102 protein-coding genes and 4 pseudogenes (1 of these 106 cut by a window edge) are annotated in these 115,343 nt (G+C 63.2%); 60 read left to right on the top strand and 46 right to left on the bottom strand.

What is annotated here, in order from left to right; translation table 11 throughout:
* From AB3X95_RS25055 to AB3X95_RS25035, 5 genes are all read right to left on the bottom strand, one after another.
* Window positions 1-1,153, bottom strand: the 5' portion of a protein-coding gene (locus AB3X95_RS25055; protein WP_368622823.1) for an intermembrane transport protein PqiB. Its footprint begins 443 nt before the window's first position; 1,153 of the gene's 1,596 nt are visible here — the first part of the coding sequence; its start codon is at window positions 1,151-1,153; its stop codon lies off the left edge, out of view.
* On the bottom strand, window positions 1,125-2,546 hold the full coding sequence (locus tag AB3X95_RS25050; RefSeq protein WP_368622897.1) for a paraquat-inducible protein A: 1,422 nt from the start codon (window positions 2,544-2,546) through the stop codon (window positions 1,125-1,127). Before AB3X95_RS25050 ends, AB3X95_RS25055 begins: the two co-directional genes overlap by 29 nt.
* Before the next feature lie 165 nt (window positions 2,547-2,711).
* Entirely contained in the window at window positions 2,712-4,193 is a 1,482-nt protein-coding gene (locus AB3X95_RS25045; protein WP_176366485.1) for an efflux transporter outer membrane subunit, read from the bottom strand.
* A 2-nt stretch (window positions 4,194-4,195) separates the two neighbouring features.
* On the bottom strand, window positions 4,196-7,369 hold the full coding sequence (locus tag AB3X95_RS25040; protein WP_176366484.1) for an efflux RND transporter permease subunit: 3,174 nt from the start codon (window positions 7,367-7,369) through the stop codon (window positions 4,196-4,198).
* Window positions 7,366-8,490, bottom strand: a complete 1,125-nt coding sequence (locus AB3X95_RS25035; protein WP_368622896.1) for an efflux RND transporter periplasmic adaptor subunit — start codon at window positions 8,488-8,490, stop codon at window positions 7,366-7,368. Before AB3X95_RS25035 ends, AB3X95_RS25040 begins: the two co-directional genes overlap by 4 nt.
* Before the next feature lie 475 nt (window positions 8,491-8,965).
* Here AB3X95_RS25035 and AB3X95_RS25030 point away from each other — a divergent pair, with 475 nt between their 5' ends.
* Complete coding sequence (locus AB3X95_RS25030) at window positions 8,966-9,727, top strand: TetR/AcrR family transcriptional regulator (RefSeq protein ID WP_176366482.1); 762 nt, start codon at window positions 8,966-8,968, stop codon at window positions 9,725-9,727.
* Between the two features lie 103 nt (window positions 9,728-9,830).
* Here AB3X95_RS25030 and AB3X95_RS25025 read toward each other — a convergent pair whose 3' ends face one another.
* Window positions 9,831-10,886, bottom strand: coding sequence for an AI-2E family transporter (locus AB3X95_RS25025; RefSeq protein ID WP_176120963.1), 1,056 nt, complete (start codon window positions 10,884-10,886; stop codon window positions 9,831-9,833).
* 357 nt (window positions 10,887-11,243) lie between these two features.
* Window positions 11,244-11,426, bottom strand: a complete 183-nt coding sequence (locus AB3X95_RS25020) for a hypothetical protein (RefSeq protein WP_368622822.1) — start codon at window positions 11,424-11,426, stop codon at window positions 11,244-11,246.
* 1,039 nt (window positions 11,427-12,465) lie between these two features.
* Between AB3X95_RS25020 and AB3X95_RS25015 the strand changes: the two genes are divergently transcribed.
* The 10 genes from AB3X95_RS25015 (at window position 12,466) to AB3X95_RS24970 (ending at window position 24,893) form a co-directional block, all read left to right on the top strand.
* Window positions 12,466-15,006 (top strand): DUF3772 domain-containing protein, encoded by a 2,541-nt coding sequence (locus AB3X95_RS25015; RefSeq protein WP_368622821.1) that lies wholly within the window; start codon window positions 12,466-12,468, stop codon window positions 15,004-15,006.
* A gap of 283 nt (window positions 15,007-15,289) precedes the next feature.
* Window positions 15,290-17,674 (top strand): bifunctional salicylyl-CoA 5-hydroxylase/oxidoreductase, encoded by a 2,385-nt coding sequence (locus AB3X95_RS25010; protein WP_368622820.1) that lies wholly within the window; start codon window positions 15,290-15,292, stop codon window positions 17,672-17,674.
* Window positions 17,671-18,444, top strand: a complete 774-nt coding sequence (locus AB3X95_RS25005) for an SDR family NAD(P)-dependent oxidoreductase (protein ID WP_368622819.1) — start codon at window positions 17,671-17,673, stop codon at window positions 18,442-18,444. Before AB3X95_RS25010 ends, AB3X95_RS25005 begins: the two co-directional genes overlap by 4 nt.
* Window positions 18,441-18,995: a MarR family winged helix-turn-helix transcriptional regulator gene (locus AB3X95_RS25000; RefSeq protein ID WP_368622818.1), complete on the top strand. Its 555-nt coding sequence runs from the start codon at window positions 18,441-18,443 to the stop codon at window positions 18,993-18,995. The genes AB3X95_RS25005 and AB3X95_RS25000 overlap by 4 nt, the downstream gene beginning before the upstream one ends.
* A 19-nt stretch (window positions 18,996-19,014) precedes the next feature.
* Complete coding sequence (locus AB3X95_RS24995) at window positions 19,015-19,866, top strand: enoyl-CoA hydratase family protein (protein WP_368622817.1); 852 nt, start codon at window positions 19,015-19,017, stop codon at window positions 19,864-19,866.
* Window position 19,867: 1 nt separating this feature from the next.
* Window positions 19,868-21,079, top strand: a complete 1,212-nt coding sequence (locus AB3X95_RS24990; RefSeq protein WP_368622816.1) for an acyl-CoA dehydrogenase family protein — start codon at window positions 19,868-19,870, stop codon at window positions 21,077-21,079.
* Entirely contained in the window at window positions 21,076-21,516 is a 441-nt protein-coding gene (locus AB3X95_RS24985; RefSeq protein WP_176120955.1) for a thioesterase family protein, read from the top strand. Before AB3X95_RS24990 ends, AB3X95_RS24985 begins: the two co-directional genes overlap by 4 nt.
* The gene (locus AB3X95_RS24980; protein ID WP_176366474.1) at window positions 21,516-21,911 is read left to right on the top strand and encodes a RidA family protein; all 396 of its coding nucleotides are present in this window, start codon (window positions 21,516-21,518) and stop codon (window positions 21,909-21,911) included. The genes AB3X95_RS24985 and AB3X95_RS24980 overlap by 1 nt, the downstream gene beginning before the upstream one ends.
* Before the next feature lie 84 nt (window positions 21,912-21,995).
* A complete protein-coding gene (locus AB3X95_RS24975) occupies window positions 21,996-23,636 on the top strand; it encodes an AMP-binding protein (protein ID WP_368622895.1) in 1,641 nt (546 codons plus the stop codon).
* 33 nt (window positions 23,637-23,669) lie between these two features.
* On the top strand, window positions 23,670-24,893 hold the full coding sequence (locus AB3X95_RS24970) for a dienelactone hydrolase family protein (protein WP_368622815.1): 1,224 nt from the start codon (window positions 23,670-23,672) through the stop codon (window positions 24,891-24,893).
* Window positions 24,894-24,982: 89 nt separating this feature from the next.
* Here AB3X95_RS24970 and AB3X95_RS24965 read toward each other — a convergent pair whose 3' ends face one another.
* Window positions 24,983-25,315 carry a hypothetical protein gene (locus tag AB3X95_RS24965; protein WP_260331979.1) on the bottom strand — a complete coding sequence of 111 codons (333 nt, stop codon included), beginning with the start codon at window positions 25,313-25,315 and terminating at the stop codon, window positions 24,983-24,985.
* A 361-nt stretch (window positions 25,316-25,676) separates the two neighbouring features.
* Here AB3X95_RS24965 and AB3X95_RS24960 point away from each other — a divergent pair, with 361 nt between their 5' ends.
* Entirely contained in the window at window positions 25,677-27,170 is a 1,494-nt protein-coding gene (locus tag AB3X95_RS24960; protein ID WP_368622814.1) for a DHA2 family efflux MFS transporter permease subunit, read from the top strand.
* A gap of 45 nt (window positions 27,171-27,215) precedes the next feature.
* Window positions 27,216-28,049, top strand: a complete 834-nt coding sequence (locus AB3X95_RS24955) for a GyrI-like domain-containing protein (RefSeq protein ID WP_368622813.1) — start codon at window positions 27,216-27,218, stop codon at window positions 28,047-28,049.
* Between the two features lie 58 nt (window positions 28,050-28,107).
* Here AB3X95_RS24955 and AB3X95_RS24950 read toward each other — a convergent pair whose 3' ends face one another.
* Both AB3X95_RS24950 and AB3X95_RS24945 read right to left on the bottom strand, forming a co-directional pair.
* A complete protein-coding gene (locus AB3X95_RS24950; RefSeq protein WP_368622812.1) occupies window positions 28,108-29,472 on the bottom strand; it encodes an MFS transporter in 1,365 nt (454 codons plus the stop codon).
* A 353-nt stretch (window positions 29,473-29,825) separates the two neighbouring features.
* Complete coding sequence (locus AB3X95_RS24945; protein WP_368622811.1) at window positions 29,826-30,698, bottom strand: GyrI-like domain-containing protein; 873 nt, start codon at window positions 30,696-30,698, stop codon at window positions 29,826-29,828.
* Between the two features lie 149 nt (window positions 30,699-30,847).
* On the opposite strand from AB3X95_RS24945, the gene AB3X95_RS24940 reads away from it, so the two are divergent.
* From AB3X95_RS24940 to AB3X95_RS24930, 3 genes are all read left to right on the top strand, one after another.
* On the top strand, window positions 30,848-31,231 hold the full coding sequence (locus AB3X95_RS24940; RefSeq protein WP_176366467.1) for a hypothetical protein: 384 nt from the start codon (window positions 30,848-30,850) through the stop codon (window positions 31,229-31,231).
* A gap of 309 nt (window positions 31,232-31,540) precedes the next feature.
* Window positions 31,541-33,115 carry a PQQ-binding-like beta-propeller repeat protein gene (locus tag AB3X95_RS24935; RefSeq protein WP_368622810.1) on the top strand — a complete coding sequence of 525 codons (1,575 nt, stop codon included), beginning with the start codon at window positions 31,541-31,543 and terminating at the stop codon, window positions 33,113-33,115.
* 142 nt (window positions 33,116-33,257) lie between these two features.
* A complete protein-coding gene (locus AB3X95_RS24930) occupies window positions 33,258-33,755 on the top strand; it encodes a GNAT family N-acetyltransferase (protein WP_176121093.1) in 498 nt (165 codons plus the stop codon).
* A gap of 6 nt (window positions 33,756-33,761) precedes the next feature.
* Here the strand turns inward: AB3X95_RS24930 and AB3X95_RS24925 are convergent, their stop codons facing one another.
* From AB3X95_RS24925 to AB3X95_RS24915, 3 genes are all read right to left on the bottom strand, one after another.
* Window positions 33,762-34,343, bottom strand: a complete 582-nt coding sequence (locus AB3X95_RS24925) for a flavin reductase family protein (RefSeq protein WP_368622809.1) — start codon at window positions 34,341-34,343, stop codon at window positions 33,762-33,764.
* A 169-nt stretch (window positions 34,344-34,512) separates the two neighbouring features.
* On the bottom strand, window positions 34,513-34,848 hold the full coding sequence (locus AB3X95_RS24920; protein ID WP_176120946.1) for a hypothetical protein: 336 nt from the start codon (window positions 34,846-34,848) through the stop codon (window positions 34,513-34,515).
* A gap of 191 nt (window positions 34,849-35,039) precedes the next feature.
* Window positions 35,040-36,629, bottom strand: coding sequence for a PLP-dependent aminotransferase family protein (locus tag AB3X95_RS24915; protein ID WP_368622808.1), 1,590 nt, complete (start codon window positions 36,627-36,629; stop codon window positions 35,040-35,042).
* A gap of 93 nt (window positions 36,630-36,722) precedes the next feature.
* Between AB3X95_RS24915 and AB3X95_RS24910 the strand changes: the two genes are divergently transcribed.
* From AB3X95_RS24910 to AB3X95_RS24865, 10 genes and pseudogenes are all read left to right on the top strand, one after another.
* Window positions 36,723-37,457, top strand: a complete 735-nt coding sequence (locus AB3X95_RS24910) for a GNAT family N-acetyltransferase (protein ID WP_176120944.1) — start codon at window positions 36,723-36,725, stop codon at window positions 37,455-37,457.
* Between the two features lie 206 nt (window positions 37,458-37,663).
* Window positions 37,664-38,326, top strand: coding sequence for a VC0807 family protein (locus tag AB3X95_RS24905; protein WP_176120943.1), 663 nt, complete (start codon window positions 37,664-37,666; stop codon window positions 38,324-38,326).
* Between the two features lie 489 nt (window positions 38,327-38,815).
* Complete coding sequence (locus AB3X95_RS24900) at window positions 38,816-40,984, top strand: GNAT family N-acetyltransferase (RefSeq protein ID WP_176120942.1); 2,169 nt, start codon at window positions 38,816-38,818, stop codon at window positions 40,982-40,984.
* A complete protein-coding gene (locus tag AB3X95_RS24895) occupies window positions 40,971-41,408 on the top strand; it encodes a transcriptional regulator (protein ID WP_368622807.1) in 438 nt (145 codons plus the stop codon). The genes AB3X95_RS24900 and AB3X95_RS24895 overlap by 14 nt, the downstream gene beginning before the upstream one ends.
* Window positions 41,409-41,877: 469 nt before the next feature.
* Complete coding sequence (locus tag AB3X95_RS24890; protein WP_368595695.1) at window positions 41,878-43,395, top strand: efflux transporter outer membrane subunit; 1,518 nt, start codon at window positions 41,878-41,880, stop codon at window positions 43,393-43,395.
* Between the two features lie 54 nt (window positions 43,396-43,449).
* Window positions 43,450-44,601 carry an efflux RND transporter periplasmic adaptor subunit gene (locus AB3X95_RS24885; RefSeq protein ID WP_176120939.1) on the top strand — a complete coding sequence of 384 codons (1,152 nt, stop codon included), beginning with the start codon at window positions 43,450-43,452 and terminating at the stop codon, window positions 44,599-44,601.
* Between the two features lie 16 nt (window positions 44,602-44,617).
* A complete protein-coding gene (locus tag AB3X95_RS24880) occupies window positions 44,618-47,686 on the top strand; it encodes an efflux RND transporter permease subunit (protein ID WP_368622806.1) in 3,069 nt (1,022 codons plus the stop codon).
* A gap of 95 nt (window positions 47,687-47,781) precedes the next feature.
* Window positions 47,782-48,750 carry a zinc-binding alcohol dehydrogenase family protein gene (locus AB3X95_RS24875; protein WP_368622805.1) on the top strand — a complete coding sequence of 323 codons (969 nt, stop codon included), beginning with the start codon at window positions 47,782-47,784 and terminating at the stop codon, window positions 48,748-48,750.
* 100 nt (window positions 48,751-48,850) lie between these two features.
* Window positions 48,851-49,438: a DUF4337 domain-containing protein gene (locus tag AB3X95_RS24870; protein WP_176106995.1), complete on the top strand. Its 588-nt coding sequence runs from the start codon at window positions 48,851-48,853 to the stop codon at window positions 49,436-49,438.
* Between the two features lie 17 nt (window positions 49,439-49,455).
* Window positions 49,456-49,578, top strand: a pseudogene (locus tag AB3X95_RS24865) (LysE family translocator); the annotation flags it as partial.
* Between the two features lie 25 nt (window positions 49,579-49,603).
* Here the strand turns inward: AB3X95_RS24865 and AB3X95_RS24860 are convergent.
* The 5 genes and pseudogenes from AB3X95_RS24860 to AB3X95_RS24840 all read right to left on the bottom strand — a co-directional run bounded on the left by AB3X95_RS24860 (window position 49,604) and on the right by AB3X95_RS24840 (window position 53,630).
* Entirely contained in the window at window positions 49,604-50,878 is a 1,275-nt protein-coding gene (locus AB3X95_RS24860; protein ID WP_368622804.1) for an RNA polymerase sigma factor, read from the bottom strand.
* A gap of 16 nt (window positions 50,879-50,894) precedes the next feature.
* Window positions 50,895-51,309: pseudogene (locus AB3X95_RS24855) on the bottom strand (YciI family protein).
* A gap of 178 nt (window positions 51,310-51,487) precedes the next feature.
* Entirely contained in the window at window positions 51,488-51,841 is a 354-nt protein-coding gene (locus AB3X95_RS24850; protein WP_176106999.1) for a YciI family protein, read from the bottom strand.
* Between the two features lie 316 nt (window positions 51,842-52,157).
* The gene (locus AB3X95_RS24845; RefSeq protein ID WP_368622803.1) at window positions 52,158-52,631 is read right to left on the bottom strand and encodes a hypothetical protein; all 474 of its coding nucleotides are present in this window, start codon (window positions 52,629-52,631) and stop codon (window positions 52,158-52,160) included.
* 726 nt (window positions 52,632-53,357) lie between these two features.
* A complete protein-coding gene (locus tag AB3X95_RS24840; RefSeq protein ID WP_176107001.1) occupies window positions 53,358-53,630 on the bottom strand; it encodes a DUF1488 domain-containing protein in 273 nt (90 codons plus the stop codon).
* Window positions 53,631-53,977: 347 nt separating this feature from the next.
* Here AB3X95_RS24840 and AB3X95_RS24835 point away from each other — a divergent pair, with 347 nt between their 5' ends.
* Complete coding sequence (locus AB3X95_RS24835) at window positions 53,978-54,463, top strand: N-acetyltransferase family protein (protein WP_368622802.1); 486 nt, start codon at window positions 53,978-53,980, stop codon at window positions 54,461-54,463.
* Window positions 54,464-54,511: 48 nt separating this feature from the next.
* Window positions 54,512-54,862, top strand: coding sequence for a DOPA 4,5-dioxygenase family protein (locus AB3X95_RS24830; RefSeq protein WP_176120934.1), 351 nt, complete (start codon window positions 54,512-54,514; stop codon window positions 54,860-54,862).
* A gap of 26 nt (window positions 54,863-54,888) precedes the next feature.
* Here the strand turns inward: AB3X95_RS24830 and AB3X95_RS24825 are convergent, their stop codons facing one another.
* From AB3X95_RS24825 to AB3X95_RS24805, 5 genes are all read right to left on the bottom strand, one after another.
* On the bottom strand, window positions 54,889-55,203 hold the full coding sequence (locus tag AB3X95_RS24825) for a high-potential iron-sulfur protein (RefSeq protein ID WP_368622801.1): 315 nt from the start codon (window positions 55,201-55,203) through the stop codon (window positions 54,889-54,891).
* A gap of 36 nt (window positions 55,204-55,239) precedes the next feature.
* Window positions 55,240-55,929 (bottom strand): nitroreductase, encoded by a 690-nt coding sequence (locus tag AB3X95_RS24820; protein ID WP_176120933.1) that lies wholly within the window; start codon window positions 55,927-55,929, stop codon window positions 55,240-55,242.
* Between the two features lie 110 nt (window positions 55,930-56,039).
* Window positions 56,040-56,762, bottom strand: coding sequence for a PepSY-associated TM helix domain-containing protein (locus AB3X95_RS24815; RefSeq protein WP_368622800.1), 723 nt, complete (start codon window positions 56,760-56,762; stop codon window positions 56,040-56,042).
* Window positions 56,759-57,442: a Fe2+-dependent dioxygenase gene (locus AB3X95_RS24810; RefSeq protein ID WP_368622799.1), complete on the bottom strand. Its 684-nt coding sequence runs from the start codon at window positions 57,440-57,442 to the stop codon at window positions 56,759-56,761. The genes AB3X95_RS24815 and AB3X95_RS24810 overlap by 4 nt, the downstream gene beginning before the upstream one ends.
* 79 nt (window positions 57,443-57,521) lie before the next feature.
* A complete protein-coding gene (locus AB3X95_RS24805) occupies window positions 57,522-59,762 on the bottom strand; it encodes a TonB-dependent receptor (protein ID WP_368622798.1) in 2,241 nt (746 codons plus the stop codon).
* A gap of 479 nt (window positions 59,763-60,241) precedes the next feature.
* Between AB3X95_RS24805 and AB3X95_RS24800 the strand changes: the two genes are divergently transcribed.
* On the top strand, window positions 60,242-61,237 hold the full coding sequence (locus tag AB3X95_RS24800; protein ID WP_368622797.1) for an aldo/keto reductase: 996 nt from the start codon (window positions 60,242-60,244) through the stop codon (window positions 61,235-61,237).
* 47 nt (window positions 61,238-61,284) lie between these two features.
* On the opposite strand, the gene AB3X95_RS24795 is transcribed toward AB3X95_RS24800, so the two are convergent.
* A complete protein-coding gene (locus AB3X95_RS24795; RefSeq protein WP_176120928.1) occupies window positions 61,285-61,851 on the bottom strand; it encodes a YbhB/YbcL family Raf kinase inhibitor-like protein in 567 nt (188 codons plus the stop codon).
* A 103-nt stretch (window positions 61,852-61,954) separates the two neighbouring features.
* Here AB3X95_RS24795 and AB3X95_RS24790 point away from each other — a divergent pair, with 103 nt between their 5' ends.
* Window positions 61,955-62,416, top strand: coding sequence for a type VI secretion system amidase immunity protein Tai4 (locus tag AB3X95_RS24790; RefSeq protein ID WP_368622796.1), 462 nt, complete (start codon window positions 61,955-61,957; stop codon window positions 62,414-62,416).
* A 7-nt stretch (window positions 62,417-62,423) separates the two neighbouring features.
* Here AB3X95_RS24790 and AB3X95_RS24785 read toward each other — a convergent pair whose 3' ends face one another.
* From AB3X95_RS24785 to AB3X95_RS24770, 4 genes are all read right to left on the bottom strand, one after another.
* Window positions 62,424-63,248 carry an ROK family protein gene (locus tag AB3X95_RS24785; protein ID WP_368622795.1) on the bottom strand — a complete coding sequence of 275 codons (825 nt, stop codon included), beginning with the start codon at window positions 63,246-63,248 and terminating at the stop codon, window positions 62,424-62,426.
* 64 nt (window positions 63,249-63,312) lie between these two features.
* A complete protein-coding gene (zwf, locus tag AB3X95_RS24780) occupies window positions 63,313-64,932 on the bottom strand; it encodes a glucose-6-phosphate dehydrogenase (protein WP_368622794.1) in 1,620 nt (539 codons plus the stop codon).
* Window positions 64,933-65,042: 110 nt separating this feature from the next.
* Window positions 65,043-67,814: a glucosidase gene (locus AB3X95_RS24775; protein WP_368622793.1), complete on the bottom strand. Its 2,772-nt coding sequence runs from the start codon at window positions 67,812-67,814 to the stop codon at window positions 65,043-65,045.
* A 52-nt stretch (window positions 67,815-67,866) separates the two neighbouring features.
* On the bottom strand, window positions 67,867-69,837 hold the full coding sequence (locus AB3X95_RS24770) for an amylo-alpha-1,6-glucosidase (protein WP_368622792.1): 1,971 nt from the start codon (window positions 69,835-69,837) through the stop codon (window positions 67,867-67,869).
* Window positions 69,838-70,065: 228 nt separating this feature from the next.
* On the opposite strand from AB3X95_RS24770, the pseudogene AB3X95_RS24765 reads away from it, so the two are divergent.
* A pseudogene (locus tag AB3X95_RS24765) lies at window positions 70,066-70,383 on the top strand (phospholipase domain-containing protein); the annotation flags it as partial.
* 80 nt (window positions 70,384-70,463) lie between these two features.
* Here AB3X95_RS24765 and AB3X95_RS24760 read toward each other — a convergent pair.
* From AB3X95_RS24760 to AB3X95_RS24750, 3 genes are all read right to left on the bottom strand, one after another.
* Window positions 70,464-71,381 carry a dihydrodipicolinate synthase family protein gene (locus tag AB3X95_RS24760; protein ID WP_368622791.1) on the bottom strand — a complete coding sequence of 306 codons (918 nt, stop codon included), beginning with the start codon at window positions 71,379-71,381 and terminating at the stop codon, window positions 70,464-70,466.
* Window positions 71,382-71,705: 324 nt separating this feature from the next.
* On the bottom strand, window positions 71,706-72,821 hold the full coding sequence (locus tag AB3X95_RS24755) for a succinylglutamate desuccinylase/aspartoacylase family protein (protein ID WP_368622790.1): 1,116 nt from the start codon (window positions 72,819-72,821) through the stop codon (window positions 71,706-71,708).
* A 36-nt stretch (window positions 72,822-72,857) separates the two neighbouring features.
* The gene (locus AB3X95_RS24750; protein ID WP_176107017.1) at window positions 72,858-73,625 is read right to left on the bottom strand and encodes a transporter substrate-binding domain-containing protein; all 768 of its coding nucleotides are present in this window, start codon (window positions 73,623-73,625) and stop codon (window positions 72,858-72,860) included.
* A 114-nt stretch (window positions 73,626-73,739) separates the two neighbouring features.
* Between AB3X95_RS24750 and AB3X95_RS24745 the strand changes: the two are divergent.
* Window positions 73,740-74,448, top strand: a pseudogene (locus tag AB3X95_RS24745) (LysR family transcriptional regulator).
* A gap of 2 nt (window positions 74,449-74,450) precedes the next feature.
* Here AB3X95_RS24745 and lysA read toward each other — a convergent pair.
* Window positions 74,451-75,707, bottom strand: coding sequence for a diaminopimelate decarboxylase (lysA, locus tag AB3X95_RS24740; protein WP_368622789.1), 1,257 nt, complete (start codon window positions 75,705-75,707; stop codon window positions 74,451-74,453).
* Window positions 75,708-75,826: 119 nt separating this feature from the next.
* Between lysA and AB3X95_RS24735 the strand changes: the two genes are divergently transcribed.
* Together AB3X95_RS24735 and AB3X95_RS24730 are read left to right on the top strand one after the other, a co-directional pair.
* Window positions 75,827-76,765: a LysR family transcriptional regulator gene (locus tag AB3X95_RS24735; RefSeq protein WP_368622788.1), complete on the top strand. Its 939-nt coding sequence runs from the start codon at window positions 75,827-75,829 to the stop codon at window positions 76,763-76,765.
* Window positions 76,766-76,980: 215 nt separating this feature from the next.
* Window positions 76,981-77,835 (top strand): oxidoreductase, encoded by an 855-nt coding sequence (locus tag AB3X95_RS24730; protein WP_176120917.1) that lies wholly within the window; start codon window positions 76,981-76,983, stop codon window positions 77,833-77,835.
* A gap of 33 nt (window positions 77,836-77,868) precedes the next feature.
* Here AB3X95_RS24730 and AB3X95_RS24725 read toward each other — a convergent pair whose 3' ends face one another.
* The 6 genes from AB3X95_RS24725 to AB3X95_RS24700 form a co-directional block, all read right to left on the bottom strand.
* The gene (locus AB3X95_RS24725) at window positions 77,869-78,303 is read right to left on the bottom strand and encodes a rubredoxin (protein WP_176120916.1); all 435 of its coding nucleotides are present in this window, start codon (window positions 78,301-78,303) and stop codon (window positions 77,869-77,871) included.
* Between the two features lie 71 nt (window positions 78,304-78,374).
* The gene (locus AB3X95_RS24720; protein ID WP_255208719.1) at window positions 78,375-78,500 is read right to left on the bottom strand and encodes a hypothetical protein; all 126 of its coding nucleotides are present in this window, start codon (window positions 78,498-78,500) and stop codon (window positions 78,375-78,377) included.
* A 230-nt stretch (window positions 78,501-78,730) separates the two neighbouring features.
* Window positions 78,731-79,921, bottom strand: a complete 1,191-nt coding sequence (locus AB3X95_RS24715) for a Rieske 2Fe-2S domain-containing protein (RefSeq protein ID WP_368622787.1) — start codon at window positions 79,919-79,921, stop codon at window positions 78,731-78,733.
* Window positions 79,922-80,146: 225 nt separating this feature from the next.
* Complete coding sequence (locus AB3X95_RS24710; protein ID WP_368622786.1) at window positions 80,147-81,598, bottom strand: glycosyltransferase family 2 protein; 1,452 nt, start codon at window positions 81,596-81,598, stop codon at window positions 80,147-80,149.
* A 63-nt stretch (window positions 81,599-81,661) separates the two neighbouring features.
* Window positions 81,662-82,261: a cytochrome b gene (locus AB3X95_RS24705; RefSeq protein WP_176120912.1), complete on the bottom strand. Its 600-nt coding sequence runs from the start codon at window positions 82,259-82,261 to the stop codon at window positions 81,662-81,664.
* 120 nt (window positions 82,262-82,381) lie between these two features.
* Window positions 82,382-83,359, bottom strand: a complete 978-nt coding sequence (locus AB3X95_RS24700; RefSeq protein ID WP_368622894.1) for a LysR substrate-binding domain-containing protein — start codon at window positions 83,357-83,359, stop codon at window positions 82,382-82,384.
* Window positions 83,360-83,538: 179 nt separating this feature from the next.
* Here AB3X95_RS24700 and AB3X95_RS24695 point away from each other — a divergent pair, with 179 nt between their 5' ends.
* Complete coding sequence (locus tag AB3X95_RS24695; protein ID WP_184225385.1) at window positions 83,539-84,522, top strand: aldo/keto reductase; 984 nt, start codon at window positions 83,539-83,541, stop codon at window positions 84,520-84,522.
* A gap of 21 nt (window positions 84,523-84,543) precedes the next feature.
* On the opposite strand, the gene AB3X95_RS24690 is transcribed toward AB3X95_RS24695, so the two are convergent.
* On the bottom strand, window positions 84,544-85,245 hold the full coding sequence (locus tag AB3X95_RS24690) for a TetR/AcrR family transcriptional regulator (RefSeq protein ID WP_184225386.1): 702 nt from the start codon (window positions 85,243-85,245) through the stop codon (window positions 84,544-84,546).
* Between the two features lie 74 nt (window positions 85,246-85,319).
* Between AB3X95_RS24690 and AB3X95_RS24685 the strand changes: the two genes are divergently transcribed.
* Entirely contained in the window at window positions 85,320-85,964 is a 645-nt protein-coding gene (locus tag AB3X95_RS24685) for a glutathione S-transferase C-terminal domain-containing protein (RefSeq protein ID WP_368622785.1), read from the top strand.
* A 9-nt stretch (window positions 85,965-85,973) separates the two neighbouring features.
* Here AB3X95_RS24685 and AB3X95_RS24680 read toward each other — a convergent pair whose 3' ends face one another.
* Window positions 85,974-86,858, bottom strand: a complete 885-nt coding sequence (locus AB3X95_RS24680; RefSeq protein ID WP_368622784.1) for a LysR family transcriptional regulator — start codon at window positions 86,856-86,858, stop codon at window positions 85,974-85,976.
* Window positions 86,859-87,045: 187 nt separating this feature from the next.
* On the opposite strand from AB3X95_RS24680, the gene AB3X95_RS24675 reads away from it, so the two are divergent.
* The 3 genes from AB3X95_RS24675 to AB3X95_RS24665 all read left to right on the top strand — a co-directional run bounded on the left by AB3X95_RS24675 (window position 87,046) and on the right by AB3X95_RS24665 (window position 90,176).
* Complete coding sequence (locus AB3X95_RS24675; RefSeq protein WP_176121089.1) at window positions 87,046-87,270, top strand: hypothetical protein; 225 nt, start codon at window positions 87,046-87,048, stop codon at window positions 87,268-87,270.
* A gap of 187 nt (window positions 87,271-87,457) precedes the next feature.
* Window positions 87,458-88,720, top strand: a complete 1,263-nt coding sequence (locus AB3X95_RS24670) for a multidrug effflux MFS transporter (RefSeq protein WP_368622783.1) — start codon at window positions 87,458-87,460, stop codon at window positions 88,718-88,720.
* A gap of 55 nt (window positions 88,721-88,775) precedes the next feature.
* Window positions 88,776-90,176, top strand: a complete 1,401-nt coding sequence (locus AB3X95_RS24665; RefSeq protein ID WP_368622782.1) for a DHA2 family efflux MFS transporter permease subunit — start codon at window positions 88,776-88,778, stop codon at window positions 90,174-90,176.
* Window positions 90,177-90,208: 32 nt separating this feature from the next.
* Here AB3X95_RS24665 and AB3X95_RS24660 read toward each other — a convergent pair whose 3' ends face one another.
* Window positions 90,209-90,928: an SDR family oxidoreductase gene (locus AB3X95_RS24660; RefSeq protein WP_176107030.1), complete on the bottom strand. Its 720-nt coding sequence runs from the start codon at window positions 90,926-90,928 to the stop codon at window positions 90,209-90,211.
* An 82-nt stretch (window positions 90,929-91,010) separates the two neighbouring features.
* Between AB3X95_RS24660 and AB3X95_RS24655 the strand changes: the two genes are divergently transcribed.
* The gene (locus AB3X95_RS24655) at window positions 91,011-91,961 is read left to right on the top strand and encodes a LysR family transcriptional regulator (RefSeq protein WP_368622781.1); all 951 of its coding nucleotides are present in this window, start codon (window positions 91,011-91,013) and stop codon (window positions 91,959-91,961) included.
* Window positions 91,962-92,024: 63 nt separating this feature from the next.
* Entirely contained in the window at window positions 92,025-92,429 is a 405-nt protein-coding gene (locus tag AB3X95_RS24650; protein ID WP_176120905.1) for a DUF3224 domain-containing protein, read from the top strand.
* Between the two features lie 105 nt (window positions 92,430-92,534).
* On the opposite strand, the gene AB3X95_RS24645 is transcribed toward AB3X95_RS24650, so the two are convergent.
* Window positions 92,535-94,802, bottom strand: a complete 2,268-nt coding sequence (locus AB3X95_RS24645) for a glycoside hydrolase family 3 C-terminal domain-containing protein (protein ID WP_368622780.1) — start codon at window positions 94,800-94,802, stop codon at window positions 92,535-92,537.
* Between the two features lie 199 nt (window positions 94,803-95,001).
* On the opposite strand from AB3X95_RS24645, the gene AB3X95_RS24640 reads away from it, so the two are divergent.
* Both AB3X95_RS24640 and AB3X95_RS24635 read left to right on the top strand, forming a co-directional pair.
* On the top strand, window positions 95,002-96,021 hold the full coding sequence (locus tag AB3X95_RS24640; RefSeq protein WP_176120903.1) for an AraC family transcriptional regulator: 1,020 nt from the start codon (window positions 95,002-95,004) through the stop codon (window positions 96,019-96,021).
* 7 nt (window positions 96,022-96,028) lie between these two features.
* On the top strand, window positions 96,029-96,640 hold the full coding sequence (locus AB3X95_RS24635) for a hypothetical protein (RefSeq protein ID WP_368622779.1): 612 nt from the start codon (window positions 96,029-96,031) through the stop codon (window positions 96,638-96,640).
* Window positions 96,641-96,651: 11 nt separating this feature from the next.
* On the opposite strand, the gene AB3X95_RS24630 is transcribed toward AB3X95_RS24635, so the two are convergent.
* Entirely contained in the window at window positions 96,652-97,575 is a 924-nt protein-coding gene (locus AB3X95_RS24630) for a LysR family transcriptional regulator (protein WP_176120901.1), read from the bottom strand.
* Window positions 97,576-97,944: 369 nt separating this feature from the next.
* On the opposite strand from AB3X95_RS24630, the gene AB3X95_RS24625 reads away from it, so the two are divergent.
* Window positions 97,945-98,280 carry a DUF4148 domain-containing protein gene (locus AB3X95_RS24625; RefSeq protein ID WP_368622778.1) on the top strand — a complete coding sequence of 112 codons (336 nt, stop codon included), beginning with the start codon at window positions 97,945-97,947 and terminating at the stop codon, window positions 98,278-98,280.
* Window positions 98,281-98,377: 97 nt separating this feature from the next.
* Here the strand turns inward: AB3X95_RS24625 and AB3X95_RS24620 are convergent, their stop codons facing one another.
* Window positions 98,378-99,121 (bottom strand): hypothetical protein, encoded by a 744-nt coding sequence (locus AB3X95_RS24620; RefSeq protein ID WP_368622777.1) that lies wholly within the window; start codon window positions 99,119-99,121, stop codon window positions 98,378-98,380.
* Between the two features lie 452 nt (window positions 99,122-99,573).
* Here AB3X95_RS24620 and AB3X95_RS24615 point away from each other — a divergent pair, with 452 nt between their 5' ends.
* On the top strand, window positions 99,574-100,185 hold the full coding sequence (locus AB3X95_RS24615; RefSeq protein ID WP_368622776.1) for a hypothetical protein: 612 nt from the start codon (window positions 99,574-99,576) through the stop codon (window positions 100,183-100,185).
* Window positions 100,186-100,266: 81 nt separating this feature from the next.
* Here the strand turns inward: AB3X95_RS24615 and AB3X95_RS24610 are convergent, their stop codons facing one another.
* Together AB3X95_RS24610 and AB3X95_RS24605 are read right to left on the bottom strand one after the other, a co-directional pair.
* On the bottom strand, window positions 100,267-101,577 hold the full coding sequence (locus AB3X95_RS24610) for an MFS transporter (RefSeq protein ID WP_368622775.1): 1,311 nt from the start codon (window positions 101,575-101,577) through the stop codon (window positions 100,267-100,269).
* A 178-nt stretch (window positions 101,578-101,755) separates the two neighbouring features.
* On the bottom strand, window positions 101,756-102,850 hold the full coding sequence (locus AB3X95_RS24605; RefSeq protein ID WP_368622774.1) for a tartrate dehydrogenase: 1,095 nt from the start codon (window positions 102,848-102,850) through the stop codon (window positions 101,756-101,758).
* Between the two features lie 124 nt (window positions 102,851-102,974).
* Between AB3X95_RS24605 and AB3X95_RS24600 the strand changes: the two genes are divergently transcribed.
* The 15 genes from AB3X95_RS24600 (at window position 102,975) to AB3X95_RS24530 (ending at window position 115,340) form a co-directional block, all read left to right on the top strand.
* Window positions 102,975-103,901 (top strand): LysR substrate-binding domain-containing protein, encoded by a 927-nt coding sequence (locus tag AB3X95_RS24600; RefSeq protein WP_176366437.1) that lies wholly within the window; start codon window positions 102,975-102,977, stop codon window positions 103,899-103,901.
* A gap of 146 nt (window positions 103,902-104,047) precedes the next feature.
* Window positions 104,048-104,530, top strand: coding sequence for a DUF2778 domain-containing protein (locus AB3X95_RS24595; protein WP_368622772.1), 483 nt, complete (start codon window positions 104,048-104,050; stop codon window positions 104,528-104,530).
* A 334-nt stretch (window positions 104,531-104,864) separates the two neighbouring features.
* Window positions 104,865-105,302: a hypothetical protein gene (locus AB3X95_RS24590; RefSeq protein WP_255215028.1), complete on the top strand. Its 438-nt coding sequence runs from the start codon at window positions 104,865-104,867 to the stop codon at window positions 105,300-105,302.
* Between the two features lie 350 nt (window positions 105,303-105,652).
* Complete coding sequence (locus tag AB3X95_RS24585; protein ID WP_368622771.1) at window positions 105,653-106,951, top strand: TAXI family TRAP transporter solute-binding subunit; 1,299 nt, start codon at window positions 105,653-105,655, stop codon at window positions 106,949-106,951.
* Between the two features lie 236 nt (window positions 106,952-107,187).
* On the top strand, window positions 107,188-107,391 hold the full coding sequence (locus tag AB3X95_RS24580; RefSeq protein ID WP_176366435.1) for a DUF3562 domain-containing protein: 204 nt from the start codon (window positions 107,188-107,190) through the stop codon (window positions 107,389-107,391).
* 142 nt (window positions 107,392-107,533) lie between these two features.
* Window positions 107,534-107,995: an N-acetyltransferase family protein gene (locus AB3X95_RS24575; RefSeq protein WP_368622770.1), complete on the top strand. Its 462-nt coding sequence runs from the start codon at window positions 107,534-107,536 to the stop codon at window positions 107,993-107,995.
* A 192-nt stretch (window positions 107,996-108,187) separates the two neighbouring features.
* Window positions 108,188-108,484, top strand: a complete 297-nt coding sequence (locus AB3X95_RS24570) for a hypothetical protein (RefSeq protein ID WP_368622769.1) — start codon at window positions 108,188-108,190, stop codon at window positions 108,482-108,484.
* Window positions 108,485-108,585: 101 nt separating this feature from the next.
* The gene (locus tag AB3X95_RS24565; RefSeq protein WP_368622768.1) at window positions 108,586-110,298 is read left to right on the top strand and encodes an acid phosphatase; all 1,713 of its coding nucleotides are present in this window, start codon (window positions 108,586-108,588) and stop codon (window positions 110,296-110,298) included.
* A gap of 216 nt (window positions 110,299-110,514) precedes the next feature.
* Complete coding sequence (locus AB3X95_RS24560; protein WP_013092796.1) at window positions 110,515-110,874, top strand: DUF3564 domain-containing protein; 360 nt, start codon at window positions 110,515-110,517, stop codon at window positions 110,872-110,874.
* A gap of 319 nt (window positions 110,875-111,193) precedes the next feature.
* Window positions 111,194-111,943 carry a DNA/RNA non-specific endonuclease gene (locus tag AB3X95_RS24555; protein WP_368622767.1) on the top strand — a complete coding sequence of 250 codons (750 nt, stop codon included), beginning with the start codon at window positions 111,194-111,196 and terminating at the stop codon, window positions 111,941-111,943.
* On the top strand, window positions 111,936-112,196 hold the full coding sequence (locus AB3X95_RS24550) for a hypothetical protein (protein WP_184225405.1): 261 nt from the start codon (window positions 111,936-111,938) through the stop codon (window positions 112,194-112,196). Before AB3X95_RS24555 ends, AB3X95_RS24550 begins: the two co-directional genes overlap by 8 nt.
* A 310-nt stretch (window positions 112,197-112,506) precedes the next feature.
* On the top strand, window positions 112,507-113,622 hold the full coding sequence (locus tag AB3X95_RS24545; RefSeq protein ID WP_176120889.1) for a SpoIIE family protein phosphatase: 1,116 nt from the start codon (window positions 112,507-112,509) through the stop codon (window positions 113,620-113,622).
* Window positions 113,623-113,634: 12 nt separating this feature from the next.
* Window positions 113,635-114,198: a SiaB family protein kinase gene (locus AB3X95_RS24540; RefSeq protein WP_368622766.1), complete on the top strand. Its 564-nt coding sequence runs from the start codon at window positions 113,635-113,637 to the stop codon at window positions 114,196-114,198.
* 19 nt (window positions 114,199-114,217) lie between these two features.
* The gene (locus tag AB3X95_RS24535; RefSeq protein ID WP_176107051.1) at window positions 114,218-114,613 is read left to right on the top strand and encodes a DUF1987 domain-containing protein; all 396 of its coding nucleotides are present in this window, start codon (window positions 114,218-114,220) and stop codon (window positions 114,611-114,613) included.
* Between the two features lies 1 nt (window position 114,614).
* A complete protein-coding gene (locus AB3X95_RS24530) occupies window positions 114,615-115,340 on the top strand; it encodes a GGDEF domain-containing protein (RefSeq protein WP_176107052.1) in 726 nt (241 codons plus the stop codon).
* Window positions 115,341-115,343: the final 3 nt, after the last annotated feature.

The raw sequence follows: 115,343 nt of genomic DNA, 5'->3' as shown, positions 1-115,343 counted from the left end.
CCGTCAGGAGATTGCCGGTGCGCAGTTGCCCGCGCAGTCCTTCCGTCACCAGGTGCTCTAGCATGTCGTGCCCGCCTGGCGTGTCCGGCGCCGGCAGCGCCTCGCTGGAGCGCCGGCTGAGGCGGTCAGGATAAAGCGCCATCGCCACCTTCATGCTGAAGCTCTTCTGCTTTTCGTCGTACTCGATGCCGATCTGCGTCACCTGCCCCAGCGCGATCCCGCGAAGATCGACGGGTGCGCCAACGGACAGTCCGCGCAAAGACTGATCGAAACGCATGACCACGTTGAGCGGCTGGCCGTCGGGCTCGCGCATGGCGTCCGATTCATCCGCGGCGAGCCGGAACTCCGCCTTGTCTGCCGCCGGTCGGCCCGCGTCCTGCCCGGCCGGAGACTGGAATGCCAGCCCTCCGACGACGACAGTCGCGAGCGATTGCGTATTGAGCTTCAGCCCGTTGGAGTCAAGACGCAGATCGACGCCGCTTGCATGCCACCACCGCGTATTGGTACCGACGTACTGGTCGTACGGTGCATTCACGAACACATTCACGATGACGCCCGCGCCGTGAGGATCGAGCGAGTAACCGATCACCTGACCCGCCTGGATACGGTGGTAGAAGATGGGGGCGCCGATATCGATCGAGCCCAGCGAGTCGCCTCGCAGCGTGTACTGATGCCCCGGTTGTCCCGTGGTGACAATAGGCGGACTTTCAAGACCGAGGAAGGCGGTTTGCCGCTCGGTCGAGCGCCCGATGTCCACGCCGATGTAGGCGCCCGAAAGCAGCGTACTGAGGCCGGAGATGCCATTGGCGCCGACGCGCGGGCGTACCACCCAGAACCGCGTGCCTTGCGTGGCAAACTTCTCTGCGTCCTTGCTCAACTGGATACTCGCGATAACGTGCCGCAAATCCGCGGACAACGCGACGCCTTGCACGACACCGATTTCAACGTCCTTGTACTTGACCTTCGTCTTGCCCGCCTCTATACCCTCGGCGTTATTGAAGGTGACCGTCACGACGGGTCCTTTTTCCGCAACGGATTTGACCACCAGAGCAACACCGATCAATGCCGAGATCAGGGGCACTAACCATATGAGGGATGGCAGCCAACGCTTGCGCGGCTTGACGTCAGGTCTGGATAGATTGGAAAGATGCATCGTCTTTTTCAGAAATCGGGTTTTTCAGGAGAGGAGCAGCTAGAGCTTTATCGTTCGCAGTTGAAGCGGCACGCGGCCCCGGACCCACGTTGTCCCAGATGAGCCGAGGATCGAATTGATGCGATGCAAGCATGGTCAGGATCACAACCGCTCCGAAAGCGAGGGCGGCCGGTCCAGCAGTAATGACGGCGAGCGAGCCGAAATGCACCAATGTGACCGTCAGTGCAACGACGAACACGTCGAGCATCGACCACCGGCCAATGCGCTCGACGAGCCGGTACAGGGTCGCTCTTTCACGAGCGCGCCAGCCCGAACCGCGCGAAGCGGCCACCGTGAGAAGCGTGAGAACAACGAGCTTGAGAACCGGCACGAGAACGCTGGCGATGAAGACGACGACAGCGAGCGGCCAGTCTCCCGAGGTCCAGAAATACGCCACGCCGCCAAGGATCGTGTCGTCTTCCGAGCCGCCCACGGATGACGCGTGCATGATCGGCAGCAGATTCGCCGGAATGTAGGCAATCGCGGCGGCAAGAAGCAGACTGGCCGTCCGCGTGAGACTGTCGGGCCTGCGTTCGTGCAGCACATGGTGGCATCGGGTGCAGCGCTGGTGAGCATCCCGTTCGCTACGCGTCTGAACGAGTCCGCATGCGTGACAGCCGACAAGTCCGGCTCGCCGTGCCGTGATGGCGGTCGACGAACTGGCTTTGCGCGCCCCCGAGGGCCGCACGAGCCGCTGTCGCCCGGTGCTCACCTTCGACCACCGAACGTCAGCCATTCGCGAGCGCCTGATTTCTTCACTGATCGCCCAAAGCCCGCTCGGGTCGAATGAAGCAACCACGCCCAGCATGACGGTCAGCGTGCCTAATGCGAACAACCCCGGTCCCGGGATCACTTGCGCGATGCTGACCATCTTCTCAATCGTCACAAGCACGCCGAGCATGAACACTTCAACCATGCCCCACGGCCGGACGATCTGCACGAGACGCACCATCGCATTGAAACGGGGTGGCCGTATACCCAACCTCAGCGGCACCAGCACATAGAGCAATGCGAGCAATTCGATCAACGGAAAAAGTACCGCCGAGCACAACACCATCACCGCGACGACACGCATGTCGCCGAACCACAGCGAGCGCACGGCGCCAAACAGCGTCGCCTCGGATGTCATGCCGTTCGCGTGCATTTCGATGAGCGGGAAACTCTGCGCGATACAAAAAACGATCAACGCGGCGAGCGTCACAGCGCAAATCCAGTCGAGCGACAATGCGCAACCCGGTAGCGCTGCGAAGCCCGCACCGCATCGCGAGCAGGCCGCGCGGTGCCTTTTCACGTCAGCGGGCTTGCGAAACAACAGGTCGCATTCGTGGCAGACAATCAGTCTTTGGTAATCCATACGGAAATAAAGCGGAAAACCGCGGGCATTCACACTCGCAGCAGGCCCAGACCGCGCGTTGCGGCGCGGCCTCCAGCCGGCAATCGATGTGAGTCCAACGGCTATCGACGTGGCTCGAGCCACTGCTGAACGGCGAGGGCGGTCCCGCTGGATCGCCCTCGTGTGTCACGAGCGCCCGGTCTTTGCAGTCGAGGCGGTCGCTTGCTGGGCGTCGGGCAGTTCTCCCATCGCCTGGAAGAGCGCCGCGGTATCGCCCATGCGCTGACCTGCGGCGCGTGCTGCTGCGATTTGCGCGTTCAGGTAGCGCGATTCGCTGGCGTGCGTTGCCGCCGAAGGCAGCGAGCCCATGCGGTGGCGCGACGCGGTGTCGTCGAATGCCGTGCGCGCGGCATCGGCGGCGGCTTCGCTCGACGCCAGAGTCTGTGCGTCGTTATCCAGCGCGGCGAGCGAATTCGCCACGTCCTCGAACGCAGAAAGCACGGTCGCCTTGTAGTGCAGCGCGGCAGCGTCGTACGCATCGATCGACGCGCGGCGTTGCGCGAACAGCGCGCCGCCATGGAAGATCGGCTGCGAAAGGCTCGCTCCGATGGCCCACAGCCCGCCCGCACCCGAAACGACTGCCGGCCAGCTGAAGCCGCCGCGCCCCATCGCGCCCGTCAGCGACAGGCTCGGGAAGAGTTGCGCCGTTGCCTCGCCCACGTCGGCGGCTGCGGCCTTGACGGCCGCGTCGGCTGCCTGGATGTCCGGGCGCGAGCGCAACAGGTCCGAAGGCACAGCGACGGGCACGTGCTCAGGCAGCGACAGGCTGTCCAGATCCGGCACGCTCGGGGCATTGTCCGGTGTACGGCCAATCAGCACCGCGAGTGCATGAATCGCGGTCGCGCGTTGCTGACGCAGTGCGGGCAAGCTCGCCGCGATGGAGGCCGCGTCCTGTTTCGACTCGAACGCCTGGGCTCGCGAAACCGAGCCGAGCGCGTAGCGCTGTGCGTCTTCGTTCGCCGCATCGTTCGATACGGCGGCGAGCCGCTCGGTGAGTGCAATCTCCCGGTCGAGGGCCGCCACGTTGATCGTGGCTGCCACGATGTTTGCCGCGAGCGCACGGCGCGACGCTTCCAGCTCGAACGCCTGCACATTCACGCGGGCCGCGCTCGCGGAGTTCGCATAGCGCGTCTGGCCGAACAGGTCGAACGTGTAATGCGCTTGCAGCTGCCCGGCAAAGAAGTTGTATTGCACCTGCTCGGGCAGGCCAAGCTGGGGCGCGACCGGTGAACGGGCGCGCTGGATCTGCGCGGTGCCATCGATCGATGGCAGCGTCGATGAGCCGATCTGAGCGCGCAATTGCTCCTGCGCCGATGCGAGCGTACGCTGCGTTGCCGCAAGCGTCGGGCTGTTGCGCAGTCCTTCGTCGACGAGTGCGTCCAGCGCGGCACAGTGGTAGAGCCGCCACCACTGCGGCCCCGGCGTGGCGCCGACATCGAAGGTCTGCGCAACGCCGCCTGCTGCCGCCGTCTTCGCAGGCTGCGCTTGCGCACCGTAATGCTCTGGAGACGGCATCGCCGGCGGCTCGCCGCTGGGCCCGAACGAACACGCCGTCATGGCGAACGCCGCGGCCGCCGCAAACACGGATGCCTTGTAAGTAAAACTCATGATCAAACCTCCGTATGCTCGACGACGACCGGTTGCTCGCCGCGCTCGTCACGACGGACCCTGAAGCAGGTCGCGTAGAGTGCCGGCAGGAAGAACACGGTCAACAATGTGGCCACGGTGATGCCGCCCATCAGCGCAGTCGCCATCGGCCCGAAAAAGCCCGAGCGCAGCAGCGGAATCAGCGCGAGCACGGCGGCGGCGGCCGTCAGCATGATCGGCCTGAAACGTCGCACCGTTGCGCCGATGATGGCGTCGAAGCGCGGGTGCCCCGCCGCGATGTCCTGATCGATCTGGTCGACGAGGATCACGGAGTTGCGCATGATGATGCCGAACATCGCGATCACGCCCAAGAGCGCGACGAAGCCGAACGGCTTGCCGAACAGCAGCAGCGCTGTCACGACGCCGATGAGACCCAGCGGCGCGGTCAGCACGACGATGAAGGTGCGCGCGAAGTTCTTCAGCTGGATCATCAGCAGCGTCAGCACCGCAATGATCATCAGCGGCATTTCCGCATTGATCGACGTCTGGCCCTTCACGCTCTCCTCGACCGCCCCGCCCACCTCGATCCGGTAGCCCACGGGGAGCTTTGCGCGCACAGCCGTGAGTGCGTTCTCGATGTCGTGCGTCACGTCGATGCCCTGCGCGTCGCCGCGCACGTCGGCCTGCACGGTGATGGTTGGCTGGCGGTCACGCTCCCAGATCACGCCATATTCGAGCGTGTCGCGCACGTGTCCGAGCGAGCCGAGCGGAACCGGGCCGTTCGGTGTCGGAATCGCAAGGCTCGTGAGCTTGGCGGGATCGACGCGCTCGCTCTTCGGCGCTCGCAGATCGACGTTGATCAGCTTGTCGCGCTCGCGGTACTGCGTGACGGTGTAGCCGGACAGCGTCATGGCCAGGAAGCTGGAAACGTCCGCTGACGTGACGCCAAGCTGGCGCGCGCGGTTCTGGTCGATCTCGAACGAAATCGAGCGTTCGGCCGGCTCATCCCAATCGAACTGGACGTTGCGCGTGCGCGAATCGGCACGGACTTTTTCCGCGACCGTATCCGCGATCGATCGCACCGTCGCGATGTCGTCACCGCTCACCCGGAACTTGATCGGGAAGCCCACGGGCGGACCGTTTTCGAGCCGTGCGACACGTGTGCGAGCACCAGAAAAGTCCTTCTCCAGTTTCGCGTCGAGCCAGCGCATCAGTTCCTCGCGTGTTTCGACGTCTTTGGCCGTGATCACGAACTGCGCGAAATTGGGCTGCTGGAGCTGCTGGTCGAGCGGGAGATAAAAGCGCGGGGCACCCGTGCCGACGAAGTCGACGTAGTGGTCGATCCCGGTCTTGCCATCGAGGACCTTCTCGAGGCGCTTCGATTCACGCAGCGTCGCCTCGAACGAAGCGCCTTCAGGCAGCCTCAGGTCGACCAGCAATTCAGGACGCTCGGAGTTCGGGAAGAACTGCTGCGGCACGCGCGTGAACGCAACCATGGCGAGCGCGAACAGGCCGCAGGTAACGCCGAGCACGATCCAGCGCCGCTCGATGCACCACGTGACCCAGCCCGACAGGCGTCGGTAGAAGCCGGTGTTGTAGACGGCGTGCTCATGGTCGTGCCCGGCGCCGGCGTGAGCCTTGCGCTCGGGCAGCATATGAAAGCCGAGCAGCGGCACCAGCACGACCGCCGCGAACCACGAGACGATCAGCGCGATGGCCGACACCTCGAAGATCGAGCGGGTGTACTCACCCGTGCTCGACTTCGCCAGCGCGATCGGCAAAAAGCCCGAGACTGTCACGAGCGTGCCGGTCAGCATCGGAAATGCGGTGCTCGAATACGCAAACGCCGCCGCGCGCATGCGGCTCCAGCCCTGCTCCAGCTTCACCGCCATCATTTCGACGGCAATGATCGCGTCATCGACCAGCAGCCCGAGCGCGAGCACGAGCGTGCCAAGCGAAACCTTGTCCAACCCGATACCGAAGGTATGCATGCACAGCGCGGTGACGGCAAGCACGATCGGGATCGTGATCACCACCACCATGCCCGTGCGCAGACCGAGCGAAACGAGGCTCACGACCAGCACGATCGCGACGGCTTCTCCGACCGAACGCACGAATTCGTCCACGGAGTGCTTGACCGCGTGCGGCATGCTAGAAACTGGCACGAGCTTCAGACCCGCCGGCAACGTTGCCTGCAGTTCGGCGGTCTTCGCGTCGAGCGCGCGGCCGAGGTCGATGACGTCGCCGCCCTTTTGCATCGTCACACCAATGCCGAGCACAGCCTGGCCGCCAACGCGGATCTGCGTGACGGGCGGATCGTCGTAACCGCGCCTGATCGTCGCAATGTCGCCGAGGCGGAACGAGCGCTTGTTGACGGTGATCAGCGTGTCCGCAAGCGCGCGCTCGTCCTTGAACGCGCCGCTCGGACGCACGAATACACGGTCGTCCGCCGTGGTGATCGTGCCGACAGGCGCGACGGCATTCTGCGCGTCGATCGCCTGAGCAAGCTGCTGCGGCGTGATCGAAAGACGCGTCAGTTGCGCGTTCGAAATCTCGACGAAGATGTGCTGATCGGGGTCGCCGAAGTAGTCGACCTTCGCAACGCCGGGCACCCGCAACAGCACCGTGCGCAGCCCGTCCGCATAGTCGTGCAGTTGCGCCGGTGAGAAGCCGTCGCCTTCGAGCGCATAGATGTTGGTATAGACGTCGCCGAATTCGTCGTTGAAGAACGGTCCGACCGTCCCCTTCGGAAGCGTCGCCTGGATGTCGCCGACTTTCTTGCGAACCTGGTACCAGGTCTCGGGCACCTCCTTGACCGGCGCCGAGTCCTTCATCGCGAAGAAGATCATCGACTCGCCGGGCCGCGAGTAGCTCTTGATGTTGTCCACATACGGCGCCGCCTGCAACTGGCGGCCGATGCGGTCGGTGATCTGCTCCTGCACTTCGCGGGCGGTCGCGCCCGGCCAGTACGTCTTGATCACCATTGTGCGAAACGTGAAGGGCGGATCTTCCGATTGCGCGAGGTGCGTGTAGCCGATCACACCGAACAGCGTGGCGAGCCCGATCAGAAATATCACGAGCTGCTGGTGCGTCAGCGCCCATGCGGAGAGGTTGAAGCCCGTACCGCTCGCGCGTTCCTCGCCAGAAGCATTTGCCGGCGCCCGTTCGACCGAAGTTTCGTTGTCGCGCGCGTTCATACCGAGCCCTCCCGATGCAGCGGAGGCACCACTTGAACTTGCTCCCCGGAGCTCACGGCATGCACCCCCTGCATGATCACCCGGTCGCCATCGTGCAGTCCCGCACTGAGCGAGACCGTGCGCTCGTCATACCGCTGTATCGTGACGGGGCGCAACTCGAGCGTGTCGCTGCCTTTACGCACGACCCACACGGCCGGGTTATCACCCTTGTGAAAGAGCGCCGTCACCGGAAGCGTAAAGGTCTGGCCGGCAACCATATCGTCGGCTGAGCTGAAAGCCACATTCGCGGTCATGCCAAGACGCACGTCGGGACCCGGCGCAGTCAGCGTGAGCTTCACGCGCCACGTGCGGCTTTCGGGGTCGGCCGCCGCCGACACCTCGCGCACCTGCGCTTCAAACGTCTTGCCGGGCAGCGCTGGCAAGGTGACGCGCGCCTTGCTGCCGACGGCCAGAGAGCTCACGGTCCTTTCGGGCGCGTCGCAAACGATATCGATGTCGCCGGTCCAGTCGAGGTGATACACAGCCTGCGTTGCCTGAACATTCTGGCCGGTATCCGCATCCTCCGATGTGATGACACCGTCGTGGTCCGCGGTCAGCGTCGCATAGCGCAGGTGATCCGTCGCTAGCGCCATCTGCGCGAGAGCGGAAGTGCGCTGTGCGAGTGCGGAAGCGTAGGCATCCTGAGTTTGCTCAAGCTGCGACGGCGCAATGAGGTTTGCGCGCGCCTGCGCTTCATCGCGGTCGAGCTGCTGCTTCGCGAAGACAAGGCGATGCTCAGCCGCATCGAGTTGCGCGCGCGCATTGACGAGGTTGTTCTGCAGATCCGTCGGATCTAGCAGCGCAACGGTCTGTCCCGCCTTGACCGTATCGCCGATATGCACTCGGCGCTCGATGACCTTGCCTCCCACCCGGAACGATAAAGGCGTGGAGTAGCGCGCCTCCACCTGTGCAGGCAGCGAGGTGGTGTCGACGCGCTCATCCGGGTGAACCGCCAGCGCGACGACGGGCTTGACCTCGGCGACCACTGCGTCGCGCTGGTGGCATGCGCCAAGGACGATGGCGCTGCATGCCGCAAGGGCGACAGTTGCCTTACGTGTGGATGGAAGGAAGCAAGGTAACAGGGAGCGCACTCGTTTCAGCGCGACAAGACCGGAATGTTTCACGATGTTCACACAAGGCAGGTGACGAAGTCAGGTGGAAAAGTCGTCCGCGCCAATGGCCAGCCGCGCCCGCCGGACGTGCGTTGCCAGTAACGCGAAAACAAAGCCATTGATGCCGAATTAATCCTCTTTGATGACCCGATGGAACGGCGGCACAAGTTCCTTGACAGACCATCGCATCGGGTAAGCAACACGTGCCTCGAAGCGGGTCGGCGCCATTTGACAGGCACATCGCTGATGCACGCGCTCTCTGCACGACGTGTGCGGACTTGGGCGCGGGGCAACTGGTAGCGGCCCGGAGACTTGTTCGCCGCTTGCCGGTTCCGCCGTTTTCCCGCTTCCGCCGTCGCACAGATGACATTAAATCCATTTCTGATTCTATTGTCAACTATGAGATTTAAATCTACAATCTGCCGCATACAGAGGAGGAGTTGACATGCCCAACGTTCCGAGTTCGCGCACGAACCGTCGGCAACCAATGAAGGGATCCAGTCCATCCAATTCCGGCCGCGAATCCATCGCAGCACGATCGCCGCGCGTGGCACGGCGCCAGTTCGAAACGCGGCTTCGTCTGCTCGATGCTGCGTTCGAACTGGTGGCGCAGAAGGGAATGGACGGCGTCACGATCACCGAGATCACGAACGCCGCCAACGTGGGATTCGGGTCCTTTTACAACTACTTCGACTCAAAGGAAGGGATCTTCGCCGCGCTTGTCGAATGGCTGTTCGAGGAATTCGCCGGTACGCTCGATCGCCTGGCCGCGGGATTGCCGGACCCAGCCGAAGCGGTTGCAGTGTCGGTGCGTCATACGCTTTTACGCGCGTATCGGGAGCCCGTTTGGGGGCAACTCCTGATACGCGAAGGGCTGTCCACACGCGTACTGAGCAGGGGACTCGGTCAGCGGCTGCTGCGGGATACGAAGAGAGGGATTTCGGAACGACGCTTCATGGTCGCGGACGAACTGATGTGTGTGTTTTCCGTGATCGGCACTGTCGTCGCTGGAGTAGCAGCTGAGCTTCACTTCTCCGGATTTTCAAAACAGGCGGTTCGCGCACGAAAGACCCTTCGATCCAGGCACGACAAGTTCGCCGAGAGTACGGCGGCCATGGTGCTGCAGGCGTTCGGCATCAAGCGCGCGGAAGCAGAAAAGATTGCTCGCCGTCCACTTCCTTCACCCCCTCGAGCGGCGCCCATCTGAAGCGATAGGCGGTTTCACGCTCGGCGCCGCACGCCTCGCAGGCAATCGAGCATCATCCGCTGTTTGTTGGCGCAGTGCGCAACTACTGCTGATCTAAAAACGATCAGTCCTGGTAAAGCGCACTTGCCAGATAGCCCCGCCGTAGTTCCCGCAACGCTGAAACAACGACGGCACTCACGGGCAGTGCCAGCAGCACGCCGAAGAATCCGAACAGTTGCCCAAACGCCAGCAACGAGAAAATAACCGCCAACGGATGCAGGCCAATGCGCTCGCCAACGAGCCTCGGTGTCAGAACGACACTCTCGAGGATCTGTCCGATTCCATATATGACGGCCACCGCTGCGAAGCCGTACCAGTTCCCGAATTGTAGAAACGCGGCGAGCAGCGCAAGAACCAGCGCGGTCGAGAAGCCGATATACGGCACGAACACGGCAAATGCAGTGAGAAGGCCGACAGGCAGCGCGATGTCCAGCCCGGCGATCGCCAGCGCTGCGGGGTAAAACACCGCAAGTATCACGACGACAAGCAGTTGCCCACGGAGATACTGCGCCAGCATCTGGTCGATCTCGGCAACGAAGTGGCGAGTTTTTCCGAGCCAGCGCCGCGGCACAAAACTCTCCATGCGCTCGAGCGCCTCGTGCCTGTCGTAGAGAAGATAGAAAAGAACGACCGGCACCAGCACCGCATTGCCCACGAGGCTGAACATCACATTGCCGCTCGTGCGCAAGTACTGCCAGACAGCGAGGACTGCGCCGTGTTCGCCTGAAGTCAGTCGCGCTGCCAATGCGTCGCGAACATGCCCCAGATCGAGCGAATGGTTGATCCCGAGGAAAGCCAGCCGGGGTTTCAGCGCAGCGTCCAGTTTGGACGCCAACGAAGGCAGCTCTTTTGCGAGTTCGGGCCCTTCTCTCTGGATGACCGCGAATACCAGCAAAACAAGCAGCAGAACAAGCGACGCGAACAGGGAAATCATGACAAACGCCGCGAGACCGCGGGGTGCGCGATGCCGTACGAGCCACTCCACGCCTGGCTGCAAAACGTACGCGATCATGGCACCGAGTAAAAACGGCGTCAGGACGGGACGCAGGACCCATAACAGGATGCCAGCCGCTAGGGCAACGGCTCCCCAGAACAATGATTGGCGATGGTAGACAGTCATACGTAAGACCTTTCCGCGTTAAAGCTCAGTTCGGCAGGCGAGCGGCGCTGCACAATTCGCCTGGCTCGCATGCGCTGCCCTTATCCTGCCGTCATCGCCGCACATTTGCCGTCCCCGCGTGGGGACAGTGGCGACACACCTGCAATCCGCATGAGTGATATTATCATCATTATTGGATGGATCGTCAATCATGAACTGGATCTGCCCTGTTCCGGGACATGCGTAATACCTGACGACAGCGATAACCGCATTGGCATCGACCATTAACGGCAGGAGCAGTGCGGCAAGCGATCTGTTCATTGACACCTCCCCGGAGCGTTGCATGTGTTCTCGGGCAGCCACGCGGGCCACTGAAGTTCAGTGCATCTGCCCGCTATTCAGTGCGAGCAGGCGCTCCAGTTCTAGCAGGGCCTCGCCAAGCAGGTCGATGGCGCCGTTGGGCGTGGACGCCGTCGCTGCACTGCGAAGCGCGGCCTGCACGATCTGGTGAGCGCTTTCTGGCCTTGCTTTACCGATCCTCGCGATGAATGGCTTTTCCATAAGTACTCCTTCTCTCGACAATAAGAATCCGGCACCTGATGGATGAGGTGACGGCGGCGGGAAGTATATGTGCCGTAGACCTTGAAGGAACGCTCGCAATTGTGTGTTTCCATCTTGCCAACGAAGGAGGCGATGGGCGTCCGTGGGAGCTCGCAAGGTTGCGCCCGGCGGAACTGTTCGTTGTCGTGCAGTTGCTTGTGAGTGTTTAGCGATTCGATAGACTCTCGCTCAACGAACTGACGGCTTGCTGCCCCAGCACGTTATTTCAGAAATCCGCGTCCTCTTATGTCCGACGCGCTAGTGGAGAGACCATCATCGTGAAGGCAAGAAAGTTCATCCCGGGTACCGTTCTCGCGTCTGCGCTAACCGTACCGGCTGTCTCATTCGCACACAGCACCAGCTCGCCAATGAGCGAGCTAGTGCACGCCCCGGTTCGGCCGCAGGGTGCAAGCTACCTGGACAGAACAAGCGCCGCCGCGGGCTACCCGATGGACTTTGCGTGCGCCAAGGCGCGGATGCAAGCCCAACAACAGGCGTTTGAACAATATGGTGGCGTGAGAAGCTCGTCCGCAAAGCAATCGACAGTCCAACCCGTTTCCGGCAGCGGCGTGATATCGGATATTTGAAGTTAGCGGCGAGAAAGTTCAGGTGGCCGGTTTTTTTCAGGGCGGCAAAGTTAACGCAACAGCCCCTCATGCAGCAGCTTTCGTCACAGCAGCTGACGCAGGCAACGTCTCAAGTCCAGAGCCAGCTTTCTTCACAGTCGCCGATCCAGGCCTCTAAACCGCCGACGCGTCCCTCGTCAGCGCTTCCGCAATTTTCTGCCGACGGCCCCACGATCTGTTACCGCGCGTTGCGTCGACGGGCGCTTGGCGCGAGTTCGCTACACTTATGGTTTTAATATCACCGATGATATACTAATCACTTTAGAAATCGGACAGCGAACGTCTCCTGCGCTACCGGCATGGGCACATCGGTGGATGGCACCTGCTGCGCCATGAGGCAGGCAATGACGTTTCGCGCGTCTCCTTCCCGAGCCATGCGACAAGTACTTCTGGTCACTTTCCGCGTCATCGTTCTTGCGTTGTGGGCCCTCGTCCCGGCCGTTGCATGCTCGGCGGGCGGTCCGTCTGCCGGGGCTGACCGCGGATACGTCGCGCCCATCGCTGGTGTGGGTTCTGAGCCGGCGGAAGCACTCAATGCGCTTCAGGCCAGGGAAGACGCGCTCAGGCAGCGAGCGTCGAGGGCAACCGGTGATGCCGAACTGATCAAACTGGACTCGCTGAGCCGGCGCATAGTCGACGACGTCGACAAATTGGTCGAAACCTCGCTGCAGCCCGAGCTTGAACGGACGCACGCGCAGCTCGATTTGCTCGGCGCGGCACCCGTCGCCGGTGCCATGCCGGAAACACCCGCCGTCGCCCAACAACGCGACGTCCTCACGGCGCAGCAAGCGCGGCTTGGTGCGCAGCTCAGGCAGGCGCGAAGCATTAAGGGCGATCTGGCCAACGTCGATGCACAGATCGGACGATTGCTCCACGAACATCTGAAAGACCAACTGGCGCTCCGCACCGACAGCATTCTGAGCACTGCGTTCTGGACACCCATGGTTCACCCGGAAGCGGCTGACTATCAGAGTCTGCGAGCGCTTGGAAAGCAGGTCGAAAAGCAGATGCAATCGATGTGGCAACCGGGACGCTTCCTCGCCACCACGATCCTTCTGCTGGCCGCGGTAGCCTGCGCAACAGTCGGTGCCAGCCTTCTTGAGCGAACGCTAGGATGGGTTTGCGTTCGCCGTCTGCCGGAAGGACGGCTGCGCCGCAGTGCTTTCGCGATATCGACCGTACTTGCGACGCTTGCGACCACTGTGGTTGCAATACACCTGGTCGGCGTGGCCATTGGCGGTCGACAAAGCTTGTCGCCCGCCCTGCAGACCTTCACTGACGAGCTTGTCAAGCACATCGTCAATTGTGCGTTGATCCTCGCACTTGGCAGGGCGTTCCTGTGTACAGAGCATCCTACCTGGCGCCTGCCTGCTATCGCTGATCCTGTGGCGCAGGCGCTCAGATCTTTTCCACGGACATTGGCCGCGCTCCTGCTGTTTTCAGGTGCGATAGAGCAGATCAACAGAGCGGTGGACACCAGCCTTCAAATCACGATTTTCACTCGCGGTCTGGTCGCGTTGATCGTCGCGTTGGCCATCGGCGCTTCGTTGCTTCATGCGAACCGGGTACGTACCGCTCTGGCCGCAGCCGGAAATTCGCCGGAAGGCCGGTCAACAGTTGCGGGTCTGATTCACGCTGCTGTCTGCGTTGTCGTAGTGGGCGCCCTGGCTGCATTGGTCTTCGGATACATTTCCGTTGCGCGTTTCCTGACCTACGAACTCGTGTGGTTCTATATCGTTCTGTGCAGTCTCTATTTTCTGGTGATGCTTACGCGCGATCTATGCGAAAGCATCTTTTTGCCGACGCATGCAAGCGGTAATACGATCAAGCATCTGTTTGGTCTCGAAGACGCCCATCTCGCGCAGATTTCGACAGTGCTTACCGGGGTTTTCCGAAGCACGCTCATCGTCGCCGCAGTCGTTGCGCTGCTCACAGGCGGTCTCGGAACAACGCCTGCGGACCTGATCGACAGCATTCTCGAGGTGCTGGGCGGCGACCGGCTGCGTGCGCTCAATATCGTCCCCGCTCACATCTTTAGCGCCGTGCTCACGGCCGGCGTCGGAATATATCTGGTGCGGTCCGTGCGCAAATGGTTAGACAGGGAGTTGCTGCCTAAGACGGAAATGAGTCCCGGAATGCGGGCGTCGCTGCTCACATTATTTGCGAACATCGGTTACGTGCTCGTCATACTGCAGTCGTTGTCGGTGCTAGGCGTCAGATGGCACAACCTTGCGTGGATAGTCAGTGCGTTGTCGGTGGGAATCGGTTTCGGTCTGCAGGAAATCGTAAAGAACTTTATTTCCGGACTAATCTTGCTCGCGGAGCGGCCGGTGAAGGTGGGCGACATGATCAGTATCGCCGGCATCGAGGGAGACATACGGCGCATTAGCGTGCGTGCCACCCAGATCCAGCTTGCGGACAAGTCGACTGTGATCGTGCCGAACTCACAGCTCATCTCGCAGAACGTGCGCAACGTCACGATGGGAAACACCACACAGGGTATCGCCTCCCTGGTGCTCACGTTCGCCCTCGACGTCGACCCGGAGCAAGTCCGCGACATTCTTCTCGATGCTTACAGGGATCATCCTTCGGTTCTGGCACATCCGGCGCCATCCGTCATGTTCAGTCAGTTGACGCCCGAAGGCATTACGCTCACCGTTACGGGGCATGTGAGGAGCCCCAGGGTCGCTGCCGACACCAAAAGCGAACTCCTGTTCGCCATCCTCAAGCGGCTCCGTGGCGCGGACATCCCTTTGTCGAACCCACGAACGGTTTTGATCCATGCACCGCGCGGCTGTCTCCCCAATGGGCTTGGGGCGGCTGCGGGTGGACCGCACCATAGCAGTTCTTCGTCAGCCGGCACAACGAGCGTATCGGCGAACACGCGAAATATTGCGAGCGGCGTCGAGGCGTAGCGCAGGTCTTGCGAGGATTGTCAGTCGACCGGCCTGCATAAACCCATCAGCGCCAGTAAACGCCCTGCACAAGTTGTTGGTGCTCGACGCTCCACTCGTCGCCGGGCGGCGCCGTTCTTTCGGGTTGAGGCGCGGGGAACGGCCTCCGCACTGTCTGGCGACGGACGTTCCATACCCGACATCGCCTGAAGCCGCCAATGCCGGCACTCCCGAATTTTACTTGACATCTAAACTATCAAAACCTAAATTAATCTCAACGCGGAGTTCATTTTGGGGAACCAGCATGCGCATAGTCTGTATCGGGGGCGGCCCGGCCGGTTTGTACTTCGGTCTGTTGATGAAAAAGCGCAACCCCGGCTATGAAGTCACGGTGATCGAGCGCAACCGCCCCTACGACACCTTCGGCTGGGGCGTCGTGTTCTCCGACCAGACGCTCGGCAATCTGCGCGCCGCCGACGCCCCGAGCGCCGAGGCGATCCTCGACGCGTTCAATCACTGGGACGACATCGAGATCCACTTCCGCGGCCGCAGCGTGTGTTCGTCGGGCCACGGCTTTTGCGGCATCGGTCGCAAACGCCTGCTGAATATCCTCCAGGCGCGCTGCGAAGAACTCGGCGTGAAGCTCGTGTTCGAAACCCAGGTCGTGGACGACAGCGCATACGACGCGGACCTGATCATCGCGAGCGACGGCCTGAACAGCGCCGTGCGCCAGAAATACGCGCACACCTATCAGCCCGACATCGACGTGCGCGACTGCCGCTTCGTGTGGCTTGGCACGAAGAAGCTGTTCGACGCGTTCACGTTCGCGTTCGAGGAAACCGAATTCGGCTGGTTCCAGGCGCATGCCTACCGCTTCGACGATCAAACCTCGACGTTCATCGTCGAAACCCCGGAACGCGTATGGCGCGCCGCCGGTCTCGACGAAATGAGCAAGGAAGACAGCATCGCGTTCTGCGAGAAGCTGTTCGCGAAGTACCTCGACGGCAATGCGCTGATGTCCAACGCCGCGCATCTGCGCGGCTCGTCGCAATGGATCCGTTTTCCGCGCGTCGTCAACAAGGAGTGGGTGCATTGGCGCCGCAACGCGAACGGCACACGAACGCCGATCGTGCTGATGGGAGACGCCGCGCATACCGCGCACTTCTCGATCGGCTCGGGCACCAAGCTCGCGCTCGAAGACGCAATCGAACTCGCGAACAGCATCAGCGCGCATCCGGGTTCACATCCCGACGATCTGGCCGCAGCGTTGAAGCACTACACCGAAGTACGCAGCGTCGATGTGCTGCGCATCCAGAACGCCGCGCGCAATTCGACCGAATGGTTCGAGCACGTCGATCGCTATACGTCGTTCGAGCCGGAACAGTTCGCCTATTCGCTGCTCACGCGCTCGCAGCGCATCTCGCACGAGAACCTGCGCGAGCGCGATTCGCAATATCTGTCCGGCTTCGAAGACTGGCTCGCGAAGCGCGCGGGCGTCGAGCGCGCGGCGGACAAACATTCGATTCCGCCGATGTTCACGCCCTTCAAGGTGCGCGGCGTCACGCTGAAGAATCGCGTGATGGTGTCGCCGATGGCGCAGTACTCGGCGGTAGACGGCGTGGCGGGCGACTACCACCTGATGCATCTCGGCGCGCGCGCAATGGGCGGCGCCGCGCTCGTGATGACCGAGATGACCTGCGTATCGCCCGAAGCGCGCATCACGCCGGGATGCCCCGGCATGTACGCGCCCGAGCATCTGGCCGCGTGGAAGCGCATCGTCGATCTGGTGCATCTGCAATCGGATGCGAAGATCGGCATCCAGCTCGGGCACTCCGGTGCGAAAGGTTCGACGCGCGTCGCGTGGGAAGGCATCGACCAGCCACTCGACGAAGGCAATTGGCCGCTCGTTTCGGCGTCGCCGCAGCAGTATCTGCGCGGCATCAGCCAGCATTCGCGGGAAGCCACGCATGAAGAGCTACGCGCAATCGAGCAGCAGTTCGTGAAGGCGACGCGCATGTCGATCGAAGCGGGTTTCGACTGGCTCGAATTGCACTGCGCGCACGGCTATTTCCTGTCGAGCTTCCTGTCGCCGCTGACGAATCACCGTACCGATGAATACGGCGGCTCGCTCGAAAACCGTCTGCGTTATCCGCTGCAGGTATTCAGCGCGATCCGTGCGGTCTGGCCGCAGGACAAGCCGATCTCGGTACGGATTTCCGCGCACGACTGGGTCGAAGGCGGCAACACCCCCGACGACGCCGTGAAGATCGCGCAGGCGTTCAAGGCGGCCGGCGCGGACATGATCGACGTGTCGTCGGGCCAGGTCAGCAAGGAAGAAAAGCCCGTGTTCGGCCGCATGTTCCAGACGCCGTTCGCCGATCGCGTGCGCAACGAAGCCGGCATCGCGACGATCGCGGTCGGCGCGATTTCCGAAGCGGACCACGTGAACAGCATCATCGCGGCTGGCCGCGCGGACCTGTGCGCGATCGCGCGTCCGCATCTCGCGAATCCGTCGTGGACGCTGAACGAAGCGGCGAAGATCGGCTATCTCGACATCGCGTGGCCGAAGCCCTACACCGCCGCGAAAATGCAGCTCGAACGCAACCTCGAACGCGAGCGCGCGCAGGCCATCGCCAACGCCGGCCTGACGGCGCAACAACGCGCGCAACGCGCCGAAGGAACCGTGTGAACACGTCAGACACCTCTCTCGCCGGGCAACACGCGGTCGTCACCGGCGGCGGCAGCGGCATCGGCGCGGCCATCGCGCAGGCGCTGCTGCGCGCCGGCGCGCGCGTCACGCTGATGGGCCGCAACGCACAACGCCTCGAAACGCAGCGCGAACAATGCGCGGCACTCGGCGATGTCGCGTGTATCAGCGTGGATGTCACGCAAGAAGAGTCGGTGGCGCGCGCATTCGGTGAGGCTGGCGCCGTCGATATCCTCGTCAACAACGCGGGGCAGGCGCAGGCCGCGCCGTTCACGCACACCGATCTCGCGCTCTGGCAGCGCATGCTCGACGTGAATCTGACCGGCGTGTTTCTCGGTACCCGCGCTGTACTGCCGGGCATGCTCGAGCGTGGCTATGGCCGTATCGTCAACGTCGCAAGCACCGCGGGGCAGATCGGCTATGCGTACGTCGCCGCGTATTGCGCCGCGAAGCACGGCGTGATCGGTCTCACGCGCTCGCTCGCGCTCGAAACCGCGACGCGCGGCATCACCGTCAATGCAGTGTGCCCCGGCTACACCGAAACCGAGCTGCTGCATGCATCGCTCGAACAGATCACGAGCAAGACCTCGCGCACCGAGGCCGAGGCGCGCGAAACCTTGCTGCGCTCGAATCCGCAGCGCCGCTTCGTGAGTCCGGAGCAGGTCGCGAACGCGGTGTTGTGGCTGTGCCGCCCCGGCTCGGATGCGATCACGGGGCAATCCATTTCCATTTCGGGTGGGGAAGTAACGTGAGCAAATCAACACAAGCAAAAAAGCCGGCGGCGGATGCGAAGCCGTCGCGCAAAGGCGTCGCCCAACCCGCGGAGAACGTCGTGGACCTCGAAATGAGCACCGGTGCGGACAGCCATATGGGCCTGCGTCTGTGGTTGCGCATGCTGACCACCACCAACCTCGTGCAAGCCGAATTGCGCAAACGTCTGCGCACCGAATTCGACACCACGTTGCCGCGTTTCGATCTGATGGCGCAACTCGAACGACATCCCGAAGGCCTGAAGATGACCGAGCTGTCGCGCCGTTTGATGGTGACGGGCGGCAACGTCACCGGCATCACCGATCAGCTCGAAAAAGAGGGGCTCGTCACGCGCGATACCGACCCGAACGACCGCCGCTCGATCAGCGTGTGCCTGACGCCCGCTGGCCGCAAGGCGTTCGACAAAATGGCCGTCGCGCACGAGCAATGGGTCGTCGAAATGTTCGGCGGCCTGAGCCTCGACGAAAAGATGAAGACCCATCAGGACCTCGGCAAACTCAAGCGGCATCTGCTCGACAGCCTGAAAGGCTGACTTCGCACTGGAGGCATACATGACACGATCCACCGCCGACGCACTGTTGGCCGGCAACCGCCTGACCCTGGCAGACTATGAGGCGAAGCACTTCGGTTGGTCGGTGACCAGCAAGGTCGCGACGATCACGCTGAACCGCCCCGAGCGCAAGAACCCTCTGACCTTCGAATCGTATGCGGAGTTGCGCGACCTGTTCCGCGACCTCGCGTACGCGACCGATGTGAAAGCCGTCGTGCTGCACGGCGCGGGCGAAAACTTCTGCTCGGGCGGCGACGTGCACGACATCATCGCGCCGCTGATCGATCTGCCGATGCCCGAGCTGTTGCTGTTCACCCGCATGACCGGCGACCTCGTCAAGGCCATGCGCCATTGCCCGCAGCCGATCATCGCGGCCGTCGACGGTGTCTGCGCGGGCGCCGGCGCAATCCTCGCGATGGCTTCCGATCTGCGCCTCGGCACTGCGCGCAGCAAGCTCGCGTTCCTGTTCACGCGGGTCGGCCTCGCCGGTTGCGACATGGGCGCATGCGCGATGCTGCCGCGCATCATCGGCCAGGGACGCGCCGCCGAGCTGCTGTTCACCGGCCGCTCGGCAAGCGGCGACGAAGCTCACGCATGGGGCTTTTACAACCGCCTGTGCGACCCGGCCGCGCTCATCGAAGAAGCGCACAAGCTCGCCGCCGATCTCGCGTCCGGCCCGACCTTCGCGCACGGAATGACGAAGAAGATGCTGCATCAGGAATGGAGCATGAGCATCGACGAAGCGATCGAATCCGAAGCGCAGGCGCAGGCGATCTGCATGGGCACGCGCGACTTCGAGCGCGCGTACGACGCGTTCGCGGCGAAGACACGTCCGGTGTTCGAAGGAGACTGAGTTGAGCGCCGACCGTCAGAACACGCCGATCGACTTGCATAACCCGCTCGCGTGGCCGTTTTTCGAGCCGCGTCATCGCCAACTCGCGGCCGGCATCGACGCGTGGTGTCGCGAGCATCTCGAGCATAAAGATCATGGCGACACCGACGCGACCTGCCGCCTGCTGGTGCGTGAACTCGGTGAGGCCGGCTGGCTGAAATACGGCGTCGGTGGCGTCGCTTATGGCGGCCACGGCGACACGATCGACACGCGCGCGGTGTGTCTGCTGCGCGAAACGCTCGCGCGCTATTCCGGCCTCGCCGATTTCGCACTGGCAATGCAAGGCCTCGGCTCGGGCGCGATCTCGCTCGCCGGCACGCATGAGCAGAAATCGCGCTATCTGCCGCGCGTCGCGAGCGGCACGGCGATCGCCGCGTTCGCGCTGTCGGAGCCGCAAGCGGGCTCGGACGTCGCGGCGATGGCGCTGGCCGCACGCGAAGAGGGCGACCACTACGTGCTCGACGGCGAGAAGACGTGGATATCGAACGGCGGAATCGCGGACTTCTACGTGGTGTTCGCGCGCACCGGCGAAGCACCGGGCGCGCGCGGCATCAGCGCGTTCATCGTGGATGCAGAAACGCCGGGCCTCGACATCGCCGAGCGCATCGACGTGATCGCGCCGCATCCGCTCGCGCGTCTTAGCTTCACGAACGCGCGCGTGCCGAAGAGCCAGATGCTCGGCGCGCCCGGCGAAGGCTTCAAGATCGCAATGCGCACGCTCGATATTTTCCGCACGTCGGTGGCGGCCGCATCGCTCGGCTTCGCGCGTCATGCGATGGCCGAAGGCCTCGCGCGCGCGGCGTCGCGCAAGATGTTCGGCCAGACGCTCGGCGACTTCCAGTTGACGCAGGCGAAGCTCGCGCAGATGGCGCTGACGATCGACAGCAGCGCGCTGCTCGTCTATCGCGCCGCGTGGCTGCGCGACCAGGGCGAAAGCGTCACGCGCGAAGCCGCGATGGCGAAATGGCACGCGAGCGAAGGCGCGCAGCAGGTGATCGACGCAGCCGTACAGCTTTACGGCGGCATGGGTGTGCAAAGCGGCAGCGCGGTCGAGATGCTGTACCGCGAGATCCGCGCGCTGCGCATCTACGAAGGCGCGACCGAAGTGCAGCAGTTGATCGTCGGCCGCGATCTGTTGAAGGCGCATGCCGCCGCGAACGGTAAAGCGCAATGAGTACATCGTTCGAGCGGCCCGTCCGCATCCGCTTCTCGCACTGCGATCCCGCGGGCATCGTGTACTTTCCGCAGTACCTCGTGATGACCAACGTGCTCGTCGAAGACTGGTTCAACGAGGGCCTGCGCATCGACTACGCGCACATGATCGCGCGGCGCCGCATTGGCCTGCCAATCGTCAAGCTCGACTGCGAGTTCTCGCGGCCGAGCCAGATGGGCGAAACGATCCTGCTCACGCTCGAGGTCCACACCATCGGCCGCAGTTCTATCGGCATCGAGATTCACGGGCATTGCAACGGCGAAACGCGCTTTCGTTCGAAACAGGTGCTCGTGTTCATGTCGTTCGACAGCGCGAAATCGATCGATATTCCCGGCGACATCGCGAGCGCGCTCGCGGCGTACGCTCCATCGCCCTCCCCCATCGAGGCTCAGCGCTGATGAAAAAAGCTCTCCTTCCCGCCGGCTGGGTCAAACCGCGCGGCTATGCGAACGGCGTCGCGGCGAGCGGCACACAGGTGTTCATCGCTGGCCAGATCGGCTGGGACGAACAGGCGCAGTTCCATTCCGATGATTTCGCGCTGCAGTCCGAGCAGGCGCTGAAGAATCTGCTCGCCGTGCTGCGCGAAGCGGGAGGCAAGCCCGAACATCTGGTGCGCCTCACCTGGTACGTGACCGACAAGCGCGAGTACCTCGCATCGCTGAAGGACATCGGCCGCGTGTTTCGCGAGCTGATCGGCGACTACGACATCGCGATGAGCGCGGTGCAGGTGGTCGCGCTGATGGAAGACCGCGCGAAGGTCGAGATCGAAGCCACTGCGGTGATTCCGCACTGAACGTCATACAGGTACCGAACGCACAGGCAAGCCCTTCACACCGAACGAAGCGCATTTTCCGGCTCAACGCCCCGGGAGACCATGATGGAACCGTCAGCACACGTCGATACTTTCGCGCGCGACAATCTTCCGCCGCAGGATCAATGGCCCGTCTTTCTGCTCGACAATCCGGACGTTGCCTATCCGCCGCGGCTGAACTGCGCGACGGAACTGCTGGAGCGGACCATCGAGGCCGGACATCGCGACCGGCCGGCGATCTGGTCCGACGTGCACGGCAAGCCGCAAGCAACCACGTACGGCGAACTGCTCGCGCTGGTCAACCGCAGCGCGCATGTGCTCGTCGATGAAATGGGCTTGCGCCCCGGCAACCGCGTGCTGCTGCGTGGACCGAACACGTTGCAAATGGCCGTCGCCACACTCGCGGCGCTGAAGGCTGGGCTCGTCGTCGTGCCGACCATGCCGCTGCTGCGCGCGAAGGAGCTCAAGCAGATCATCGAGAAAGCGCAGGTCAGCGCCGCGCTTTGCGACGCGCGCCTGAGCGCGGAACTCGAGCGCTGCACGAATCCGCGCGACGAGTTCTACTGCGCAGTGCTGAAGCAGACGCGCCGCTTTCACGACGATTCCGCCGATTCGCTCGAGACGCTCGCCGCCAACAAGCCCGAGCACTTCACCGCATGCGACACCGCCGCCGACGACGTCTGCCTGATCGCGTTCACGAGCGGCACGACCGGCGCGCCGAAAGGCTGCATGCATTTCCATCGCGACATGATCGCGATGTGCGATCTGTTCCCGCGTCATGTGCTGAAGCCTTCCGCGAGCGACATCTTCTGCGGCACGCCGCCGCTCGCGTTCACGTTCGGGCTCGGCGGCCTGCTGTGCTTTCCGCTGCGCGTCGGTGCGTCGACGGTGCTCGTCGAAAAGCTCACGCCGCAGACCTTGCTCGATGTGGTCGAACGTTTTCATGCGACCGTGATGTTCACCGCGCCGACGTTCTATCGGCAGATGGCGCCGCTCGTCGCGCAACACGACGTGTCGTCGCTGATAAAGACCGTGTCGGCCGGCGAGGCGCTGCCCGATTCGACGCGGAGTCTGTGGCGCGACGCGACTGGCATCGACATGATCGACGGCATCGGCGGCACCGAGCTGATCCACATCTTCGTTTCGTCGCAAGGCGCGGAGATCCGCCCGCACGCGATCGGCCGCGCGGTGCCGGGCTACGTCGTGCAAGCCGTCGATGACGACATGCACCCCGTACCGCCCGGCACGATCGGCAAGCTCGCAGTGCGCGGCCCGACCGGCTGCCGCTATCTGGCCGACGACAGACAGTTGCGCTTCGTGCGCGACGGCTGGAACCTGCCGGGCGATTCGGTCTATCTGGACGCGGACGGCTACGTGTTCTACCAGGCGCGCGCCGATGACATGATCGTGTCGGCCGGCTACAACATCTCCGGTCCCGAAGTGGAAAGCGTGCTGATGCAGCACGAGGCGGTGGCCGAATGCGGCGTGATCGGCGTGCCCGACGAAACGCGCGGGCAGATCGTGCGGGCCTTCGTCGTGGTGAACCCCGGCTACACGGCCGACGATAAACTGGTCGCGCAACTGCAGGATTTCGTTAAGAATAACGTCGCGCCGTATAAATATCCCCGCGTCATCACGTTCGTCGGCTCGCTGCCGCGTACCGAAACGGGCAAGCTCAAACGTTTCGAGTTGCGCATGATGACGTAACCCGTATAGATCATAAGACTGGAGACAGACCGCATGGCCGGCTCTTTCATCGAAGTCCTCGCCCACGATGGCGGCCGTTTCAACGCTTACGTCGCGCGCCCCGCGCAGGGCTCGGGCCCGGGGCTCGTGCTGCTGCAGGAAATCTTCGGCGTCAATGACACGATGAAGGCGACCGCTGATCGCTACGCCGAAGAAGGTTACGTCGTGCTCGTGCCCGATCTGTTCTGGCGCATCAAGCCGGGCATTTCGCTTGGCTACGGCGACGCCGATATGAAACAGGCGCTCGGCTATCTGGGGCAGTTCGAGACGGATGTCGCCGTGAAGGACATCGCCGCCACGATCGCCACGTTGCGCGAACTGCCCGAGCAGGCTGGTAAGGTGGGCGTGGTCGGCTACTGCCTCGGCGGCAAGCTCGCGTTTCTGAGCGCGGCGCGCACCGAAGTCGATTGCGCGGTCAGCTATTACGGCGTGGGGCTTGACGCGCATCTCGACGAAGTATCGGCAATCAACTGCCCGATGGTGTTCCACTTCCCTGAAAACGACGCGCACTGCCCGCCCGAAACGCGCGAACGCATCGGCGCCGCACTGCGTACGCGGCCGCAGATCGAGCAATATGTGTATCCCGGCTGCGATCACGCGTTCGCCGCGCCGCAGCGCAAGCAGTACGACAAGCCCGCCGCGATGATGGCGTACTCGCGCACCCTCGCGCTGCTGCGCAAGGTGCTCGGTCCAGTCTACGATCTGAACGCGCTGTGGGAAGCGCATTGCTATCACGAGTTCGCGACACGCGACGTCGATGCGGTGATGCCGACGATGGTCGCCGAGCCTTACGTCAATCACGTGCCGACGATGACGGGCGGTGTCGGGCATGACAATCTGAAGCGCTTTTACACGCATCATTTCGTCAACTCGAATCCGCCCGATACGAAGCTGATTCCGATTTCGCGCACGATCGGCTCGGATCGCGTCGTCGATGAGTTCATTTTCAGCTGCACGCATAGCTGCGAGATCGACTGGCTGCTGCCGGGCGTCGCGCCGACCGGCAAGTACTTCGAGGTGCCGATGCTCGCCGTGGTGTGCTTCCGCGGTGACAAGCTTTATAACGAGCACATCTATTGGGATCAGGCTTCGGTGCTCGTGCAGGTGGGGTTGCTCGATCCGGAGGGTTTGCCGGTGGCGGGGATTGAGAGTGCGAGGAAGTTGCTGGATGAGACGTTGGCGTCGAATGAGTTGATGGGGGGTAAGTCGAAGGTTTAAAGAGGTGGTGCTGCCGTCGCTGTGCATCGTCCGAATGACTCGCGCCGGCAGCGCGTATTAATGGCGGCATGCGAGGCTGAAAAAGCTCATCATCCCCTTAGTGAAAATCTGGCGATCAGCCGGTCATAGAATGACGGCGGCAGTTTTACAAACGACGCGTCGTCGCCGCCGCGGGAAAATGAAACGCCTTCGTCGTCCAGCCAAATCAATTCAGGAACAGGTGTGCTGAAGGTTCTGCGCACCAGCAGTTTGCCTGACACGGCGTCATAAACCTGACCGCGATAGTCCGGGTCGTTGCCGCCTCGCCATTGGAGCAGGCATCGCTCTGCAATGTAGCGGCCGTTCTTTGACGTGCTTTTGATGCACTGGCTCGCATTCCCGGTATCGGTGTACGTCGCGACGCGAAGTACGGCAAGCATCATTGCAAGCACTACCGCGGCCGATCCGATCGATCGCCCCGGTGTCATAAATACACCTTGATCGGCGGGTCGATTCGAACAAACTTTCGATCCGAATAGATCACGCAGTCACCTCCTCGTTGGTGTTTTATTGACTACTCTCTAAAGTCCTTATTGTGAACCGGGTAGTACACGTCGCCAACCATCACCGCGGGCGGCTCGAAGAAACACGGCGTCCCCTACGAGATCAAGCGTTATGGGCGCGATCCGAAGAGCTGCCGCCCAGGATTTCGTAGTTGGACGCGAAATGCGCGGGTGCTAGACTCGAAAACCCATCGTCGGTGATCGACCGAATCCGCGTAAATCCGCGTAAAGGGGCACCCGCATGACCCACTCCCTCCACGGCAAGCAACGTTGGCTCGCACTGATCGTGCTCTGCCTCGGCGTGCTGATGATCGTGCTCGACACGACCATCGTGAACGTCGCGCTGCCGTCCATCGCCGCCGATCTCGGCTTTAGCGAAACCTCCCTCGTATGGGTCGTCAACGCCTACATGCTGACGTTCGGCGGCTGTCTGCTGCTCGGGGGACGGCTTGGCGATCTGTACGGACACCGCAAGCTGTTCCTGTGCGGCATTACGCTCTTCACGCTCGCTTCGCTCGCCTGCGGCCTCGCGAATTCGCAAGTGCTGCTGGTCGCCGCGCGCGGCGTGCAGGGCCTGGGTGGTGCGATCGTCTCGGCGGTCTCGTTGTCGCTGATCATGAATCTGTTCACCGAACCCGGCGAACGCGCGAAAGCGATGGGCGTGTATGGCTTCGTCTGCGCGGGCGGCGGCAGCATCGGCGTGCTGCTCGGCGGACTGCTCACCAATCTGCTGAGCTGGCACTGGATCTTTCTGGTCAACCTGCCGATCGGCATTGCGGTGTACGCGCTGTGCCTCGCGCTCTTGCCCGCCGCGCGCGGACATGCGCACGGCGAACGGCTCGACGTGGCCGGTGCGCTCAGCGTGACCGCATCGCTGATGCTGGCGGTCTATGCAATCGTCAACGGCAACGAAGCGGGCTGGACTTCTGCGCAAACGCTCGGCCTGCTGTGCGTCGCGCTCGCGCTGCTTGCGGTGTTCCTCGCAATCGAGGCGAGAGTCGAACATCCATTGATGCCACTCGGTCTGCTGCGTTTGCGCAATGTCGCGACCGCGAACGTGGTCGGCGTGTTGTGGGCGGCCGCAATGTTCGCGTGGTTCTTCATTTCGGCGCTGTATCTGCAGCGCGTGCTCGGGTACCGGCCGTTGCAGGTGGGGCTCGCGTTTCTGCCCGCGAATCTGATCATGGGACTCTTTTCGCTGGGATTGTCGGCGCGTGTGGTGATGCGCTTCGGGCTGCGCGGGCCGCTCGCGGCGGGCCTGCTGATCGCTGCATGCGGGCTCGCGCTGTTCGCGCGCGCGCCCGTCGGCGGCAGCTTCGTCCCCGACGTGTTGCCCGGCATGTTGCTGCTCGGCTTCGGCGCCGGTATCGCATTCAATCCGCTGCTGCTCGCCGCGATGAGCGATGTCGATCCCGCCGATTCGGGCCTCGCGTCAGGCATCGTCAATACGTCGTTCATGATGGGCGGGGCGCTCGGGCTCGCGGTGCTCGCGAGTCTTGCCGCGGCGCGCAGCGAGGCAATGCAGGCGTCGTCGAGCGCGGCGGCCGCGCTGAACAGCGGGTATCACGTCGCGTTTCTGTTTGGGGCGGTCTTTGCGGCGGCGGCCGGCGTGCTGGGCGGCCTGTTGCTGAGGCCGGGGCAAGCGGGCGGCGCTGCGAGCGCGCGGAGTGACGTGGTGGAGTCGGCCCGGCCCTCCGCCACGACTGCAAAACAGCAAGCACGATCAAATGCCTGAGTTCGCCGCTGACTATGCTGGCTTCATGCTGACACGAGAGCTGAGATGAATCCGGTTGGAAAAGCGCTCTGGTATATCGAAAGCCACTTCGCGGGCGAATTGACGCTCGACGACATCGCCCGCGGTGGCTGCGTATCGCGCTTTCACCTCGCCCGCGCGTTCGAAGCGGCCACCGGGATGCCGGTGATGCGCTACGTTCGCGCACGGCGTCTGAGCGAGGCCGCACGACGTCTCGCGGATGGTGCGCCCGACATTCTCGCGGTCGCCCTCGACGCCGGCTACGGCTCTCACGAGGCATTCACGCGCGCGTTTCGCGACCAGTTCGGGCTCACGCCCGATGCGCTGCGCGCGCGGGGTCATCTCGACAACCTGAGCATCGTGGAGCCGATCAAAATGGACGAAACCCTTCTGACCCATCTGGAACCGCCGCGCTTCGAAGACGGCAAGCCGCTTCTCATCGCTGGACTGAGCGAGCGCTATACGTGCGAGACCAGCAAGGCGATTCCCTCTCAATGGCAGCGCTTTGGCGCCTGGTACGGCAGGGTGCCGGGACAGGTCGGCAAGGTGGCTTATGGCGTTGGCTGTAACGCCGACGAATTGGGCAACTTCGACTATATGTGCGGCGTCGAAGTCAGCGATTTTTCCGCATTGCCGCCGGAGCTGAGTCGCATACGCATCGCGGCGCAACGCTATGCGGTGTTCAGTCATCGCGAGCACATCTCGGGCATTCGTCGCACGATGAATACGATCTGGAATCAGTGGTTGCCCGCATCAGGGCACGTGCCTGCCGATGCACCGCATTTCGAACGGTATGGCGAGCAGTTCGATCCGGTGACGGGAATGGGTGGAGTCGAAGTCTGGTTGCCGCTGAAAAGCTGATGCCTGATTCGGCGGATGGCCGCGGATGGCCGCTGCGGCCGGCCATCCGCCTGATCGATCACGGAGTGGCGTGTCCCCGATCATGCAATGCATGCACGTCGTCGTATTCTCGCGAAATGTCCTTATTCGTGTAATCGCCCAATCGCATAGCGGCGGCCACGCTAATCACCGCACACACGAACACATACCACGCCACCGCAAATCCCGAATGGAAGTAAGCATAAAGCGCGGTCGCAATCAACGGTGCCGGACCGCCAGCGATGACGGAAGCCAACTGGTATCCCATCGACGCGCCGCTGTAGCGCAAGCGCCCCGTGAATGATTCGGCGATCAACGCGGCTTGGGGACCGTACATCATTGCGTGCGGCACCAGCGAAAGCACGATCGCCGCGAAGATCCATCCCGGGTTACGAGTTCCGATCATGAAGAAGTACAGGAAACCGAATAGCCCGACAGCAGCGGCGCCTATCACGTACATGCGTCGGCGTCCGATCAGATCGGACACGTGACCGAACAACGGAATCGTGAAGAATTCCAGCACCGAAGCAGCCAGCACCGCGGTGAGCAACAGATCGCGTGTAACGCCCAGACTCATCACGCCATAGGTGAAGATAAAAGCCGTGAAAATATAGAAAGGCGCCTGTTCGGCCATACGCGCAAGAGCCGACAGAAGAATGTCTTTCGGCTGCCGGCGCAAGACTTCACGCATTGGCGCCTTTTCGATCCTGCGCTCAGCGAGAAGCTTCGCGAAGATCGGCGTCTCGAGGATACTCAAGCGGATATAAAGGCCAATCGCGACCAGCGCAATACTGAGGAAAAACGGCACTCGCCAGCCCCAAGCGAGAAACGCGCTACCGGAGATCTGACTGGTGGCCAGTACCACCAGATTCGCGAGGAACAATCCCGCCGGTACGCCAAACTGCGGCCACGACGCGACGAAACCACGGTGCTTGTTGGTGCGTGCCCATTCCATTGACATCAGCACTGAACCGCCCCACTCGCCTCCCACGCCCACACCCTGAATAAAGCGCAGAGCCGTGAGCGCGATGGCCCCCCAGATGCCGATCGACGCGTAGGTCGGAACGAAGCCGACGGCGAATGTTGCGAGTCCCATCAGCAATAGCGTCACGATCAACGTTGCTTTACGTCCGATGCGATCGCCATAGTGGCCGAAAATCGCCGCGCCCACCGGCCGCGCGATAAAGCCGACGGCGTAAATGAGAAAAGCCTGGAGTGTGCCGACGAGCGGGTCCGATTCAGGAAAAAACAGCTTCGCGAATACCAGACCAGTGACCGTGCTGTACAGGAAGAAGTCATACCATTCGATCGTGGTACCAATCGTGCTGGCGATGACAGCGCGGCGCAACTGGCGCCGTGCCTCCTCTTCGGAGAGGGGCATAGCCCCAGATTGCGTGGCAGCCATTTGATATCTCCCCAAAATGGACGGGTGACATCCTTAGTTGACACTTAGGGTATTGGGGGGTTCCGGTGATTAGGCGAGAAGCCGAAAGCGGAACCGCCTTTTCGGCTTCTGTCATGGCTAAGAGCCTGGATCGATGAAAACCCGTATCTGAACCATTATTCGCAGAGATCGGGGCTTTGTTTCAAAGGTACATTCCGCAATTGCATTTTTTGCCGCATCTACAATCCGGCAATCATCGCTTCACTGCAATTGATACCGACGCGAAAATTTGATCGGAGCCCGAATGAACCCAAACTTCGGAGACCTCGCTCAGAACGGTTAGGCATCACATATGCTCATCCCCCGTTCCCTAATCACACCAACGGAATGTAGATATCCGTCTGCCATTGATCGAGTGGCGTCTCGGGATAGACGCTCAGGTAGTGGAAAAACAGCGGATGATCTCGCAACTCTTCTCCACTCGAAGGCAGCCAGTCCCGATAGATCGGGTAGATCGTCTCGCCGATGTGATCGGTCGATCCCGTGTGTCGCACCACTGCGCACCGTCCGCCCGGCATGACGAGTTCGCGCACGCCATAGCGATTCGGTGCGACCGGCTCGTCGATCTCTCCGCAGATATCGAAGCGGAATTCCTCCGCTGGCACGGTGTCCGGATTGCCGTGCGGGATGCCGAAGGTCCTGCTCGACGCCACCGGCGATTGTCCGCTTTGAATACGCCAATCGATGAACTTGCGCGCACTCTCGTTGACGAGTCCAGGTGAACCACAATGCTCGAGCGCGGCAACCCGGGTTTCCGCAAAATCGACGATTTTCACTTGCATGGTCAGTCTCCTCGAAAGATAGGGAACAATAAAACTCGCACTCCAGAACTGCCATGCTGGATGTCGTCGAAACGCGCTCGGCGCCATGCCGAACGCACGCTTGAACGCGCGGCTGAAGGCTTCGGGACTGTCGAAGCCGGCGTCGAGCGCGGCATCGAGAACCGAGCACGACGCCCGCGACGCGAGGCGGTGAGCCGCGCGACGCAAGCGCATCAACTGCACGTAGCGTGCGACGGGCACGCCGACATACGCGACAAACTGTCGATGGAAATGGAACATCGAGAAGTTTGCGATACGGCTTAGCGCGTCGACCGACAGATCGCCCTCGAGGTTTGCGTCGATATAGGCGAGAACGGCCTCGAAGCGTTTAGCGTAAGCGGCGGTGGCGTCTGTGTGAGTTAGCATGGTCTGGATCGTGCGAGTTCCGATATGGTCGCCGAGGTTGGACACATCTTACCTAGCCGGACTTGCTCGATCTTCGATTGGCTCGCAGCCGACCCTGGAGAATCTGCATAAACTTATTCCTTTGCCTCGCTTCCTGAGATTATCCGCCGATGCCCTCTTCGATCAGCAATTCGCTCCTCTGGATCTTCGACGCGTTCGAACGCGATCCGACTTATCTGCGCCGGCGGATGTTTGGCAGCGATGCCGCGTATATCGACGGCCTGTTGTGTCTGGTCGCGGCCGATCGCGATAAGCCGTGGAATGGGCTGCTCGTCTGTACGTCGCAGGAACGCCATGCTGCGCTGATTACCGATCTGCCTGCATTGCGGCCTCACCCTGTACTCGGGAAGTGGCTTTATGTGCCGCAGGAGGACCCTGCATTTGAAGACACTGTCGAGCAGTTGACGGCGCTCGTTCTGAAGCGGGACCCGCGAGTGGGGGTGGAACCAAAGCCGAAAAAGCGGCGCGGAAAGTCGGTATTGCCGGAGGCTTGAAGCGCCTCGACCAACGCACATCGAATGTCGCAACGATCCCGAGAACTCGTTTTATTCAAATAGCATAGATACTCGAAATAACTTCGCAATGTAGAAATCACCATTTGATTCGGTGTGCCTGACATGAAGCACTCTGTGCGATTCCGCACATTACGCCAATGCGCCTTGCGTAGACGTTCACTATATTTTCGATTGCCCCACCACCCTACGGTTAAAGATTGTTTAGTTAGTCGGTCTTATTAACAGTCTTTATTCCGGCTTCGCAAAAAGCGCAAACGCAGCTTTCCAAATAAACACTGAGGAGACGACATGAGAACTAACACGTTGCATTTAACGTGTGCGCTGCTATTCGGTTTGACAACGAGCAGCATTGCATATGCGACCGATTGGACGACCTCCGGAAACGACTTGATGAACTCCCGAAATCAGGCGAATGAATCGGCGATTGGTCCGAAGACAGCGGGCGCCCTTCACAAGCTCTGGGCAACTGATACGAGCGGAAACGTGACGGCGACCCCTGCTCTCGATGACAGCTATGCCTATTTCCCGGATTCCGCGGGCTATCTCTACAAAGTCGACAGGAAGACCGGCCAAGTTGTCTGGAAGAACCTCGTATCGTCCTACACGGACATCCCTAACGACTACGCGCGTGCAACGCCCGCTATCTCCGGAAACGTACTGATACTCGGCAATCAAAGCGGCAAACTGTCGAGTCCGCAACCGGCCCAGGTCTTTGCCGTCGACAAGAACACCGGCCTGCGGCTTTGGCACACGCAAGTCGATCCAACCACGTATTCAATGGTCACGCAGTCTGCCGTCATCGCGAACGGTACGGCTTTCGTAGGAACCACGTCGAACGAAGAATTGATGGCCGCCTATGTCTCCCCGCCTGCGTGGCAGTGGAGTTTCCGCGGCAGTGTCGTCGCGCTCGAGGTCGCGACCGGCGCAATCAAGTGGCAGACATACACGATGCCGAACGGCTATTACGGCGGCTCCGTCTGGGGAAGCACGGGCGCCGTCGACGTCGATCGCAATACGGTGTTCATGGGTTCCGGCAACAACTGGGCAGTGCCTCAGGTCGTACTCGACTGCATGAACAGCGGCGGCACGCCGACATCGTGCATCGACCCGAACGACCACTTCGACTCGATCCTTGCGCTGGACATGACGACGGGCGCAGTCAAATGGTCCGCGCGCGGACTGCCGTACGACACGTGGAATGTCGGCTGCGGCCTCAACGTGCCGGGCGTCTTCACTCTTCCGCCGAACGCTAACTGCCCCAATCCACAGGGTCCGGACTGGGACTTCGCGCAAGGACCGATGCTCTTCGGCGGCAATGGCAATGCCGGCCGACTGGTCGGCGCGGGGCAGAAGAGCGGGATGTTCTGGGCCTTCGATGAAGAAACGGGCGCACTGCGTTGGTCCACCCAGGTCGCCCCCGGCGGACTCACAGGCGGTCTGCAGTGGGGATCGGCCAACGACGGCCAGTTTATTTACGTTGCGGTGGCGAACAGCGGGACGACCGGCTCGGGTACGACGCCAGGCGTATGGCAGTTGGCGAACGGCGGCGGCACCACCACGTCGGGCGGCTGGGCATCGCTCAACGCGAATTCCGGCGCGGTGAAGTGGACCACTCCGGACCCGCTCGGAAGCCGCGCGGAGGCTGCGGTCAGTGTCGCAAATGGCGTGGTGTTCGGATGCAATCTCGACTACACGAAAGGCACGATGTACGCGCTCGATTCTTCCAACGGAAAAGTACTGTGGTCATTCGACAGCGGCGGCGCATGCAATTCCGGACCGGCCGTTGCGGACGGCGTGGTGTTCTGGGGCTCTGGTTCAACGAACGGACCGGGGCCGCAAAAATTGTTCGCCTTCGGTCTGTAGGAAACGCCAAAGGCCTCGTCCTTTCACGGCGGGGCCTTTGGCTCTTTGCTACGATGTGAGTCTGTTCCGAGGCCGGCGCATTTGGCGCGTGCGTACCGCCAGCCGGACCGGAATCACCACCGAACTCACCGAGCACCAGACCTTGACGATCCACATCCGCCCCGCCACCGCCTCCGATGCCCCCCTGATCCTGCGCTTCATCACCGAACTTGCGATCTACGAGAAAGCCGAGCACGAAGTCGTCGCCGGTATCAAAGACATCGAGAAAAGCCTGTTTTCCGAGGGCGTGCCCGCGAAAGCGCTGATCTGCGAAATGAACGGCGAGCCCGTCGGTTTTTGCGTGTACTTCTTTTCGTATTCGACGTGGCTCGGCAAGCAGGGGCTTTATCTGGAAGACCTGTACGTGTCGCCCGCATCGCGCGGCAGCGGCGCGGGTAAACAGATGCTGCGTCATCTCGCGCAAATCGCCTGCGAAACGGGCTGCGGCCGCTTCGAATGGAGCGTGCTCGACTGGAACGAGCCGGCCATCGGCTTCTACAAGTCGATCGGCGCGAATCCGCAAAGCGAATGGGTGCGTTACCGTCTCGCGGGCGACGCGCTCAAGGCATTCGCCGAAGGCGAAACCGCACCGAACACCTAAGCGCGATCACTGCGCGAAGGCCGCGACGGGCGCCACCTCGAACGCATCGCCCGTCGCGAAGAAAGTGCCGCCTGCCACGTAATGGCACGTGCGCAGGTCGGGATCGTCACCGAAATGCCAGCGGTTGTGCGAATACACGCGGCTATCCGCATACGCGGCGACCACTTCTCCGATGATCAGATCATGCCGCTGGCTGTCATCCGGAATCACCTTGCATTCCATCCACGTGATGCAGCCGGCCAGCATCGGCACGTCGATTTTTTGCGCGCGGAAGGTCTCGAGATCGAACGCGGAGAACTTGTCTAGTTCGACGCCCGCGTGCGTGCCGACCGCAAGTGTTTGCGCGGCGAAACCGCGGCTCGGCAGTTGCAGCCCGAACACGCCGCTCGCTTCGATCAGGCTACGCGTCAGCGTGCGGCTATCGACGACGACCACCACCTTCGGCGGATCGAAATCGAGCGGCATCGCCCACGAGGCGGCCATCACGTTCGATCGACCAGCGTGCGCGCTGGTGATCAGCGTCACGGGTCCGTGATTGAGCAGTTGAGTCGCGCGCGACAATTCCACGGGTTCTCGGGTGGCGTTCATGGCATCGTGATGGCGTCGAAAGGATGACGCTGATTGTAGCGGGGCGGGAGAAATGCGATGCGCGCAGTGCGCAGCGGCAGTGTGGAGCGATGGGCGGGCGAATCGAGCTGCCAGGCGGCAGCCCACGAGCCGCCGCCCGACCAGACTTCAAGCGAACTTCAATGGCCGCTCAATGATGCGGCGCCTTGCCGTTCGGCACCACATTGTGCGGCTTGTGCTGCTCTTCGCCGAGTCCCGGGAAGAACGCGTTCCATGCGGCGCGCACACCCTGCGCCGCGGTGGCCTCGGCGCTGACCGACTCGGCCGCGCCGTCCGCGGCTTTCGACGGATCGGCGGATAGGCCGCGCCAATGCGTGAACACGAGCAACGGCTTTTCGGTCCATATGCCGTCGCCAAATTTCGCAAACGCCGTGTCCCCGCTCGCCAACTGCACCTCGTACCAGCCTTCGCGTACGGGCGTATGGATGGCCAGCTCAAACCACGGGGTCGGTTCGATTTCCTTCATATCGTCTCCGGTCGGATAAATCGTCATCGAAAACCACACTCAATGCATTGTTCGTGCCCATCGCCGGCGCCACCTGCGACGCTGCGCGCCGAGCAACCACGGCACATGCGGGCAGACCCAGCACTTCGGAGCGAAGTCGCCGCGCATACGACACGATAGCGCGACATGGTCCGGGCGGACAAACGTAAAACTTACATATCCTGGGTGGCGGGCGTACGACCTTGCAGGGTGGGCTTTTTGCGGGTGCGGGCGGGTTTTCCGGCGGATTTTGCCGCGCGCTTCGCAGCCGGTCGCGCCTCGCTCCGCATCTCACGCACCAGCTCCGCCAGCGCTTTCACCGCCGGCCCCAAGCGCTCCGCCTCCGTATTGCCATACCCAATCACGAGCCCGTTGGTCTGCTCCGACGCCCCGATCGCGAACCCCGACAGCGCGCGCGGACCGAGCCCCAACGCCTGCGCCCGCGCCGTCAGCGCGCGATCGTCGAGCGGCGCGGGCAGCCGCAGCATCAAATGCATCCCGCAATCGCCGCCAAGAATCGTCGCCGCCGGAAAATGCTCGGCCAGCGCGTCGCGCAGCGCCTGCTGGCGCTCGCGGTACAGCCGCCGCATCCGCCCGAGATGCCGCCCGAATTCGCCGCTTTCGAGGAAATGCGCGAGCGCCAGTTGCTCCAGCCGGTGCCCGCCGCGCAGCATCTCTTGCAGCGCAACAGCGGCATGCGCGGCGATCGCCCGAGGCAGCACGACGAAGCCGATGCGCAGCGCCGGAAACATCGTCTTGCTGAACGAGCCGACGTACAGCACGGGCGCCTCGTCGACGAGGCCCTGCATGCTCGCGATCGGCTCGCCGGTGTGGCGCACCTCGCCGTCGTAATCGTCCTCGATCAGCCACGCGCCGCAACGCCGCGCCTCCGCGATCAGTTCGAGCCGCCGCGCCACCGACAACACCGCGCCGGTCGGATACTGATGCGCGGGCGACGTGTAGATCAGCTTCGGCGGATGCGTGCGCCACGCGTCGGCCGGCACGGCCATGCCTTCGGCATCGACGGGAATCGGCAGCAAGCGCAAATCGCCCGCGTTGAAAGCGGCCTTCGCACCGCGGTAGCCGGGGTCCTCGGTCCATGCGATATCGCCGGGATTGGTCAGTAGCCGCACGCACAGGTTCAGCGCCTCCTGCGCGCCCTCGGTGATCACGACCTGCGAGCCGTCGCAGCGCACGCCGCGCGCCATCCGCAGATGCGCGGCGATCGCGTCGCGCAACGCCGGTTCGCCGGCCGGCGTGCCGTAGCCGAGCGCGTGCGGTAAGGCGCGCTCCATCGCACGTTCGAGCGCGCGCCGCCACGCGGCCAGCGGGAAGCGGTCGAGCGCGGGTGTGCCGGGGGTCAGCGCATAGGTGTTGTCGGCGTGCTTGTGCGTCGCCGCGAACCGCTCGACGCGCGTCGCGTACACGACCTCCGGCGCGGCCGGCGCCGTCGCGCGCTCGCCGCGCGCGGCGGGGCTCGACAGCGGACTCACGCGCGTGCCCTGACGATCGGCGATGACGTAGCCGACCGCGGCGAGATGTTCGTAAGCGATCACGACGGTGTTGCGCGACACGCCCATTTCGGCGGCAAGCAGCCGCGACGACGGCAGCAACGACCCGGCCGGCAGACGGCCAGCGTGAATCGCCTGCTGCAGACGTTCGATCAGCTGTTTTTGCAGCGGCGCGGGCCGAGTGGCCCCGCTGGCGCCGCTCGCGGCGGAAACGTCGTTCGCATGGACGAGCGGTCCGATAATTTCGATCATGGTGGCTGGACCTATCGAATAAGCGTGTCGTGGATCTTTTGAACATACCACGTTTGCCGTATCGTTCCTGCATCGACGACCAGGAGAAAGGACGTGGAACCCACACGCAACGCCTACGGCCAGCCGATCGGCGCGCCCATGCCCGGCTGGCACGGCGCGCAGCCGCCGGGCCGCGAGCCGCTGAGCGGCCGCTATTGCCGGCTCGAAGTCGTCGACGTCGAGCGCCACGCGGCCGACCTGTTCGACGCGTACCGCTCGGCCACCGACGGCCGCGACTGGACCTATCTGGCGGTTGGCCCGTTCGACAGCCTCGCGGCCTATCGCGAGCACCTGACGCGGATGGCGGCATCGAAAGATCCGCTGCACTACGCGGTGATCGACCTCGCGACGGGCAAGCCGGTCGGCACGCTGTCGCTGATGCGGATCGATCCGGCCAACGGCGTGATCGAAGTCGGCCACGTCACGTACTCGCCGCGGCTCAAGCGCACGCGCATCGCAACTGAAGCCATGTACCTGCTGCTCGGCGAAGTGTTCGACAAGCTCGGTTACCGCCGTTTCGAATGGAAATGCGATTCGCTGAACGAGCCGTCGCGCAAGGCTGCGCTGCGCTACGGGTTCACGTTCGAGGGGATCTTCCGGCAGGCGATCGTCTACCGCGAGCGCAATCGCGACACGGCGTGGTTTTCGATCATCGACAGCGAATGGCCGGCGTTGCGCTCGTGTTATCAGCGGTGGCTGGACGCGGGCAATTTCGATGCGCAAGGGCAGCAGGTCGAGCGGCTTGCCGATCTGATCGCGCAGCGGCGAGCGGCGGACGAGGCCCGGTAAAACCAGGCGATCGCATCGGCGCGCCGCCGATGCCCCGCACGCGGCGCGCTTGCGCCAGCCTGTCGCTGCGCGCCGCCAACCCGGCAACGCGCGCAACTTCGCTCTACACTGGCTCCACACGTTCGTGCGCCGCTGCCGAAGCGCGATTGTCACAGCGCACCAGCATGTGCCGCGCGTGCCTCCTTCCATGCGTTACAGCCCAGCCGATGAAATCCCGCCTGCGCTACCTGAGCGCATTGCTCGTCAATCTCGCGCTGCCCTTGCTTGTCTACCGGCTCGCGTTTCCGCACTGGGGGCAGACGGGCGCGCTCGCCGCGTCGGCGTTGCCGCTGATCGCATGGATGACGGTGGATCTGCTGCGTTACCGGCATTTCGACGCGCTGAGCGCACTCGTGCTCGCGGGCGTGCTGCCAGCGCTCGCCACGAGCCTCGTGTTCAGCGACGCGCGTCTGCTGTTGATCGAAGATCCTATGGTGTCGGGTTTTATCGGCATCACGTTTCTCGCGTCGCTCACGCTGCGCAAGCCGATGGTGTTCTATCTGGCGCGCTCGACGATGTCGCGCGAAGACCATCGCAGCGTGGCAGTGTTCGAGCGACATTGGCGCGATCGTCCGATGCTCGCCACCTATATTCGCCTGATGACACTCGTGTGGGGGATCGGCATGATCGGCGAGAACATCGTGCGAAGCGCGATCGTGCTGCATTGGCCGAACGACCCGCGCTCGGCGCTTGCATCCACTGCGCTGCGTTATGGTGTGTACGTGGCGCTGACGCTGTGGACGATCCTGATTCGCCGGCGTATCAAGAGGGACGCGCAGCGCTATCCGGACGACGAGGCGGCGGCGGAGAGTTCGACGGCTGATGCGTGAATGGTGCTTCAAGGCCTAAGCCATCAGGCAGCGCCTGCAATCAGGCCCACCGGCCTTCCGCCGCAACACGATGGCCCGGCATGCCCTAAGACACCGGCGTTGCGCTCGCGATCCCCACGCGAATGGCCAGCGTAACACAGCAGATGCGCCCACACTTCCTCGCGCGTGAAAAGCCTATTCCAGTGTCAGACTATCACGTACTCAATGATGCCCGCTGTTGCGAATAACAGATTTATATCTAAAAGGAATACGAGATACCGCACAGGGCAAGGTATTTCAAATGCGAAAGTTATTCATTTTGCATTTACTCTGCCAATTCAATTATTAAGAGATAGCTATTAATGTTATCTTCAGCGTAGTCCTTGCTGAACCTCTATTGCCCTCTAAGGACTATTCAATTCATTCAGACCGCGACAGTCACTCGTCCGTTGACACACGACATCGGCGAGCGTTGCTTGCGGCGCTCCAGCCAGGAGGCCCAGATAAAAAATGATCGCCGAGGACCGTTTCATTCAAATTCTCCACCGCTATGTCGACGTTGAGCCGTTCCTCGCAACTGTCAGTCAGGCGGCGGATAGTGACAAACATGCTCTCGGATTTCTTCCGTCGGGCATGCTCAAAGACTTCGCTGACAAGGAGCAGCTTATTGTTGCCGTCGAACGCAATAATGACGGATCTTCGTATGCGGGTCATTTGCTGTTCGAAGCCAGGCATCCTAAGGGGCGCGTGCTGCAAGTGTTCGTTGCACCGGCTTTCAGAAAGCGCCAAGTTGCGGCTTCGCTGCTGAATCACCTCAAACGATATTTGACGGAGCACGCTTTTATCTCCATCTATGCGAGAGTTGCGGAAGACCTCATCGAGGCAAACCGATTCTGGGAAAACCAGGGTTTCTATATCCAAAGAGTCACCCGCGGGGGAGAGACAAAAAACCGAACGATCTTTGTTCGCAGCCACGAACTCGATACACCGCAACTGTTCGCGTCAAGCGGCTTCAATGCCGACGATCCACTTGGTCTGAACTCAACTTACACGCCTGAGATTCCGCTTTTCCTGCTGGATCTGAACGTACTGTTCGATCTCGGCCCACGCAGGCATAGAAATGAGGAAGTTCTGGATCTCTTCAAGATGGAAAGAGCAGGCTCCTGCCGACTTGCGCTCAGCACAGAGATCACGGCAGAACTCACTCGTACAGCGAGCGTCGGCGTGACGGATCCCATGCAATGCTACGCGCGCATCTTCCCCGCCTTCCCACCCATTGAAAAAGAATGGGATGTACTCGCACCCGAGCTTGCGTCGATAGTATTTCCGGAACGGCATCAAGCCGGTACGCTCAGAAGTAATGACGTATCCGACTTACGTCATTTGGCCACGGCCATTCACCATAGGCTTAGCGGGCTGATTACTAACGACCATTCAATACTCGGTGCCGCTGCCAAGCTCCTTGAGAAATACGGCATTCAGGTTGTATCGCCCCGCGCATTCAAAGACTTTAACGGCCGAGAATCCACAGCAGAGTTCTTCGAAACCGGCGCAAGCGCTCCCCTTGTTATCGCACCAATCACGCGCGCCGATGAGGGCGAAATCCATAAGCTTCTATCTCAACTCGGTGTTCCGAACGCCGCTGTCGTCACGGAGTGGGCGGGAGTCGACTCGAACGGGCGCGTATGCTATCGGTATGGAGTCTGGTCGGAAGACGTTTTGACTGGGTATTTGATGTGGCCCAAGGCCATGAACCAGAACGACGTTGTCGCTCACATGGCTGTCGACGAAAAGCAACCTGGCGCGAGCGACGTCGTGCGCCTCATGCTCGGTTATTTGATCGAGCAAGGCTCAGCGGCAAAGACATCGCAAATCAGGCTCGTTTTCCCGTCCGAGCAGGCGCAAATACGTGAAATCGCGTCGATGCTCGGCTTCGGTGGGCTGAAAGATCAAACGTCATTAACGAAGCTTGCTTTAGGCGGCGTCATTACCGCATCGAATTGGGCGCAGCGCATGGACGATATCTTTCTCGCTAGCCGAGTGCGTATTCCCGACGTGCCGCCGAGATATCGCAACGTCGACCAACAGATCCGCCTGGTGAGGCCTGACGGAAACGTTGGGCATATCTCGTTGATGGCGCTGGAGACATTGCTTTCGCCAGCGCTCTTTTGTCTGTCCGGGCGCCCTGCGGTCGTTACGCCCGTGCGACGCGTCTTCGCTGAACACCTTCTAGCGCATTCACCACAAAAAAGCCTGCTGCCTCACGCGCGAGCCAAACTTTACAAGGAGCGGCACTACTTGAGCAACGCAAACACGCTAAAGCGATTCAAGCGTGGTAACCTCATTTTGTTTTACGAATCTGAGAGAGATCGAGGACAAGGTGCAATCGTTGCCATCGCACGCGTACAACACGCGTACCTCAAGTCTATGGAAGCCATGGAAAATGCGGATCTCGATCCGTCAGTTTTGGACTTGGCGGGACTCGAAGCGATCGGCCGGTCAACCGTAAAAACCGTAGCAGCATTTGACAATATTGTGTACTTTGACCACCCCGTCTCCCGTTCGACCCTTCTCCGACTCGGCTGCGGCAGTCCGAATGACCTTCTCACAACCCGTGCAATTGATGACACACAGCTTCAAGAAATCCTCCAGGAAGGATTTGCCGATGGAACATCCTGAACACGTGCTCATCTCGCTTGAGGAAAGACACGCGGAGAACATACTTGCGGGCACCAAGCATGTGGAACTTCGTCGCCGAGCCATGAACGTGAAGGAGGGGACCGTTGTCTGGATCTACGTCAAAGTTCCGGTGGGCCGTGTTATTGGATATGCAAGGGTCAGTGCAGCGCATTCGCTTGCGCCTTCGACCTTATGGCGACGGTTCGCGAGTGTATGCGGAATTACGCGACGAGAATTCTTTCAATACTTCGATGGCGCAACCAAGGGGTTTGCGTTAGCTTTGCAAGACCCGCAGCGACTCGCAGGCTCCATTTCGCTAACAGAGTTACGTCAAATCTCCGCCGGTTTTCAGCCACCGCAGTTTTTTGTCCGGATTGCCCCTGGCAGCCCCCTGCTTCAGGCAATCGAAGGCAAATGTGCATAGAACAAGCAGAGAATCATCTCTCACCTGCTTATCCATCTGGTCATCCTCACGCCAACTCCCGAAACCTCGACAAACAGGGATTCCGATTCGCCGGCGACCACGCGAGCGCGTGCTCGATAAGCGGTACGTCGGCGAGCGGTTAGAACACCTCGCCGGCTCGATCCGCGCGGGCTACGCTCCAATCGTCACTCGAACATATGGGCTTGGGTGCTGTACGCGGTGTCCGGCGTGATGTAGGTCCAATTGAGTCGCGAGGCGTTGGTCGTTCCGCCGCAGCGCGCGGTCTGGCTGCCCCACCGCCCCTCCTACGTGATCTCGTACCCACCTTCGCCCGCCAGCGAATCCCACCCCCAGCGCAGTTCACACCAAGCATGGTAAATTCCAGCGTCGGCAAGACAACTCCAAGAACGTTCGGGTGCCCTGAACATCTTCGTCCGGTCCACCCGCCACTGGCGTACAAGGTAGATCGATGATCGACGTGAGTCAGCGTATTGTCTGGCGGCGCCTCTTCGTTGCGCTGTGCAGCGGCGTCGCGCTGGCCGGCTGCATGGTCGGCCCCGACTACCACGCGCCGCCCGCGCCGGCCACGAACACTTTCACCCCCACGCCACTGCCCGACCAGACCGCCTCCGCACCCGGCCCCGCCGGCCTGCCGCAGCGTTTCGCACCGGCGCAGGACATTCCCGCCGCGTGGTGGACGCTGTTTCATTGCGAGCCGCTCGACGCGCTGATCCGCGAGGCCATCGCCAATAGTCCGAACATGACCGCGGCCCAGGCCGCGTTGCGCCAGGCCCGCGAAAACTACATCGCGCAGGCGGGGGGCACCTTGCTGCCGAGCGTCGACGCGCAACTTAACGCCACGCGCGAAAAGATCAACGGCATCGCGTTCGGTCAGCCCGGCCTGGTCGAAGAATTCAATCTCTACAACGCGTCGGTCAACGTCTCGTACAAGCTCGACGTGTTCGGCGGCGCGCGGCGCGAACTCGAAGCGCTGCATGCGCAAATCGACTATCAGCGCTTCCAGCTGCAGGCCGCCTATCTGACGATATCGGCCAACATCGTGACCGCGGCGGTCAAGGAAGCGTCGGTGCGCGCACAGATCGACGCGACCGAGCGAATCGCCACCGAAGAAGAGCAGCAGTTGAACGTGCTCGACCAGCAACTCTCACTCGGCGGCGTGAGCCGCGCGGCCGTGCTCGCGCAGGAAACGCTGCTCGCGCAGACCCGCGCGACGCTGCCGCCGCTCTATCAGCAACTCGACCAGGCGCGCCACCAGCTTGCGGTGCTCGCCGGCAAACTGCCGAGCGACACAGGCGTGCCCGAATTCACACTCGACATGTTCTCGCTGCCCGACACGCTGCCCGTGAGCCTGCCGTCGTCGCTGGTGCGCCAGCGCCCCGACATCCTCGCCGCCGACGCCACGCTGCATCAGGCGAGCGCGCAGGTCGGCGTCGCGACCGCGGCGATGTATCCGCAGATCACGTTGTCCGCGAGCTACGGCGCCGAGGCGCTGACGCCGGCGCAAGTGCTCAGGGCGGGCAGCACGATCTGGAGCATCGGCGCGGGCTTGCTGCAACCGGTCTTTCACGGTGGCCAGCTGAGCGCGCAGAAGCGCGCGGCCGAGGCCGCCTATGAGCAGGCCGGCGCGCAATACCGCGAGACGGTGCTGCTCGCGTTCCAGAACGTCGCGGACACTCTGCGTGCGCTCGAACACGATGCGACCGGCCTCAAGGCGCAGACCGACGCGTCGCGCGCCGCGAGCGATTCGCTCGAACTGACGCGCGGGCAGTATCGCGTCGGCGGCGTGAGCTACCTCGCGCTGCTCGACGCGCAACGCCAGTATCAGCAGACAGTGGTGAGTCTCGCGCAGGCGCAGGCCGCGCGTTACGCCGATACGGCCGCGCTGTTCCAGGCGCTGGGCGGCGGCTGGTGGAACGGCGCGGCGCCCGAGTCGGCCGCCGCGCCCGCCGCCGCAACGCCACATTGACCGTGCCCTGACACAACCCTCAGCCCTCGCCCCAAGCCGAGCAAGGACATCACGATGGCCGAAAGAAAACCGATGACGAAGCGCATGGTGATCATGTTGATCTGCGTCGGCCTGCTGCTCGCGGGGCTGGTCGGCTTCAACCTGTTCCGCGCGCACATGTTCGCGAAGTTCATGGCGGCCAACACCACGCCGCCCGCGACGGTGTCGGCGGTGGTGGTCCACTATCAGTCGTGGCAGCCGCAGCTCGCGGCGGTCGGCAGCCTGCGCGCGGTGCGCGGCGTCGACGTGACGACCGAAGTCGCCGGCCTCGTGCGCCAGGTTGCGTTCGTGTCGGGGCAGGAAGCCAAAGCCGGGCAGATCCTCGTGCGACTCAATGACGACAGCGACGTCGCGCTGCTGCAATCGCTACAGGCCGCGGCCGACCTCGCGCAGACGGTCTACGAGCGCGACCGCGCGCAGTACGACATCAAGGCGATCGCGAAAGCGCAGCTCGACGCCGACGCGGCGGACCTCAAGGGCAAGAAGGCGCAGGTCGCGCAGCAGCAGGCGCTCGTCGACAAGAAGACGATTCGCGCGCCGTTCGCGGGGCGCCTCGGCATCACGACGATCAATCCGGGGCAATACCTGAATCCGGGCGATACGATCGTCACGCTGCAAGCCATCGATCCAATCTTCGCCGACTTCTCGGTGCCGCAACAGCAGCTCGGCCAGCTCGCGATCGGCGCGACCGTCAGCGTAGATACCAACGCGTACAGCGGACGAAGCTTCACCGGCAAGATCCAGTCGATGAGCCCGAAAGTCGACAGCGCGACGCGCAACGTGCAGATCGAGGCGAGCGTCGACAATCGCGAGCGCAAGCTGCTGCCCGGCATGTACGCGAACGTGAAGATCGACTCGGGCGCCGAGGAGCGCCACCTGACGCTGCCGCAAACGGCGATCACCTACAACCCGTATGGCGCGACCGTGTTCATCGTGAAGCCCGGCACGCAGCCCAACGCGCAGGGCAAAACGCTGCCCGTCGCGCAGCAGGTGTTCGTGACGCCGGGCCCGACGCGCGGCGACCAGGTGGCGATTCTGAAGGGCGTCGACGACGGCACGCAGGTCGTGACGAGCGGCCAGCTCAAGCTGAAGAATGGCACGCCGCTGATCATCGATAACCGCGTCCAGCCGTCGGACAGTCCGAATCCGACGCCGCAGGAACAATAAGCGAGGCCACCCGATCATGTTCACGGACATCTTCATCCGCCGGCCGGTACTCGCTTCGGTCGTGAGCCTGCTGATCCTCGTGCTCGGGCTGCGCGCGCTCGCGGTGCTGAAGGTCAGCCAGTATCCGCAGACCGAGAACGCGGTCGTCACGATCATGACGGCCTACTATGGCGCGAACCCGGACACCATCGCCGGCTTCATCACCCAGCCGCTCGAAGCGGCGATCGCGCAGGCGCAGGGCATCGACTACATGTCGTCGACGAGCATCACGGGCGTGTCGACGATCGTCGCGACGCTGCGTTTGAATTACGACGCGAACCGCGCGCTGACCGAGATCAACACGCAGATCGGCTCGGTGCGCAACCAGTTGCCGCCGCAGGCGCAGCAGCCGGTGCTGACGGTGCAGACCGGGCAGACCACCGACGCGATGTACATGGGCTTCTACAGCAGCGTGCTGCCGAGCAACAACGTCACCGACTACCTGTTGCGCGTGGTCAAGCCGAAGCTCGACTCGATCCAGGGCGTGCAGACCGCCGAAGTGCTCGGCGGCCGGCAGTTCGCGATGCGCGCGTGGCTGGATTCGGCGCGGCTCGCCGCGCACGGCGTCAGCGCGAGCGACGTGTTCACCGCGCTCGGCAACAACAACTATCTCGCGACGCTCGGCACGACGAAGGGGCAGATGGTCAGCGTCGACCTCGAAGCGGGCACGGACTTGCATACCGTCGACGATTTCAAGCAACTCGTCGTCAAGCAGAAGAACGGCTCGATCGTGCGTCTCCAGGATGTCGCGAACGTCGTGCTCGGCGCCGACAGCTACGACTTCAACGTCGCGTTCAGCGGCAAGCGCTCCGTGTTCATCGGTATCAAGGTCGCGCCGGACGCGAACATTCTCGACGTGGCCAAGCGGGTGAAAACTGTGTTCCCCGATCTGCAGAGGCAGTTCCCGACCGGTATGACGGGCGACATCGTGTATGACGCGACCGACTTCGTGAACACCGCGATCAGGGAAGTGATCAAGACGCTCGTCGAAGCGCTCGTGATCGTCACGATCGTGATCTTCCTGTTTCTCGGGAGTTTCCGCGCGGTGATCGTGCCGTTGATCGCGATGCCGCTGTCGCTGATCGGCACGTTCTTCGTGATGCAGGCGCTCGGCTATTCGATCAATCTGCTGACGCTGCTCGCGCTCGTGCTCGCGATCGGGCTCGTGGTGGACGACGCGATCATCGTCGTCGAGAACGTCGATCGGCATATGAAGCACGAAGGCAAGACGCCGTTCGACGCGGCGCTGATCGCCGCGCGCGAACTCGGCGGCCCGATCGTCGCGATGACCGTCGTGCTGATCGCCGTGTACGCGCCGATCGGCTTCCAGGGCGGGCTGACGGGCGCGCTCTTCACCGAATTCGCGTTCACGCTCGCGGGCGCGGTGACGGTATCGGGCGTGATCGCCCTCACGTTGTCGCCGATGATGTGTTCGCGCTTCTTTCGCGCCGAGCAGGAGTCGGGGCGTTTCGCGCGTTTCGTCGACCGTCAGTTCGAGCGCGTGCATCGCGGCTATGGCCGCCTGTTGCATGCGACGCTCGATACCTGGCCGGTGTTCGTGGTGATGGGCGCGCTGCTGCTGTGCGGCACCGTGTATCTGTTCATGACCTCCAAGTCGGAACTCGCGCCGCAGGAAGATCAGGGCGTCGTGCTGTCGCAGATCATCGGGCCGCCGAACGCGACGATCCAGCAGATGCAGACCTACGCGGACCAGGTGTTCGACGCCTCGAAATCGCTGCCCGAGTACTCGCAGATGTTCCAGCTGACGGGTTCGCCGACGATCAACCAGGGCATCGGCGGGGTGCTGTTCAAGACCTGGGATCAGCGCGACAAAAACGCGACCGTACTGCAGGAGGAATTGCAGCAGAAGTGGAATCAGATCGCGGGCGCACGCGTCGCAGCGTTCCAGTTTCCGCCGCTGCCGGGCTCGCAGGGCTTGCCGGTGCAGTTCGTAATCAGCACGACCGAGCCGTTCCAAAACCTCAACGAGGTGTCGCAAGCGGTGCTCGAACAAGCGCGCGAGAGCGGCATGTTCTTCTTCGTCGATACCGACCTGAAAATCGACAAGCCGGAAGCGGTGCTCGTCGTCGATCGCGACAAGGTGGCCTCGCTCGGGCTGTCGCAAAGCGACGTCGGACAGGCGCTCGGTTCGGCGCTGGGCGGCGGCTACGTCAACTACTTCTCGATCGCGGGGCGTTCGTACAAGGTGATTCCGCAGGTGCTGCAGACCGATCGGCTCAATCCGTCGCAGGTGCTCGACTACTATCTGCGCACGCCGGACGGCAGCGTGATTCCGGCCTCGACGGTCGCGCATATCAAGCACAGCGTCGTGCCCGAATCGATCAATCACTTCCAGCAGTTGAACTCGGCGACGATCTCCGGCGTGACCGTGCCGGGCGTGTCGCAAGGCCAGGTGCTCGATTTTCTGCGCAAGGCGACCGCGCAGGCCGCGCCGGCCGGCTATTCGGCCGATTACTCGGGAGCCTCGCGCCAGTTCGTGCAGGAGTCGGGCGGCTTCGTCATTACGCTGCTGCTTGCGACGATCATCGTGTTCCTCGCGCTCGCAGCGCAATTCGAGAGCTTCCGCGATCCGATCGTGATCCTGATCTCGGTACCGATGGCGCTGTTCGGCGCGCTGATCTTCATCAACATCGGCCTGACTACGCTGAACATCTACACGCAGGTCGGCCTCGTCACGCTGATGGGACTCGTCAGCAAGCACGGCATCCTGATCGTGCAGTTCGCCAACGAATTGCAGCGCGCGGGCCGCGGCAAGCGCGAAGCGGTCGAGGAAGCCGCCGGCGTGCGGCTGCGTCCGATCCTGATGACGACCGCCGCGATGGTGCTCGGCGTGGTGCCGCTCGTGATCGCGTCGGGCGCGGGCGCGGCGGGCCGCAACGCGATGGGGCTCGTGATTTTCACGGGGATGTCGATCGGCACGCTGTTCACGTTGTTCGTCGTGCCGGCGATGTATATGTTTCTGGCCGCCGATCATCAGCGGCATGCTCAAGCGCCGAAAGCCGGCGAGGCGGGTCAGGCGGGTTAGGGCCTGGGTGTTCGCGTACCCGCTGCGCATTCGTCACCTAGACTACGGAGCATTCGCTGCGCAACGCGGCGCAAGACCAACCGGAGCCACGCACGATGAAAGCGATCCAGTTCAAATCTTTCGGCAACCCCGAAGTGCTCGAATACGTCGATCTGCCGACGCCACAGGCCGACGCGGAGCATGCGGTCGTGCGGGTCATGGCGGCCTCGGTCAATCCGAGCGACGTGAAGAACGTGGCCGGCCGTTTCGAACATACGGTGCTGCCGCGCATACCGGGACGCGACTTCAGCGGCGTGGTGGTGGATGGCCCGGCCGCGTGGCGTGACGCCGAAGTGTGGGGCACCGGCGGCGACATCGGCCTCACGCGCGACGGCACGCATGCCGAGTACCTCCGCATTCCGGTCGCGGCGCTGTCACGCAAGCCCGTTGCGTTGAGCCATGTCGAGGCGGCGGCAATCGGCGTGAACTTCGTGGTCGCGTGGCTCGGCACCGTCGAATACGCAAGCTTGCAGGCCGGCGAGACCGTCGCGGTGCTTGGCGCGGGCGGCGGTGTCGGCGGCGCGGTCGCGCAGATCGCGAAGGCACGCGGCGCGCGCGTGATCGCCGTCGACCGCCGGCCGCTCGATCCGGCCACGCCCGCGGGCCGCCTGATCGACGCCTACGTGCCGTTCGACGAACACGCAGCCGAACGTGTGCGCGAGCTGACCGGCGGCGCAGGCGCGGAAGTCGTCTACGACACGGTAGGCGGTGTCGCGTTCGAGACCGCGCTGAGTCTCGCGAAGCGGCGCGGCCGCGTGCTCGAAATCAGCGCGACCGGCAAGCGCCGGGTCGAGTTCGATCTGATCGATTTCTATCACAACGAGACGCAATTGCTCGGTGTCGACAGCGCGAAGCTCGGCGTCGCGCAATCGGCGCCGCTGATGACGTCGCTCGTCGAGGGCTTCGACAGCGGCAAGCTGAGCGGCCCGGCGATCGCACAGGAATTTCCGCTCGCCCGCGCGCGCGAAGCCTACGAGGCGGTCGCCGCCAGCACGCGCGGGCGCGTCGTAATTCTTATGCAATAACCAACCTTCGACACAGGTCTTTGCAACCCGCTAAGATTGAGGCCGCCGGGCGCCCGCGCCGCCCGGCGAGAACGACAAAAGCATTGCCTCGGAGAATCTGATGTCTGATGAATATGAAGTGCACGGTCCGCACGACCACGCCGTCGAACACGCCGGCCACGCCGGGCATCACGACGCCGATCCGTTCGCGAGCCGGATGGCCGTGATGACCGCGATCCTCGCGACGATCGGCGCGCTGTGCGCGTACCAGAGCGGCAACGCCGAAAACCTCGCGCTGTTCTTCAAGAATGAAGCCGCGATCAAGAAGACCGAAGCGTCGAACCAGTGGAGCTACTACCAGGCGAAGGGAGAGAAGGAGAACCTCGCCGAACTCGGCGCGGCGCTGTCGGCGCCCAATACCGACGCGCACGCGAAATTCGTCGCCGACGTCGAGAAATACAAGCAGCAGAAGGAGCCGATCCGCGCGAACGCCGAAGCGATCGAAAAACAGGTCGTCGCCGCCGACACGCGCAGCGAAACGCTGCTGCACGGCCATCATCGCTGGGCTCAGGCGACGCTGCTGATTCAGGTCGCGATTGCGCTGTGCGCCATCACGCTGCTCACGCGCAAGAACTGGCTGCGCAATGTGTCGTACCTCGTCGCGGGAGCAGGCGTCCTGACCGCGGGCGCGGCGTTTTTCGGGCTATGAGCGAGGTGTATCGGTTGTTCGTCGCGCTGGCGTTGTCGCATGCGCGAATCGCGTCGGCGTATCGGCGCGGCAAGATGTGGGTCGATCGCGTGTGCGGCGGGTTGATCGTCGCGTTGGGAGTGCGGCAGTTGATTCTTTGAGGCGGCACTCGGAGGTGCCCAAAACTCAATGCGCAAGCCCGCGCGCACGCTCCAGCAACAGCTCGCGCTCGCGCGTATTGCGCGTCATCGCCGCGGCGCGCTCGAACTCCCCGCGCGCTTCGTCGATGCGTCCGAGCTTGACCAGCAGATCGCCGCGCACGCTCGGCAGCCAGTGATAATTCTCGAGCGCTGAACCAGCGGCGAGCGCATCGACGATCTCGAGTCCGGCCGCCGGCCCGAACGCCATCCCCACCGCGACCGCGCGATTCAACTCCACGACCGGCGATGGCGCGACCTGCGCCAAAGCATCGTAGAGCGCGACGATCTGCGCCCAGTCAGTGTCCTCGGCGCGGCGTGCCCGCGCATGACACGCGGCGAGCGCCGCCTGCAACGCATACGGCCCGCTTGCGCCGCCGAGCGCATGCGCGCTGTCCAACGCCGCGAGGCCGCGGCGAATCAGCAGCGGGTCCCAGCGGCTGCGATCCTGATCGAGCAACAGCACCGGCCGCCCCTGCGCATCGGTGCGCGCATGCGTGCGCGACGCCTGGATCTCCATTAGCGCAACCAGACCGTGGACCTCGCTTTCGTCGGCGACGAGTCCGCTCAACACGCGCCCGAGCCGGAGCGCCTCCTCGCATAGCGCCGGGCGCATCCAGTCGTCGCCGGCAGTGGCCGAATACCCTTCGTTGAAAATCAGGTAGATCACCTGCAGCACCGACGCGAGCCGCGCCGCGCGCGCGTCCGCCTGCGGCACCTCGAACGGCACGCGCGCCGCCGACAGGGTGCGCTTCGCGCGCACGATCCGCTGCGCGATGGTCGGCTCCGGCACGAGAAACGCGCGCGCGATTTCGTCGGTGGTGAGGCCGCCGAGCAGGCGCAGCGTCAGCGCGACGCGTGCATCGGTCGACAACACCGGATGGCACGCGGTGAAGATGAGCCGCAGCAAATCGTCGCCGATGTCGTCGGCGCGCGCGGCATCGAGCGCATCGACGAAATCGGGCACCACGTGCGCCTCGATCGCGTCGAGATCGTGGCCGAGTTCCTCGCGCTTACGCGCATGCAGCGCTTCCTGGCGCAGGCGATCGAGCGCACGGTTTTTCGCGGCCGTCATCAGCCAGGCTCCGGGGTTCTCGGGCACGCCCGCCTCCGGCCAATGCTCGAGCGCGGCCACCAGCGCGTCCTGCGCGAGTTCCTCGGCGAGCCCCACGTCGCGCACGATCCGCGCGACGTGAGCGATGACCTTCGCGGATTCGATCCGCCAGACAGCGTCGATCGCACGATGGGTGGCCTGTATCGTCACGGCGTCAGCCTTCACCTCAGCGGTGATCTTCTTCGAGCTTGCGGAAGCGCTCGACTTCCGGGCCCCGGCTCGAAGTCGTCGAGTTCGAACAGCTGCCGCACTTCGATTTCGCCATCGGCGTGCTCACCGAAAGGCGCCGGGAAACGCCGCGCCCATTCCATCGCCTCGTCGCGCGAGCGCACCTGGATCAACGTGTAGCCGGCAATCAGCTCCTTGGTCTCCGCGAACGGTCCGTCCACGACACTCCGTTTGCCGCCGCTATAGCGCACGCGCCAGCCTTTCGAGCTCGGCTGCAGGCCGGTTGCGTCGAGCAGGACACCGGCCTTCGAGAGTTCTTCGTGGTAGGCGCCCATCGCGGCGATCAGCGACGGTTCAGGCATCTCGCCGGCTTCGCTCGCGGTCGTGGCTTTTACGATGATCATGAATCGCATGTCGTTGCTCCTTGTTGTTAGTGGTTCGTGGTGAGTGGATTCGCGTGAATCGCTTGAAGAGGCCACTCAGGCTAGCCCCTTACTCACACGACGCGCGATGCAAGGTCAGATCGACACCCGCGGCGGTCCCGGCATCCCAGGGAAAACACGAAGCGGATGACGCGAGAGCCACCCGTGGCTAGATGAAGCACGGGCCGAGCTTGCGGACCTCGACCGTGCACCACGCCGCCGCCGGACAGGTTTGCGCGATCGCCACCGCCTCTTCGCGGCTGTCGCAGTTCAGCAGAAAGAAGCCGCCGATCATCTCCTTCGCCTCGGCGAACGGCCCGTCGACGAGCTTCGACTGGCCATTGCGGACCTGCACGCGCACGGCGTCCTTCTGCGAAGTCAGCGATTCGACCGCGAGCAGCTTGCCGCGCGCTTTCAGGTTCTCGGAGAACCGCACCATCTGGTCATAGAGGTCGCGACCGGCGGCTTCGCCGCGCTCCTCGCGTTGGTCCGTGGGTTCGACGATCAGCAGCATGTAGGACATGGAGTCTCCGACAGGGCTCGGTTGTATGCGCGGGTCGGCATCGCAACGACGTCAGCGACGCCCGGCCTCGGCGGCATAGCAGGTAGGCAGGCAGATAGGTGGCAGTCAGGCGCAGCCAGTCTAGCAAGCGGGAATCTCAGCGGCAAACGCGCCCGGCGGCACTTCTACGGACACTCGTAACGAGCCACGCGGCGCGCATCAGCCGGCCGCGCGCGACACGTCGATGCCGCATTCAAGTATTCTCCGGAATCAATTTACGTCCGCGCCGAATGTGAAAAGCGCCCCTATGTGGGGCGTTTTGCATGTTGCGGGACGCTCAAACTGGCGCTTCCGCCAGCGCTCTCAGCCGCGCGGAGCGCATCAGACCTTCGATCATTTTCGCTTCCGCGCTCGCCAGCTCGCTCAGCGACGCGGCCGACAGCTGTCCGTCGAAGATCGCGAGCGCCGTGCACAGACGTGCGTAGTCGTCGTCTTCGAGCGACCAGCGGCCGGTCTTGCGCTCGCGCATGTCGAGCCGCACCATCACCGCATGCGCGCTTTCGATGTCCGCGAGCGCGTCGGCGCCCAGTCCGGCGCGCGTCAGTTCCTGCGACGCCAGCAGATGCCGGCTCAGCGTCGTGTGCAGCATGCGTGCGCCGTGGCCGCGGCGAAAGGCATCGAGCGCGGCGTAGGCCTGCAACAGCATGGTCTGAGTGACCGGCGCGTGCGCGGTGCGGCTCTGCGTGAGGGAACGCAACAAGGGGGACATGGCCGTGCGGCCGGGCTTGCGAACTCGCGATTTGCTGGACATCGATTCAACCTCCTTCTTTCGGCAGCGCGCCCGGACTTCGGCACGCGACGGCGGCAAACGCCGCGCTCGAACGTCCGACGCATTTCGCGCCCGACAGTTCACGCTCTGCGACGCGCCGGTTCTTCGAATGTATCGAAGAACACACTGTCCCCATATCGGTTCGAAGCCGCCGGAAAAAAGCAGCGCGTTTCGTTGCGACGAAAAAAAGCCCTGTTCCGCGAGGGAACAGGGCTGACAGGATGGAACAGTCGAGCAGGCGCGTGGAGTGCCTGCAAACCTATAACCACCTAACCTGCAAAGCTATTGCTTACGTGCACTGCAACGGCAATTTCTACCGCTCGACAGCAAGTTTCAAACCGTCGATTCAATTCACTTCCAAATACCACTGCATGTGGGCCGGTCCTCGTTATTTCCTACTGCTGGCCGCTACCCCTTTTGCTTCGCGCGCGTGTTCGAAGCATTGCGCGCTTCGTATTGCATCAACTGCGAACTGCGAACTGCGAACTGCGAACTGCGAACTGCGAACTGCAGACTACTTCATCAACGGTACGGTTCAAATCCGACACGAGGGGAAGTCGCATCGATGGAGTTCGGTGATTTGTCGCTCCATGGAAAAGAGTGTAGGCGCGCACCCGCGAATGCAATTGCGCGAAGCGAGGGACTTTGGCGGCTTAATTTGGCGAATCGATGTAACAGCGGGCTTTTCGGCCCGCCGCGCCACACACGTCAACCGCGTGTAGAGAAATCGTCGATCGTCAGCAAGACCTTTTCACCGGGACGCGCGAGCATTTTTCGTTCGGCGATCGCGGTAATGCGTTGGCGCCCATCCGCGAACGTCTTCAGAATGCGCGCCTCACCCGCGCCGCGTTGCAGCCAGAAGTGCTGTTCGAGCGCCTCGCGCGTGACCGCGCATTCAAGGTCTCGTCCCCGCGACGAAAGCTGGAAAATCACCGCCCGTCCATCTGCCGAGACGCTGGGTACCGCCTCGATCATCGCCATAGCACACCTCGCAACGTTGATTACGACGCTCGCCGTATGACGCGAACGTCCCCGGAAAATCATCTGACGCTCGCCGCATCGCGAGGCCCGTTTTGTCTGTTCGTACGGTGGTGCGGATAGTGCGGCCCCGATGGAGCCAGACGTTGGAGCAAAGCGCATGCCACCCAACGCCGATAGCGACACAGGCACTCACGGGCACCGGCAACGATGACCGCATCGCAAAGTGGGAAGACCGCAACATAGCCGCGTGGTAAAAAAAGCGCAGCGGACGCGACAATCGACGACAATTCTTACTCGCGCTTCGCACGATCATCGCGTGCGCCATCGCGCGCTACAGCCTTGCCGACATGTCCGCCCAACTGCCCGACCAACGATCCGGGTTGACCTTGCGCCCCGCGCAACCCGACGACGAACCCTTCCTGCTCGAACTGCGCAAGGCGACGATGACCGAACACCTGGCGCGCGCCGGCGAGCCGACCGACGAAGACGCCCATCGCGCGCGCCTGCGGCATCGCTACGACGCCGCGCAGGTGATCTGCATCGACGGCGCGCCCGCGGGCCTGTTGAAGGTGCATCGCAACGACGACGAATGGTTCGTCGCGCAGTTGCAGATCGCGCCGGCGCTACAAGGCCGCGGTATCGGCGAGCAGGTGCTGCGCACGATCCTGCGCGCCGCCGCGGCCGAAGCGCTGCCGGTCAGCTTGCAGGTGCTCAAGGGCAATCCCGCCAAACGGCTGTACGATCGTCTTGGCTTCGCGATCGTCGGCGAGGATCAGACACAGTTTCACATGCGCGTTGCGGCGCGCGCGCCGGCGGAAAACGAAGCAGAATGAATGTCGGATAAAGACTGATACGAAACGGGCCTGGCAATGAACTCTGATATGAACTTTCGCGATGCTTCAGCAATACAAAGCTGGCACGCGCACATTTATTTCGACGCGGCGAGCCGCGACGCCGCGTGGGCGTTTCGCGAGCAGATCGACGCGCATTGGGGCGACAAACTGCAGATCGGGCGCTTCCACGAACGGCCGGTCGGCCCGCATCCGATGTGGTCGTATCAGCTCGCGTTCTCGCACCAGCAGTTCGCCGACGTGGTCAGCTGGCTCACGCTCAATCACGGCGCACTCGATGTCTTTCTGCATCCGAATACCGGCGACGCGCTGCGCGATCATCGCGACGCCGCCGTGTGGATCGGGCACTCGCACGAGCTCGTGTTAAAGGCGCTGCTGTAGCAGCCGCGAACGATGCGCCGGCGTGCTTACATATTCGTGTACGCGCTGCACCAGCCGCGCGACGCGACCTGCTTGGCGCCGAACAGCGTGCAGCCGCCGTACGCATCCGACGCCTTGCCCTGGAACAGCGAGCAGTTCGCGCACGATTGCCCGGCCGCGAAGTTCGGGAATTTGGCCTTGTCGACCTTCGACGCATCTTCGGTGTAGCCGACATTCTGCGCCTGCGGATCGCTCTCGCTGAGCGCATTGGGAACGGTCGCGGCGAACGCGACGCGAGACAGCGCGAGCGACGAGCCGACGCCCGCGCTGACCAGCAGGAAATGGCGGCGCGATGTTTTCATTTTCGTTTGCCTCTGGGTGGGGACTGAGGTCTGCGGTCAATCGAGAAAGCGCGTGAAGCGCTCGACCGGCTCGCGCTCGGGGCGCAGCGTATTGACCAGCGCGTTGGGGTCGGCGAAGCCGAGCGACATGCCGCACAGGAACTGCTCGTTCTCGGGCAAGCCGAGATGTTCGGCAATCAGCCGATGAAACTGCATGAACGCGGCCTGCGGACAGGTGTCGAGGCCGCGTCCGCGCGCGGCCGTCATGATCGCCTGCAGGAACATGCCGTAGTCGAGCCAGCTGCCGCGCTCGAGGCTGCGATCGATCGTGAACAGCAGGCCGACGGGTGCGTCGAAGAAACGGAAGTTGCGCGAGTGCTGTTCGTGCATGCGCGCCTTGTCGCCCTTCTCGATGCCGAGCAGGCCATACATATCCCAGCCGATCTTGCGGCGCCGGTCGATGTACGGCGACTGCCATTGGCGCGGGTAGTACGCGTACTCCTCCTGGTACAGCTGGTCGCGCTGCGGATCGTCGTAGGCCGCGAGCAGATCGCGCGACAGACGCGCGAGCGATTCGCCCGTCAGCACGTACACCTTCCACGGCTGCGTGTTGGTGCCGGACGGCGCGTAGCTGGCGGCTTCGAGAATGGCTTCGATGTCGGCGCGCTGCACCGGCGTCGGCAGAAAGGCGCGCACCGCGCGTCGCGTGGTCAGCGCGATGTCGACGGGGTTCGCGGGAGAGGTCATCGGCGAATGGCGGCAGAGCCAGCGAAGTAGGTCAGCGACGATTCTAGCGCGTACCGCTCCAAGCCTGCCCGCCAGCGCGCAGGCTTCGTCCAGGGCGTTGCGCTGCGCCCTTACATCGTCCCCAACGCCACCGCCGCCGCAATCGAACCCGCCACGAGCACGAGCCCCACCGTCTTGCGCTTGTTCAACTCGGTCCACAACAGCACGCCCGTCAGCGACAGCAGGATCAGACTGCCCGCGAGCGTATCGATCAGCAGCACCCAGCCGATGCTCAAGCCCACGCCCTTATGCATGTTCGTCAGCATCGCGAGAAAGGTGTTCGCGCTGCGCTTGACCGTCACGGTGTTATTGCCCACCCAGTATTCGGCCGAGGTATTTTCTTTCGGCGACGCGAAATTCAGCTGCCAGTGCTCGGGCTGCACGACGCTGCGATCGCCCCACGCCACCGGATGCCCGGGTTCTTTCTGCACACGCCCCGGATTGCCGGCGATCTTCAACTCCTGCTTGAGCCACTTCGCGAGTTCGCGCGGGGTTTCCGGTGCCGGATGCGGCAGCGGCACCTGCATCACCGAGACCTGCGGCTCGCCGGTCGACACGCGCAGCGGACCGCCGCGATGGTTCAGGAAGAAGCCCGTCGTGCCGAACAGCAGACCGAGAGCCGCGCCCCACAATCCAACCCAGCCATGCACGTTGCGCAGCCACTTGATGAAAGTCGCGCGACGCGAGCGTTGCTGGCGCGCCTTCAGTTCATCGCTATCGAGCCGACGCGGTTCGTGCGCGCCATGTTGGCCGGCCGCCGGCGGTTGCATGTCGAGGGTGTCCGATTCGCTCACGTTTCACTCCAGGTACGCAGCAGATTGTGATAACAACCGACGAGGCTGCGTCGCGCAGCCTCGTCGGCATGGGTGGCATTGAGCCGTTGAATCGCGGTGTCCATGTCGAACAGCAGCGCGCGATGCGTGTCGCTGCGCACGAGACTCTGCACCCAGAAGAAGCTCGCCACGCGCGCGCCGCGCGTGACGGGCGTCACCTGATGCAGAGTCGTTGCCGGATAAACGATCATGTCGCCGGCCGGCAGCTTTACCTGCTGCACGCCGTAGGTGTCTTCGATCACGAGTTCGCCGCCGTCGTATTCGTCGGGCGCGCTGAGAAACAGCGTCACCGACACGTCGGTGCGCAGCTTCACGCCGTTCGGCAGCACGCGCACCGCGCCGTCGACGTGGCTGCCGAACTGCATGCCGCCCTCGTAGCGGTTGAACAGCGGCGGATACACCTGGTTCGGCAGCACTGCGCTGATGAACAGCGGATTGCGCTCGATCGCCGCGACAATCACGTCGCCGAGTTCGCGCGCGATCGCAGAGTGCTCGGCGATCTGCTGATTGCGCTTGACCGGCGCGCCCTGATAGCCCGCGGTCGCGCGGCCATCGACCCACGCGTCGCCGGCTCGATCGAGCCGCTCGCGCACGAAGCGCAATTGCCCGGCGTCCAGTACCTTCGGAATATGCAGCAGCATAGTGTGTCCTTCGAGTCGGCTTGCCGTTTGCAAAGCGGCAAGCCTAACGGATGCGCTCAGTGCGTCGCAAAAGCGGCCATCAGAAGCGGTAATCGAACGTCGCGAGCAACGTACGGCCGATGCCCGGCACCGAACGGCCGCCGTCCGACGGAATCAACGCGTCGTAGTAGTACTTGTTGGTCAGGTTCAGCAGGTTCAGGCGCACGTCGTACTTCTTCGCGTGATAGGCCGCGGTCGCGTCCCAACGCGTGTAGCCCGGCACCTTCACGAAGTTCGTATTCGATGCATAACGCGACGACATATAGATCGGACCGCCACCGATTTCCCAGTGCGGCGTGATCGCGTACGTGGTCCAGAACGTCAGCGTGTTGCGCGGCGTGTTCGCCGGCGTGTGGCCCTGCGTGCCGTCGGCCGCTTTCAGGATCTTCGCGTCCATGTACGTGTAGCCGCCGAAAATCTGCCACTTGTCGGTGATGTGCCCGGTCACGCTCGCCTGGAAGCCGTCGACGCGAATGTCGCCGGCCAGCTCGTATTCGGTCGGCGAGACCTGGGTGCGCGCGTTGTCCTTCTCCTCGCGGAACAATGCCGAGGTCAGCGAGATGTTGCCGCCGAGCAGATCCCACTTGCCGCCGACTTCATACGACTTCGTCGATTCCGGTGCGAGATTCTGCGTGAGGTTCGTGACCGTCAGGTTTTCGAGCGACGGGTTGAACGACGTGCCGTACGACACGTAGTACGACTGCCAGTCGGTCGGCTGATAGATGAGGCCCGTGCGCACGCTCGTGAAGTAGTTGGTCTGGCTCGCGAAAGCCGGCGCGCTGACGGTGTTGTGGATCTCGGCCGAGAAGCGATCCCAACGCACACCGCCAATCAGCTTCCAGTGCGGCGTCAGCGTGATCGTGTCGTTCAGGTAGGCGGCGATTTCGTTCGCGCTCGAAGCGGCGTAGTTGCCGACCGTCGTCGTCACGTTCGACGGCGTGCCGATGATCGGCGGATTGAGCATCGGCACGATCGGCAGGTTGTTGCGCGTGTATGCCTGGTTCGTATAGCTGTCGTGGCCCACTTCGACACCGGCAATCACGTCGTGCCTGACCGGCCCGGTGTCGAATTTGTATTCGACCATCGTGTCGTTGTAGATCGCGTGATTCTGGATCACGCGGTCATGGCTCTGCAGCTTGATGAACAGGGCCGACGGCGGCAGCGTCGTGAAGTTGCCGTTGCTCAGCGCAGTGCTCGACGACAGCGGTCCGGTCAGCACCGCTTGCGGCGCGGTTTCGCGCGCGTCGGTCATCGAGTGCGAGATCTGCGTCTGGTTCGTCAGCGTCAGGTCGTCGGAGAACTTGTGCTTGATCGCCCCGGTGAAGATCTGCACGTTCTGGATCGTGCGGTCGCTGGTCAAACCGTAGAACGTGTTTTTCGGCACCGGCGACGGGCGGCCGTTCAGCGCCTGGATGCCGTAGTCGGGCATGTCGTTGTTGCGCTGGATCAGCGCCGACAGCGTGATCTCGGTCGGCGTGCCGATACCGAAGCGCAGCTCCGGCGCGACGCCGAAATCCTTGTTCTTCATCACGTCGCGCGTCGAGCCAAGGCTCTGGCCGAACGCGTTCAGGCGGATCGCCGAGGTGTCGGTGAGCTTGTGGTTCACGTCGACGGTGGAGCGGTAGCGGTCGTTGGTGCCGATCATGCCGGAGACTTCCGCCGAGTCCGTCAGGTTCGCCTTCTTGCTGACCTGGTTGATCACGCCGCCCGTCGAGCCGCGGCCGAACAGCATCGACGACGGACCATACAGCACCTCTAGCGCTTCGAGGTCGAACGTATCGCGGTAGTACTGGTTGCGGTCGCGAAAGCCGTCCAGATAGATGTCGTTCTGCGCGGTGAAGCCGCGCAGGTTGATGTTGTTGCCGATCTGGCCGCCCTCGGCCGCGCCGATGGTCACGCCGGGTGCGTTGCGCAGCGCGTCCGTAAACGACGTCGCGCCCTGCGAAGCGAGCAGGTCGCGATTGATCACGGTGACGGTCTGCGGAATGTCGCGCAGCGCGGTCGGGGTCTTCGCACCGACGGTCGCGCGCTCGGCCTGAAAGTCCTGCTGAACGGTCTGAGCCTGCACGCCGATGGTCGGCAGTGTCTGCGCGGCGGCAGGTGCGTTGTTCTGTGCGTTGGTTTGTGCGTTGTTCTGTGCGTTGGTTTGTGCGTTCTGCGGCGCGCTGGAGGCGGCCGGTTGCGACGCGCTTTGCGGTGCGCTTTGCGCAAGCGCAGGTGTCGCATAAGGAATGGCAAAAGCGAGCGCTAGCGCTGTCGCGAGCGGCGTGTGATTGAGCATGGAAATCCCGTCAGAAATGCGCTTGTCGAATTCGCATCAATGACGTCGAATTCATGAGAGAAGCGCAAATGGCTGGCTGCCGCTCTCCGTTGTGTGAGATGGAGATGACGGGATGGCTGGCTGGTTTAAATGAGAATCGCTATCATTTCATACGTGCAAGAAGGCATCAATCGCGGCGTGCATTACTTCGCGTAATGCATTTGTTTCTGTTTTTTTACTTTCGAAAGCAATACGTAAACATAAGGGCTCTACTTACGTAGATTCATTACTATTTGTAATTCATTGGTTGCAAAGGGATTAGGAGTGGCGCGCTCGAGAGCCAAGTCAGCCTTACGCAATTTCTTTCATTTAAATAACATCCTATCGCGGCGGTCGCGCACATCGAATCGCGAGTCCGTTTATCCTTTTTACAACACCGCATACAACGTTAAAGTCCCACCCTTCCGGCAAATGCTTTCGTCCCCTCTGGAGTCGACTCTATGCAATATCTCCAATTCGGCCGCACCGGCCTGACCGTTTCGCGCTTGTGTCTCGGCACCATGACTTTCGGCCTGCAAACCGCAGAAGCCGCATCGCACCGCATCCTGGACACGGCCGCGGACGCCGGCGTCAATTTCATCGATACCGCGAACGTCTACCCGCTCGGCGCCGGCGAAGACCTGTCCGGACGCACCGAGGAAATCGTCGGACGCTGGCTGAAGGGCAAGCGCGAGCGCTTCATCGTCGCGACCAAGGCGGTCGGCAAGATGGGGCCCGCCGCGTGGGATCAGGGCGCGTCGCGCAAACACCTGCTCGATGCGATCGATGCGTCCTTGCAGCGCCTCGGCACCGACTACGTCGACCTGTACCAGCTCCATTCCGACGACCCGAAAACCCCGCTCGACGAGACGCTCGAAGCACTCGATACGATCGTGCGCTCGGGCAAGGCGCGCTATATCGGCGTGTCGAATTTCCTTGCGTACCGGCTCGCGCGAGCTCTGGGACGCGCGGACGTGCTGCGCGTCGCGCGCTTCGTGTCGGTCCAGCCGCGCTACAACCTGCTGTTTCGCCAGATCGAGCGTGAGCTGCTGCCGTTGGCCGCCGAGGAGCAGCTAGCCGTGATGCCGTATAACCCGCTCGCGGGCGGACTGCTGACGGGCAAGCATCGGCTCGATGCGACGCCCACCGAGGGGCGCTTCACTGAAAGCGTCGGCAAGGCTGGCGCGATGTATCAACAGCGCTACTGGCACGAGCGCGAATTCGACACGATCGAAAGACTGAAGGCGATCGCCGCGCCGACCGGCGAATCGTTGGCGAAGGTATCGCTTGCGTGGGTGCTCGCGAATCCGCTGATCACGTCGGCGATCATTGGTGCGAGTCGCGCCGAGCAGTTGAGCGATACGCTCTCGGCGGCCGAGTTCACGCTAGACGACGCAATCAAGACTCAGCTCGATGACGCGAGCGTGCAGTATCGATGGGGGGATGCGGCGCGCTAAGCGCCCTTCTGCAGACCAAGCGCGGCCCGGCGTTCGGCCGCGCGACTTCATCGTCCGTAGCGCAGCACGGTGCTCGTCGCGGCGAGCACGTGATCCTTGATCGCGGCGAGGAACGCGTCGCGCGTCAAGCCGGCCGGCAATGCGTCGGGCGGCAGATCGAGCGCATAGACCTGCGCGACGTAGTGATGCGGCACATCGCCGACTGGCGGACACGGGCCGTAATAGCCGGGGCCGCCCGTGCGATTCGTGCCGGCGACGCTGCCTGCCGGCGCGGCTTCGCCCTCGGCGAGTCCGGTGGTACCCGGTGCGATGCCGTACACGATCCAGTGCACGATGCCGAGGCCTTTCGCGCCGTCGGGATCGAAGATCGTCACCGCGAAACTCTTTGTGCCGGCCGGCGCGTTATGCCATTGCAATGCGGGCGACACGTTGCCGCCGCCGCAGTTGTTCGCGCTCGCCGCGTGGCTCGCGTTGAGCGTGCCGCCGTCCGCCAGTCCCGGTGACGACACTGCGAAGGCCGGTGCCGCGTAGGCATGCGCGCTCGCGTAAGCGAGCAGCGCGCACGCGACAGCGGAGAGGAGGTGCCGCGCGAGGGCCAAGTGGATGCGACTCATGGGGAGTCTCCATTGGGAGTTTATGCATCAACTATAGCGAGAATGTTGTTTTGAGATGGAAGAGGCGGCATATTGCGCACGGAGCGAACTTCTGGAGTTTGCCGTGAAGAAGGTTTGGGTTTGCATCGTAACTGCTTCTGTCATCATCTTCGGTGTGTCTGCTTGCTATGCGAAAGCCGATCAAGTCGCGACTCCACAAGCTGGAGCACGCACTCATGCACAGAATTACAAAGACATGGTTCTAGCTACTTGTATCGCGAACGCCTACAAAAACGACAAAGATGCCGCTATAGATGCCGGAAGCAGCGTCAGTGCATTGCGAGACTGGACTTACTATGACTTGGAGAAGGCTCCAGACGCGATCAAAACCTTGGCGGACAATTATTTGGCGCGAGATTATCAAAACCCGCTGGTCGAATCGGAAACTGAAGGTGTCCGCTTTGACTTCCTGAAGTGCCTGGACCTGTATCACAGTAAGGAATTGGACGAACAGGTAAAGCGCTTGGTCGTCAACCCCAAGCGCACCTACAGGCAAGATAATCCGTTGCCGGCAAGACCGAAGTAACTCCCCCTCACTTCGGCTTAAACCGCCCCGTCTTCTCCGTGGCCTCCGGAAACTGCCGCGTCTCGCGCACCGACAGCGGATGCCACAATTTCGCGCCGCCCTCGATCCCCGCGTCGTTCGATACGATCGCCACGTTCGCCGGCAGCTTGAACTTGATGCGCGCCGCGTTGCCGCCGCCGATCCACAGCTTGTCGTAACTGACCAGTGACTCGAGAATGCCGATCACCTTCTCGACACGCCGGCTCCAACGCTTGTTGCCGACCTGCTCGCGCGCGGCCTCGCCGATGTATTCGTCGTACGCGACACCTTTCTTGCTGACCGGATGATGCGCGAGCTCCAGATGCGGCATCAGCTCGCCATCGCGAAACATCGCGGTGCCGGCGCCGGTGCCGAGCGTCAGCACGAATTCGAGGCCGCGGCCTTCGATCGCCGCGAAGCCCTGCATCTCTGCGTCGTTGATCATCCGCACCGGCAGATCGCCCAGGCGCCGCGCGAGCGAATCGGCGAGCGCGATGTCGTGCCATCCTTCGATGCCGAAATGCGGCGCGGTCAGAATGCGGTTATTACGCACGACACCCGGAAAGCCGATCGAGATACAAGCGGGCTGCACCTGCTCGATGAGCGGAGCCACGAGTTGCGCGAGCGCATCAACCAGTTGATCCGGCGTGCACGGATGCGGCGTCGCAACGCGCACGCGCTCGGTTTTCATCTGCCCGTTGGCGTCGATGATCGCGGCCTTCAGGCCGGTGCCGCCTACGTCGATCGCGAGGATGTGCTCGCTGCCGCTTTTCGGCGCGTTCCGTTTCACTGCTTTCTTGTTGCCTGTTGGCACGATGTCTCCCGATTGTGGTGAGGCGGTTGTGATGCGCGAACTGCGGGTTGGTTCAAAGGTGCCGCTACGACTTGCGACCGGGCGCTTTCTGCTGCAACGGCCGCCACGCATGGCCGTCGCGCGCGAGCAGCGCGTCGGCTTCGGCCGGCCCGTCGCTGCCTGCCGCATAACCGTGCACGGGCAGAGCACCGCCGCTCTTCGGATGCAGCACGTCGTCGACCGCACACCAGGCCGTCTCGATGCCATCGGCGCGCTGGAACAACGTCGCGTCGCCTAACATGCAGTCGTATAGCAGCGTCTCGTATCCCACGTTCGCGCGCTCGTCGAAGAAGTCGCCATAGTTGAATGACGACTGCACCGCACCGACCTGCATCACCGGGCCCGGCGCCTTCACGTTGAAATCGAAACTCGAGCCGTGCTCGGGATCGATGTGCAACGTCAGCACGTTCGGCGTCAATGCGTTGACCGGCGTGTCGCGGAACAGGCGGAACGGCACCGGCTTCAACTGCACCGAAATTTCGGTGCGGCGCACTGAGAGCCGCTTGCCGGTACGCAGATAGAACGGCACGCCGGCCCAGCGCCAGTTCTCGACGAACACGCGCGCCGCCGCGTAGGTTTCGGTCGTGCTGCCGGGCGCGACGTCGGGCTCCTCGCGATAGCCCACGCCGGCGGACCCTTTTTCGTACTGGCCGAATACGACGTCGTCGGGCTTGAGCGGCTGGATTGCGTCGAACAGCTCGACCTTCTTGTCGCGGACGGCTTCGGCGTCGAACGAATTCGGCGGCTCCATCGCCACGATGCCGAGCAGCTGGAACAGATGGTTCGGCACCATGTCGCGAAACGCGCCGGTCTGCTCGTAGAATCTGCCGCGCCCTTCGACGCCGATCGTTTCCGCCGCCGTAATCTGCACGCAGTCGATGTACTCGCGCCGCCAGACCGGCTCGAACATCGCATTCGCGAAGCGCACCGCGAGAATGCTCTGCACGGTGTCCTTGCCGAGAAAATGATCGATGCGGTACACCTGCGACTCCCGCGCATACGACAGGATGTGCGCGTTCAGATCGCGCGCCGATGCGAGATCGGCGCCGAACGGCTTCTCGATCACGAGACGCCGAAAGCCGCCGTTCGCGCCGTCGCCTTCCTTCAGCAGGCCGGCTTTGCCGAGCCGCTCGGCGATCGGTTTGAAAAAACGCGCGCCGACCGCGAGGTAAAAAATCACGTTGCCGACTTTCGACTGATCGAGCTTCTGTTTCAGCTTCGCGAACGTGTCGTCGGATTCGAACTCGCCCGCCATGTATTCGAGGCGCTGCGCGACCCAGCTCCACGCGTTGTCGTCGAGCTTGCCGGCGTGGAAGGTGCTGGCTTTGTCGGCGGCGAATTTCTGCAGCGACGTACGCAGTTCGTCGCACCATTCGCGCGTTTCGCGCTCACCGTGATTGACGCCGATGATCTTCATGCTGTCATCGAGCAGGCCATCGACCGAGAGGTTGTACAGCGCCGGCATCAACAGACGTTTGGTCAGATCGCCCCCCGCGCCGAAGGTCACGAGCGTGCACGGCGGCGCGGGCTTCTTGCCGGCCGGCGACGACAGCGTGTCGTATCGGTTCGAAATGAGCTTGCAGCTCAAGGCCGGCGTTGCGTCGGGTTGATCCGAAGAGGCGGAAGAGTTCGGTGTAGTCGACATGAGATTCACCTGGAACTTGGAAAGCCGAGAGAACAAACGTGGCGATACATGAAAGACCACGCGCGCTGCCGCACAGTTCAATCGCCTTCGCGCGCGAGCGCGCGGCGCGCTTACTTCGTCGTCGCGGCCGCGAGCGACGGTACCGGTTCTTTCACCGGAATCGGCGCGGGCGCCGGCGCCGGTTCCCCCGCCAGCGGCACGTTGCCCGATGCCGCCATCGCGCGGGGCTGCAACAGCAACGCGACGAGCCCGGTCCAGCCGGTCTGATGCGAAGCCCCGACGCCACGACCGTTGTCGCCATGAAAATACTCGTGGAACAGGATCAGATCCTGCGAACGCGTATCCGCCTGCAACAGCGGATACGCACCCATCACCGGCCGCTCGCCATTCTTGTCCTTCAGGAACAGCGTGGTCGCGCGGCGCGCGAGTTCGTCGCCGATTTCGCTCAACGAGAACTTCTGGCCCGACCCGGTCGGATACTCGACGCGGAAATCATCGCCGTAGTAACGATGAAACTCGTACAGCGATTCGATCAACAGATAGTTGACCGGCATCCACACCGGCCCGCGCCAGTTCGAATTGCCGCCGAACACACGGGTATCGGATTCGGCCGGCAGGTACTTCACACAGAAACTGTTGCCGTTGTGCTCGAACACGAACGGATGGTCGCGATGGCAACGCGACAACGCGCGCACGCCGTGATCGGAAAGAAATTCGCTTTCGTCGAGCGCGCGCCGCAGCAGCGCCTTCATCCGATGCCCGCGTAGCAGCGACAGCAGCAGCGCGTTGCCCTTGCCGGGCTCGTTCCAGCGCGACACCAGCTTCGCGAGATCGGGCCGATGCTCGAGAAACCATACGAGGCGCTCGCGCAAGCCCGGCAAGCCGCCATGCAAACGCTCTTCGAGCACGTGCACGGCGAACAGCGGTATCAATCCGACGATCGAGCGAACGCGCATCGGCATGTTGCTGCCGTCCGGCAAGCGCAGCTTGTCGTAGAAGAATTCGTCCGCGCTGTCCCACAGGCCCGTGTCGCAGCCGTCGTCGCAACTGACCGCTTCCGCGATGTACAGGAAGTGCTCGAAGAACTTCACGCCGATATCGACGAACACGTGATTCGCGTAGGCGAGTTCGAGCGCAATACGCATCAGGTCGAGCGCATACGCGGCCATCCACGCGGTGCCGTCGGCCTGGTCGATGTGGCCGCCGGTCGGCAGCGGCGATGAGCGGTCGAAGATGCCGACGTTGTCGAGACCGAGAAAACCGCCCTGAAAAATATTGTGGCCGTCGGCGTCCTTGCGGTTCACCCACCACGAGAAATTCAGCAGCAGCTTGTGAAACACGAGTTCCAGAAAATCACGGTCCGCCTTGCCGGTCAGCGCGCGATCGATCTCGTACACGCGCCATGCGGCCCACGCATGGACAGGCGGGTTTGCATCGCTGAGTGCCCATTCGTAAGCCGGCAACTGACCGTTCGGGTGCTGATAGCGGTCCTTCACGAGCAGCAGCAACTGCTTCTTCGCGAACGCCGGATCGATCAGCGCGAACGCGGCCGCATGAAACGCGAGGTCCCACGACGCGTACCACGGGTACTCCCACTTGTCCGGCATCGACACGATGTCCGCGTTGCACAGATGTCGCCAGTCCCTGTTGCGGCCCTGCTTGCGCGCGGCGGGCGGGCTCGGCTGCAGCGGGTCGCCGTCGAGCCAGCGTTGCACGTCGTACTGGTAGTACTGCTTCGACCACAGCATGCCGGCGAGCGCCTGACGTTGCACGAGGCGGGCATCGGGGTCGGTGATCTCGTGCTGCAATGCGCCATAGAATTCGTCGGCCTCGGCGACGCGGCGCGCGATCAACGCGTCGGCATCGAATGGCGCTTCATCGCTCGCTGCTTGCGGGTGCCAGCGCAGATACACGACCGCGCGTCCATGCGGCCCGAGTTCCAGCGGTGCATGTGCGGCGGCCTTGGTGCCCGCGTCACGACGGATCGCGTTCGCGTCGCCGTGCACGAGGTAATCGTTGAAGCCGTCCTTGAACGGGCCTGCGCCGTCCATGCCGAACAGCCGCTTCACGTTGGTGTCGTTCTCGCAGAACAGCCACGCGAGTTGCGGTGCGTCCTTCGACCAGGCGGTCACGACGATCGGCTCATGCACATGATGATGGCCAAGCAGACGCACCGCGCCGTCGTGGTCGGTGCCGGCGACGAGCTTCGGCTTGTCCTTGTTCTCCTTCCACGACCACGAGTTGCGCGCCCAGATCTGCGGCAGCACATCGAGCGACGCCGCCTCGTCCGCGCGATTTTCGATCGTCACGCGCATCACGATGTCGTCGGGCGTGTGCTTCGCGTATTCGACCTGCACGTCGAAATAGCGCAGATCGTCGAACACGCCGGTATCGAGCACTTCGTACTCCGGCACGTCGCCGCCGCGGCGCGCGTTTTCGTCGATCAGGTCCTGGTACGGATATGCCGCATGCGGGTACTTGTACAGCATGCGCATGTAGGAGTGCGTGGGCGTGCCGTCCAGATAGAAGTACAGCTCCTTCACGTCCTCGCCGTGATTGCCCTGCGCGTTGGTCAGGCCGAACAGGCGCTCCTTGATGATCGGGTCCTTGCGGTTCCACATCGCGAGCGATACGCACCAGCTGAGCCGGTCGTCGCCGAACCCGGCGATGCCGTCTTCGCCCCAACGGTAGGCGCGGCTGCGCGCATGGTCGTGCGGAAACGAGTCCCAGGCGGTGCCGTTCGCGCTGTAGTCCTCGCGCACCGTGCCCCACTGGCGCTCGCTCAGATACGGCCCCCAGCGCTGCCAGTGGCCGCATTCGGGCGAATGCAGCCGGGAACCTTCGATCGTGGCAAGCAGATTGGCAGCGCGCAGCGGTGGCATGAGAACGTCCTTGCAACAAGCCTGGCGGTAGGACCCAACATCGTAGCGCGGTTTACGCCCCGTCGCGCTCGAATCGGGCAAGCAGACTTTCGACGCGCAGCATTTCACCGAGCGACCAGGCCTGGAACGGCGTGCCGGCGGGCGCGTACGGCGCGTCGCTGTCGGCGATCTCGGACAGGTGGTCGAGGCCCGCGTGATCGAGATGCGCGTACAGCGGGGCGAGAAAACGCCTCCTCGCCTGTGTGAGATTCGTGGCGCTCGCGCCATTCACTCGCAGCCACGCTTCGACGAACGGGCCGATCAGCCACACCCACACGGTGCCCTGATGATAAGCGCCGTCGCGTTCGAGCGGCGCGCCGCCGTAGTGGCCACGATAGGCCGGATCGGAAGGCGCGAGCGAGCGCAGGCCGAGCGGCGTCAGCAATTGCGCTTCGACCTGCGCCACGACCGCGCGCGCCGCCGTGCCTTCGAGCAGCGGAAACGGCAGGCCACCGATCGCGAAGATCTGGTTCGGCCGGATCGAGCGGTCGACCGTGCCCGGCACATGATCGACGTCGACGTTATCGAACAGCGTCTGCGTGGCCGGATCGACGAAGCGCCGGTGAAATGCGAGCGTCGCGCGCTCGGCAGCCTGCCGCCACTGCGGGTTCCATGCCGACGCGATTCGCAGTGCGTTGATCCATAGCGCCTGCACTTCGACCGGCTTGCCGATGCGCGGCGTGACGATCCAGTCGCCGACTTTCGCGTCCATCCACGTCAGTTGCACGCCGGGGATGCCGGCGCGCAGCAGACCGTCGTCGGGACAGCAGCCGATGTTAAAGCGCGTGCCGTTCGTGTAGCCGGTCAGGATCGTTTCGGCGGCTTGCTGCAGATGCGCGCGCGTCCGCGCGCTTGCATGGGGCGTAGCCAGATAGTCGTGAACGGCGACGACGAACCATAGCGACGCATCGACCGAGTTGTACTCGGGCGCGTCGCCGTAGTCGGGGAAGCGGTTCGGCAGCATGCCGTCGGACAGCGTGCCCGACCATTCGAGCAGGATCGCTTCGGCGTCGTCGAGACGGTTCGACTCGATCAGCAGGCCGCGCATCGCGATGAAGGTGTCGCGGCCCCAGTCGGTGAACCACGGAAAGCCTGCGAGGATCGTGCGGCCTTCGTTGCGCGTGACGACATAGGCGTCGGCCGAGCGTTGCAGGCGCGAGCCGAGTGCGGCCCGGCGCCGTTGTTCGGTGTCGGCGAGTTGGGAGGCGCGGGCGGTGGTCCGGGGATTGTCGCTGGTGCTCTGGGTGGCTGCCGTGCTCGCTGCACTCAGAATCATCACCGCTTCGCCCTCGGCGAGATCGAAGCTGAACACGCCGGGCGCCGCGAGGTCTTCGCTGCAATCGAGACCGCGCTCCTGCTCGCGCACGTAGCAGAAGTTGCGATACCAATCGGGCGCATGCGTATAGGTGCCGTTCGTCGCCGTCCGCACGACCGGCAGTCCACCATAAGGCTGCCAGCTCGCGCACGATTGATCGGCGCTGACCTGCGCGCTGAAGTCGAAGGCCGGATTCTCGTGATGCAGCGCGTGATAATCGCGGCCCGACAACAGCGGTCTGACCTTCAGCACGGGCGCATCGAGTTCGCCGCCTTCGAGCCGCCAGCGCAATACCGTTTCGCACGTCGCTTTGCTGACGAACACGTCGGCGATCATCGCAGTATGCGTATCGAGTTGAACGCGCCAAGTCGGCCAAGGCGCGGTATCGAAACCGAGCAGGTTGCCGCGCAGATCCGGATAGATCAGGTCAGGCCCATAGCGTTGCATGGTCAACGGGAAGCGCTCGCCGCCCGCCTCGACCCACGCCTCGATCCCGTTGACGAGCACCATGCGTCCGCCCGGCGCGCGCGTCGCGGCTAGCAGCAGCGCATGGTAGCGGCGCGTGCGCAACATACCGACCGTGCCCGACGCAAAGCCGCCGAAGCCGTCCGCTTCGAGCCATTCGTCTTCGAGTCGCGACATGTCGATGGGCGGATCGATGCGAGTCATTGAATCGTGCTTATACGCGAACCGTAATGCAGCAAACATAGCGCAGATGGCAGCGCCATGAACATTGATCTTCCCAATACTTTCCATTTTCTTTCGATCAACCGACGACTGGCCCGCAACTGATCGGCAAGAGCAACGCGTCACCGACGGCGAAACACCCGGGCACGATTCGCGATGTCGAGCACATCGTCGTGTTCATGCAGGAGAATCGCTCGTTCGACCTGAGCGCCGGCTCAGCCTGAAGTGACCGCACGATACGACGTCGCGAATGGCAACGTGTTCCTGAAGTTCACCAACAGCAGTGGTGGCATCGCGCATCTGACGGTGATCGACAACGCATACGGCGCGCGGCCGCGCACCGTGGTCGTGCCGGCCAATGCGCGTATCGAAGAGGGCTGGGTGCTTACGTCGAGCCATCACTGGTACGACCTGACGGTGACGAGCAGTGACGACGCACGCTTCTCGCGCCGCTTTGCCGGTCACATCGAGAACGGCCGGCCGAGTATCAGCGATCCGGCTGCGGTTGCGCCGGTGCTGGCGGCGAGTTTGATGTCTGCGCTCGCGGTTGGGTTCGGCATCCTGTTCCCTCTACCAGGCGGACAGGATGCCGATGTCTTTCAGGCGTTCTATAGACCAACGTCCGGCAGCGTCGGACGCGTAGCGAGCGCCTTTGCGACGATGTCTTTGACTTCGGCGAGCGTATCGCCTTGCAATGCAAGGCGCGGTGGACGCGTAACGGCGCTGCCGCGGCCAAGCAATTCCTCGCACAGCTTGATGCATTGCACGAGGTCGGGGCGCGCGTCGAGGTGCAACAGCGGCATGAACCAGCTATACAGCGCCAACGCTTCATCGAAACGCTTTTGAGTGGCGAGGCGAAACAGCGTCTCGCCTTCCTTCGGGAACGCGTTCGACATGCCCGACACCCAGCCTTCCGCACCCACCGCGATGCTTTCGACCACCACGTCGTCGAGGCCGGCGAACAGTACGAAGCGGTCGCCCACCGCGTTGCGCAGATCGATGAAGCGCCGCGTATCGCCCGACGAATCCTTGAAGCAGACGATGTTCTCGCAGTCCCGCAGCGCGATCAGCACGTCCGGCGTCACGTCGTTCTTGTAGATCGGCGGGTTGTTGTAGATCATCACCGGCAGGTCGGTGCTGGTCGCGACCGAGCGGAAATGCGCGGCGGTTTCGTGCGGCTTCGCGGAATAGACGAGCGCCGGCATCACCATCACGCCGTCGACGCCGACCCGCGCGGCTTCACGCACCGTCTGCCGTGCGAACTCGGTCGTGAACTCGGCGACGCCCGCGACGACCGGCACCTTGCCGCCGGACGCGTCGCGCGCGGCCTCGATCACCTGAAGCTTTTCCGACGTGCTCAGCGAAGTGTTTTCGCCGACCGTGCCGCAGACCACCAGACCCGACACGCCGTCCTTGACGAGATTGCTGACCACGCGGTGCGTCGCGTCGATGTCGAGCGAGAAATCCGGCTTGAACTGGGTGCTGACGGCGGGAAACACCCCGCTCCATTGGATAGCCTTGCTCACTTTGTCCGTCTCCTTCAAAAAGCCGGCCGCGCCGACACACGTTGAGTATGACGACGAGTATCGGCCTTTGTCCGGAAGCGGGCTTGGGCTTTTTCGCGGCTGAAAGAGATTAAATCCGCACAGTCGGCGAGACGCGGAATGGCCGCGTCGGGTCGCGCCATTCAACTTCACGGCATCGCGGCAGCGGCGCATGTGAGCGCCGTCGCGCGATGCGTCGACGCGGTCCGGGATGCCGAGTCCGGCATAGCGGCACGCGATGCGTCGTAACTCGTGCCGCCAGCACGCAGGCGGTGCGACGAAGAGCGCGGGCCCTCCGTCAATCGATCAGGCGCCCAGCAACACGCCCGTTCTGATCGGCCGCGTGCCGCTCACGCGACCGAGCGGCGCACCGGCCGTCACGAAGCGGATCGCGCGTCGCATGTACAGCACCCCTTCGGTCTGGCTCGCGATCGTGGTCGTCTCGTCGGTCAGCGGATCGACGATATCGAACAGCGGCTGGCCGACGCGGATCGTGTCGCCGATCTTCGCGCGGTGCACGAGAATCCCGCTTACCGGCGCATAGAACTGCTCGCTGCCCGCGAGCGGCGTCGCCGGCGACAGAAGCGGCGGCAACGGCTTGGCCTCACCGCGAATCGCACCGCGCCACACCAGATAGTCGACGAGCGCGTCGGCATCCTGCTGCGCGACTTCGTAAGACACGTCGCGCTGGCCGCGGCATTCGACCGTCACCGCGATCGACCCGGTCGGCACCGGCTTGCTCGCCGGCATCTGCTGCTGCAACGTCCACCACAGCAGGCTGTGCGTTTCGTCGAACGCGCCGCCGCCCGAATCCGTCGCGAGCAACGAGGCCTCGGCGCCGAGGTAGCGCGACAGCGGCTCGAACTCGGCCCACGCGGCCTCGCTCGTGTACACATGCATCGCCGCTTCGAGCGAGCAATGCAGATCGATCACGACGTCCGCGTCGCATGACAGCTTCAGCAGCGCCAGTTGCAGCGAGTCGAATTCGGTCAGCGGCTTCTGTCGCGCGAGTTCGGCCGTGAGCAGTGCGCGCACGATGCGGCGGTTCGCGTTCGCGTCGGCTCCCAGCGCCTCCCTTGCATTCTCGACGAGCTTCGTGAACTGCACGAAATGCCGGTTGAAGTTCTTGCCGCTGCCGAGATCGAAGCGGCCGACGAACTGGCCGAGCACGTATTGACTGAGCCCGACCGGATTCGACACCGGCACGAGCACGATTTCCGCATTCAGCGCGCCGGCCTGTTCGAGGTCCAGCAATCTCCGCTTCAACAGCACCGTGGTCAGCATCGACGGCGTTTCGTCGGCATGCAGCGACGCCTGGATGTAGATCTTCTGCCCGCTATTGGCCGGGCCGAAATGAAACGACACCAGCTCGCGGTGCGTGCCGATAGCCGGCGACAGAAGCGGAATCGATTGCCTGTTCATGAATGAAAAGCCGTGAAGAAAAGTTGGAAACCTGGATCAATTGCCGTACGGATCGAAGTCGAAGTACTTCTTCGCAATCTGCGCATAGGTGCCGTCCTGGCGCATCGACGCGATCGCCGCATTGATCGATGCCTGCACTTCGGTTTCATCCTTGCGCAAGCCGATGCCGACGCCGCGATCACCCATCGAAAGCGGCTCGCCGACAAACGCGAAGCCCTTGCCCGCCGGCGTGCGCAGGAAGCCGTAATCGGCCTCGACGGTGCCGAGCAACGCGCCGTCGAGCCTCCCGTTGCGCAGATCGGCGAACACCTCGTCCTGGCTCTTGTAGGCGACCACGTTCGCGCCGAGCGGCGTCCAGTTCTTCAGCGCGTAGCCCTCGAACTGCGTGCCCGACTGCACGCCGATCTGCTTGCCGGCAAGTCCGCTCGCCGTAGGCGCGAGCGATGAGCCTTGCCGCGCAATCAGCCGCGACTTGAACTGGAACAGCTTCGACGAAAACAGGATCTGCTGCTCGCGCTTTTCGGTGATCGCCATCGACGACAGCACCGCGTCGATCTTGCGCGCCTGCAGCGCCGGAATCATGCCCGAAAACTCGAGTTCGACCCACTGACAATGCGCGTGGATGCGCCGGCAAATCTCGTTGCCGAGATCGACGTCGAAGCCCTTCAGACTGCCGTCGGGGGCCTTCGAGTCCATCGGCGGATAGGTCGGGTCGATGCCGAGGCGCAACGTGTTGGCGTCAGCGGCGAACGCGCCGCTGCTGAATGCCAGCGCGGCGCAAAGAGTCATCAGCGAAGTTTTCATGGACGGCGACGGGAGCGGATCAGGACAGCGCGATCGTAAGCTGCCGCCGCGCCTCAAAGAAGTCCCGTTCGGACTATCATGATCACTTTTACCGATCACCAGTCCCTGACGCCAATGGCATTGACGATTTCGCAGTTGCGCGCGTTCACGGCGGTCGCCGAGCATGGCAGCATCCGCGCGGCGTCGCGCGCGCTCGGCATTGCGCAAAGCGGCATCACGCAGCAGTTGCAGAACCTCGAATCGATGCTCGGCGCGACGTTGTTCACGCGTACCAATCGCGGCATTGCGCTGACCGATGATTTCATGGATCCGTGAAGGCACGTTGGATTTCGCGGTCGCGCTCGTCTCGAAGCAGACCGATACCGCCGATCTGTCGGTCACGCCGCTCTATCCGTCCGACCCGGTGATCGTGTGCCGGCGCGGTCATCCGAAGGCGGGCGCGAAGTCGCTCGCCGAGCTCGTCGATTGCACGTGGGTGACGACGCGCTCGCCGAATCTGACCGAGGAGCCGCACGTCAACCGCTTGAGTCATCTGTTCGACAGCCACGGTTTGCCGCCGCCGAAGATCGTCGCGACCGTCGAGGGCTTATACGAGACGTTGCATCTGGTAGGCGCGACCGATTGCCTGTCGCTCGAATCGTCGGTCATCACGAAGCGCGGGCCGTTCGCGGACATGCTGACGACGATCCCGGTGCGCGAGCGCGCGTTGCAGCAAAACGTCTGTCTGCTGCAACGCGCGGCGATTCCACTGACGCCAGCCGCGCAGGAGTTCGCGACGATGATCGCGTCGTACACGCGCACGGTGCGGCGCGTTGAGCCTTGACTTCAACCCGCCGTTTCTTCGAGCGCGATCAATTCTTCGATGCGTTGTCTGCGCCGGATCAGCCGCGCATTGCCGCGCTCGTTCAGCACCTCGGGAGCAAGCGGCCGGCTGTTGTAGTTCGATGACATCGACGCGCCGTACGCGCCCGCATCATGAAACACGAGCAGGTCGCCCACTTGAGGCGCGGGCATCGAGCGGCTCGTCACGACACCGCCTTCCGCCTGCGTAAACACGTCGCCGGCCTCGCACAACGGCCCCGCCACGCTGAACGAGCCGACCGGTGCATCGCTCGGCGTGCCGTCGTGCCGAAGCACGCTGATCTCGTGATGACTGCCGTAGAACGACGGCCGCACGAGGTCATTGAAGCCCGCGTCGAGCAATGCGAATTGCCGCGACGGCCGCCGGTTCAGCGCGTGCACTTCGGCAACCAGCACCCCCGCCTGCGCGACCAGAAAGCGCCCCGGTTCGATTTCGAGCCGCACACGATGCCCGACCAGTGCTTCGATGCGCCGCCGCGCATCGTCCCACAGCCGGAAATAATGCGCGGTATCGACGCTCGGCTCGCCATCGCGATACGGTACCGACAAACCACCACCCGCGGAAATCGCCTCGATATCCTGATCGAGTTGCGACACTGCATCGACCATCGCGTCGCAAACTTTCGCGAGATGCGCGTAATCGACACCGGAGCCGATATGCATGTGCAGCCCGACGAGCTTCAGCCGATAGCGCCGCACCAGTTCGAGCGCGCGTGGCAGGTCGTCGCGCCAGATGCCGTGCTTGCTGTGCTCGCCGCCGGTGTTGGTCTTGCTGCTGTGGCCGTGACCGAAGCCGGGATTGATCCGCAGCCACACGCGATGGCCTTCGCTCGCATGTCGTCCGAACCGTTCGAGCATGTCGAGCGAGCCGGCGTTGACTGTGATCCGCTCGTCGAGCACGGTGGCTAGCGTCGCGTGGTCGAGCACGTCGGCGGTGAACACCACGCCTTCGGGTGCGTCGTGCGACACAGCTTGAGCTGCAAACCCCGCCGCAAAACTGCGCGCTAGCTCGCCCAAAGAGACTGCATCGACCATCACGCCTTCGTCGCGCATCAGCTTCAGGATGTGCACGTTCGAACAGGCCTTCTGCGCGTAGCGAATCGTGTCGAAGCTGCGCAACTGCGCGATGCGCTGGCGGATCGTGTCGGCGTCATAGACCCATAGCGGTGTGCCGTGCTGGCGCGCGAGGTCGGCGAGTTGATGGGGGTTGAATTGCGTCATGGTCGGTTGCATGTCGAAGCTTTGCGAAAGCGTTAGCCGACATGATGAGTCGCGGCGATCATTCAGTAAAATACCAATCCATCGCTGATCTATTCACTTCTGATATACCCCGAACCACTATGGCGCTCACGCACCGGCACATCGAAATCTTCCGCGCGCTGATGACAGCCGGCAGCGTCACCAAGGCAGCCGAGATGCTGTTCACGTCGCAGCCCACCGTGAGCCGCGAACTGGCGCGCATGGAACAGAGCATCGGCTTCGCATTGTTCGAGCGCGCGCAGGGCCGGCTGCGTCCAACGCAATCCGCGCTGACGCTGTTCGACGAGATTCAGCGCGCGTATGTCGGGCTCGAGCGCGTCGCGTCGACGGCGGCCGCGCTGCGCGAATTCAAGGGCGGGCAGCTGTCCGTGATCGCGCTGCCGGTGTTTTCGCATTCGATCCTGCCGGGCGCCGCCAAACGCTTTCACGATGCGCAGCCGGGTGTCAGCGTATCGATCGCGACGCAGGAGTCGCCGTTTCTCGAAGAATGGCTGACCGCGCAGCGCTACGACCTCGGCCTCACCGAGCACGACGCGCCGCCGCCCGGCACGCGGCTCACGCCGCTGATCGCCGTCGATGAAGTGTGCGTGCTGCCCGACGCTCACCCGCTGCTCGCGAAACGCGTGATCGCGTTGAAAGACTTCGCCGATCAGGCGTTCATCAGCCTGTCCGGCAACGATCCGTACCGGCTGCAGATCGACGAAGCGTTCGCGCGGGCTGGCATCGCGCGCCGCCTGCTGATCGAAACCCCGACCGCGGTATCGGTGTGCAGCTTCGTGCGGCAAGGGCTCGGCATCGCGATCGTCAATCCGCTGACCGCGCTCGATTTCGCGGGCCGCAATCTGCATATCCGGCCGCTCGCGTTATCGCTGCCGTTTCGCGTCGGTGTGATCCGTCCCGAGCACCGGCCCGCGCATCCGCTCGCGGAAACGTTCGTCGGCGCGCTGCAAAGCGAAGCCGCCGCGCTGCGATTACAATTGAAACGTCACATCAGCCCCACGCGGTCCTCGCAGTCATAGCAGTTACGGCGGCGCCCGTCGTCATCACCCGTCGAATCCGCGCAGCGGCACGCGCGCTCACGCGGGCCACCGCCCGAACCGTCCGCCGCGCGAACCGGGCACGCTGCAAGCTGACATCACCCGCATACCGATTACCGACGCGCCGCGCGTTCGCGCCGCATCGGCGCGCCGTTTTCGAGTCCTCACGTCATAGACCCTCAACAGGAGTGTTCCACATGATGAATCGAGACAATCCCGTCTGGCTGATCACAGGCTGTTCCACCGGCTTCGGCCGCGAGCTCGCGAAGCTCGTGCTCGAACGCGGCTGGCGCGCGGTCGTCACCGCGCGCGATGCATCGAAAGTGAAGGACATTGCCCAGGGGCACGGCGAGCGCGCGCTGGTGCTGCCGCTCGACGTGACCAATCGCGCGCAGATCGAAACCGTGGTCGCGCAGGCGAAGCGCCATTTCGGCCGTATCGACGCGCTCGTCAACAACGCGGGCTACGGTTATCTGGCCGCGATCGAGGAAGGCGACGACAGCGAAGTCCGCGCGATGTTCGAGACCAACGTGTTCGGTCTCATCGACATCACGAAGGCCGTGCTGCCGATCATGCGCGAGCAGCGCAGCGGTTTGATCGTCAACGTGTCGTCGATCGGCGGCCTTACGAGTTTCGCGGCGACCGGCTTTTATCATGCGACCAAGTACGCGGTCGAGGGGCTGTCGGAATCGCTGGCGCTGGAAGTGAAGCCGCTCGGCATCGGCGTGCTGATCGTCGAGCCGGGGCCGTTCCGCACCAACTGGGCGGGGCCGTCGATCAAGCAGTCGGCGACGCTGATCGACGACTACGCGTCGACCGCCGGCGAACGCCGCAAGCAGACAGAAGCGCGCAGCGGCAAGCAGGCCGGCGACCCGGTGCGCGCCGCGCAGGCGATCATCGATGCGGCGTTGTCGGACACGCCGCCGCTGCGTCTGCTGCTCGGCAAGGCCGCGCTCGATCTCGCGTACAAGAAGCTCGATTTCATGCGCGGCGATTTCGACACATGGCGAGCGACGACCGAGGGCGCGGACTATCCGCAACGGACGGCGTAGAGCAGGTTTATCAGGCGAGCCTCGGCGCGCCCCTTAAAACTCCACCAGCGCAAAATCGTCCTTGCCCACATCGCACAGCGGGCAGCGCCAGTCGGCCGGCACATCGGCCCAGCGCGTGCCCGGCGCGATGCCCTCTTCCGGCACGCCGGCGGCTTCGTCGTAGACCCAGCCGCAGATCACGCAGACCCATTGCTTGAACTCCTCGGCCGTGGCGGCGTTCGCGGCCGACGGCGCATCGGGCGTAGCGGGTGCGGCGGCATCCGCCGCGGTCGTGCGCGCCGTCGCATCGAGGCTCACGACGAGCGGCGCGACCGTGCCGCTACCGGTTCCCGCGAGCCGTGCCTGCAGGCTGTCGAGCAGGCGCTGCGCTTCGTCGTGGGTCAGATCGATCCAGTACGGATCGCCGGCGCCATCGTTGAGCCGCTCGGGGGAAAACTGGATTTCTACGGCTACGCCCTTTTTGTACATGGCAATCGGAATCTCGAGGAAGCCGGCGACGCGCGCCGGCGTAAGGCTGCCCGCGCGACGCGGGCGCTGCTTCAGTGCGTCTGTACCAGCAGGTTCAGCGCGTACGACGCGATCAGGCCCGCGGCGCCGATCAGGCCAAGCAGTTGCAGCAGAGTGAGGGATTTACGCGAGGCGGCGGGGGTTTGTTGCGTGGTCACGAGCGAGTCTTGAAGTTTGGAAAAAGCGCAATGGTACACGGGTGCGGACGCGACGAATGTCGATTGGCGCAAACTCGCGAGCAATAACAGTACCCTGCGACATTATCGCCGCTTGCACGCCGCGCATTGTCTACCGTGCGGAGATGGATTAATTCCCAGCGGAGGAGAAAGCCGTGGCGGGACGGATTGCGCGGCGCCGGTGAACACACCCGCGCCGCGCCGCGCTGCGTTCACGTCTTCGCGAGCGGATTGCCGTGACGCGAATCCCAGAAGCGGATCACCGAGGTATCGCCAGTGCCCGCGCCGACCACCTGGTCCGGCGCGCCGCACTCGCGCAGCAGCGCGCGCAGGTCGTTGATGACTGGGAACACCTCGTGATTCCAGTCGGCTCCCTGCGAATCGTGGGCGCGCTGCTCCGCCTCGACGATCTCGCGATCCTCCTTGAAAATGCGCTCGGTGAACCACACCAGCAGCGGCCATGCAAGATTCATCACGCCCGGAATGCCGGGCTTGCGGATCGACAGCAGCCCGAAGGTTCGGTTGGTGCGCTGCTCGCGATCAAGCGGCACATAGACGATCCACAGGTCCATCACCAGCGTCTTGTCGTCGTTGCGGATCTGCAGGGTCTGGTATGGGTATTCGGTGCGGATCGTCATCACGTCTTTATGGTTGAAGCCACCGGTCTTGCGCCTCTCGCCGAACACCATCGCCTCGCCAATCGGCTGCTGGCCCGCCATCCGCGCGAACGTATAGTCGATCTCGACCCAGCCCTCACCGCGCCGCCGCCCGAGCGAACGCGCGCGCATCTGCCCCATCTGGCGCCGATGCAGGAACTGGTGATTCATGTCCATCAGGTTCTCGTGCATGAACGAATAATGACACTTGACCGGACGGCCGAAGCGGCGCGTCTTGTACTTCGGGTCCGACACCGAGCAAAAGCCCGGCAGCGGCCGTTCCTCGGCGAGCGCGGCATCGCCGGGAAACACGAAGATCAGTCCCGCCACTTCCTGACACGGATACGAGCGCACGCCGTTCGGCAGACGCTCGCGGCCGAGGTAGGGCACATCGATGCAGGTGCCCGAGCAGTCGTAGGTCCAGCCGTGATAGCCGCAGCGAATCGATTCGCCGTCGACCACGCCCTGATGCAGCGGCACCTGCCGATGCGCACAGCGATCTTCGAGCGCGAACACCTTGCCGCTCTCGGTGCGCGCGAGCACGATCGGATCGCCGGCGAAGGTCACGCCGAGCGTCTTGCCGCGCTTCACTTCATGCGACCACGCGAGCGGGTACCAGTAATCGGGATGAATGGCGACGCGGCGCAGATCACGCACCGGCGCGTCGTGAGTGGCTTGAGCAGGCGCGGCGGCAAGCGCGGCGCCGGCGATTTCCTGTTCCTGTTCTAGCGGGGGAACTGCATGCATAGGTCAAGCCTCCGTGCACGAGCGGATAGAAGGTTGCCGCGCTGCATGGCAGTGCGGCATCTTTACCAGTCTACTTGATGCAGCCGCCGCATGGCACTGTGGCGGGCATGCGCGATGCGTCGCAGCACACTTTGCGCATCAGCCGCATCGGCGTGAAGGATCTACCTTTACCACACCCGCCCTACAGAAACATTGACCTGGGTTATGAACTGTCCATCGACGTGCTCAATCGTCGTCGCCAGCGACGAGCCCGGTGCGCCGTTGCACGCCCCATGCGCGGCCGCCGCGCAAAAAGTGCAGCCAGCCGAGCGCGGCGCCCAGATGACGCGCGAGCTGGAACGTGAACGGCTCGGCGACGGCCGCGAGCATCGCCATGCCGAGGCTGTTGCCGCTGCGCTCGCCGGTCCAGCGCCGGTACAGATGGATGCTCCATAGGTAAAACGCCAGATCGATCGCCGTTTTCAGACCGATCACGCTGAAGATCGACACGACGATCGCGCCATGTCCGCCGAATAGAAAAGCGAGTAGCAATGCGAATGCCGTGAGGCCGTAGATCGGCTGCATCGTGTCGACCGCCTTGATCGGCAGCATCAGCATGCCGAGCGTGCCGTAGCGCGGATTGCCGGTCATGTCGCGGTTCCAGTACTGCGTCTGCAGGAAGCCCGCGAACCAGCGGCGACGCTGGCGCAGAAAGCTTGCGAGGGTGTCGGGCGCATCGGTGCGCGCATGCGCTTCGCCGACCACGCGCACGTCCCAGCCGAGCTCGTGATCGACCGAATAGCGGCGCAGCCGGTGAATCAGCTCGTAGTCCTCGACCAGACACTGCGGATCGAAGCCGCCGACCGCGACAAGCGCATCGCGGCGGAACGACGCGAATGCGCCCGAGATCAGCAGCAGGCTGTCCGCGCGCATCCACGCGAAACGTGCGATGAAGTTACGCATGTACTCGTAGGTCTGGAACCACTGGAACACGCGGCCCGACAGCGACTTGCCGCAGACCGGCACGAGAATGCCCGCCGCCGCGACGAGCGACGGTTCGCTCGCGAACGCGGCGCGCATCGCGTAGGTGGCGTCGTCGTCGAGCAGCGTGTCGGCGTCGACGGTCATCACGGTGTCGGTCGTCATCACGGTGATCGCGGCGTTCAGCGCGCGCGCCTTGCCGCCGTGCGGCACGCGCAGCCAGAACAGATTCGGATGCAGCGAACTCGGCGCGCTCAGCACGCCTTCGGCGGCGGGCGTGAGGCCGAAGCGTTGCGTGAGCAGGTCGGCTGTGGCGTCGGTGGAGCCGTCGTCGGCGATCACGATCTGCGCCGGGCCGTGCGTTTGCCTCAGCAGCGCGGCGAGCGTCACCGGCAACACGGTGGCCTCGTTGTGCGACGCGACGATGACACCCATGCCCGGCAGTTGGCGCCGTTCGTAGTCGGCTTCGAGCGGCGCCGCGCGGCGCGTGAGCGGCAACGATTTCCACGTGACGAACGCGAGCAGCAACGTGTCATAGACGACATATGCAATCCCGGTTGACCACGCAAGCGCACCGCGCAGAAAGAACGCGCGCGCAAACAGCAGCGCCCACAGCACGACGACGCTGGAATGGATCAGCGTGCTCCAAAGCGTCGCGCGACGCGGCAGGATGCGTGGTGACGCGGCCGCGAGTGCCTGTTCGAGGGTCTTCTTCAAAGCGAATATTTCAGGTTGGGGCTGGTGGCGGTTGGTTGATGAAACCGTGTTCGTGCCGCGGCTTTACGGCTTCATGCGCTTCAACACCGATTTGCGATCGAGCCATTCATGCTTGAGCGCGCCGCCGATATGCATCGCCAGCAACGCATAAAGCGTATAGCCGAGCCACGTATGCAGCACGCCGAAGCGATCGTGCAATGTCTCCTTCAGCGTCGGGTCGAGGTGCATCACATAGCCGATACGCGGCCATTGGAACAGGCCGAACCACTGCATCGGATGCGTGGCCGCGTCCTTCCAAGCGGAATCGTGCAGCCAGCCGGACAGCGGCAACGCAATCATCAGCAAATACAGCGCGAAGTGCGCGAGATGCGCGGCCATCTTTTCCCACGACGGAAACTCGCGCGGCAACGGCGGCGGCTTGTGCGATACGCGCCACAGAATGCGCAGCAGCGCGAGCCCGAGCACCGTGATGCCGATCGATTTGTGCGTGTCGATCACCGGACGCACCCAGTCGTCAGGCAGGGAATCAGCGGACAGCGCGAGCACGACGTTGACGATCATCAACAACGCGATCAGCCAGTGCAATGTCATCGCGGTGCGCGTGTAACGCGACGGGTAAGTCGCATCGGTCGAATCGGCCAGGGAGTTCGCTTGGGTGTTCATAGGGGTTCCGTTCACGAAGGCGATGAAAGGCGCGAAAGATGTTTGAAAATCGACGCTGCCGTTATCAGGCAAACGCCCAAGTTTGCCGTCTTATTCCGTAAAACGCTTAACGTGCATGTTTCAGTTTGTTTCGGGCTTTTGATTTCGCGCACCGACTCGTTTCACGGGATGACGCGGGTCCTTGGTCCGCTCATCGCTCAACTGCCGCTCGCCCCAAGCGCGCACTGCTTCGGCGAACAAACGCAGCGCGGTCGGCGGATGACGGTTGGCCGGGTAGTACAGGCACAAGCCCGCGAAGGTCGGGCTCCACTCCGGCAGCAACTGCACGAGCCGGCCGCTCGCGACGTGTTCGGCCACATGGTCGAGCGGCACCCAGGCGATGCCGATACCGGCCAGCGCCGCTTCGACCATCAGGTTCACATTGCCGAGCGTCATCGGTCCATCGACGTCGATACTCGCGCTCTTGCCGCGATGCGTGAGGTCCCAGCGATACAGCGTGCCGCTTTCAAAGCGAAAGCGAATGCAACGGTGCCGCATCAGATCGTGCGGCGCCTTGGGCGCGGGATGACGCGCGAGATACTCGGGCGACGCGGCCGCCACCAGACGCATGTCGCGCCCGAAGCGGACCGCGATCATGTCGCGCGGCACGTCCTCGAGCACGCGGATGCCCGCATCGAATCCTTCGGCGACGATATCGACGAGCCTCGAATCGACCACGAACTCGACGTGAATCTCCGGATAGCGCGCGAAGAAATCGGGCAGCACATGCCGCACGATCTGTTTCGCGGACGCCTCCGAAGCGCTGATGCGGATCGTGCCCGACGGCCGGTTGCGCGCGGCCGTGACTTCCCCGACCGCGTCGTCGAGATCCGCCAGCGCCGGACGCACGCGCCGTAGCAATTGCTCGCCAGCTTCCGTCAACGCGACCGAACGCGTAGTGCGATTGAAGAGCCGCACGTCAAGACGCGACTCCATGTTGCGCATTGCGTGACTCAACGCCGACGGCGACAGCCCGAGCACGCGCGCGGCGGCGCTGAAGCTGCGCTGCTCGGCGATCGTGATGAAGGCGGTCAGTTCGGCAAGGCCCGCGCGCGGCACTCGGGAATTCGCCATTTGTGAATTAAATTCAATACGTCATGCAAGTATAGAGATATTGTTGAGCCGCACACAGCAACCTAAACTCGCTTCCAGTGCCACGACTCGCGTGGCGCGTGTCGCATTCAAAGCGTCGTGGTCCCGGCAGCAGCCGGGGCCGGGCGCATCAACTGGAGCGTCGTATGCAAACACGTCAACTCGGTAAAAGCGGCCTCGAAGTATCCGCGCTCGGCCTCGGCTGCATGGGCCTGAGCTTCGGCTACGGCCCTGCCACCGAAAAAGCGGCCGGCATCGAACTGATCCGCGCGGCCTTCGAGCAAGGCGTCACGTTCTTCGATACCGCCGAGGTCTATGGTCCGTTTGTGAACGAAGAGCTGGTCGGCGAAGCGGTCGCGCCGTTTCGCGATCAGGTGGTGATCGCGACCAAGTTCGGCTTTCAGGACGGCGACACCAAAAAGCCGCTCAACAGCCGGCCCGAAAACATTCGCGCTGTCGCCGAGGCTGCGTTGAAGCGTCTGAAAACCGACCGCATCGATCTGTTCTATCAGCATCGCGTCGATCCGAACGTGCCGATCGAGGACGTCGCCGGTGCGGTGAAAGATCTGATCGCCGCAGGCAAGGTCGGGCACTTCGGCCTGTCCGAAGCGGGCGTGGAGTCGATCCGCCGCGCACACGCGGTGCAGCCGGTCGCGGCGTTGCAAAGCGAGTATTCGCTGTGGTGGCGCGAGCCCGAAGCCAGCGTGCTGCCGACGCTCGAAGAACTCGGTATCGGCTTCGTGCCGTTCAGCCCGCTCGGCAAGGGCTTTCTGACCGGCGCGATCGACGAGCGCACGACCTTCGACAAGAGCGATTTCCGCAATATCGCGCCGCGCTTCTCGGAAGAGAACCGCAAGGCGAATGCGGCGCTCGTCGACGTGCTCGGGCGGATCGCGGACGGCAAAGGCACGACGCGCGCGCAAATCGCGCTAGCGTGGCTGCTCGCGCAGAAGCCATGGATCGTGCCGATTCCGGGCACGACGAAGCTGCCGCGCCTCGCGGAGAACGTCGGCGCCGCCAGCATCGTGCTGACGCCGGCGGATCTCGCCGACATCGAAGCGGCGCTCGAGCAGATCAAGGTGGTGGGCGAGCGCTATCCGGCGCAGCTTCAGCGGTTCATCAACCGGTAGGCGGTGCGCGGTCGCGGCGCTTCAGGTTTTGGACCTGTGCCGTGGTTTGGCTGGCTTTTTGCCCGGCGTTTTGCTCGATGGCTTGCCTGGCTTTTTGCCCGGCGCCCCGCAGATCAGCGCGACGCCAGCCTGCGCCGTCGCGCGCAGCGACTCGCGCGAGTCGCCCGCGCGCGAGCGCAGCGCGAGAGTATGCAGAATCGCCGATGCGACTTTGGCGAGCAGCGCGGGACTCGCGGCGGCATCGAGTTCGCCTTGAGCTTGCGCGCGTTCGAACCGTCGCTCGAACTCCGCATCGAACGTGGCAAGACCGTGCGCGAGCTTGTCACGTACTTGCGCATCCGCTCTCGACTCCACCGCCGCCGTGCCGATCAGAAAGCACCCGCGCGCCACCTCGCCCGGTGGAAAGTAGAGCGCGAGCGAGCCTTCGTATACGGCCAGCAACGCCTCGGCGAGTGGCCGGTCACCATGCAGCGCGGCTTGCATCGCATCGCGGCCAAACGCGATGTAGCGATCGAGCGTGTCGAGATACAGCGCGTGCTTGTCGCCGAAAGCGCCGTACAGGCTCGGCCGGTTCATGCCGGTCGCCTCGCTCAACGCATCGAGCGACGTGCCCGAGTAGCCGCCATGCCAGAACGCGTCGCGCGCATCGTTCAGGGCCTGTTGCGAATCGTAGCTACGCGGTCGTCCGCGCGAGCGTTTTTCCGTTTTTGTACCGGTATGCATAAAATTCTCTGGCGTCATCCATTTTTGTTCACTATAGTACAAAAACACCTTCACCGACGACCGGAGACATCAGCATGGAGCTTTATTTTTCGCCGCTCGCGTGTTCGCTCGCCACGCGCATTTCGCTTTACGAGGCCGGCGCCGATGCGCGCTTTATCGAAGTCGACACGAAATCGAAGCGGCTGCGCGACGGCTCCGATTTCTATCCGATCAATCCGCTCGGCCAGGTCCCCGTGCTTCGCACCAACGACGGTTGGCTGCTGCGCGAAAACACCGCGATCCTGCCTTATGTCGCCGATGCCTATCCGGCGGCCGCGCTCGCGCCGCTTGCCGGCACGGCGGAGCGCGCGAAATTGCAGGAGTGGCTTGGCTTCATCAGCACGGAACTGCATAAGGGAGTATTCGTGCCGCTGCTCGATCCGGACGCGGCCGCCGACGTTCTTAGCTATACACACAAGAAGGTGCCGTTGCGATTGAATCTGCTGGAGCAGCATTTGCACGGACGCGAGTTTTTGCTGGAGCGGTTTTCCGCCGCGGATGCTTATCTGGTCACTGTGTTGAACTGGGCGCGCTACAGCGGCGTCGAGCTCGCGCAGTGGCCATCGGTGCAGCAGTACTACGAACGCACCGCGCGTAGGCCATCCGTTGCAAAAGCGATGGCGGAGGAGTACGTGCTTTATCGCGAGGAACAGGACAGACGCAAAGCCGCGGCCACGTAGTCTTGCTCACTAGCTCAACCGCAAACTCCGCAATACGTCGAGCACATACTGAGTCGGACGCTCCACCGTACCCGCGCGAAAGGCTAGGCCCAGCTGCCGCCATAACGCCGGGCGCAGCGCACGTGTGACGATGCGAGTGTCGGCCGTTGAGCGGCCTGCTTCCTGCGGCAGCAGCGCGGCGCCGTATCCCGCCGCCACGAGACTCTTGATCGCATCCGAGTAGTTGAGCTGGATGCGCGGCGTGGGATGCTGCCCCGCCGCGCTGAACCATTCCGTCGTCAAACGGGAAAGCCGCGTGGTGGCGTCGTTCAGGATCAGCGGCTTCGCGGCGATCCACTGCGGCGTGATGCGCGCCGGACACGGCCACCCGGCCGGCATGAATGCGACCACCGGATCGCGGCGCCATTTTTCGATCGATAGCCCGCGTATCGGCGCTTGCGGCAGCGCCACGATGCCCACGTCGAGCGACTCCTCCGCGAGTCGCGTCAGCGTTTCCTGCGAAGTCAGCACGGCGATTTGCACGTCGATGCCGGGATGGTCCTCGGCCAGCCGTTCCAACGCCTGCGGCAGCAGATTCGCGATGGCTGCGGTGGAAGCGCCGAGCCGAACCCGTCCGCCGAGCCCTTCCACCTGTCGCCGCACGTCTTCCAACGCCTGCTCCGCATTGGCCAGCAATTGACGGGCATACGCCACCAGCGTCTCGCCGATCGCCGAGGCCCGCACCTGGCCGCGTTTGCGCGACAGCAGCGGCGCACCGACGCGGCTTTCGAGATCAGCGATATGCAGACTGACCGTGGGTGGCGCGAGATGCAAAACGCGAGCGGCCTCGGCAAAAGAGCCGAGGTCGGCGACGACAACGAGGGTGCGCAGGCGGTCGAGACTAATCTCTCTCATCGGAGTCGGAATGGCATTGGTCAGAAAAGCTGAATCACATCGTCAGTAAACTCAACTTTTTCAATCTTACGTGCAGATGGAAGATGGTGGCGCTGGTTTTTCAACGCTGACTATCGGGGACATCGGCATGAACTCATCTTCAACTAGAAGTTGCGAGCCGCAAGACGCTTCTCATCCGCTAGACACAATGTCGGACGACGCCAGGTCGTTGCTGCTCGGGTTCGTCTTTACAGGCGTCGTGCTGGCCCTCGCCGTGATGGCGATGATCTGGACGGCGTCTCGCCCCCCGCTCAAAGGCAAGGACTGCTCGGACCGCATCGCAAACGGCGAACACGCGAGCTTCGTCGCCTTCTTCCAGGACCCGGCGGACCACGGAGCGTTGCTGCGGTCGATCGAAGATTGCGCGAGATGAGCGTCGTTGCGGCGGGATAGCGCGCCGGTCGGCCGCGCCATCCCACACCCTCGCCAGGGAATATCCCACTTCCCGCGATACCACGGGCACAATACCCGGCGATAATGCCGGGGCACCCGCGTCTTTTCCGTTCGATATCCGAACGCGCCGATTGCCCGCGCCGCCAGTGTTCCCTTTCGATGCACCCATGAGCCACGCTACCGCCGACCAACCCGCCTCCGCCAACTCCGCTCCGAACTCGCCGCGCTTCCTGTTGTTCCTGATCTGCCTGTTCGCATCCGCCGGACAGCTCGCCATCGACATCTACGTGCCCGCGCTGCCCGCGATGGCGCACTACTTCGGTACCTCGCCGCAAGCGATCCAGACCAGCGTCACCGGCTACATGGCCGCCTACGCGTTCGGCCAGCTGATCTTCGGTCCGATCGCCGACGCGTATGGCCGCAAGCGCGTGCTCGCGTTCGGCCTGACCGTCTACACGGTCGGCTGTCTGCTGTCGCTCGCGGCGCCGAATCTCGAGACGTTCATCCTCGCCCGTGCGTTGCAGGGCTTCGGCATCGCGAGCACGAACCTGCTCGCGAAGGCGATCATCACCGATTCGTTCGCGGGTCAGGCGTTGCTGCATGCGTTCACGTACATGTCGATCGCATGGGGGCTCGCGCCGATCGTCGCGCCGGTGATCGGCGCGCATCTGCAGACGGCGTTCGGCTGGCGCGCGTGCCTCGTGTTCTTGCTGATCTATTCGCTGGTGATGTGGGCGCTCTTGTGGCGTTATCGCGAGACCTTGCCGAAGCCCGTGCATCTCGAACCGCGCACGCTGACCGCGAACGCGCGCAAGGTGCTCGCGAGCCCCGTGTTCCAAAGCTGTTTCCTCGCGCAGGGCCTGTGCTACAGCATCCTGCTCGTGTTCAACATCGTCGGGCCGTTCATGGTGCAGACCACGCTGCACAAGCCGCCGACCTTCTTCGGCTATCTCGCGCTCGGCATCGGCATGATGTACTTCCTTGGCGGTCTGTCGAATCGGCTGCACGGTCCGCGTCTGCCGAGCGCCGAGCAGCGGTTGCGCATCGGCGCGCGGCTGATGGCGGCCGCGTCGGTTGTGATGCTGCTGCTCGCGCTGACGGTCGGCCTGCGCGTGTGGACGCTCGCGACGCCCGTGCTGGTGATGGGCTTCTGCGCCGGCGCGATGTATCCGACGCTGATGGCGAAGGGCAACTCGCTGTTCCCGCACATCGCGGGCCTGACGAGCGCGATTCTCGGCTGCGCGCTGCTGCTGGTGTCCTCGGCGATGATGGGGCTGGCCGGCTTCGTGTCGGTGCAGGTGCTCACGCCGCTCGCGCTGTTCTTCGTGGTCCTCGCGTTCGTCGTGGTGATGATGGTGACGAAGCTGCTGCGCCATCTCGAGCAGGTACAGCCCGCGGCCGCGGCGACCGCGAGCGGCAACGCAGCGTGAGCCGGTACATGAGCCTGACCGAGCGCCAGACCTTTATCCGTACCCGCGCGGACCGATGAGCGGCATGCGCGAGCACATCTCCGCGTCCGCTTCCGAGCGGATCGATCCGACCGTCTGGAAGGTCGCGGCGGTCGTGTCGATCGGTTCGTTCATGTCGCAGATGGATTCGACGCTCGTCAACGTGTCGCTGTCGACGATCGGCCATACGCTCGATGCGTCGATCGCCGCCGCGCAGTGGATCGTCAGCGGCTACCTGCTCGCGATGGCGTTGATGTTGCCGCTCAACGGCTGGCTGGTCGACCGCATCGGCGCGAAGCGGCTGTACCTGTTCTGCTTTTCGACGTTCACGATAGCGTCGATGCTGTGCGGCGCGGCGCAGACGATCGGCGAGCTGATCGGCGCGCGCATCTTCCAGGGCCTCGTTGCCGGTGTGCTCGTACCGATGGCGCAGATGATGATCGGACGAGTGGCCGGCAGGAACCTCGAGCGCGTGATGGGCTTCACCGCGCTGCCCATACTGCTCGGTCCCATTCTCGGCCCGGTGCTGGCCGGGCTCGTCCTCGCGCACGCGAGTTGGCCGTGGCTGTTCTTCATCAATGCGCCGGTGGGCGCTGTCGGCATCGCGATGGCGGTATTGCTGCTGCCGCACGATGCCCCTGCGTCGCAGAAGCGGCCGTTCGATTTCACCGGCTTTGCGCTGATCTCCCCTGGGCTGGTCGCACTCGTCTATGGACTTCAGAACGCGTTGCGCGCGGTGGGCCTCGCGTGGCTGCTTGCGGGCGTCGTGTTTCTCGCCGGGTTCGTGCTGTACGCGTTGCGCAAAGGCGATGCCGCGCTGATCGACGTGCGCATGTTTGCAAGGCGTACGTTCTCGGTCGCGGCACTCGCGCAGTTCTCCGCGAACGGGATCATGTATGGACGACAGCTTGCAGTGCCGCTGTTTCTGATCGCGGGCTGCGGTTTGTCGGCCGCGCACGCGGGCGGCCTGCTCGCGGCGACCGGCGTCGGCATGATGTGCTCGTTCCCGCCGATCGGCTGGTTGACCGAGCGGCTCGGTTGCCGCGCGCTCGCGGCGGGCGGCGCATTGCTGGCGTTTCTGAGCACGCTCGTGTTTCTGTGGATGAGCATCGCTTCGTTCTCGGCCGGATGGGCCGCTGTCAGTCTGTTCCTTGCGGGCGTCGGTCAGGGGACGATCAGCGTGCCATCGATCTCGGCCGCGTATTCGTCGATCGCGAGAGAACGGCTCGCGGTCGCGAATACGGCGTTGAACATCGCGCAGAGAGTGGGCGGTCCGTTCGCCACGACGCTGCTTTCGATGGCGATCGCGTTGACGCTGCACGGTGCTTCGGATGTACAGCCCAGCCGATTTCTGCCGATGTTCGTGCTGCTGGCCGCGCTGCATTTGCTGTGCTTCGCGGCGACGATGTGTCTGCCGGTTCGGGTTCGGAGGGCGTAGGACGCCTGAGCGCACATTCCCGCGCCCGTGCTTCACAGCAGTCGCAAGCCGCCGTCACACTCGATCACCGCCCCCGTCATAAACGTGTTCTCCAGCAGAAACTGCAGCGCGTGCGCGACATCGTCGGCCTGGCCGACGCGCCGCACCGGTAGCGTTTCGCTTTGCTGGCGAAACAGCTCGCTTTTCACGCTCGCCGGAAATCTGTCCCACCACGGCGTATCGATCACCCCCGGCGACACCGCGTTCACGCGCAGCGGCGCCAGCTCGCGCGCCAGCGTGCCGATCATGCTTTCGAGCGCGCCGTTGATCGCGCCCAGACCCGCCGTACCCGGGTTCGCGATGCGCGCCGAAATCGCGGTCAGAAACGTGATGCTGCCGTCGCGACGCAGCGCGGGCAGCGCGGTCTGCGCCGCTTCGAGCTGCGGCCAGAACTTGGCCTCGAAGCCGCGCCGCAGCGCGGCCAGATCCAGCTCGGCAAACGGTCCCGCGCCTTCGCCGCCCGACAGCGTCATCACCAGATGATCGATCCGGCCGAGGCCGCCGAAAAACCGTTCGAGCGCCGCGCGATCGGTGCAATCGAGCGCGTCGCCCGTCACCTGTGCGCCGATGCCGCTCAGCGCATCGTCCAGCTTGGCGCGGTCGCGCCCCACCGCGACGACGCTCGCGCCAGCCGCCGCGAGCCGCTTCACCGTCGCGAGCCCAACACCCGACGAACCACCCAGCACCACGACCTTCTGATTTTGCCAGTCCATTTCATTGCTCCTGTGAGTGAACGGAAGACCCCGTGGCAGTAGAATGCGCGGTGCGTGTCCATCATTCAAATCGTTTAACGTCATGGCCAACATCATTGAAAATGATTTTCGGCGCTTCGACCTGAACCTGTTGCTGACCTTCCGCGCGCTGCTGGAAGAGCGGAGCGTCACGCGTGCCGCGCAGCGGCTGTTTGTTGGCCAACCGGCCGTCAGCGGCGCACTGAAACGCTTGCGCGAGACCTTCGGCGACGAGCTGTTCGTGCGCACGCCGCAAGGCATGACGCCGACGCCGCGCGCGCTCGAACTCGCGCGGCAGATCGAGCCATTCCTGCAATCGCTGCATCAGGCGCTCACGCAGCCGTCCGTGTTCGATCCGGCCCGCGCGCAGCGGGTGTTCCGCATCGGCCTCAGCGATTCGCTCGAACTGCTGCTGATGCCGGAGATCATGGCGCGCCTCGCCGTCGCAGCGCCCGGCGTGAAGCTGATCGCACGCTCCACCGATTCGACGCGCGCCGCCGCGATGCTCGACGATGGCGCGATCGAACTCGCAGTCGGCGTGTTCCGCGAGTGCGTGCCGTGGCAGCGACTCATGCCGCTGTTTTCGTGGCGCTTCGTGAGCGTCTACAGCCCGAAGCTGGTCAAGACGCGTCGCAAGCATTTGTCGATGGACGAATTTCTGCGCCACCGCCACGTGCTGACTTCGTTCAGCGCCGAGCTGCGCGGCTTCATCGATGAACGACTGGAGCTGCAGGGACTGAAGCGCGAGGTCGTGTTTTCGAGTTCGAACTTCGCGACCAGTCCGTTCATCGTGCAACGCACGGCGGCGATCGCGACCGTGCCGGAGTTCATCGGCCGCGTCTGGCGCGATACGCTCGGTCTCGCGCTCAGCCCGTTGCCATTCGAAGTGCCGGGCTACGAGGTTTCGTTGATGTGGGCCGCGGCGCACGATCAGGACCCGGCGTTGGCGTGGTTGAAGCGCGAGTTCGCGGATGCGTTCGGCACGGCTGACAGCACGGCGCGTGCGGCGAATTGACAGCGACGTATGCTACGTTTCGGAAACGTCACGTTTCGCCCGTTCAAGCCAGGAGGAAATCCGATGACTCAGCACATCGCAAAGGGCACTTTCATCGTCTCCCTTCAACCGATGCCGTTCGAAAACGCGGAGGCCGAATCGAAGCTAGGCCGCATGTCGATCGACAAGCAGATCTCCGGCGATCTCGCCGCAACCACGCAAGGGCAAATGCTGAGCGCGATGACGAACGTCAAAGGCTCGGCCGGCTATGTCGCGCTCGAACAGGTCACGGGCACGCTGGCGGGCAAGCAGGGTACGTTCGTGCTGCAGCATATCGGCGTGATGAATCGCGGTGCTGCGTCGCTGGCGGTGACGGTCGTGCCCGATTCGGGCACGGGCGAGCTGAGCGGCATTGAAGGCGAGTTCAAGATCGACATCGTCGATGGCGCGCATTCGTACGAGTTCGCTTATCGGCTGCCCGGCGATTGACGTGCCGAACCCGGAACGGCCACGACACGAGCTATCCGGGCAGGCAGGACACGGAGCGAGACTCCGTACCCTGCTGCCCGGCTTTCTGGTTCAACACCTCGGCGCTCAATGCCCCGCGATCGTCACCGATGCCGTCAACGCATTCGGATCGCGCGAAGAAGCCCCCGCGATCATCTGATAGACGCCGCCGTTGAGCTTCCACGCGTGGTTGGTCGCGTCCCACGTCGACAGCAGCTTCGGCGCAATCGATACGCTGACCTGCTGCGACTGCCCCGCCTGCAGCGCGACCTTTTGCCAGCCGACCAGGCGCTTCGGGGGTTCGCCCAGACCGCTCGGCAACGCGGCATAAACTTCGGCGATTTCCGCGCCCGCGCGTGAGCCCGTATTCTTGACGTTGAAGGTCACAGTCACATTGCCACTGGCATCCACTTGCGCGTTGAGGCCCGAGTAGCTGTAGCTGGTATAGGACAGCCCATAACCGAAAGGGAACAGCGGCGCGATCTGCTTGCCGTCATACCAGCGGTACCCCATGAAGAGCCCTTCGCTGTAGTTGACGGTCGTATCGGTGGCCGAGATCGTCGGCTGCGGCAGATCCGCGTCCTGCATCGGGAACGTAATCGGCAATTTGCCGGATGGATTCACGGTGCCGAACAGCAGATCGGCAATCGCCTGGCCGCCCTGCACGCCCGGATACCAGGCTTCGAGCACGCCATGCACGTTGCCGAGCCACGGCATCAGGACCGGGCTGCCGTTTTCTAGCACGACGATCACGCGCTTCGCTTGCGCCGCGACCGCGGTGATCAACGCGTTTTGATCGTAGCTCTGGTTATAGCTGTCGGTTGCATTGCTCGGCAGGCTCAGACTTGGCAGATCCGCGCCTTCGCTTTCCCATTGCGTCGCGAACACGATCGCCACGTCCGCCTTCGCGACCGCGGTGGCCGCCGCCGCCGCGTTCGTGCCGTCGACAAAGGTCACGCTCGCGTTCGGCGCCTTCGCCTGAATCGCGGCTAGCGGTGCCGACTTGTACCACGTCGCGCAGGTGCTCAACAGCGGCGACGGCGACACGCAGCCGGATACCGCGTTGCCCGCTGCCGCCGGCACGGCGCCCGAGCCACCGCCCGACAGCACGCCCGCATCTGCGTGACCGCCGATCACCACGATCGACGACAACCCCGCCGCATTCAGCGGCAGCACCGGCTGCGAATCACCGTTCGCCACCGCGTTCTTCAACAACACCGACGACTGCTGCGCGACCTGCAACGCAAGCGCGTTGCCCGCGGTTTGATCGACGCTGCCGCCGGTGGTCGGCGGCGAATCGAAGACGCCATAGCGGATCATCGTGCGAAGCTTGCGCTGAACCATGTCGTTGAGTCGCGACATGGGCACGCTGCCGGCATTGACCGCGCTCGTCAGCGCGGTGTTGAAATAGGACGGCAGCGTGAAGCCTGGAATCGACGCTCCGCCGCCGAGATCGCCGGGCTCTTCTTCATCGAGGCCGGCCAGCGCCGACGCGACGGTACTGTGCGTGGCGGTCCAGTCCGATTGCACGACGCCCTTGAAGCCCCACTCGTTCTTCAGCACGGTGGTCAGCAGATACCGGTTTTCGCATGCATACACGCCGTTCACGAGGTTGTACGAACACATCACGTTGCCGGGCGTGCCCTGCGTGACGCCGAGTTCGAACGCGAGCAGCTCGGTCTCGCGCATCGTGCGTTCATCGACGACCGAGTTGCTCGTCATGCGGTTCGTTTCCTGATCGTTCATCGCGTAGTGCTTGATCGTCGCGATGACTTTCTGCGCCTGCGTGCCGATCGTGCGCGCGGCGCTCAGCGTGCCGGTCAGTACCGGGTCCTCGCCCATGTACTCGAAGGTGCGGCCATTGCGTGGTTCGCGCGCGAGATTGACGCCGCCGCCGAGACCTTCGCCATAACCGAGCACGCGCAGCTCGGTCGCGATACGCGCGCCGTATTCGTTCGCGAGCGTCGGGTCCCAGCTTGCGGCGAGCGCCACCGGTGCGGGCAGCGCCGTCGCATTCGAGTTGACGACATTGACGCCGCCCGCCGAATCGGCCATTGCAAGGCCCGGAATGCCAAGCCGCGCGATGCCCGGAATGTAGCCTGCTCCGTTGACGCCGGCCGGATACGGACCGCCGAGTCCCGCGTTGGGGATGCCGACGCCGTGCACGAGCTGGATCTTTTCGGCGGTCGTCATTTGCTGGACCAGCGCGGCGGCACGCGTATCGGCGCGTGCATCGGGATCGCTCGGCAACGGCGGGTCACTGAGGCTGCTGCCATTGCCGCAGGCGGCGAGTACCACCGTGACACCGCAGGCGATGGCGCTTGCGGCAAAGGGTATCGTCAGCTTGCTTCTCATCGTCTCGCTCCTGGTTGTCGTTGTCGGTCATGTGATTTGCATTGCATAACGTTGTCGTCCTGTTACGCTTAGCGCTCGCGGTAATGCGCCGAAAGAAATTCTAGGGATGCGCTCGAAGCGCGCTTGACCGATGGGTGCAGCACTTGACCGATGAAGAGTCAGGAAAACCCGCAGACAGGTTTCGACCGGAGGAGGCACAGTGGATTTGCGTCAGAAGTCCGTATCAGCGCGCATCTATCGAGGATTGCTCGACGCGGCGGAGCGTGAGGGTCTCGATCGCACCAAAGTGGCTCACGAGATCGGCATCGCGGAGGCAGACATCGCCGCAGCGGATGCGCGGGTCCCGGGCGACAAACACGTCGCAACGCTGCGGCTTGCGGAAAGCTGTCTGATGCGCGGCGCGCCCGAGGGCGACGTGCTGGATAGTCTGCTGTATTTCCCCGAGCTCGCCGGCGTGCTCTGCAATAGTCCGACGCTGCGCGATGCGTTGCGCAATTACGTCACCTACCGCGACCTGATCGGTAATGTCGACTGGCTCGTCGTGCAGGAGCACGGCGACGAAGTCGCTTTCGAATACGTGACGGAAGGCGAAGGTCGCAACGCATCGAGCGCGCTCGGCAATTTCGCGCTGATCGCCAGAGTGGCGAAGCTCTACGACGCGCGCCTGCGCGTGCGCGACGCAGGCATCACCGATGCGCGGCTCGGTGCGTTCGGCGCGCTGTGCGGGACGTTGGGCGTGCGCGTTCAACTCGATCAGGCGTGCAATCGGATGGTGTTGCAGTCGTCGGCGCTGGACCGCGCGTTCGAGGTCTACAACGCGCCGCTTTCGAAAATTCACATGCATGCCGCGGACGGCATCTTGCAGCGGATTCGCGAGCAGGGCCGCTTTTCTCCGACGGTCGAGCGATGTCTGCGTGCCGTGCTGCGCGAACAGGCGGATGCGATCGATCCGAAGAGCCTGCAGACGATCGTCTGCGAGCGGCTGTCGCTGACGCGCTGGACGTTGCAACGCAAGCTCGCCGCGGAGCGCAAAACCTTCAGCGAGGTGCTGACGCAAACGCGCATCGACGAAGCACGTACGCTGCTCGCGCATACGCCGATGCCGATCAGCGAGATCAGCGAGCGGGTCGGCTTTGCATCGACGACAGCCTTTACGCGGTTCTTTACGCGTGCGTGTGGAGCACCGCCGGCACGATATCGAGGACAGTGCCGGGTGTGATCCTCCTATGATGCGCATCTTTCAGGACACGAGCCGACTGTTCGGCGTCATGGGGGCGATCGTTTCGCTGGTCGCATTTCTGCCTTATGGACTTGCGATCTGGCGCGGCACCGTACGTCCGCATCTGTTCACGTGGCTGGTCTGGTCGGTCGTCACGGCGATTGCGGCGGGCGGGCAATTCGTCGCCGGTGCAGGCCCTTCGGCGTGGTCTACGGCGGCGATCGCGGCCACCTGCTTCTTTGTTCTCGTCGCGAGCGTCTTTCGGGGTGAACGGCGGCGGACCGCTTTCGATTGGCTTTGCCTCGTCGCTGCGTTGTCGGCTATTCCGCTCTGGATACTCACCAATGATCCGACTTGGTCGATCTGTCTTGTCACGCTGATCGAACTCGTCGGCCTGGGGCCGACGGTGCGCAAAACTATTCTTGACCCGTGGAGCGAGAGTCTTTTGTACTTTGCGCTATGTGTTCTTAAGTACGCGCTCGCGATTCTCGCGCTGCCGAAATGGAGTGTGGCCGTGGCGTTTTATCCGGCCGTGAATATCGTGGCGTCCATCGGGGTCTGTTCGTTGTTGGTGGTGCGCAGGCGGCAGGTGGGGGCCTATTGCGCGCGGTCGCAGTGAATCAACCCAATTCACCTTTGCGCGCCGCCCCCAAACATCGTCATGCGCTGCAAGATCCACGCGAGCAGTTCGTGCGCGGCGGCGACGAGCGGCCGCCCGGATTTCACCAGCACGCGCGCCTTCGTGCCTAAAAACAGCGCGTGGTCGATCGGCACGGTCACCAGCTCGCCAGCCTGGATCTCGCGCGAGGCCGCGAACTCTCCGATCAGCGTCGCAAAGTTTTCATCGGCGACAAACCGCTTGAGTGCCGTTAGCGAATTGGTGGTGAGCGTCGCACGGATCTCAACGTGTTCGACGAACGCGAGCATCGTTGCGAGGTGCCCGATGCCGAACGTGCTCGGCATCAACGCCAGCGGCCACGCGAGCAGATCGTCGATCGTGGCGGGCTTGCCGCGCCGCGCGAGAGGATGGTCGCGCCGCACCAGCAACACCACGGGCTGCGCGGAACTCGCGCGATATTCGACGCGCGGATGCGGCGGCGGATTGAACGCGAGCCCGATATGGGCGCGGCTTTCCGCAACTGCGTCGAGCACGTCGTCGACCGGCAGCACGGTGAGGCCGATATCGACCTTCGGGTATTGCACACAGAACGGCGTGATGACCTCGGCAATCAGCGCATCCACGTAACCCTCGCTGACGGCCAGATCGACGCGGCCTTGCTGCAAGCCGCGCAACGCGTGCAGCTGATCCTCGAACTTCTCCTGCTGCGCGCGATAGCCGCGCCAGAACTCCAGCAGATGCGCGGCGGCCTCGGTGGGCCGGACGCCGCGCGCCTGCCGCTCGAACAGCTGCACGCCCAGTTCGTCTTCGAGCAGCTTGATCTGCCGCGTAATCACCGAGGGCGACGTGTTGAGGCTGTCCGCGGCACCGCGGATCGTGCCGTGCCCGAGCACCTCATGGAAATAGCGCAGCCGCTGCTGGTTGATTTCGCGCATCACATCCTCGTTAGCCTTTGGCTCCGTTGCTCCGTGAGGAACGGTATGTGAACTTTGTTGCTATTGCTAGCAAGGATTGCCCTGGTCAGGATGGTGTTGCGCACGCGCTTCCTCGACCCGCCGAATTCGCGGCCAGTAACGGTGCGCGGTGAGTTCGACGAGTTTCGTATCGTTATGTATCCAGCGCGCTGACCGACAAACACCGTTGCAAAAGTCGGGGTTCGCGGAAACAGGCGGGATACATGAGGGGGTTCAAATACGTCCATGCCAGTCGGCGGTGCCGCAAAGCAAAGCGGACGTCGACGCGACTGGATGCACGGGCCACGCAACCGTGGTCTGAACCAACTCAATTGCTCTCAGGTGGATACCATGAAACTCGTCAAGTCGCTGATCGTTGCCGCTGTTGTCGCTGTCCCCGTCGTTTCGTTCGCGCAGTCCAACGCGCCGGTTACACGTGCCCAGGTTCGCGCGGAACTGGTCCAACTCGAAAAGGCGGGTTACAACCCGGCTGCAGATTACAACACCTATCCGCAGGATATCCAAGCCGCCGAGGCACGCGTGAGCGCGCTGAATAGCGCGGCGACGTCCGCATATGGCGGGTCGGCGAACGGGTCGTCGGCGGCCGGAGCTGGCGCGGTTAAGGTCTCGGTGCTGTCGCAGCAACAGGACGTTGCCGGCCTCGCCTCGGTCTACGCGCATCATTGATGTTTGGCGAGCGCTGCCCATGTGGGCAGCGGCAATGGAAGACGGCCCGCTTCGAGCGGGCCGTTGGGCATGCACCATCTAGTCGCTTCGACGATGTTCACCCCGCCGCAAACCTCTCTACCCTTTTCACCTGCCTCGGCAAAACGATATACATCCCCCACACCACGACAAGAATCGCGCGCAGCGCATCCGCGGCATGACCGGGCAATGAAATTCCGACATCGGCAATCGCGAGGCTTCCAGGCACCGACCAGAGATACGTCGTGAGCCCGAGCGACACCGCGCGCCAGAAGCCGAAACGTTCGGAGCCGGCGAAACCATGCGCGGCCAGGCCGCTGCGCACCATATATCCGGCGATCGGCAGACTCACCAGCAGGTAGATCGCAAACGCGACGATCGCCGGCATCGCCGCAATCACCGTCGACCATGCCGGTGAACTCCTCGCGACATCGGGCGTAATCACGTGCTCGGAAAATTTCATCAGCGGCACCGCCGTGCGCGGCACCAGAAAGTGAAACGCCACGACGGCGGCGACGAAAAGCAGCGTACTCGCGAGCCCCTGACGCCACGCGCACGACCACCACACATACAGACGCCGCCCGAAACTGACCGCGCGCCCGACGCTGAACATCGCGCCTCGATCCCTCAGCGCCGCAAAGCACACCAGCACGACGAACAGCACCGCAGCGAAAACCAGCGCATGAGGACTCCGGATGAACGCGCCCACACTGTGCTCCACCGAGGCCGCAGCTGAAGCCGACGACGACGTCGAAAAGTTCTGCAGGTGGTGGGCGATATAGTCCGCGGGATCGAGCGCCTGCGACGAATCGTGCGTTGCCATCTCGTCTCCGTATGTCGCGAATCACGGTGCAAGTCATCACGTGCTTCATAGACGGCACGCGGCGTCACCGCGATTCGCAGCGCGCGATCTGATTGTGCCTTCCTTTTGTCCGATATTCATCAGGTCGCCGCAAATAGCGTGGATTACACTGGGTTTCGCTATGCGACTTTGAAGCGTGGCCGACCCACGAAGTCACCATTGCGCGGCCTTTCGTGCATCCCTTCCGCACGTATCCGCCGACACCGAGCGAAACACGACTGCCCGGTGAAAGCCTTTCGCAATTCAACACTTTGGCCCACGCCTGGTCCTTCAAACGACAGCGACCACGCATTACTGCGGCCATTTCTTAATCGACTATTTTCGTTTGATTGATCCAGGCCCCGATCCCGGCAGCCGAAGGACTTTTGCACGCCGCAATTTCATGCGCCTGATTTGCTAACAAGGAGATGAAGATGAAGACCCAGCATATAAGCGTTTGGTCGGCGGTAACCGTTGCAATTCTGTCGCTGAGCGGCACCGCGCAGGCCGGCGGCAGGGGTGATGGCGACGGTGATGGCGACGGTGGTGGTCGCGGGGGCCTTTGCTCCAAGGCAACGCTAAAGGGACCCTATGGGTTCATCGGTCACGGAGAGATTCTTGGATTGCTCGATTCGACGAACACGCTGCATCCGTTCACGAGCCCGTTGATTTACGATGACGTCGCCCTGGTGACGTTCGACGGCAGCGGTGGTTTCACACGCACTGACGTTGGGAACATCAACGGCGTGCCGAAAGCCGGCTCGACTACCTTCAATCCTCACCAGACCGGCACCTACACGGTGAACTCCGATTGCACCGGAACGATGTCGGTCCGCTACATTACCGGAGGACCTGTGGCGGCTGGCGTCGAGACTGACCTGAACATCGTGATCACTTCGGACGGGACGCAGATCGAATCCGTGGTCTATCGGGCGAGTGTCCCGACAGCCTCGTCGACTCCCGACTACAGCTGTCCGATGAATTGCGTGCAAGGTGTGCAGGAACACTTTGAAGGGAAGAAGGTTCTGGTCTACGGGTTCCGGTAGTCGAGTGCTAACGCATCGGATGAGTTCACGTTCGCCGCCGGCCTTTCAGCCGGCGGCGCTCCCGTATCATCGATGTTTCGCTCAGTGACCTTGCCGCTCGCCCACCGCGACCGGCGCATGCCTGGTCTGGCGGCTCAGCATCAGCGTCACGACCGCCGACACCGCCAACGTCGCGCCGACCACATAAAGCCCCGCCGTATAGCCGCCCGTCACGTTCTTGAGCCAGCCGATCGCAAACGGCCCGACGAAGCCGCCGAGGTTGCCGATCGAGTTGATCATCGCAATCCCCGCGGCCGCCCCGGCGCCCGACAGAAACATGCTCGGCATCGCCCACAGCGGCGCCTTCGCGGCGCTGATGCCGACGTTCACGACGACGAGCGCAAGCACGATCATCAACGCGGTGCTCGCATTGCCGGCGAACACGAAGCCTACGCACGCAAGCGCGCACGGAATCACGACGTGCCATGTACGTTCGTCGGTACGATCCGAGTGCTTCGCCCAGAGCACCATCGCGATCACCGCGAGCACGCTCGGCACACCGGCAAGCAGCCCGGTTTCGAACGTGCCGAAACCATATTGGCGGATGATCAGCGGCGCCCACAAGCCGAGCGTATAAAGTCCCGCCGAGGTGCCGAAGTAGATCAGCGCGAGCGCGAGCACGCGCGGATCGCGCAACGCGCTGAGTGCGCCGGCCGTGTGGCCTGCATGCGCGTGCCGCGCGTCGGCTTCGAGCTTCAGCTTCGCGATCAGCCAGTCGCGCTCCTCGGGCTGCAGCCACTCGGCTTGCGCGGGCTTGTCGGTTAGATACTTGAGCACGCAGAAGCCGAGGATGATCGCCGGCAGGGCTTCGATTATGTAGAGCATCTGCCAGTCGGCGAGTCCGGCGATCGGCGGCAGTTTCATGATCGCGCCGGAAATCGGCGAGCCGATCGCGGTCGAAATCGGCGCGGCGGCCATGAACCACGCCGCCGCGACCGCGCGCTGCCGGGTCGGAAACCACAGGCTCAGATACAGGATGATGCCGGGAAAGAAGCCCGCTTCCGCGACGCCGAGAATGAAGCGCAGCGCGTAGAAGCTGTTCGGCCCGACGACGAACGCGGACGCGAGCGACACGAGCCCCCACGACACCATCACGCGAGCAATCCAGCGGCGCGCGCCGACCTTGTGCAGGATCAGGTTCGACGGTACTTCGAACAGAAAATAGCCGATAAAGAAGAGCCCGCCGCCGAGGCCGAACGCGGTCGGCGAAAGACCGATCGCCTTGTTCATCGACAAGGCGGCGAAGCCCACATTCACGCGATCGAGAAAGCTCACGAAGTACAACAGCATGACGAACGGGATGATCCGCAGCATCAGCTTGCGGGACACCCGGCTTTCGAGTTCCGAAGTCATTGTCTCCTCCTGCTGCGCGCGGCAGTGGACCGCGCGCGAGCCTCGCGCCGGCCGACGTTGGGCCGAGCTAGTCGAGTCAAGGTTGGGTGCCGGCCACGTGGTGGCCGGGGCGTAGACCGTGCACCTGGGTGGCGCGCGGTTCCCGCTTGGTGCCGGTCAATTCAAGCGAAGCCGGCGTTCAAGCCGCGTTCTCCGCGGGCGTCGCCGCCTGCTCGATCAACGCGCATACGGCCGCCGTCACCTGCGCGGTCGTGGCCGTGCCGCCGAGGTCGCGGGTATGCAGCGACTTGTTCGCGGTGACCGTTTCTACGGCCTGCATCACACGCCTCGCCGCGGCGAATTCGCCGAGGTGTTCGAGCAGCATCACGACCGACCAGAACGTGCCGACCGGATTCGCGAGCCCCTTGCCCATGATGTCGAACGCGGAGCCGTGGATCGGCTCGAACATCGACGGATAGCGGCGCTCCGGATCGATGTTGCCGGTCGGCGCGATGCCGAGGCTGCCCGCGAGCGCGGCTGCGAGGTCGCTGAGAATATCGGCGTGCAGATTGGTGGCGACGATCGTGTCGAGCGTGGCGGGACGATTGACCATGCGCGCGGTCGCAGCATCGACGAGTTCCTTGTCCCAGGTGACGTCCGGAAACTCCCTGGAGATTTCGAGCGCGATCTCGTCCCACATCACCATCGCGTGACGCTGCGCGTTGCTCTTCGTGATCACGGTCAACAGCTTGCGCGGGCGCGACTGCGCGAGGCGGAACGCGAAGCGCATGATGCGCTCGACGCCGGCGCGCGTCATGATCGACACGTCGGTCGCGGCTTCGATCGGATGGCCCTGATGCACGCGGCCACCAACACCCGAGTATTCCCCCTCCGAGTTTTCGCGAACGATGACCCAGTTCAGGTCTTCGGGCTTGCAGTACTTCATCGGCGCGTCGATGCCGGGCAAGATGCGTGTCGGGCGCACGTTCGCGTATTGATCGAAGCCCTGGCAGATCTTCAGACGCAGACCCCACAGCGTGATGTGGTCGGCAATGTCCTTGTCGCCCGCCGAGCCGAACAGGATCGCATCCTTGTTGCGGATCGCATCTAGCCCGTTGGCCGGCATCATCAGGCCGTGCTGGCGATAGTAGTCGCCGCCCCAATCGAAGTTCTCGAACTCGAACGTGAAGGCGCGCGTGGTCTTCGCGAGCGCTTCGAGCACCTGCGCGCCGGCCGGCACGACCTCCTTGCCGATGCCGTCGCCGGGAATGGTTGCGAGGCGATAGGTCTTCATGTCTGCGTCCTGTGCTTGGTGAATGGCGTGAGTGGACTCTAGCGCGATCGCATGGGTAAAAACCGGTGCTAAACTCAAAGCATCTTTAACTTGCATTCACAAATGCGAAGGCGTGGAAAAGACGATGCGCGACACCGTGCAGCCAGCGGATCTGAGCTTTTTCTCGACGCTCGCGGCAAGCGGCAGCCTCAGCGCGGCCGCCCGCGAACTGGGGCTGACCGCGGCCGCCGTCAGCAAGCGCCTCACGCAGATGGAACAGCGCGCGGGCGTCGCGCTCGTGAACCGCACGACGCGCCGCATGATGCTGACGCCCGAAGGCGAGCTATACCTCGAACGCGCGCGGCGGATTCTCGACGAGATCGACGAGCTGGCCGAACTGCTCGGCTCGGCGAAGAAGACACCGAAGGGTTTGCTGCGCGTAAACGCGACGCTCGGCTTCGGGCGCAGCCATATCGGACCGGCAATTTCGCGCTTCGTCGCGCGGTATCCGCAAGTGTCGGTTCAACTGCAGTTGTCGGTCACGCCCCCGCCGCTCACCGACGACAGCTTCGACGTCTGCATCCGCTTCGGCGAGCCGCCCGATACGCGCGTAGTCGCACGCCGGCTTGCGCCGAACCGGCGTCTGCTGTGCGCGGCGCCGTCATATCTTGCGGCGCACGGCACGCCGCTCACGGCGCACGACCTGACGCGCCACAACTGCATCGGCATTCGGCAGGGAGACGAAGCATATGGCGTGTGGCGGCTGACGTCGGGACGCGGCGCCGCGCGCAAGACCGAGGCGGTGCGCATCAAGGGAACGCTGACCACCAACGACGGCGAGATCGCCGTCAAATGGGCGCTCGAAGGACACGGCATCCTGATGCGCGCGGAATGGGACATCCGGCAGTATCTGGCGGAGGGGTCGCTCGTTCAGTTGCTGCCTGATCACGACACGCCGAATGCGGACATCTTCGCGGTGTATTCGCCGCGGCATCAGATGTCGAATCGGATTCGCGCGTTTGTCGAGTTTATTGCGCGGGAGTTGGGGGGTGAGGTGGGGGTGGTTGGGTAGCGTTTTCCGAGTCGTCTGATTGAGCATGGTCGCGTCTTCGGCGAAGCTGTCGGTCTCACGAACGTTCCCTCGCTTCACCTGTCTCCTCGGTCCCGGCGGCTCGCTTCGTCGCACGACGGAGTAACCGCCTTTTCGATCTGGATACCATGCCCGCCGAGTGCTATTTCACGCTCAACCGCCGACTCATCTCTGTATTGACCTGCAAAGGCTTTGGCAACGTGTCTGCCTTTTCTGGCAAACCCGCCCATGTCAACAACCCCGCAGACACGGCGATCGCCGAAAGCGGTCCGCTTCCGCAAGGCCTGTACTACATCGTGGACCGACAGAGTGGCGGTCATCTGGGATGGCTGTATGACCTTGTCAAGGACGCGTGGTTAAATGTCGATCATTCGACCTGGTTCGCGCTTTATCGAAACGACGGTGCGATTGACGACTGGACATTTATCAATGGCGTGAAGCGAGGCAACTTCCGCCTGCATCCAACAGGTCGTTGGGGCGAAAGTGAAGGATGCATCACGGTCACGGACCAGTCCCAGTTCGATCGCTTACGCTCGTTCTTGCTGTCGCACCCAACCCGGACGATACCCGGCACAACACTGCAGTACTACGGCACGGTACTGGTGCAATGAAAAATGTCCTGCGGATTTTTGTGGCCCTCGTGCTGACTGTTCCAGTCTGTCTCGCATTGTCGTCGATCGCCCCGCTTGCACGCTGGGTTGGCAGCGAGTCCACGTCAGAAAGGCTTCGCCCCCTCTTCAAGCTCGTTGGTGCCGTTGGTATGGAGGGCGAGCAGGACGTGGTGGTTACGCTGCTACTCGTAGTCAGTTTCCTATTTTGCTGGGGGCTCTCGTGGGGCGGGTCTGTGCTTTTAGTTAGAACGAGGAGTCGCCTTGATGTCAAATGACGTTTTCATAAAAATCGACGGGATTATGGGTGAGTCGCAGGACGCGACACTCTCGTTAAATGGACTGGAATAACCGCAAAATGGCGGCGCTGCTTGTAGCTGCTGCTATTGCTGCTTGGATGCCGTTGGCGTACGGCAAAATTTGCACGGAAAAAGATGCTGTTGCGGCGGACGCGATGGTGGATCACCTCGATAGCTGGGCTCAGGTAAATAGCACATTCAGCAAATATGGTCACTGCGACGATGGTGGGATTGCTGAAGGCTATTCTGAGGCAATCGCGCGATTGCTGATTGACCACTGGAAAGCGTTACCAGAACTTGATAAACAAATTAAGCTCAATCCGCCGCTAGAATCGTTCGTGCGACGTCACATTAACTCAACACTTGATACTGACGACCTTGCAAAAATCATTACGCTTTCTACGAGATCTTGTCCCAAAGGCATAAGTCCACTGTGTAAAGCATTGGCCAATGCCGCATCGCAGGCTGAACAGTAACCGCTGCGACGGCTACGCGTGCTTGCATATGTGCTGCGCCTTGCTAATGGGATCGAAGGTGCCTCCAACACCGCAACTCTCTCTGACTAAACGAACGACGCGCGTGTTCGTACGCCGGAACGGCCCGTACGACTGGAATCTGTAGCACGAAAATCGTGATCCCCACAGTCTGTAACAGACCCGCATCTTTTCACTGCACATCACTGGCTATCGAATAAAACTCCCCGATATCGTAAAGTTGAGGAACCAAACCCCGATCCCACTCCTTTACTCACCAAGGCCGGACCTGACCAAACCGGGTAACGATGCCGAGACCAGACCCCGCGCCGTACCGCAGCCCGAGAACCCCGATGACACGGCGGCGCCGGCGTCTTCTGATCATCGGCGCGATCGTGCTGGTCGCCGCGTTCGGCTGGATGCTCGCGCTGATTCTCGAGCCCGCGTTCCAGCGCACGATCGTCATCACCTCCGGCGCGGACGGTGGCATTTACCGCGGCTTTGCCGATCGCTACGCGCCGCTGCTCAAGCGCGAAGGCATCAAGCTCGACATCCGCAGCTCGTCGGGTTCGGTCGAAAACTACCAGCGCCTCGCGGACCCGGACAGCGCCTATCAGGTCGGCTTCATCCAGTCGGGCACGACCAGTCCGAAAGACACGGACAATCTGCAAACCATCGCCGCCGTGTCGTACGAGCCGATCTGGGTGTTCTATCGCGGCGACGCGACGATCGACCGGCTGTCGCAACTGCGCGGCAAGCGCATTTCGATAGGCGTGCCGGGCAGCGGGCTGCTCAACGTCTCCCAGGTGCTGCTCGGCTACAGCGGCGTCACGAGCCAGAACTCGACGCTGCTGCAGATGGACGCGAACGCCGCATACGAAGGGCTCGAAAGCGGTCAGATCGACGCGGCGTTCTTCATCGGCCGGCCCGACGCCGACATGCAGCACACGCTGCTGACCAGCAACCTGAAGCTGATGAGCTTCGCGCAGGCTGATGCACTGGCGCAAAAATTCCCGTCGCTGTCGAAGATCGTATTGCCGCGTGCCTCGACGAGCGTCGCCGACGATCTGCCGCGCAGCGACGTCACGCTGCTCGCGGCGACGGCGCTGCTGGTGTCGAAGGACACGCTGCATCCAGCGCTCGTTTATCTGCTGCTCGACGCCGCGCGCACGGTGCACGGCGGCGAGGACTACTTCACGCCGCTCGGCACGTTCCCGAACCTGAACACCGAAGAATTCCCGATCTCCGACGAAAGCGTGCGCTACTTCAAATCGGGCCGGCCGTTTCTGTATCGCTACCTGCCGTTCTGGCTCGCGAGTCTGATCGAGCGGCGGCTGCTGATTCTGGTGCCGTTCCTTGCGCTGCTGATCGGCCTCGCCCAGGCGCTGCCGAGCATGCTCGAAGCGCGTATGAAGAAACGCCTGTTCGTGTGGTACCGCGCGATCAAGGCGCTCGAGGACGAAGTATGGAAGAACGCCGAGCCGACTCGCGCGCAGGTCGCGCAATGGAGTGACGAGATTGAAAACATCGACGCGAACGCTAGCCAGATCCGGATTCCGTACCGCTACTTTCAGGACGTTTACGCGCTGAAGCAGGCGATCGGCGTCGTGCGCGACCGGATCGCGCACGTAGCGCAGAAGATGGAGAAATAGAGACGCCGCTCCTTACCCCTGCGCGTTTCCCGGGTATTCACCACCGCCGTACCGGTTGATTTTCCGCGCGCCCTCGCCGCAGGGTCGCATGCCGCAGCGCAAGAAGAAAATCTCTGTGAAATCGGTCGGACGATAGGCCGATTTAATTGGCGTGCTCGCGAATCGCATCCTGTAATGGACTCCTGCCGTGCGCGTACCGTCCATCCAGTCCGCCGCACACTAACCGGAGAGCGTCCATGTCGCAGCCCGAGCCGAATGTAGACGAAATAGTCCGCAGCATCGCCGAAGAAACCGACACGCCGGCCGAAACGGTGTCCCGCATGTACGCCGATTCGCTCGCCGAATTCCGGAGCGAGGCGCGCGTGTTCGACTACGTGCCGCTGTTCGCCGCGAAGAAGGTCCGCAACGAGCTTCGCCAGAAGCATCCTCGCAAGCACTGACTCGCTGCAGGCGGTGATGCATCGGCTCACCGCACTGCCGCAAGCGTCGTGGCTCCAGATTTGGCGTTCATGGTGGAGCTAACAATCACGCCGCAAATTTTCTATGCTGGCGGTCCCACAGCTTTCCAAAGGAGCCGCCCCCATGTCCGCCCCGCTGCAGATTCGCGCCGTCACCCGTGACGATTTCGATGCATGGCTGCCGCTATGGGACGCCTACAACGCGTTTTATGGCCGCTCGGGCGACACCGCGTTGCCGCGCGAGATCACGCAAATCACCTGGAATCGCTTTTTCGATGGCTACGAGCCGATGCATGCGTTCGTCGCCGAACGCGCCGGGCAATTGCAGGGCATCGTGCATTTTCTGTATCACCGCCATACGACGATGGCGGGACCGATCTGCTATCTGCAGGATCTATACACGCTCGATAGCGAGCGCGGCAAGGGTGTCGGCCGTGCGCTGATCGAGGCCGTCTATGCGCGGGCAAAAGCCGACGGCGCGCAACGCGTCTACTGGCAGACGCACGAGACGAACCACACCGCGATGCAGCTCTATGACCAGGTCGCGGAAAAGTCCGGCTTCGTGGTTTATCGGAAAACGCTTTGACGCCTGAGCGCGGCTCAGCGGATGCGTGCCGAGCCCGGTCGCGTCCCGCTATGCGGTTCATCCGATTCAATTCAGGACGATAGCGCGAAGCATGCGGCGATTCGGCCGCGCGGTGCTATGCTTTGATCCGGTCCAGCGGCGCGGTGTGTCCCAGCCGCGCGCTCGCGCCGCCCAAGCGTAGGAGGCCACGTCATGCCCAACGCGATCCAGATTCAGGTTGCCGATTCGCATCTTTATCCGGGCTGCGCGGTGCGCATCGCCGAACTTCCCGAACCGGCCGGCGTGCCGAACCTCGCCGAGGCGCGCGTCGAGTTCGCGGATGGCTCCGGCGCGCACGCCACCTATCATCGGCGCGCGCATGACGAACTCGAATTGACCGTCGACCGTTACGCGACGCAAAAGCGTCATCCGGTCGACGCACGGCACTGGCTACTATTGGCTGTCGATGCCACGCATCACAGCTGGCGCGTGAAGCGTCGGCTGCCGTAAAGCCGCGGGGCCTGCCGGCCTCGGCGGACCCATAACCGGTGTCGCGCGCGCCGCCTCCAGCGGCGCCGAAGCGACCGTCACGTCTCCTTCGGAACTCACCGATGACCGACCACGATCCTCACCTGCCGCCGAAACTGGACGACCCCGATTCAATCGACAACACCAACGACGCCCCCGACGATCCCGAACGCCGGCGCGTCCTGACCGGTCTCGCGGCAGTCGGCCTCGGCCTCGCGCTGCCCGGCTGCAAAACGGGCGAGGCACTCGCGAGCAACGGCCCGCCGCGCAGCGCCGCCGACTTGCGGCTCGACGCTGCGCTGCACGATCAGGTGAAGAACATCGTGGTGATTTACGCGGAGAACCGCAGCTTCGCGAACTTGTACGGCAACTACCCGGGTGTCCAGCATCCTCTCGACGCGGTCACCGCCGAGCAGTACGTCCAACTCGACCGCGATGGCAAGACGCCGCTGCCGCGGCTGCCGGCGATCTGGGGCGGGCTCGTGCCGCAGGCGCAGGAAGTGGACGGCAAGCGCTACATGATTGGCGAAAAGGATCTCGATCATCTGCGCAACCGGCCGTTCCAGATCGTCGATGCGCACGGCGCGCCGCTGCCGACCGGCGTGATCACCCGCGATCTGATCCATCGCTTCTATCAGAACCAGATGCAGATCAACGCGGGGCGCAACAACCAGTTCGCCGCGTGGGGCGATTCGGGCGGCCTCGTGATGGGGCACTACCGCAATTCCGCCGACTCACTGCGTCTCTGGAATCTGGCGCAGCAGTACACGCTGTGCGACAACTTCTTCATGGCCGCTTTCGGCGGTTCGTGGCTGAATCACATCTTCCTGATCTCGGCGCAGGCGCCGTACTACCCGGACATCCACAACAGCCCGGCGAGGAAGATGGTGTCGGTCGTGGAAGGCGACGATCCGACCGGCACGCGTTTGAAGCTCGCGCCCAATTCGCCCGCGTCGGCGCTCGACGGTCCGCCAAAGTTCGTCAACGACGGCGCTTTCACCGCCGACGGCTACGCAGTCAACACGATGGCTCCGCCGTATCAGCCAAGCAGCGTGCGTCCGGCCGAAGGCGGCGACCCGGCATTTGCTGATCCGTCGGACCCGCGCGTGATGCCGCCGCAGAATTACGCGACGATCGGCGACCGGCTGACCGCCAAGGGCATCGACTGGGCGTGGTACAGCGGCGCATGGCAATTCGCGCTCGACCATCGCGATACGGGATCGATGCCCGACTTTCAGTATCACCATCAGCCGTTTAACTACTTCGCCAATTACGCGCCGGGCACGGCCGCGCGCCGCCGCTATCTGCGCGACGGCGGGATGGGCAACGACGCGTCGACCAATCGCCTGATCGCCGACATCGACGCGGGACGTTTGCCGACCGTCACGTTCTACAAACCGCAGGGCGACCTGAACATGCACGCGGGCTATGCCGACGTCGCCTCGGGCGACCGTCACATCGCGACGCTGATCGAGCATATTCAGCGCGGGCCACAATGGCAGAACACGGTCGTGATCGTCACCGTCGACGAGAACGGCGGGTGGTGGGACCACGTCGCGCCGCCGACCGGGGATCGTTGGGGGCCGGGTTCGCGCGTTCCCGCGCTGGTGATCTCGCCGCTCGCGAAGAAGGGTTACGTCGATCACACGGTGTACGACACGAACTCAATTCTGCGTTTCATTAGTCGTGTGCATGGACTCGCTCCGCTCGATGGCGTGGTCGCGCGCGACAAGGCATTCGCCAGCAACGGACTCGCGCCGCTCGGCGATCTGACCGCTTCGCTCGATCTCGCTTGAACGCCTGTCGGCTGCGTTGATTTGCCGCGGCTCGCGATGTGCATGAGGTCGTTACAGCATGCATATCGCGTACGCCGCGCCGCGTTGAGCATGCATCGTACCTTCCCACCGGTTTGGCGAATTATTTTTCCATTCGCAAATCATGCCTTTGTCTTGCATAAAGCGCCGCGCCGCCTAGACTGGTAAAGCCCTTCGCAAATTATGAACGGAACTGCTATGCGACTGACCATCCTGATCAACGGTTCCGATCCCACCGTAAGCCATGATTACGCTGTGCTCTGGCTCGATACTGATGAACATCGGTGGTCGAGAGAAGCGCATCAAGGGATCGACTTGCCCCCTTGGGGTGAACTGCGCGACGAGAACGGCGTGACCACGCTGTGCGCACCGAGCGCCGACGCGCCGCTCTGTACGTTGCGCGGTCTGCACGTCGATCGCAAGGAACGAGTGAGCGCCGCGCAAGGCGCCGCAGCATGGACCGCGCTGCGAACCCGCAAGGCGACTAGCGGCTTCTGGCGTTTGCAGGCGGTGGATCGTCAAAAAACTCGCGCTGAAAACAGCGTGTTCGGTAATTAATCTCCGGCGCGCTTCGCCGCGCTCTCTTTTCCGGTCGAAACTTCCGGCTCGTTCTGCGAGCACTGCTCGAGCGCGTAAATCTGTTCGTGCGAAAACGAACATAACGTACCGCGAGAACGCAGGTCTTAAGACCTTCTTAAGATTGCGTGAGTAGAGTCGGAAGTCCACGCATTCGGGTCGCTGCAAAGCGGCCCACTTTTTTGTGCGGCGCACGCCGCCTCTTCTGTTTCCCATCCCCTTTCTTTGATTCGCATGGTGCGGTCGCTCGATGCGGGCCGCGACGCTATACTTGCGTCCCCTTTCATCGAACCACCGACACATGAAGAAGTGGCTTGCCTGTCTGTTCCTCGCCGTCGCCGTTCATGCGGGCGCGACGCCCTCCTGCACCAGTTTCACGCCGAATGCGCAATGGCCCATCCTCGCCAATCAGAAGATGGCGCCCAAAACGCGCATGCTTTGTTATAGCGATTTCGCGGTGCTGCATTCGGGTATCACGCACGGTCCGCTGTGGTCGGCCGAGCATCTGACACGCGAGCACATCGAAGAAGCGAAGGACATGGTGCGTACCAACAAGTTCTTCGAAGACGCGCGTCTGCCCGAAGGCGAAGGCGCGACCCTCGCCGACTACAAACGCAGCGGCTTCGATCGCGGCCATATGAGTCCGGCGGGCAATCGCTGGAACAATGAGGCGATGGCGCAATCGTTCTCGCTCGCGAACATCGTGCCGCAAGACCGTCAGAACAACCAACGATTGTGGGCACGCATCGAAACCGCGGTGCGTAAGATCGCACTCGCCTACGACGACACGTACGTCGTCACCGGACCGCTGTTCACCGGACAGCAATTGCAGACGATCGGACCGACGCGCGTGTTCGTGCCGACCCAGTTGTACAAGGTCGTCTATGTGCCGTCGCGTCAACTGGCATTCGCAGTCGTGGTTGATAATGTAGCGACCAACCGCTACGACATGCGCACGATTCACGAGCTCGAAGCAATGTCGGGCATCCGCTTTCCGGGCATTCCGGATAACCTGAAGGACCAGCGGCCAGGAGGACTAAAAGGTGTTTAAGCCCTATTCGAACGATGACGACGTGCTCAACATTCAGGGCGATGCGCTCACGCTCAGCAACGGCACGACGCGTGTCGTGCTGAACGGCACGCTCGAATTGACGCGCGATCAACGCGGCCTGAAGGCGGCGCTCGCGCTGAAGGAAGCGCTCGATGCAATCGTCGCGAGTCTTCAGGCGCAGAAGGATTTGCCGGCGAAGGTGCAGGACGAGCCGGATGCCAAGCCGGGTGTCGTGCGGAATCCGTTTGAATAACCGGACCCGTCGGCGTTGCATTTGCGCAACCTCGCAGCCCGCAAGTTTTACTGATGTCGGTCACGCAAACCTTTGCGTGACCACTCGTTTTCTAATCTCGCGCCAATCGAGTGGATCGCCTCCGCTCTGTCACATAAAGTACATGGAGAAACCTTAGCGTGCGAGGTTTCCTCATACATCGACTGGCGTCGCCATGCATCCAGCGTTCTCGAGATTTCGCCGCTCTTCCGCACAGGGGAATCCGCGCACAGCCGGAGACTTGTGCCACGAAGTTCCATCCGTAGACGTTGAAGACCCCAACTCCGTGGTCATGGAGATCTTCTCGGCGCGCCGCGACATGCAGAGCCTCGCTGTCATCAATGACCACCGTCCCATCGGCCTGATCAACCGCGATATCTTCATGTCGCAGATGAGCAAGCCGTTCCATCGCGAGCTCTACGACAAGAAGAGTTGCATCGCGTTCATGGACAAGGACCCGCTCATCGTCGATGCCGACGTGAGCATCGAAGCGCTGACGTTCAGGACCGTCGAGGCCGGAGAAAAAGCACTGGTCGATGGTTTCATCGTGACACGCGACGGACTCTTCTCAGGTCTCGGCAGTGGTCTGCAACTGATCAGCGCGGTCGCGGAAATGCAGGCGGAGAAGAACCGCCAGATCATGCAGAGTATCGAGTACGCCAGCGTGATCCAGCGCGCCATGTTGCGCGCTTCCAGCGAGACGCTTTCGATGAAGCTGCGCGACGCGGCGATGGTCTGGGAACCTCGCGACGTAGTCGGCGGCGACTTCTATCATTTCGCGGCCTTTCCGAACGGCTGGTTCGGCGCTGTTGCCGATTGCACCGGACATGGCGTTCCCGGCGCGTTCATGACCTTGCTTGCTTCGGCGTCGTTGTCGAAGGCGCTCGAACAGATCGGGCCGCGCGACCCCGCCGCGCTGCTGGCGGCCGTCAATCGCAACGTCAAGGGCTTGCTGGGGCAAGTGAACAGTGCCGACGAAGGAACCCAATCCAACGACGGCCTGGACACGGCACTCTTCTGGTTCGATGCGACGGAGAGCATGCTGCGTTTTGCCGGCGCGAGGATCGCGCTGCACATCCTGTCACCCGATGCCGCGGAGTTCGAGACGATCAGCGCCGACCGCATGGGCGTCGGTTACGTGGACAGTCGCGCCGACTATGCATGGAGCTTGCGCTCGATTCCGGTCTCGGCGGGTAGCCTGCTGTTCATCTATACCGACGGCCTCGCCGATCAGATCGGCGGTCCGCGCAACATTTCCTTCGGCCGGCGCCGTGCGCTCGACCTGATCCTCGAAAACCGCGCCGAAACCCCAGCGACGATTTGCGAGCGCGTCCGGCTCGCGCTCGCGGAATGGCAAGGCAATCAACCGCGCCGTGACGACGTCACGCTTTTCTGTGCCCGCATTTAGTGAATTCCCAGAATGTCTCAACTACTAGAACAAGACAGCGCCTTTTTCGAACTCGCGCAGCGGCGCAATGTGCTCTTCTATCACAAGGGCTACTTCTCCCATAACATCGTCGCGTCGATGGGCGAAGTCGTGAAACTGCAACTCGAAGTCGCCGGCGTCAGCGGTCCGACCCGCCGCAAACTCTTCTCGTCTTTTATCGAGCTGGCACAGAACATCGTTCATTACTCGTCGAACGCGCTGGAGCCAGGCGGCGAAGCGACGGGCGCGATACGCGAGGGCGCGGTGTGCATCTCCAGGCACGGCGAGCATCACGTGATGTTGTGCGTCAATCCCATCGCGACCGCCGAGGTCGAGGGCCTGCGCAAAAGGCTGGAGCCTCTGCGCAGCATGTCGCTCGAAGAAATCAAGCAGGCGTACAAGGTGACATTGCGCGCCGACGCGCCGAAGGACAGCAAGGGCGCCGGCCTTGGCTTCCTGACGATGGCGCGCGATGCGAGCGCGCCGCTTGAATTCGCTTTTCATCCGCGTGCCGACGAACCCGGCACCACGCTGTTTTGCCTCATGGCCATCATCTGAGCAGGAAGGCACAAGAACAATGGAAAACCTACACATCCCCGCGACGACGACGTCGCCCGAAGTCGACTTTCGCTTCGACCAACACGCGTTGTCGATCAAGGGTGAGTCCTACCCGGAAAATGCAGCCGCTTTTTACGCGCCGATCATCGAGCAGATGCGCAAGTACCTCGCAGCGAACACCGGGGCCGAAATCACCATCGACGTCGCGTTGACGTACTTCAACAGCTCGAGCACCAAGATGCTGTTCAGCATCTTCGACGCGCTCGATCAGGCGGCGGAATCGGGAAGCCGCGTGTCGATGAACTGGTATCGCGACGAGGAAGACGAGACCATTGCCGAATTCGGTGAAGAACTGAAGGCCGATTTCCGCGCGATCGAGTTCACCGATCGCCCCATCGCGCAGCAAGGAAAATAAGGTGCGTTCGACCTCTTCCCGTGACGTGTCCTCGGGCGGCGCACCCGATCTGTTCCAGAACGAGAGCACGGCGCTGGCAAAGGCCCGCGCGATGCATTCGATCATCGATGCGGATGCCGCGGAGTATCGCCAGTCGCTGGGCGAACTGATCGAGCACTTCCAGCGCCTGATGCGCGAAACCCGGCGCCTGATCGGCCGCAGCGACCGGGCGGAACGCGAGATGCAGGTGCTGGCTCAGCAGTTGGCGTATCGCGCCTCGCACGACGCGTTGACGGGCGTACTGAACCGCAGCGCCGTGATCGAGCGGACCACCAAGGTCTTGCGCACCAGCAGCGCGGTGATGATCATCCTCGACATCGACGAATTCAAGCGGATCAACGACGACTATGGCCACCCCACTGGAGACGCGGTCATTTCGGGGGTCGTCGATTGTCTGCGCGGAATCGTGGGGGAACAAGGGTTCATCGGGCGAGTGGGCGGTGAGGAGTTCACGGTGCTGCTGCCCGGTCATGAACCGGCCAGTGGCGCCATTCTTGCCGAGCGCATGCGAGAAGCCATCAGTGACTCGCTGGTCGTTCCGCCGGTCGAGCGCCGCATCACGGCCAGCTTTGGCGTCAGCATCAACGCAGTCGGAACCTGTTTCGACACCGCATACGGTCTCGCCGATGCGGCTCTGTACCGCGCCAAGCGAAGCGGTCGCAACCGCGTGGAATTTGCCGATCGATAGGCG

The organism is Paraburkholderia sp. BR13444 (assembly GCF_040948755.1).
GTDB lineage: Bacteria > Pseudomonadota > Gammaproteobacteria > Burkholderiales > Burkholderiaceae > Paraburkholderia > Paraburkholderia youngii.
This window is presented reverse-complemented; position numbering and strand designations above follow the sequence as displayed.

Coding starts and splice junctions, on each gene's coding strand:
- AB3X95_RS25050 (WP_368622897.1), bottom strand. CDS start 2,546: ATGGATTACCAAAGACTGATTGTCTGCCACGAATGCGACCTGTTGTTT.
- AB3X95_RS25045 (WP_176366485.1), bottom strand. CDS start 4,193: ATGAGTTTTACTTACAAGGCATCCGTGTTTGCGGCGGCCGCGGCGTTC.
- AB3X95_RS25040 (WP_176366484.1), bottom strand. CDS start 7,369: ATGAACGCGCGCGACAACGAAACTTCGGTCGAACGGGCGCCGGCAAAT.
- AB3X95_RS25030 (WP_176366482.1), top strand. CDS start 8,966: ATGCCCAACGTTCCGAGTTCGCGCACGAACCGTCGGCAACCAATGAAG.
- AB3X95_RS25025 (WP_176120963.1), bottom strand. CDS start 10,886: ATGACTGTCTACCATCGCCAATCATTGTTCTGGGGAGCCGTTGCCCTA.
- AB3X95_RS25020 (WP_368622822.1), bottom strand. CDS start 11,426: ATGGAAAAGCCATTCATCGCGAGGATCGGTAAAGCAAGGCCAGAAAGC.
- AB3X95_RS25015 (WP_368622821.1), top strand. CDS start 12,466: ATGCGACAAGTACTTCTGGTCACTTTCCGCGTCATCGTTCTTGCGTTG.
- AB3X95_RS25010 (WP_368622820.1), top strand. CDS start 15,290: ATGCGCATAGTCTGTATCGGGGGCGGCCCGGCCGGTTTGTACTTCGGT.
- AB3X95_RS24995 (WP_368622817.1), top strand. CDS start 19,015: ATGACACGATCCACCGCCGACGCACTGTTGGCCGGCAACCGCCTGACC.
- AB3X95_RS24985 (WP_176120955.1), top strand. CDS start 21,076: ATGAGTACATCGTTCGAGCGGCCCGTCCGCATCCGCTTCTCGCACTGC.
- AB3X95_RS24980 (WP_176366474.1), top strand. CDS start 21,516: ATGAAAAAAGCTCTCCTTCCCGCCGGCTGGGTCAAACCGCGCGGCTAT.
- AB3X95_RS24975 (WP_368622895.1), top strand. CDS start 21,996: ATGGAACCGTCAGCACACGTCGATACTTTCGCGCGCGACAATCTTCCG.
- AB3X95_RS24970 (WP_368622815.1), top strand. CDS start 23,670: ATGGCCGGCTCTTTCATCGAAGTCCTCGCCCACGATGGCGGCCGTTTC.
- AB3X95_RS24965 (WP_260331979.1), bottom strand. CDS start 25,315: ATGATGCTTGCCGTACTTCGCGTCGCGACGTACACCGATACCGGGAAT.
- AB3X95_RS24960 (WP_368622814.1), top strand. CDS start 25,677: ATGACCCACTCCCTCCACGGCAAGCAACGTTGGCTCGCACTGATCGTG.
- AB3X95_RS24955 (WP_368622813.1), top strand. CDS start 27,216: ATGAATCCGGTTGGAAAAGCGCTCTGGTATATCGAAAGCCACTTCGCG.
- AB3X95_RS24950 (WP_368622812.1), bottom strand. CDS start 29,472: ATGGCTGCCACGCAATCTGGGGCTATGCCCCTCTCCGAAGAGGAGGCA.
- AB3X95_RS24945 (WP_368622811.1), bottom strand. CDS start 30,698: ATGCTAACTCACACAGACGCCACCGCCGCTTACGCTAAACGCTTCGAG.
- AB3X95_RS24940 (WP_176366467.1), top strand. CDS start 30,848: ATGCCCTCTTCGATCAGCAATTCGCTCCTCTGGATCTTCGACGCGTTC.
- AB3X95_RS24935 (WP_368622810.1), top strand. CDS start 31,541: ATGAGAACTAACACGTTGCATTTAACGTGTGCGCTGCTATTCGGTTTG.
- AB3X95_RS24925 (WP_368622809.1), bottom strand. CDS start 34,343: ATGAACGCCACCCGAGAACCCGTGGAATTGTCGCGCGCGACTCAACTG.
- AB3X95_RS24920 (WP_176120946.1), bottom strand. CDS start 34,848: ATGAAGGAAATCGAACCGACCCCGTGGTTTGAGCTGGCCATCCATACG.
- AB3X95_RS24915 (WP_368622808.1), bottom strand. CDS start 36,629: ATGATCGAAATTATCGGACCGCTCGTCCATGCGAACGACGTTTCCGCC.
- AB3X95_RS24905 (WP_176120943.1), top strand. CDS start 37,664: ATGAAATCCCGCCTGCGCTACCTGAGCGCATTGCTCGTCAATCTCGCG.
- AB3X95_RS24900 (WP_176120942.1), top strand. CDS start 38,816: ATGATCGCCGAGGACCGTTTCATTCAAATTCTCCACCGCTATGTCGAC.
- AB3X95_RS24895 (WP_368622807.1), top strand. CDS start 40,971: ATGGAACATCCTGAACACGTGCTCATCTCGCTTGAGGAAAGACACGCG.
- AB3X95_RS24890 (WP_368595695.1), top strand. CDS start 41,878: ATGATCGACGTGAGTCAGCGTATTGTCTGGCGGCGCCTCTTCGTTGCG.
- AB3X95_RS24885 (WP_176120939.1), top strand. CDS start 43,450: ATGGCCGAAAGAAAACCGATGACGAAGCGCATGGTGATCATGTTGATC.
- AB3X95_RS24880 (WP_368622806.1), top strand. CDS start 44,618: ATGTTCACGGACATCTTCATCCGCCGGCCGGTACTCGCTTCGGTCGTG.
- AB3X95_RS24875 (WP_368622805.1), top strand. CDS start 47,782: ATGAAAGCGATCCAGTTCAAATCTTTCGGCAACCCCGAAGTGCTCGAA.
- AB3X95_RS24870 (WP_176106995.1), top strand. CDS start 48,851: ATGTCTGATGAATATGAAGTGCACGGTCCGCACGACCACGCCGTCGAA.
- AB3X95_RS24850 (WP_176106999.1), bottom strand. CDS start 51,841: ATGTCCTACATGCTGCTGATCGTCGAACCCACGGACCAACGCGAGGAG.
- AB3X95_RS24845 (WP_368622803.1), bottom strand. CDS start 52,631: ATGTCCAGCAAATCGCGAGTTCGCAAGCCCGGCCGCACGGCCATGTCC.
- AB3X95_RS24840 (WP_176107001.1), bottom strand. CDS start 53,630: ATGGCGATGATCGAGGCGGTACCCAGCGTCTCGGCAGATGGACGGGCG.
- AB3X95_RS24835 (WP_368622802.1), top strand. CDS start 53,978: ATGTCCGCCCAACTGCCCGACCAACGATCCGGGTTGACCTTGCGCCCC.
- AB3X95_RS24830 (WP_176120934.1), top strand. CDS start 54,512: ATGAACTTTCGCGATGCTTCAGCAATACAAAGCTGGCACGCGCACATT.
- AB3X95_RS24825 (WP_368622801.1), bottom strand. CDS start 55,203: ATGAAAACATCGCGCCGCCATTTCCTGCTGGTCAGCGCGGGCGTCGGC.
- AB3X95_RS24820 (WP_176120933.1), bottom strand. CDS start 55,929: ATGACCTCTCCCGCGAACCCCGTCGACATCGCGCTGACCACGCGACGC.
- AB3X95_RS24810 (WP_368622799.1), bottom strand. CDS start 57,442: ATGCTGCTGCATATTCCGAAGGTACTGGACGCCGGGCAATTGCGCTTC.
- AB3X95_RS24805 (WP_368622798.1), bottom strand. CDS start 59,762: ATGCTCAATCACACGCCGCTCGCGACAGCGCTAGCGCTCGCTTTTGCC.
- AB3X95_RS24800 (WP_368622797.1), top strand. CDS start 60,242: ATGCAATATCTCCAATTCGGCCGCACCGGCCTGACCGTTTCGCGCTTG.
- AB3X95_RS24795 (WP_176120928.1), bottom strand. CDS start 61,851: ATGAGTCGCATCCACTTGGCCCTCGCGCGGCACCTCCTCTCCGCTGTC.
- zwf (WP_368622794.1), bottom strand. CDS start 64,932: ATGTCGACTACACCGAACTCTTCCGCCTCTTCGGATCAACCCGACGCA.
- AB3X95_RS24775 (WP_368622793.1), bottom strand. CDS start 67,814: ATGCCACCGCTGCGCGCTGCCAATCTGCTTGCCACGATCGAAGGTTCC.
- AB3X95_RS24770 (WP_368622792.1), bottom strand. CDS start 69,837: ATGACTCGCATCGATCCGCCCATCGACATGTCGCGACTCGAAGACGAA.
- AB3X95_RS24755 (WP_368622790.1), bottom strand. CDS start 72,821: ATGAACAGGCAATCGATTCCGCTTCTGTCGCCGGCTATCGGCACGCAC.
- AB3X95_RS24750 (WP_176107017.1), bottom strand. CDS start 73,625: ATGAAAACTTCGCTGATGACTCTTTGCGCCGCGCTGGCATTCAGCAGC.
- lysA (WP_368622789.1), bottom strand. CDS start 75,707: ATGACGCAATTCAACCCCCATCAACTCGCCGACCTCGCGCGCCAGCAC.
- AB3X95_RS24735 (WP_368622788.1), top strand. CDS start 75,827: ATGGCGCTCACGCACCGGCACATCGAAATCTTCCGCGCGCTGATGACA.
- AB3X95_RS24730 (WP_176120917.1), top strand. CDS start 76,981: ATGATGAATCGAGACAATCCCGTCTGGCTGATCACAGGCTGTTCCACC.
- AB3X95_RS24725 (WP_176120916.1), bottom strand. CDS start 78,303: ATGTACAAAAAGGGCGTAGCCGTAGAAATCCAGTTTTCCCCCGAGCGG.
- AB3X95_RS24715 (WP_368622787.1), bottom strand. CDS start 79,921: ATGCATGCAGTTCCCCCGCTAGAACAGGAACAGGAAATCGCCGGCGCC.
- AB3X95_RS24705 (WP_176120912.1), bottom strand. CDS start 82,261: ATGAACACCCAAGCGAACTCCCTGGCCGATTCGACCGATGCGACTTAC.
- AB3X95_RS24695 (WP_184225385.1), top strand. CDS start 83,539: ATGCAAACACGTCAACTCGGTAAAAGCGGCCTCGAAGTATCCGCGCTC.
- AB3X95_RS24690 (WP_184225386.1), bottom strand. CDS start 85,245: ATGCATACCGGTACAAAAACGGAAAAACGCTCGCGCGGACGACCGCGT.
- AB3X95_RS24685 (WP_368622785.1), top strand. CDS start 85,320: ATGGAGCTTTATTTTTCGCCGCTCGCGTGTTCGCTCGCCACGCGCATT.
- AB3X95_RS24680 (WP_368622784.1), bottom strand. CDS start 86,858: ATGAGAGAGATTAGTCTCGACCGCCTGCGCACCCTCGTTGTCGTCGCC.
- AB3X95_RS24675 (WP_176121089.1), top strand. CDS start 87,046: ATGTCGGACGACGCCAGGTCGTTGCTGCTCGGGTTCGTCTTTACAGGC.
- AB3X95_RS24670 (WP_368622783.1), top strand. CDS start 87,458: ATGAGCCACGCTACCGCCGACCAACCCGCCTCCGCCAACTCCGCTCCG.
- AB3X95_RS24665 (WP_368622782.1), top strand. CDS start 88,776: ATGAGCGGCATGCGCGAGCACATCTCCGCGTCCGCTTCCGAGCGGATC.
- AB3X95_RS24660 (WP_176107030.1), bottom strand. CDS start 90,928: ATGGACTGGCAAAATCAGAAGGTCGTGGTGCTGGGTGGTTCGTCGGGT.
- AB3X95_RS24655 (WP_368622781.1), top strand. CDS start 91,011: ATGGCCAACATCATTGAAAATGATTTTCGGCGCTTCGACCTGAACCTG.
- AB3X95_RS24650 (WP_176120905.1), top strand. CDS start 92,025: ATGACTCAGCACATCGCAAAGGGCACTTTCATCGTCTCCCTTCAACCG.
- AB3X95_RS24645 (WP_368622780.1), bottom strand. CDS start 94,802: ATGAGAAGCAAGCTGACGATACCCTTTGCCGCAAGCGCCATCGCCTGC.
- AB3X95_RS24635 (WP_368622779.1), top strand. CDS start 96,029: ATGATGCGCATCTTTCAGGACACGAGCCGACTGTTCGGCGTCATGGGG.
- AB3X95_RS24630 (WP_176120901.1), bottom strand. CDS start 97,575: ATGCGCGAAATCAACCAGCAGCGGCTGCGCTATTTCCATGAGGTGCTC.
- AB3X95_RS24625 (WP_368622778.1), top strand. CDS start 97,945: ATGAAACTCGTCAAGTCGCTGATCGTTGCCGCTGTTGTCGCTGTCCCC.
- AB3X95_RS24620 (WP_368622777.1), bottom strand. CDS start 99,121: ATGGCAACGCACGATTCGTCGCAGGCGCTCGATCCCGCGGACTATATC.
- AB3X95_RS24615 (WP_368622776.1), top strand. CDS start 99,574: ATGAAGACCCAGCATATAAGCGTTTGGTCGGCGGTAACCGTTGCAATT.
- AB3X95_RS24610 (WP_368622775.1), bottom strand. CDS start 101,577: ATGACTTCGGAACTCGAAAGCCGGGTGTCCCGCAAGCTGATGCTGCGG.
- AB3X95_RS24605 (WP_368622774.1), bottom strand. CDS start 102,850: ATGAAGACCTATCGCCTCGCAACCATTCCCGGCGACGGCATCGGCAAG.
- AB3X95_RS24600 (WP_176366437.1), top strand. CDS start 102,975: ATGCGCGACACCGTGCAGCCAGCGGATCTGAGCTTTTTCTCGACGCTC.
- AB3X95_RS24595 (WP_368622772.1), top strand. CDS start 104,048: ATGCCCGCCGAGTGCTATTTCACGCTCAACCGCCGACTCATCTCTGTA.
- AB3X95_RS24590 (WP_255215028.1), top strand. CDS start 104,865: ATGGACTGGAATAACCGCAAAATGGCGGCGCTGCTTGTAGCTGCTGCT.
- AB3X95_RS24585 (WP_368622771.1), top strand. CDS start 105,653: ATGACACGGCGGCGCCGGCGTCTTCTGATCATCGGCGCGATCGTGCTG.
- AB3X95_RS24580 (WP_176366435.1), top strand. CDS start 107,188: ATGTCGCAGCCCGAGCCGAATGTAGACGAAATAGTCCGCAGCATCGCC.
- AB3X95_RS24575 (WP_368622770.1), top strand. CDS start 107,534: ATGTCCGCCCCGCTGCAGATTCGCGCCGTCACCCGTGACGATTTCGAT.
- AB3X95_RS24570 (WP_368622769.1), top strand. CDS start 108,188: ATGCCCAACGCGATCCAGATTCAGGTTGCCGATTCGCATCTTTATCCG.
- AB3X95_RS24565 (WP_368622768.1), top strand. CDS start 108,586: ATGACCGACCACGATCCTCACCTGCCGCCGAAACTGGACGACCCCGAT.
- AB3X95_RS24560 (WP_013092796.1), top strand. CDS start 110,515: ATGCGACTGACCATCCTGATCAACGGTTCCGATCCCACCGTAAGCCAT.
- AB3X95_RS24555 (WP_368622767.1), top strand. CDS start 111,194: ATGAAGAAGTGGCTTGCCTGTCTGTTCCTCGCCGTCGCCGTTCATGCG.
- AB3X95_RS24545 (WP_176120889.1), top strand. CDS start 112,507: ATGGAGATCTTCTCGGCGCGCCGCGACATGCAGAGCCTCGCTGTCATC.
- AB3X95_RS24540 (WP_368622766.1), top strand. CDS start 113,635: ATGTCTCAACTACTAGAACAAGACAGCGCCTTTTTCGAACTCGCGCAG.
- AB3X95_RS24535 (WP_176107051.1), top strand. CDS start 114,218: ATGGAAAACCTACACATCCCCGCGACGACGACGTCGCCCGAAGTCGAC.